Annotated in this window: 97 protein-coding genes, 1 other RNA gene and 4 pseudogenes (1 of these 102 running past the window's edge); 61 read left to right on the top strand and 41 right to left on the bottom strand. The window is 62.1% G+C overall.

What is annotated here, in order from left to right:
- Positions 1 to 384, top strand: the 3' end of a protein-coding gene (locus LE197_RS18950; RefSeq protein ID WP_034030833.1) for an SDR family NAD(P)-dependent oxidoreductase. 417 nt of this gene lie to the left of the window's left edge; only the last 384 of its 801 coding nucleotides appear in the window; the start codon falls outside the window, past its left edge; the stop codon is at positions 382 to 384.
- An 81-nt stretch (positions 385 to 465) separates the two neighbouring features.
- On the opposite strand, the gene LE197_RS18945 is transcribed toward LE197_RS18950, so the two are convergent.
- A complete protein-coding gene (locus tag LE197_RS18945; protein ID WP_034030834.1) occupies positions 466 to 2,097 on the bottom strand; it encodes an ATP-dependent acyl-CoA ligase in 1,632 nt (543 codons plus the stop codon).
- Positions 2,098 to 2,361: 264 nt separating this feature from the next.
- Here LE197_RS18945 and LE197_RS18940 point away from each other — a divergent pair, with 264 nt between their 5' ends.
- On the top strand, positions 2,362 to 3,012 hold the full coding sequence (locus LE197_RS18940; protein ID WP_105446909.1) for a TetR/AcrR family transcriptional regulator: 651 nt from the start codon (positions 2,362 to 2,364) through the stop codon (positions 3,010 to 3,012).
- A 112-nt stretch (positions 3,013 to 3,124) separates the two neighbouring features.
- Here the strand turns inward: LE197_RS18940 and tnpC (LE197_RS18935) are convergent, their stop codons facing one another.
- From tnpC (LE197_RS18935) to tnpA (LE197_RS18925), 3 genes are all read right to left on the bottom strand, one after another.
- Positions 3,125 to 4,636, bottom strand: coding sequence for an IS66 family transposase (gene tnpC / locus LE197_RS18935; protein WP_023105887.1), 1,512 nt, complete (start codon positions 4,634 to 4,636; stop codon positions 3,125 to 3,127).
- A 63-nt stretch (positions 4,637 to 4,699) separates the two neighbouring features.
- Positions 4,700 to 5,035, bottom strand: coding sequence for an IS66 family insertion sequence element accessory protein TnpB (gene tnpB, locus LE197_RS18930; RefSeq protein WP_023105888.1), 336 nt, complete (start codon positions 5,033 to 5,035; stop codon positions 4,700 to 4,702).
- Positions 5,032 to 5,364 (bottom strand): IS66-like element accessory protein TnpA, encoded by a 333-nt coding sequence (gene tnpA, locus LE197_RS18925; protein WP_226033691.1) that lies wholly within the window; start codon positions 5,362 to 5,364, stop codon positions 5,032 to 5,034. The genes tnpB (LE197_RS18930) and tnpA (LE197_RS18925) overlap by 4 nt, the downstream gene beginning before the upstream one ends.
- A gap of 338 nt (positions 5,365 to 5,702) precedes the next feature.
- Between tnpA (LE197_RS18925) and LE197_RS18920 the strand changes: the two genes are divergently transcribed.
- The 13 genes from LE197_RS18920 to LE197_RS18860 all read left to right on the top strand — a co-directional run bounded on the left by LE197_RS18920 (position 5,703) and on the right by LE197_RS18860 (position 19,273).
- Positions 5,703 to 6,779, top strand: coding sequence for an amidohydrolase family protein (locus tag LE197_RS18920; protein WP_003244792.1), 1,077 nt, complete (start codon positions 5,703 to 5,705; stop codon positions 6,777 to 6,779).
- The gene (locus LE197_RS18915) at positions 6,779 to 7,633 is read left to right on the top strand and encodes a fumarylacetoacetate hydrolase family protein (protein WP_034030965.1); all 855 of its coding nucleotides are present in this window, start codon (positions 6,779 to 6,781) and stop codon (positions 7,631 to 7,633) included. The genes LE197_RS18920 and LE197_RS18915 overlap by 1 nt, the downstream gene beginning before the upstream one ends.
- Before the next feature lie 14 nt (positions 7,634 to 7,647).
- A complete protein-coding gene (locus tag LE197_RS18910) occupies positions 7,648 to 8,553 on the top strand; it encodes a 3-hydroxyacyl-CoA dehydrogenase (protein ID WP_034030963.1) in 906 nt (301 codons plus the stop codon).
- Positions 8,550 to 9,725 (top strand): thiolase family protein, encoded by a 1,176-nt coding sequence (locus LE197_RS18905; RefSeq protein ID WP_034030962.1) that lies wholly within the window; start codon positions 8,550 to 8,552, stop codon positions 9,723 to 9,725. The genes LE197_RS18910 and LE197_RS18905 overlap by 4 nt, the downstream gene beginning before the upstream one ends.
- A 2-nt stretch (positions 9,726 to 9,727) precedes the next feature.
- On the top strand, positions 9,728 to 10,231 hold the full coding sequence (locus LE197_RS18900; RefSeq protein WP_174217340.1) for a carboxymuconolactone decarboxylase family protein: 504 nt from the start codon (positions 9,728 to 9,730) through the stop codon (positions 10,229 to 10,231).
- Positions 10,232 to 10,392: 161 nt separating this feature from the next.
- Positions 10,393 to 11,667 carry a cytochrome P450 gene (locus LE197_RS18895; protein ID WP_034030960.1) on the top strand — a complete coding sequence of 425 codons (1,275 nt, stop codon included), beginning with the start codon at positions 10,393 to 10,395 and terminating at the stop codon, positions 11,665 to 11,667.
- 198 nt (positions 11,668 to 11,865) lie between these two features.
- Positions 11,866 to 13,173 (top strand): amidohydrolase family protein, encoded by a 1,308-nt coding sequence (locus LE197_RS18890; RefSeq protein WP_034030958.1) that lies wholly within the window; start codon positions 11,866 to 11,868, stop codon positions 13,171 to 13,173.
- 81 nt (positions 13,174 to 13,254) lie between these two features.
- Positions 13,255 to 14,403 carry an acyl-CoA dehydrogenase family protein gene (locus tag LE197_RS18885; RefSeq protein ID WP_034030957.1) on the top strand — a complete coding sequence of 383 codons (1,149 nt, stop codon included), beginning with the start codon at positions 13,255 to 13,257 and terminating at the stop codon, positions 14,401 to 14,403.
- Between the two features lie 2 nt (positions 14,404 to 14,405).
- The gene (locus tag LE197_RS18880; protein ID WP_043102776.1) at positions 14,406 to 15,476 is read left to right on the top strand and encodes an acyl-CoA dehydrogenase family protein; all 1,071 of its coding nucleotides are present in this window, start codon (positions 14,406 to 14,408) and stop codon (positions 15,474 to 15,476) included.
- On the top strand, positions 15,473 to 16,273 hold the full coding sequence (locus tag LE197_RS18875; protein WP_027897586.1) for a crotonase/enoyl-CoA hydratase family protein: 801 nt from the start codon (positions 15,473 to 15,475) through the stop codon (positions 16,271 to 16,273). Before LE197_RS18880 ends, LE197_RS18875 begins: the two co-directional genes overlap by 4 nt.
- Before the next feature lie 28 nt (positions 16,274 to 16,301).
- A complete protein-coding gene (locus tag LE197_RS18870; RefSeq protein WP_034030953.1) occupies positions 16,302 to 17,426 on the top strand; it encodes an acyl-CoA dehydrogenase family protein in 1,125 nt (374 codons plus the stop codon).
- A gap of 40 nt (positions 17,427 to 17,466) precedes the next feature.
- Positions 17,467 to 18,324: a cache domain-containing protein gene (locus tag LE197_RS18865; protein ID WP_051414769.1), complete on the top strand. Its 858-nt coding sequence runs from the start codon at positions 17,467 to 17,469 to the stop codon at positions 18,322 to 18,324.
- Positions 18,325 to 18,361: 37 nt separating this feature from the next.
- Positions 18,362 to 19,273 carry a DMT family transporter gene (locus LE197_RS18860; protein ID WP_027897589.1) on the top strand — a complete coding sequence of 304 codons (912 nt, stop codon included), beginning with the start codon at positions 18,362 to 18,364 and terminating at the stop codon, positions 19,271 to 19,273.
- 16 nt (positions 19,274 to 19,289) lie between these two features.
- Here the strand turns inward: LE197_RS18860 and LE197_RS18855 are convergent, their stop codons facing one another.
- Positions 19,290 to 20,309, bottom strand: a complete 1,020-nt coding sequence (locus tag LE197_RS18855) for an amidohydrolase family protein (protein ID WP_034030951.1) — start codon at positions 20,307 to 20,309, stop codon at positions 19,290 to 19,292.
- Here LE197_RS18855 and LE197_RS18850 point away from each other — a divergent pair.
- The 4 genes from LE197_RS18850 (at position 20,292) to LE197_RS18835 (ending at position 22,677) form a co-directional block, all read left to right on the top strand.
- Entirely contained in the window at positions 20,292 to 20,480 is a 189-nt protein-coding gene (locus LE197_RS18850; protein WP_155952283.1) for a hypothetical protein, read from the top strand. The genes LE197_RS18855 and LE197_RS18850 overlap by 18 nt on opposite strands.
- Positions 20,477 to 21,316, top strand: coding sequence for an oxidoreductase (locus LE197_RS18845; RefSeq protein ID WP_034030949.1), 840 nt, complete (start codon positions 20,477 to 20,479; stop codon positions 21,314 to 21,316). The genes LE197_RS18850 and LE197_RS18845 overlap by 4 nt, the downstream gene beginning before the upstream one ends.
- Positions 21,317 to 21,415: 99 nt before the next feature.
- A complete protein-coding gene (locus LE197_RS18840; RefSeq protein WP_034030947.1) occupies positions 21,416 to 22,204 on the top strand; it encodes a hypothetical protein in 789 nt (262 codons plus the stop codon).
- Between the two features lie 92 nt (positions 22,205 to 22,296).
- Entirely contained in the window at positions 22,297 to 22,677 is a 381-nt protein-coding gene (locus LE197_RS18835; protein WP_034030945.1) for a VOC family protein, read from the top strand.
- Positions 22,678 to 22,739: 62 nt separating this feature from the next.
- On the opposite strand, the pseudogene LE197_RS18830 reads toward LE197_RS18835, so the two are convergent.
- A pseudogene (locus tag LE197_RS18830) lies at positions 22,740 to 23,078 on the bottom strand (toprim domain-containing protein); the annotation flags it as partial.
- Positions 23,079 to 23,383: 305 nt separating this feature from the next.
- Between LE197_RS18830 and LE197_RS18825 the strand changes: the two are divergent.
- From LE197_RS18825 to tnpC (LE197_RS18805), 5 genes and pseudogenes are all read left to right on the top strand, one after another.
- Positions 23,384 to 23,971 (top strand): hypothetical protein, encoded by a 588-nt coding sequence (locus LE197_RS18825; protein ID WP_226033690.1) that lies wholly within the window; start codon positions 23,384 to 23,386, stop codon positions 23,969 to 23,971.
- A gap of 84 nt (positions 23,972 to 24,055) precedes the next feature.
- Entirely contained in the window at positions 24,056 to 24,817 is a 762-nt protein-coding gene (locus LE197_RS18820) for a Shedu immune nuclease family protein (protein ID WP_226033689.1), read from the top strand.
- 673 nt (positions 24,818 to 25,490) lie between these two features.
- Entirely contained in the window at positions 25,491 to 25,826 is a 336-nt protein-coding gene (gene tnpA / locus LE197_RS18815) for an IS66-like element accessory protein TnpA (protein ID WP_023105889.1), read from the top strand.
- Positions 25,823 to 26,158, top strand: coding sequence for an IS66 family insertion sequence element accessory protein TnpB (tnpB, locus tag LE197_RS18810; RefSeq protein ID WP_023105888.1), 336 nt, complete (start codon positions 25,823 to 25,825; stop codon positions 26,156 to 26,158). The genes tnpA (LE197_RS18815) and tnpB (LE197_RS18810) overlap by 4 nt, the downstream gene beginning before the upstream one ends.
- Positions 26,159 to 26,221: 63 nt before the next feature.
- Positions 26,222 to 27,731, top strand: a pseudogene (tnpC, locus tag LE197_RS18805) (IS66 family transposase).
- Here the strand turns inward: tnpC (LE197_RS18805) and LE197_RS18800 are convergent.
- A complete protein-coding gene (locus tag LE197_RS18800; protein WP_226033688.1) occupies positions 27,652 to 28,134 on the bottom strand; it encodes a hypothetical protein in 483 nt (160 codons plus the stop codon). The pseudogene tnpC (LE197_RS18805) and the gene LE197_RS18800 sit on opposite strands and share 80 nt — an antisense overlap.
- Positions 28,135 to 28,168: 34 nt before the next feature.
- Positions 28,169 to 28,369 (bottom strand): hypothetical protein, encoded by a 201-nt coding sequence (locus LE197_RS18795; RefSeq protein ID WP_071537055.1) that lies wholly within the window; start codon positions 28,367 to 28,369, stop codon positions 28,169 to 28,171.
- Between the two features lie 118 nt (positions 28,370 to 28,487).
- Here LE197_RS18795 and LE197_RS18790 point away from each other — a divergent pair, with 118 nt between their 5' ends.
- Complete coding sequence (locus LE197_RS18790) at positions 28,488 to 29,135, top strand: HEPN domain-containing protein (RefSeq protein ID WP_034030843.1); 648 nt, start codon at positions 28,488 to 28,490, stop codon at positions 29,133 to 29,135.
- A gap of 29 nt (positions 29,136 to 29,164) precedes the next feature.
- Here the strand turns inward: LE197_RS18790 and LE197_RS18785 are convergent, their stop codons facing one another.
- Genes LE197_RS18785 through LE197_RS18770 form a run of 4 tightly spaced genes read right to left on the bottom strand, consistent with a single transcriptional unit; the run spans position 29,165 to position 36,086 of the window.
- The gene (locus LE197_RS18785) at positions 29,165 to 31,048 is read right to left on the bottom strand and encodes a dynamin family protein (RefSeq protein WP_052168379.1); all 1,884 of its coding nucleotides are present in this window, start codon (positions 31,046 to 31,048) and stop codon (positions 29,165 to 29,167) included.
- Positions 31,045 to 33,282 carry a dynamin family protein gene (locus LE197_RS18780; RefSeq protein ID WP_034030844.1) on the bottom strand — a complete coding sequence of 746 codons (2,238 nt, stop codon included), beginning with the start codon at positions 33,280 to 33,282 and terminating at the stop codon, positions 31,045 to 31,047. The genes LE197_RS18785 and LE197_RS18780 overlap by 4 nt, the downstream gene beginning before the upstream one ends.
- Positions 33,279 to 35,036, bottom strand: coding sequence for a dynamin family protein (locus tag LE197_RS18775; protein WP_034030845.1), 1,758 nt, complete (start codon positions 35,034 to 35,036; stop codon positions 33,279 to 33,281). The genes LE197_RS18780 and LE197_RS18775 overlap by 4 nt, the downstream gene beginning before the upstream one ends.
- A 12-nt stretch (positions 35,037 to 35,048) precedes the next feature.
- A complete protein-coding gene (locus LE197_RS18770) occupies positions 35,049 to 36,086 on the bottom strand; it encodes a helix-turn-helix transcriptional regulator (RefSeq protein WP_034030846.1) in 1,038 nt (345 codons plus the stop codon).
- A 628-nt stretch (positions 36,087 to 36,714) separates the two neighbouring features.
- On the opposite strand from LE197_RS18770, the gene LE197_RS18765 reads away from it, so the two are divergent.
- On the top strand, positions 36,715 to 37,140 hold the full coding sequence (locus tag LE197_RS18765) for a hypothetical protein (protein WP_226033687.1): 426 nt from the start codon (positions 36,715 to 36,717) through the stop codon (positions 37,138 to 37,140).
- 458 nt (positions 37,141 to 37,598) lie between these two features.
- Here LE197_RS18765 and umuC read toward each other — a convergent pair whose 3' ends face one another.
- The 3 genes from umuC to LE197_RS18750 all read right to left on the bottom strand — a co-directional run bounded on the left by umuC (position 37,599) and on the right by LE197_RS18750 (position 40,510).
- Complete coding sequence (gene umuC / locus LE197_RS18760; protein WP_226033686.1) at positions 37,599 to 38,873, bottom strand: translesion error-prone DNA polymerase V subunit UmuC; 1,275 nt, start codon at positions 38,871 to 38,873, stop codon at positions 37,599 to 37,601.
- On the bottom strand, positions 38,866 to 39,303 hold the full coding sequence (locus tag LE197_RS18755; protein WP_033987504.1) for a LexA family protein: 438 nt from the start codon (positions 39,301 to 39,303) through the stop codon (positions 38,866 to 38,868). Before LE197_RS18755 ends, umuC begins: the two co-directional genes overlap by 8 nt.
- A 331-nt stretch (positions 39,304 to 39,634) precedes the next feature.
- A complete protein-coding gene (locus LE197_RS18750) occupies positions 39,635 to 40,510 on the bottom strand; it encodes a WYL domain-containing protein (RefSeq protein ID WP_033987503.1) in 876 nt (291 codons plus the stop codon).
- 73 nt (positions 40,511 to 40,583) lie between these two features.
- Between LE197_RS18750 and LE197_RS18745 the strand changes: the two genes are divergently transcribed.
- The 11 genes from LE197_RS18745 (at position 40,584) to LE197_RS18695 (ending at position 59,081) form a co-directional block, all read left to right on the top strand.
- Positions 40,584 to 40,928 (top strand): hypothetical protein, encoded by a 345-nt coding sequence (locus LE197_RS18745; RefSeq protein ID WP_226033685.1) that lies wholly within the window; start codon positions 40,584 to 40,586, stop codon positions 40,926 to 40,928.
- 65 nt (positions 40,929 to 40,993) lie between these two features.
- Entirely contained in the window at positions 40,994 to 41,641 is a 648-nt protein-coding gene (locus LE197_RS18740; protein WP_012077900.1) for a hypothetical protein, read from the top strand.
- A gap of 392 nt (positions 41,642 to 42,033) precedes the next feature.
- The gene (gene hsdR / locus LE197_RS18735; RefSeq protein ID WP_216891512.1) at positions 42,034 to 44,400 is read left to right on the top strand and encodes an EcoAI/FtnUII family type I restriction enzme subunit R; all 2,367 of its coding nucleotides are present in this window, start codon (positions 42,034 to 42,036) and stop codon (positions 44,398 to 44,400) included.
- 38 nt (positions 44,401 to 44,438) lie between these two features.
- A complete protein-coding gene (locus tag LE197_RS18730) occupies positions 44,439 to 45,758 on the top strand; it encodes an HNH endonuclease (RefSeq protein ID WP_226033684.1) in 1,320 nt (439 codons plus the stop codon).
- A gap of 2 nt (positions 45,759 to 45,760) precedes the next feature.
- Positions 45,761 to 47,230 carry a type I restriction-modification system subunit M gene (locus tag LE197_RS18725; protein ID WP_226033683.1) on the top strand — a complete coding sequence of 490 codons (1,470 nt, stop codon included), beginning with the start codon at positions 45,761 to 45,763 and terminating at the stop codon, positions 47,228 to 47,230.
- The gene (locus tag LE197_RS18720) at positions 47,227 to 48,939 is read left to right on the top strand and encodes a restriction endonuclease subunit S (RefSeq protein WP_226033682.1); all 1,713 of its coding nucleotides are present in this window, start codon (positions 47,227 to 47,229) and stop codon (positions 48,937 to 48,939) included. The genes LE197_RS18725 and LE197_RS18720 overlap by 4 nt, the downstream gene beginning before the upstream one ends.
- Before the next feature lie 30 nt (positions 48,940 to 48,969).
- The gene (locus LE197_RS18715) at positions 48,970 to 50,949 is read left to right on the top strand and encodes a DUF262 domain-containing protein (protein WP_226033681.1); all 1,980 of its coding nucleotides are present in this window, start codon (positions 48,970 to 48,972) and stop codon (positions 50,947 to 50,949) included.
- 38 nt (positions 50,950 to 50,987) lie between these two features.
- Positions 50,988 to 53,114, top strand: coding sequence for an anti-phage ZorAB system protein ZorA (zorA, locus tag LE197_RS18710; protein WP_033987909.1), 2,127 nt, complete (start codon positions 50,988 to 50,990; stop codon positions 53,112 to 53,114).
- On the top strand, positions 53,114 to 53,878 hold the full coding sequence (locus LE197_RS18705) for a flagellar motor protein MotB (protein ID WP_033987912.1): 765 nt from the start codon (positions 53,114 to 53,116) through the stop codon (positions 53,876 to 53,878). The genes zorA and LE197_RS18705 overlap by 1 nt, the downstream gene beginning before the upstream one ends.
- Complete coding sequence (locus tag LE197_RS18700) at positions 53,875 to 56,040, top strand: EH signature domain-containing protein (RefSeq protein ID WP_033987914.1); 2,166 nt, start codon at positions 53,875 to 53,877, stop codon at positions 56,038 to 56,040. The genes LE197_RS18705 and LE197_RS18700 overlap by 4 nt, the downstream gene beginning before the upstream one ends.
- The gene (locus LE197_RS18695; RefSeq protein ID WP_033987916.1) at positions 56,040 to 59,081 is read left to right on the top strand and encodes a DEAD/DEAH box helicase; all 3,042 of its coding nucleotides are present in this window, start codon (positions 56,040 to 56,042) and stop codon (positions 59,079 to 59,081) included. The genes LE197_RS18700 and LE197_RS18695 overlap by 1 nt, the downstream gene beginning before the upstream one ends.
- A gap of 249 nt (positions 59,082 to 59,330) precedes the next feature.
- Here LE197_RS18695 and LE197_RS18690 read toward each other — a convergent pair whose 3' ends face one another.
- From LE197_RS18690 to LE197_RS18660, 7 genes and pseudogenes are all read right to left on the bottom strand, one after another.
- A complete protein-coding gene (locus LE197_RS18690; protein ID WP_003458515.1) occupies positions 59,331 to 59,600 on the bottom strand; it encodes a hypothetical protein in 270 nt (89 codons plus the stop codon).
- A complete protein-coding gene (tnpC, locus tag LE197_RS18685) occupies positions 59,590 to 61,221 on the bottom strand; it encodes an IS66 family transposase (protein WP_413247425.1) in 1,632 nt (543 codons plus the stop codon). Before tnpC (LE197_RS18685) ends, LE197_RS18690 begins: the two co-directional genes overlap by 11 nt.
- Before the next feature lie 108 nt (positions 61,222 to 61,329).
- The gene (gene tnpB / locus LE197_RS37330) at positions 61,330 to 61,509 is read right to left on the bottom strand and encodes an IS66 family insertion sequence element accessory protein TnpB (protein ID WP_226034107.1); all 180 of its coding nucleotides are present in this window, start codon (positions 61,507 to 61,509) and stop codon (positions 61,330 to 61,332) included.
- A gap of 79 nt (positions 61,510 to 61,588) precedes the next feature.
- Positions 61,589 to 61,879: an IS66 family insertion sequence element accessory protein TnpA gene (gene tnpA, locus LE197_RS18675; RefSeq protein ID WP_004423344.1), complete on the bottom strand. Its 291-nt coding sequence runs from the start codon at positions 61,877 to 61,879 to the stop codon at positions 61,589 to 61,591.
- Positions 61,880 to 61,965: 86 nt separating this feature from the next.
- Positions 61,966 to 62,292, bottom strand: a pseudogene (locus tag LE197_RS18670) (IS66 family transposase); the annotation flags it as partial.
- Positions 62,219 to 63,151, bottom strand: coding sequence for a site-specific integrase (locus LE197_RS18665; protein WP_071537056.1), 933 nt, complete (start codon positions 63,149 to 63,151; stop codon positions 62,219 to 62,221). The gene LE197_RS18665 and the pseudogene LE197_RS18670, both read right to left, overlap by 74 nt.
- A gap of 825 nt (positions 63,152 to 63,976) precedes the next feature.
- The gene (locus LE197_RS18660; protein WP_226034096.1) at positions 63,977 to 65,245 is read right to left on the bottom strand and encodes a site-specific integrase; all 1,269 of its coding nucleotides are present in this window, start codon (positions 65,243 to 65,245) and stop codon (positions 63,977 to 63,979) included.
- 236 nt (positions 65,246 to 65,481) lie between these two features.
- Here LE197_RS18660 and istA point away from each other — a divergent pair.
- The 5 genes and pseudogenes from istA to tnpC (LE197_RS18635) all read left to right on the top strand — a co-directional run.
- Positions 65,482 to 67,030, top strand: a pseudogene (istA, locus tag LE197_RS18655) (IS21 family transposase); the annotation flags it as partial.
- Between the two features lie 21 nt (positions 67,031 to 67,051).
- Positions 67,052 to 67,801, top strand: coding sequence for an IS21-like element IS1474 family helper ATPase IstB (gene istB / locus LE197_RS18650; protein WP_126621874.1), 750 nt, complete (start codon positions 67,052 to 67,054; stop codon positions 67,799 to 67,801).
- A 454-nt stretch (positions 67,802 to 68,255) separates the two neighbouring features.
- Entirely contained in the window at positions 68,256 to 68,546 is a 291-nt protein-coding gene (tnpA, locus tag LE197_RS18645) for an IS66 family insertion sequence element accessory protein TnpA (RefSeq protein WP_004423344.1), read from the top strand.
- A complete protein-coding gene (gene tnpB / locus LE197_RS18640) occupies positions 68,543 to 68,887 on the top strand; it encodes an IS66 family insertion sequence element accessory protein TnpB (RefSeq protein ID WP_004423345.1) in 345 nt (114 codons plus the stop codon). The genes tnpA (LE197_RS18645) and tnpB (LE197_RS18640) overlap by 4 nt, the downstream gene beginning before the upstream one ends.
- A 28-nt stretch (positions 68,888 to 68,915) precedes the next feature.
- Positions 68,916 to 70,547, top strand: a complete 1,632-nt coding sequence (gene tnpC / locus LE197_RS18635) for an IS66 family transposase (protein ID WP_004423346.1) — start codon at positions 68,916 to 68,918, stop codon at positions 70,545 to 70,547.
- A gap of 69 nt (positions 70,548 to 70,616) precedes the next feature.
- Here the strand turns inward: tnpC (LE197_RS18635) and LE197_RS18630 are convergent, their stop codons facing one another.
- From LE197_RS18630 to LE197_RS18620, 3 genes are all read right to left on the bottom strand, one after another.
- Positions 70,617 to 73,184, bottom strand: a complete 2,568-nt coding sequence (locus LE197_RS18630; RefSeq protein WP_226034095.1) for a site-specific integrase — start codon at positions 73,182 to 73,184, stop codon at positions 70,617 to 70,619.
- A gap of 99 nt (positions 73,185 to 73,283) precedes the next feature.
- Positions 73,284 to 73,636, bottom strand: a transfer-messenger RNA (tmRNA) gene (gene ssrA, locus LE197_RS18625).
- A gap of 61 nt (positions 73,637 to 73,697) precedes the next feature.
- Positions 73,698 to 74,576, bottom strand: a complete 879-nt coding sequence (locus tag LE197_RS18620) for a hypothetical protein (protein ID WP_010793874.1) — start codon at positions 74,574 to 74,576, stop codon at positions 73,698 to 73,700.
- Between the two features lie 87 nt (positions 74,577 to 74,663).
- Here LE197_RS18620 and LE197_RS18615 point away from each other — a divergent pair, with 87 nt between their 5' ends.
- Positions 74,664 to 75,347 (top strand): TetR/AcrR family transcriptional regulator, encoded by a 684-nt coding sequence (locus LE197_RS18615; protein WP_003085795.1) that lies wholly within the window; start codon positions 74,664 to 74,666, stop codon positions 75,345 to 75,347.
- Between the two features lie 108 nt (positions 75,348 to 75,455).
- A complete protein-coding gene (locus LE197_RS18610; protein ID WP_003085798.1) occupies positions 75,456 to 76,397 on the top strand; it encodes an alpha/beta fold hydrolase in 942 nt (313 codons plus the stop codon).
- A gap of 134 nt (positions 76,398 to 76,531) precedes the next feature.
- Here LE197_RS18610 and LE197_RS18605 read toward each other — a convergent pair whose 3' ends face one another.
- On the bottom strand, positions 76,532 to 77,365 hold the full coding sequence (locus tag LE197_RS18605; RefSeq protein ID WP_003109433.1) for a metal-dependent hydrolase: 834 nt from the start codon (positions 77,363 to 77,365) through the stop codon (positions 76,532 to 76,534).
- A 124-nt stretch (positions 77,366 to 77,489) separates the two neighbouring features.
- Between LE197_RS18605 and oruR the strand changes: the two genes are divergently transcribed.
- From oruR to LE197_RS18590, 3 genes are all read left to right on the top strand, one after another.
- Positions 77,490 to 78,509, top strand: coding sequence for an ornithine utilization transcriptional regulator OruR (oruR, locus tag LE197_RS18600; protein WP_003114220.1), 1,020 nt, complete (start codon positions 77,490 to 77,492; stop codon positions 78,507 to 78,509).
- A gap of 101 nt (positions 78,510 to 78,610) precedes the next feature.
- A complete protein-coding gene (locus LE197_RS18595) occupies positions 78,611 to 79,252 on the top strand; it encodes an MBL fold metallo-hydrolase (protein ID WP_003085806.1) in 642 nt (213 codons plus the stop codon).
- Between the two features lie 105 nt (positions 79,253 to 79,357).
- Entirely contained in the window at positions 79,358 to 80,071 is a 714-nt protein-coding gene (locus LE197_RS18590; protein ID WP_003085808.1) for an OmpA family protein, read from the top strand.
- Between the two features lie 69 nt (positions 80,072 to 80,140).
- Here LE197_RS18590 and LE197_RS18585 read toward each other — a convergent pair whose 3' ends face one another.
- The 4 genes from LE197_RS18585 to LE197_RS18570 all read right to left on the bottom strand — a co-directional run bounded on the left by LE197_RS18585 (position 80,141) and on the right by LE197_RS18570 (position 84,881).
- On the bottom strand, positions 80,141 to 81,055 hold the full coding sequence (locus tag LE197_RS18585) for an acyltransferase (RefSeq protein ID WP_003085811.1): 915 nt from the start codon (positions 81,053 to 81,055) through the stop codon (positions 80,141 to 80,143).
- Between the two features lie 126 nt (positions 81,056 to 81,181).
- Positions 81,182 to 83,296 carry a phosphate acetyltransferase gene (pta, locus tag LE197_RS18580; protein WP_003114221.1) on the bottom strand — a complete coding sequence of 705 codons (2,115 nt, stop codon included), beginning with the start codon at positions 83,294 to 83,296 and terminating at the stop codon, positions 81,182 to 81,184.
- A gap of 62 nt (positions 83,297 to 83,358) precedes the next feature.
- Entirely contained in the window at positions 83,359 to 84,543 is a 1,185-nt protein-coding gene (locus tag LE197_RS18575) for an acetate kinase (protein ID WP_003085814.1), read from the bottom strand.
- On the bottom strand, positions 84,543 to 84,881 hold the full coding sequence (locus tag LE197_RS18570) for a DUF3565 domain-containing protein (RefSeq protein WP_003109430.1): 339 nt from the start codon (positions 84,879 to 84,881) through the stop codon (positions 84,543 to 84,545). Before LE197_RS18570 ends, LE197_RS18575 begins: the two co-directional genes overlap by 1 nt.
- Between LE197_RS18570 and LE197_RS18565 the strand changes: the two genes are divergently transcribed.
- The 5 genes from LE197_RS18565 to LE197_RS18545 all read left to right on the top strand — a co-directional run bounded on the left by LE197_RS18565 (position 84,850) and on the right by LE197_RS18545 (position 89,067).
- A complete protein-coding gene (locus LE197_RS18565; protein WP_003085816.1) occupies positions 84,850 to 85,335 on the top strand; it encodes an FKBP-type peptidyl-prolyl cis-trans isomerase in 486 nt (161 codons plus the stop codon). The genes LE197_RS18570 and LE197_RS18565 overlap by 32 nt on opposite strands.
- Positions 85,336 to 85,540: 205 nt before the next feature.
- Positions 85,541 to 86,023 carry a glutathione peroxidase gene (locus tag LE197_RS18560; RefSeq protein ID WP_003109429.1) on the top strand — a complete coding sequence of 161 codons (483 nt, stop codon included), beginning with the start codon at positions 85,541 to 85,543 and terminating at the stop codon, positions 86,021 to 86,023.
- Between the two features lie 150 nt (positions 86,024 to 86,173).
- Entirely contained in the window at positions 86,174 to 86,764 is a 591-nt protein-coding gene (locus LE197_RS18555; protein ID WP_016263829.1) for a TetR/AcrR family transcriptional regulator, read from the top strand.
- 40 nt (positions 86,765 to 86,804) lie between these two features.
- Positions 86,805 to 87,917, top strand: coding sequence for an NADH:flavin oxidoreductase (locus LE197_RS18550; RefSeq protein WP_003120762.1), 1,113 nt, complete (start codon positions 86,805 to 86,807; stop codon positions 87,915 to 87,917).
- A gap of 190 nt (positions 87,918 to 88,107) precedes the next feature.
- Positions 88,108 to 89,067: a DegV family protein gene (locus LE197_RS18545; protein ID WP_003114223.1), complete on the top strand. Its 960-nt coding sequence runs from the start codon at positions 88,108 to 88,110 to the stop codon at positions 89,065 to 89,067.
- 3 nt (positions 89,068 to 89,070) lie between these two features.
- Here LE197_RS18545 and LE197_RS18540 read toward each other — a convergent pair whose 3' ends face one another.
- From LE197_RS18540 to LE197_RS18515, 6 genes are all read right to left on the bottom strand, one after another.
- On the bottom strand, positions 89,071 to 90,291 hold the full coding sequence (locus tag LE197_RS18540; protein ID WP_003116486.1) for a glycosyltransferase family 4 protein: 1,221 nt from the start codon (positions 90,289 to 90,291) through the stop codon (positions 89,071 to 89,073).
- A gap of 87 nt (positions 90,292 to 90,378) precedes the next feature.
- Positions 90,379 to 91,002: a phospholipase C accessory protein PlcR gene (gene plcR, locus LE197_RS18535; protein ID WP_003122996.1), complete on the bottom strand. Its 624-nt coding sequence runs from the start codon at positions 91,000 to 91,002 to the stop codon at positions 90,379 to 90,381.
- 17 nt (positions 91,003 to 91,019) lie between these two features.
- Complete coding sequence (locus LE197_RS18530; protein ID WP_023109104.1) at positions 91,020 to 93,212, bottom strand: phosphocholine-specific phospholipase C; 2,193 nt, start codon at positions 93,210 to 93,212, stop codon at positions 91,020 to 91,022.
- A 341-nt stretch (positions 93,213 to 93,553) separates the two neighbouring features.
- Positions 93,554 to 95,566 (bottom strand): ceramidase CerN, encoded by a 2,013-nt coding sequence (cerN, locus tag LE197_RS18525; RefSeq protein ID WP_003163184.1) that lies wholly within the window; start codon positions 95,564 to 95,566, stop codon positions 93,554 to 93,556.
- Positions 95,567 to 95,943: 377 nt separating this feature from the next.
- Positions 95,944 to 96,684, bottom strand: coding sequence for a sulfate transporter CysZ (cysZ, locus tag LE197_RS18520; protein ID WP_003116482.1), 741 nt, complete (start codon positions 96,682 to 96,684; stop codon positions 95,944 to 95,946).
- An 84-nt stretch (positions 96,685 to 96,768) separates the two neighbouring features.
- A complete protein-coding gene (locus LE197_RS18515) occupies positions 96,769 to 98,724 on the bottom strand; it encodes a diguanylate cyclase domain-containing protein (RefSeq protein WP_031638075.1) in 1,956 nt (651 codons plus the stop codon).
- Positions 98,725 to 98,908: 184 nt separating this feature from the next.
- On the opposite strand from LE197_RS18515, the gene LE197_RS18510 reads away from it, so the two are divergent.
- The 3 genes from LE197_RS18510 (at position 98,909) to LE197_RS18500 (ending at position 101,265) form a co-directional block, all read left to right on the top strand.
- Positions 98,909 to 99,508, top strand: coding sequence for a peroxiredoxin (locus LE197_RS18510; protein WP_003085842.1), 600 nt, complete (start codon positions 98,909 to 98,911; stop codon positions 99,506 to 99,508).
- Between the two features lie 133 nt (positions 99,509 to 99,641).
- Positions 99,642 to 100,592, top strand: coding sequence for a thioredoxin-disulfide reductase (gene trxB, locus LE197_RS18505; protein ID WP_003134313.1), 951 nt, complete (start codon positions 99,642 to 99,644; stop codon positions 100,590 to 100,592).
- A gap of 253 nt (positions 100,593 to 100,845) precedes the next feature.
- The gene (locus LE197_RS18500) at positions 100,846 to 101,265 is read left to right on the top strand and encodes an MAPEG family protein (protein ID WP_003085846.1); all 420 of its coding nucleotides are present in this window, start codon (positions 100,846 to 100,848) and stop codon (positions 101,263 to 101,265) included.
- A gap of 10 nt (positions 101,266 to 101,275) precedes the next feature.
- On the opposite strand, the gene LE197_RS18495 is transcribed toward LE197_RS18500, so the two are convergent.
- From LE197_RS18495 to LE197_RS18475, 5 genes are all read right to left on the bottom strand, one after another.
- Positions 101,276 to 102,238, bottom strand: a complete 963-nt coding sequence (locus LE197_RS18495) for a threonine dehydratase (RefSeq protein WP_003114230.1) — start codon at positions 102,236 to 102,238, stop codon at positions 101,276 to 101,278.
- A 176-nt stretch (positions 102,239 to 102,414) separates the two neighbouring features.
- A complete protein-coding gene (cbpD, locus tag LE197_RS18490; protein WP_003114231.1) occupies positions 102,415 to 103,584 on the bottom strand; it encodes a chitin-binding protein CbpD in 1,170 nt (389 codons plus the stop codon).
- A gap of 279 nt (positions 103,585 to 103,863) precedes the next feature.
- Positions 103,864 to 104,487 carry an NAD(P)H-dependent oxidoreductase gene (locus tag LE197_RS18485; protein ID WP_003114232.1) on the bottom strand — a complete coding sequence of 208 codons (624 nt, stop codon included), beginning with the start codon at positions 104,485 to 104,487 and terminating at the stop codon, positions 103,864 to 103,866.
- A complete protein-coding gene (locus tag LE197_RS18480) occupies positions 104,480 to 105,874 on the bottom strand; it encodes a class II fumarate hydratase (RefSeq protein WP_003085854.1) in 1,395 nt (464 codons plus the stop codon). The genes LE197_RS18485 and LE197_RS18480 overlap by 8 nt, the downstream gene beginning before the upstream one ends.
- Before the next feature lie 128 nt (positions 105,875 to 106,002).
- Positions 106,003 to 107,022, bottom strand: coding sequence for a DUF2804 domain-containing protein (locus tag LE197_RS18475; protein ID WP_003114233.1), 1,020 nt, complete (start codon positions 107,020 to 107,022; stop codon positions 106,003 to 106,005).
- A 167-nt stretch (positions 107,023 to 107,189) separates the two neighbouring features.
- On the opposite strand from LE197_RS18475, the gene LE197_RS18470 reads away from it, so the two are divergent.
- The 6 genes from LE197_RS18470 to LE197_RS18445 all read left to right on the top strand — a co-directional run bounded on the left by LE197_RS18470 (position 107,190) and on the right by LE197_RS18445 (position 114,336).
- Complete coding sequence (locus LE197_RS18470) at positions 107,190 to 107,738, top strand: DUF2059 domain-containing protein (protein WP_003120754.1); 549 nt, start codon at positions 107,190 to 107,192, stop codon at positions 107,736 to 107,738.
- Positions 107,739 to 107,751: 13 nt separating this feature from the next.
- Entirely contained in the window at positions 107,752 to 108,057 is a 306-nt protein-coding gene (locus LE197_RS18465) for a BolA family protein (protein WP_003114234.1), read from the top strand.
- A gap of 164 nt (positions 108,058 to 108,221) precedes the next feature.
- Entirely contained in the window at positions 108,222 to 109,160 is a 939-nt protein-coding gene (locus LE197_RS18460) for a rhodanese-related sulfurtransferase (protein ID WP_003085861.1), read from the top strand.
- A gap of 39 nt (positions 109,161 to 109,199) precedes the next feature.
- Positions 109,200 to 109,802, top strand: coding sequence for a DsbA family protein (locus LE197_RS18455; RefSeq protein WP_003145641.1), 603 nt, complete (start codon positions 109,200 to 109,202; stop codon positions 109,800 to 109,802).
- Positions 109,795 to 111,585 carry an ABC transporter ATP-binding protein gene (locus tag LE197_RS18450; protein WP_058135057.1) on the top strand — a complete coding sequence of 597 codons (1,791 nt, stop codon included), beginning with the start codon at positions 109,795 to 109,797 and terminating at the stop codon, positions 111,583 to 111,585. The genes LE197_RS18455 and LE197_RS18450 overlap by 8 nt, the downstream gene beginning before the upstream one ends.
- A 294-nt stretch (positions 111,586 to 111,879) precedes the next feature.
- On the top strand, positions 111,880 to 114,336 hold the full coding sequence (locus LE197_RS18445; RefSeq protein ID WP_003106578.1) for an EAL domain-containing protein: 2,457 nt from the start codon (positions 111,880 to 111,882) through the stop codon (positions 114,334 to 114,336).
- Positions 114,337 to 114,381 lie beyond the last annotated feature (45 nt).

Genomic DNA, 114,381 nt, shown 5'->3' with positions numbered 1-114,381 from the left:
AACTTCTACTCGATCGATACCGAGGTCGGCGCCTGGCTGCACGGTGATTACAACGCGGCCAAGTCGGGGGTCGTCGGCCTGACCCGCAGCGCCGCATCGGAATGGGGGCGTTTCAATATCCGCGTGAACGCCATCGCGCCGACTGCCATGGGGGCGACTTTCCATAAGCTGGCTGCGGAGAATCCGGGGTTCGCCGAGCGCTCCGCGGCCATGCGTCCGTTGGGGCGCTGTGGCGAGCCGGAGGATGACATCGGGCCGGTGGTGGTATTCCTGGCCTCGGAAATGTCGCGCTTCGTCACCGGTGAGACCATCCACGTCGATGGCGGGCTGCACTTGCCTGGCTACAACTCCCGCCCGGCGGACGTTCCGGTTCGCGAATACTGACAGGGCGACCGGCGCGGCTGGCGCCGCGCCTTAGCTCCGTGGGTGGCCTGCCAGGCTGGGGATGCTAGCCTGGCCTGCGGGTCATTTCTTCGCGACTTTGATGTCGGTGTCTTCCAGGTCCCAGGTGTCGGCCGTCTTGCCCTCGTCGCGCAACTGATATTTCAGCACGCGTCCCTGCGGGTTCTTCGGCAGGCTGTCGCGGAACTCGATGTAGCGCGGCAGGGCGTAGTAGGGCACCGAGTCGGTCGCCCAGTGGAACAGCTCCTCCGGCGTCAGTCGGGCCCCCTGGTGCAGCACGGCGGTCACTTTGACGTCATCCTCGCCCTTGTCGGAGGGCACGGCATGCACCGCAACCTCGGCGAGGTCCGGATGGACGGCGAAGGCCGCTTCCATCTCGAAGCTGGAGATGTTCTCGCCACGCCGGCGCAGGTAGTCCTTCTTGCGGTCGACGAAATAGAAGAAGCCGTCATCATCGAACTTGCCGATGTCGCCAGTGTGGAACCACATGTTGCGCATCAGCTTGAGGGTATCCGCGGGACGATTCCAGTAGCCCTGGAACATGATGTCCGGTCGCAGTGGACGCAGCACGATTTCACCGGGGGTATTGGCTGGCAGTTCCTGGTCGTTGTCGTCGACGATGCGCACGTCGAAATCCGGGATGCGCTTGCCGGAAGAACCGGGAGCCGCATACTCGCCCGCCGCCAGGGAGGTGATTACACAGGCTTCGGTCAGGCCGTAGCCGTTGCCACCGACCAGTTTGGTGCCGAAGCGCTCGCGCCAGATCTTCTTGGTTTCCTCTGTGTAGGGGTTGCCGCGCGCAGTGTGGATCTGGCCGTAACAGCGCCGCATCGCATCGTTGTCCGGCGCCTGGGCGAGCAGACCGCCCATACCCCCCAGGATCGAGGCGATGGTCGCTCCGGAACGCTCGACTTCCTGCCAGAAGTTGGAGACCGAGAAGCGTGGCAGGATGGCGGCCCGAGCACCGACCAGGATGCTGGCGATGATGCTGACGCACAGGGCGTTCATGTGGAACAGCGGCAGTGGCGTGATGGTTACGTCGTTTTCGTTGGCCGGGCCTGCGCGCAGTTGTAGGCGTGCCAGGTTGCACATGAAGTTGTAGCTGATCATGCAGCCTTTCGATGGGCCGGTGGTGCCGGAGGTGTAGATCAGGCAGGCAAGGTCGGAGGGTTGTGGTTTGCTGGTGAAAGGCGTGTCGTCCTCGCCGCGGAAGTCATCCAGAGCGGCAACTGGAATCCTGCAACTGGCCGGCTCTGTTCGTTCACCACGGTAGAGGATTTGGCTGACCTCGCTGAGCTGGTCGGCCAGGGGGAGGATGCGTGGTAGGTAGTCGGCCTCGCAGATGACCAGGTGGGTTCCCGTGTCAGCGATCTGGTGGCGCAGGAATTCGCCTTTGAGTGCGGTGTTGATCGGCACGCTGACCGCGCGGAGCTTGTTGATGGCCAGCCAGCAGACGACCGCGTCGATGTTGTTGTCCAGCATGGTCAGCACGGTCTCGCCCGGCTTCACGCCCAAGGTGGCTAGGGCATGGGCCATGCGGGTGGATAGCGAGTCAACTTCCGCATATGTGTATAGATTTCCGCTGAAATCCAACAGGATCTTGTCTGGATGCCTTGCAACCGCTCGGTCGAGTGCTGCGATGACGGTGTCTCTCTCGCCTACGGACCAGGTATCCGGATGACCGATGCCACTCATAGCTCATCTCCTTTGGAGGCCTTCCCCGCTGTGGGATGGCAAATTTTATTTTGGTGGGAGAATGCCATTCTAAATTCAAATTAGCCGCTTGTCTCCAGCTAAGATTTGAACAAATCCATGTGGTACTGCCTATATCCTGTGCTAATGTGACGAAAATTTACCAACTGAGAATCCCTATCAATGTCAAGGAATGCTGCTAAGCCCAGTAAAACAGCGCCTGTCGCTCCGGTCAGGAGAAAAAATGCCTCTCTAGAGAAGCCCTCCGTGGCGGTTGCGCAGACTGTTCAGAAAAATGGCCGCGCGTCATCGGTGGCTGGAGTCAAGGTAAAGCCCAATCGGCGCTCCGAGGAAACCATTGGCAGTATCCTCGCGGCTACCGAGGAGGTGGTGCTGCGCTCGGGGGCGGATAGGATCTCGATTCTGGATGTTTGCCAAGTGGCGGGGGTGTCACGGGGCACCTTCTATCGCTACTTCTCATCCCAGGAAGACCTTCTGGACACCTTCTCCCGACACAAGCGGGACAGCTTCCATAGCTCCCTGTCCCAGGCCCTGGAGGATATAGGCGATCCTGACGCACGCCTGAATGCGCTGATCGCCTACCTCGACAACTATCTCGAGCAGAGTCGCGCACGTCGTCTGCTGGTAGTGGCGCCTGAGTATGCGCTGAGCTTCTTTCGGCGTATATTCCATGACTCCATCGTGCGCTTTCAGGATCTGCTGGGTATTGTCTTCGACGAGTGGGACGCTCGGCTCGGGGTTAAGCTCGATCGTGAACTGATTTGCGAAATGGTCATTCGCTATGTACTGAGCGAGATCCTTGTGCCGGAGGGTAGCGGTCGCCGACTTCTCCCTGTTCGCGTTAGAAAGCTCGTTGCCGCTCTGACCATAGGTTCCACCTCCCGCTCTCGTCGTTGATCCGCCTGCGCTCCCGGCTGCCCTCCGAGTGAGGGTGGCCGCTCCTCCTTTCTACTCCGCGTCACGCCCCTTCCTCTTTCTTCGTCCTCGGCTGGCTGTAAGCGAACGGGCATCACACCTTGCCGGCGGATACCCAGTTGTGCGGCAGCAGCTCGGCCAGGGCGCTGGCCTTCTGCGTCGGCAGGCGCGTGAGCACGTCCTTCAGGTAGGCGTACGGATCGTGCCCGTTCAGGCGGGCTGACTGGATCAGCGTCATCAAGGCTGCGCCACGCTGGCCACTGCGCAGAGAGCCGGCAAACAGCCAGTTGGCACGCCCCAGGGCCCAGGGGCGGATCTGGTTCTCGATCCAGTTGTTGTCGATGGGCAGGTTGCCGTCATTCAGGTAGCGCACCAACGCTGCCCAGCGCTTGAGGCTGTAGTCGAGTGCCTTGGCGATCGCGCTGCCTTCCGGCACCTTCTGCCGCTGCCCAAGCATCCAGCTATGCAGGCCATCGATGATCGGCCTGGCTTTGTCCTGGCGCAGTTGCCGTCGCTGTGCGGCGAGCAACTCTCGCCCTTCGCGCTCCACCTCGTACAGCTGACCGATGTACTGGAGGGCCTGCTCGGCCAGTTGGCTCTGGTTGGCGGCATGCAGGTCGAAGAACTTGCGCCGTGCATGGGCCATGCAGCCGATCTCGGTCACGCCTTGCTCGAAGCTGGCCTTGTAGCCGACGAAGTCGTCGCAGACCAGTTTGCCCTGCCAGTCGCCCAGGAAGCTGCGCGCGTGCTCGCCAGCCCGGCTCGGCCTGAAGTCGTAGACCACGGCCTTGAGGTCGGCGAAGGGGCTGGGTGCATAGGCCCAGACGTAAGCCCGCTGGGTCTTCTTCGTGCCCGGGGCGAGCATCTGCACCGGGGTTTCGTCGGCGAGGATGACGTCCTGCTGGAGCAGGCAGTCGCGCAGGGCATCGACCAGGGGTTGCAGCTGGACACCGCAAGCGCCGACCCATTGCGCCAGCGTGGAACGCGCGATAGCCAGCCCGGCGCGGGCGAAGATCTTTTCCTGGCGGTATAGCGGCAAGTGATCGGCGAACTTGGCCACCATGACCTGAGCCAGTAGCCCGGCAGTCGGGATGCCCTTGTCGATCACCTGCGCAGGCACTGGGGCCTGGATCAGCGTTTCACACTGGGCGCAGACCCACTTGCCACGGATATGCCGCTCGACGGTGAAGGTGCCCGGGGTGTAGTCGAGCTTCTCGCTGACGTCTTCACCGATGCGCTTGAGCTGGCAGCCGCAGGCACACTGGGTGCTGTCCGGCTCGTGAAGTATCAGCGTGCGCGGCAGTTCGGCCGGCAGCGGCGCTCGCTTGGGCTGCTGCCGTGGCTCGCGCTTGGCGGGCTCTGGTCGGGCCGTTTCAAGCTCTGCCTCGATGGCGGCGATGTCGGCCTCGATCATCTCGTCCAGCAGATTGAGCTGGTCGGCATTGAGCTGCTCGCTGCGGCGGGCGAAGCGGTGGCGCCGCAGCACGGCGAGTTCGTGGTTCAACCGCTGGTTGAGCGTTTCCAGGTGATCGACGCGCTGACTCAACTGCGCGGCCAGTTGGCGCAGTTGCTCGGGTGTCAGGTGATCGAAAGCGGCAGGACTCATGGCGCCGAGTGTGCGGATTGTCGGCCCCCTCGGCGATAGGCCATTGGCCTAATTGCGCCCCGGCTACAGGAGTCTGATCTCGGCATTGGGCCCAAGACGCTGCCAAGGTAGGCCGACCACCAGGGCCTGCAACTGCTCGGGACTGAGTTCCAACTGCTGTCCCTGCCAATTGCCCGACCAGGCGAAGCGCCCTCGATTGAGCCTGCGAGCAGCCAGCCAGATGCCGAAGCCATCGTGCACCAGCACCTTCATCCGATTGGCGCGCTTGTTGGTGAACAGGTAGGCGCAGTGCGGCTGCGCCGCACCGAAAACTTGAACCACCCGGGCCAACGCGGTTTCGGTGCCGGCGCGCATGTCCAGCGGCTCGGTGGCGAGCCAGATGCGCTCGATGCGGATCACTTCAGTAGCTCGCGCAGAAAGCGGGCGCAGCCTTCAGGGTCCTTGCCCGGCCACTGCACCGACAGTTTGCCGGCCCGATGGGGAATTGCGATCTGGATGGCCCTGTCGGCCGCACTCGGGGTAGCCGGCACGCTCGGGACGAGAATTGGAATAAAACCTGAGGGTACCGCGGGCAGCTGTGCCTGCTGGCGGCGAATCCACTTGTGCACGAGATTGGCGTTGAGGCCGTGGCTCAAGGCCACGCCGGCAACCGAGGCGCCGGGCTGGGTGCACTCATCGACGACCTGGGCCTTGAAAGATTTGGGATAGGAGCGGCGTTGGCCTGGCACGGGAGATCCTCCACAAGGGGCTTGAAATGGTGTCCACCAAAAACAGGTGGACACCATGCCGCTAGCTGGAAGAACCGGGGAGGTGTGTTGGCCAGACGCTTACGGCTGGCTTCCCTGTCGAGGGTTTGCGTACGCCTGCTGCAGGGCTCTGGCATGGGCTTTTTCATCTGTCTCAAAAAATAAATTGAACAGATTTTTGATTTATGATCATTTTAAACTTATTCTCTGCCTTGAATCAGGCCGATACGCATCTGTATGTGTGCATGTACGGCTGGAAAGGCGCGCTGCGAGCGCGGATTACACAACCACAAAAAATGTCATCTCAGAGGTACCGCACCATGCTCATCGACCTTCATGCTCATGCGCCTCATCCCGACTACTACAACCAGCATCCCTATTGGGGGCCTGCTTTCGAGTCCCAGCCCGATGGTGATATCAAGCTGCGTGTAGGCGATTGGATCCTGACCCTGGGGGCGCCGGAGCGTAAGAAGGCGCTGCGCGAGGCGCATGCCCGGGGCGAGACGCTGAATGTCGCCGAGTACATGGCTAAGTGGCGCGACCCGAACCACCGCCTCGCGGCAATGGATGCTGCTGGCCAGAGTGCTCAGGTGCTGTCGGTGCCGAGCCATTGCTACATGTACTGGGCCGAGGCCGAGTTCGCTGTGCCCTTCGCCCGCAAGGTCAACGACGTGCTGGCTGGATACTGCTCGGCTGCGCCCAATCGCCTGATGTTCTGGGCTCATGCGCCGTTGAACGTGCCGCATGAGGCGGCCAAGGAAATCCGCCGTGCCTGTACCGAGCTGGGGGCCAAGGGGCTGGTGGCTGGCGGTTCCAACTTCGGTGGAATGGAGTTCGATTCCCCTGAGCTGTATCCGGTCTGGGAGGCGCTGTGCGATCTTGACCTGCCGATCTTCGTGCATGGCTACAACCAGTCCGTGACCTGGGGCAAGCAAGCCAATACCGACCGCTTCGAAACCACCGCCATCGTCGGCATGAACTACGATGAAACCAAGTGCCTCTGGTACCTGATCAATGGCGGCGTGCTGGATCGCTTCCCGAACCTGAAGGTTTACATCACCCACGGCGGCGGCTTCGCTCCCTACCAGTTGGGACGCTTGGCGCAGACCAACCCGAACCTCGACGTCTATCACAACAAGAAGCCTTTCCTGGACTATCTGTCCAACTTCTACTTCGACGTGGAATTGCATGAGCTGCCGATGCGCCAGGCTCTGGTCGACATCATCGGTGCGGATCGGATTCTTTACGGTTCCAATTTTGGTGGCAGCGATGCCGTGCGCCATGACCTGACTGAAGGGCTGCGCCTGTCGGACGAAGATCTGCAGAAGATCCGCTGGAAGAATGCTTGCGAGCTGCTGCACATCGACCCGGCGAAATTGGGCAAGGTAGGTGCCTGATGAAGCTGGCACGCTGCTCTTACTTCGAGACTGGCTCGTTCTGGGCGGTGGTCGATCCTGAGCGGGGCGAGGTGCACACTATCGCCGGCGAGTTTTCCTCTTGGGCTCCTGCCGTGGCTCGTGGGGCTGGAATCAGCGCGCTACGGCTTTCCGGTTCGACACTGCCGTTGTCCAAGGTGCGCTTGCTTCCACCGATCGATCCGGTGAACCGGGTAGTGGTGGCTGGGGCCAACTACGCCAAGCATCTGGCCGAGGACTTCGGTCTTGCCAGCCCGCCACAGCCAGTAGCCTTCCTGAAAGCTTACGGCGCTCTGATCGGCGCCCATGACCCGATCCGCTATCCGCCCTTGACCGAGGAACTCGACCATGAGGTCGAGTTGGTGGCGGTAATCGGCAGTGCCGAGATCGATCTGGAAGACCCGCTGGCCTGCGTGCTGGGCTACACGGTCGGCAACGACGTCAGTGCGCGCGATCTGCAGCGTAGCGGCCCGGCCGGTATCGGCATGGACCTGTTCGCGGCCAAGAGTCAGGACCGCACTACTGGCCTGGGGCCCTGGATCGTCACCAAGGACGAGTTCCCCGCCGGTTCGCCCAAACTGCGTCTGACCCTCAAGGTAAATGGCGAGACCCGTCAGGACGGCTCGACCGCCGAAATGACCTGGGATGTCGGCCAACTGATCCGCTTCGTCCAGCAACGTTCCAGTTTCGCCTGTGGCGACGTGCTGTTCACCGGCTCGCCGGCTGGCGTCGGCATGGGGACGGGACTGTTCCTCAATCCGGGGGATGTGGTCGAGGCGACCATTGAAGGCATAGGCACGTTGCGCAACGTGGTGAGCGAGAAATCCCGCGTCTAAATCGAGAGCGAAACATGAGCATTGATAAAGAAGAAAAAATCGTAGTGGTAGGTGCTGGCCTGATGGGGACCGGCATTGCGCATGGATTCGCCAGTTCCGGCTATCCCACCGTACTGGTGGACACCAATGCAGAGTCGCTGGCCCGTGCCAGGGACAATATCGGCAAGATTCTCAGCGACGGCGTAGCGCTCGGTAAGGTTTCCGCCGAGTCGGCAGAGGTGTCCCTGGCGCGCTTGGCCATCAGTGGTGACCTGAGCGAGGCTGCGCGAGGCGCCGACTGGTTGGTGGAAACGGTCTCCGAGAGGCTGGAGGTGAAGAAGGCGGTGGTCGCCCAAGCCGAGCCCCTGCTGGCGCCCGACGCGATCATCGCCACCAACACCTCGGCGCTCAGCGTGACTGAGATCGCTGCGTCGCTGGCCGCTCCCGAGCGAGTCATCGGCATGCACTTCTTCAACCCGGTGCACAAGATGAAGCTGGTGGAGCTGGTGCGTGGCCTGGCGACCAGCGACGAAGTGCTGGTGCGAACGCGGGCGCTGTGCGACGCCATGGGCAAGACCTCGATCGTGGTCAACGAGTCCCCCGGGTTGACCACCAGCCGCATGTCCGCGCTGCTTGGCAACGAGGCCATGTACATGCTGCAAGAGGGTACGGCCAGCGCCGAGGACATCGATACCGCCCTGCGTCTGGGTTTCAACCATCCCATGGGGCCCCTGGAGCTGGGTGACCTCACCGGCTGGGATACCCGCTTGTCGGTGCTGCGCTACCTGCATCAGACCCTGGGCGAGAAATTCCGTCCCTGCCCGCTGATCATCAAGATGGTTGCCGCTGGCCGCCTGGGACGCAAGACCGGACATGGCGTCTATCGCTACGAAGACGGCAAGCGGGTACCGGGTTCCGGGCTCAAGGCGAGTGCGCTATGAAAGACATCGTGATCGTCGATGCGCTGCGTACGCCGATCGGCCGGTTCCGTGGCAGCCTGGCCGGTGTGCGTGCCGACCACCTGGGCGCGCTGGTGATCGGCAAGCTGCTGGAGCGCGTTGATCTGTCGCCCGCGCAGGTCGATGACGTGATCTTCGGCTGCGTCACCCAGATCGGCGAGCAGTCGGCCAATATCGCGCGCACCGCACTGCTTGGCGCTGGCTGGCCGGTAACCATTCCCGGCCTGACCATCGACCGCAAATGCGGCTCTGGCGAGGTGGCGGTGCATCTCGCCGCCGGCGCTATCGCGGCCGGCTCCGCCGACATCGTGGTCGCCGGTGGGGCGGAGAACATGAGCAGGGTGCCCATGGGCAGCAACCGCGAGATCCATGGCGAAGCCTTCGGCTGGATGGCGGCCGAGCGCTACGAGCTGACCAGCCAGGGCGAGGCCGCCGAGCGTATGGCTGACAAGTGGTCGCTCAGCCGTGACGAGCTGGACGACTATGCCTTCGCCAGCCATAGCCGCGCGGCGGCTGCGGCGGATGCCGGGCACTTCGCCAGCGAAATCGTCGAGGTACCGGTCGAAACCCTGCGTGAGCACGGCCTGAGCGAACCTGTGGCGCCACTGCGGGGCGACGAGACCATTCGCCGTGACACGTCGCGGGAAAAGCTGTCGACTCTGAAGACCAGCTTTCGCCCGGAAACCGGGCGCATCACCGCCGGTAACTCCTCACAGATTTCCGACGGCGCGGCGGCGTTGCTGCTGATGTCGGCGGAAACGGCGGGGCGCCTGGGGCTCAAGGCGCGGGCGCGGATCCGTGCCTTCACCACCGTAGGCTCCGATCCGACGCTGATGCTCACCGGGCCGATCGCCGCTACCTACAAGGTGCTGGAGAAGGCCGGCCTGGGCATCGACGACATTGACCTGTTCGAGGTCAACGAGGCCTTTGCGTCGGTACCGCTGGCCTGGATGTGCGAAACCGGCGTGTCGCACGAGCGGCTCAACGTCAATGGCGGAGCCATCGCCCTGGGCCATCCGCTCGGTGCCAGCGGCGCGCGGTTGATGACCACGCTGCTCAACGAGCTGGAGCGGCGTGGCGCCCGCTATGGACTGCAGGCGATCTGCTGTGCCGGCGGTATGGGTACGGCGACCGTTATCGAGCGCCTCGGTTGAGCATGTCGCGGATTCCCATGGTGCCGCTGGAGGAAATGCCGGCCGGACTGCGCGATGCCATTGCCCGGGGGCGGGCAAGCGGCATGCTCAGCTCCAGCAGGCCGGTCCAGGTCTGGGCGCACCGCCCGGCCCTGGCGCAGGCCTGGCTGGAGCTGATGAGTGGTTTCTATCGGGATAGCCTGCTTGATGAGCGGCTACGCGAGCTGGTGCGCCTGAAGATTGCCAGCATCACCACCTGTCAGGCCTGCCAACTGGCGCGCAAGTCCGACACGGTCAGCGAAGAGGATATCGCCTGCCTGGCGACGGACAGCGATCGTTTCACGCCGGCCGAGCAGGCGGCCCTGCGTTTCGCGGAACTGTTCGCCGCTGACTACATGGCCATCGATGACGAGCACTATGCCCGCCTGTCGGAGTTCTTCACCTGCGCGCAGGTGGTCGAACTCAATATGTACTGCGCCCTGATGCTGGCCGGCGGCCGCATGACTTATGTCCAGCAGGCCTATTGACCTTGTTGCTTGTAGCCACTCGATCTCGCGGGGTGTCTTGAGTAGTTAGTCAAAATGTAAAAAACGTCCAATAGTTATCGATGGATGCCTAAGATGGCCGGTAAGACGCGGCCATTCCAGGCCACGTATTCCAACAATGCACAATAAGAAAGGAGACGCCTATGTCCGGCCCAGCCCAAAGCAATCTGGAGCAGGTCTTCGCCAATGTCGCGAGCAATTACCGTGGTGCCGACATCGATCTGCACGCGGTGTATCGCGAGATGCGTGAAAAATCCCCCGTCCTCCCGGAGAACTTCATGGCACGTCTGGGCGTGCCATCGATTGCCGGGCTTGATCCGAACCGACCTACTTTCACGCTGTTCAAGTACGACGACGTCCTGGCGGTGATGCGCGATGCGACCAACTTCACCAGTGGTTTCATCGCCGAGGGGCTGGGTTCGTTCTTCGATGGCCTGATCCTTACCGCGATGGACGGCGAGGCGCACAAGAACATCCGCAGCCTGCTGCAGCCGGTGTTCATGCCCGAGACGGTCAACCGCTGGAAGGAAACCAAGATCGATCGGGTCATTCGCGAGGAATACCTGCGGCCCATGGTGGCCAGCAAGGGGGCGGATATCATGGAGTTCGCCCTGTACTTCCCTATCCGTGTGATCTACTCGCTGATCGGCTTCCCCGAGGACCGCCCCGAGGAAATCGAGCAGTACGCCGCCTGGGCGCTGGCCATCCTGGCTGGACCTCAGGTCGACCCCGAAAAGGCCGCGGCCGCGCGCGGTGCGGCGATGGAGGCCGCGCAGGCGCTCTACGACGTAGTCAAGGTGGTGGTGGCGCAGCGCCGCGCCGAGGGCGCCACAGGCGATGACTTGATTAGCCGGCTGATCCGCGCCGAGTACGAAGGCCGTTCGCTGGATGATCACGAGATCACCACCTTCGTCCGCTCGCTGCTGCCGGCGGCCAGCGAAACGACCACGCGTACCTTCGGCACGCTGATGACATTGTTGCTGGAGAGGCCGGAGCTGCTGGCGCGCATCCGCGAGGACCGTAGCCTGGTAGGCAAGGCCATCGACGAAGCGGTGCGCTACGAGCCGGTGGCCACCTTCAAGGTGCGCCAGGCGGCCAAGGACGTGGAGATCCGCGGCGTGGCTATTCCCAAGGGGGCCATGGTCTCGTGCATCGTCACCTCGGCCAACCGCGACGAGGACGCCTTCGAGAATGCCGACACTTTCGACATCGACCGCCGCGCCAAACCGTCGTTCGGCTTCGGTTTCGGTCCGCACATGTGCATCGGCCAGTTCGTCGCCAAGACGGAAATCAACTGCGCGCTCAACGCCATCCTCGACCTGATGCCGAACATCCGCCTTGACCCCGACAAGCCGGCCCCGGAGATCATCGGCGCGCAGCTACGCGGTCCTCATCACGTCCATGTGCTCTGGGACTGAGTGGCATTGCTGGGTGGGACGGGGTGGCATACCCGTCCCGTTCGTGCGGTGCCTGCTGCGGGGCGCCTGGCGGCGCAGGGGCGGGTTGCGGGAATATCGATTAATTGAACATATTTAAAAAAAGTGTTTAGTTTTTCTCTGGCGTGTTCTATGATCGAAAGCACTTCAAGAACCCACTAAGCGAAGGGGAAAACAACAATGAAGGTTGAAGATCTGATTCTCGTCAGCGTCGATGATCACGCAATCGAGCCGCCAAATGCCTTTGCTCGCCACATGCCTGCCCGCTTCAAGGGCCGCGAGCCCCACGTCGTCAAGCGCGGCGAGCGTGATGTGTGGGTGTTCGAGGAACAGGCCACCGGCTACATGGGCCTCAACTCGGTGGTCGGCCGGCCCAAGGAGGAATACGGCATGGAGCCGCTGGGCTACGAGCAGATGCGCCGTGGCACCTGGAACATCAGCGACCGTGTCGACGACATGAACGCCAACGGCGTGCTTGGCTCGCTGTGCTTTCCGACTTTCCCCGGCTTCGCCGGCCAGCGCTTCCAGAACCATTCGGACCGCGCCGTGTCCCTGGCGGCGATCCAGGCCTACAACGACTGGCACCTGCACGACTGGTGCAATGCCGCACCGGGGCGTTTCATCCCGCTGATGCTGGTGCCCTGGTGGGACATGCAGGCCGCCGCCGCCGAGGTCGAGCGCCTGGCCAAGCAGGGCGTGCACGCCCTGTCGCTGTCCGACAACCCGGCGATCCACGGCTTCCCTTCGATCCACAGCGACTACTGGGATCCGCTGTGGAAAGCCTGCTCCGACAACAACGTGGTGATCTGCTGCCATATCGGTACCGGGGTGAAGGCCGAGCACGCCTCCGACCTGTCGCCGATCGACGCCTGGATCACCTCCATGCCGATCTCCATCGCCAACTCGGCGGCCGACTGGATCTGGGCGCCGATGTGGAAGAAGTTCCCCAACCTGCGCATGGCCCTGTCCGAGGGCAGCATCGGCTGGATCCCCTACCTGCTGGAGCGTGCCGACTTCACCCATCGCCACCACAACGCCTGGACCAACTCGAACTTCGGCGGGAAGATGCCCAGCGACATCTTCCGCAAGCACTTCATCACCTGCTTTATCGAAGACAACTTCGGCCTGCAGAACCTGAAGTTCATGAATGAAGACATGGTCACCTGGGAAAGCGACTACCCGCACTCCGACTGCACCTGGCCGCACTCGCCGGAAAGCGCCTGGGTCGGTCTGCAGCACTTGCCCAAGGAAACCATCGACAAGGTCACCCACCTCAACGCCATGCGCGAGTTCTCCTACGATCCGTTCGCCATCCTTGGTCGGGAGAACTGCACGGTCGGCGCCCTGCGTGCCCAGGCCACCCACGTGAAGACCGAACCGGCTCTCGGCCTCGGTGGCGCCGACCATGGGCGTGACGACGGCAAGCCGGTGACCTCCGGCGACATCAATGCGATGTTCGCCAAGGCGGATGCCAGCACCGCTCTCTGAGGAGTTCCTGAGGTGCCCTTTCCCGCCATGGCGGGGGAGGGCGTACAGGTTCGGATCGCCTGCCAGTTTTCGAGAGTACGCATGTCTATTGCTCAATTTACCTACAGCAGGATTCCTCCCGAGGCGGAGTCGCTTCGCCACCAGGTGCGGGAATTCCTCAAGGACAACCTCGCCGAGTACCCGGCAACCTCCAGGGCGCAGTCCTGGATGGGCTTCGACGCGGATTTCAGCCGCAAGCTAGGTAGTCGGGGCTGGGTCGGCATGGCATTGCCGAAGCAGTATGGCGGTAGCGAGGCGGGGCCCTTCTCGCGCTACGTGGTGATCGAGGAGCTGCTGGCCGCGGGCGCGCCGGTGTCGGCGCACTGGATCGCCGATCGGCAGAGCGGGCCGCTGATCAACCGTTTCGGCAGTGACGCGCAGAAAGACCGCTATCTACCACCGATCTGCCGTGGCGAAAGCTACTTCTGCATCGGCATGAGCGAGCCGAACTCCGGTTCCGACCTGGCCTCGATCAAGACCTCGGCCCGGCGCAACGAGTCCGGCTGGCTGCTCAACGGGCAGAAGGTGTGGACCACCAATGCCCAGCACTCGCATTTCATGATCGCCCTGGTGCGTACCGGCGAGAAGCAGGCGGCACGCCATGAGGGCATGTCGCAGTTCATCGTCGATCTCAGCCTGCCGGGGATCAGCATCCGGCCGATCCGCGACCTGGCCGGTGGCGAGCATTTCAACGAGGTGTTCTTCGACAACGTCCAGCTCTCCGCCGATGCGTTGATCGGTGCCGAGGGCAAGGGTTGGGAGCAGGTGACCGCCGAGCTGGCCTTCGAGCGTAGCGGCCCGGAACGTTTCCTGAGCAGCATGGCGCTGCTGAAGACGCTGATCGACGCCCTGGGTCGTACGCCGGACGCCCTGCAGCGTCGCGAAATTGGCCGCCTCACGGCGAAGCTGCTGACCCTGCGCAACATGTCGCTGGCGGTCACCGCGCAGCTGGCCGCCGGGGAGCACCCGACCTGGGCCGCTTCCTGCGTCAAGGACCTGGGCAACCTGTTCGAGCAGGAGATTCCCGAGGTTGCCCAGTTGCTGGTGGAGACCGAGCCGCGCCTGATCGGTGGCAGCGAGCATGCCCGGGTCCTGGCCTATCTGATGCAGATGGCGCCGTCCTTCTCACTGCGCGGAGGCACCCGCGAAATCCTGCGTGGCATCATCGCGCGCGGTCTGGGGTTGCGATAATCATGCGAGAACTATTCGAATCGACCATAGAGCGCCTACTCGGCGACCTGGCCACGCCGGAATACGTACTTGGCTGCGAAGGAGGCGTGTGGCCAGCCGAGCTCTGGACCGCCGTGGAGGAGTCAGGGTTTACCCTGGCCGGTGTGCCGGAGCGCCTGGGAGGCGCAGAGGCTGGTTGGGCCGACCTCCATGTGCTGGTCCGCGCCGCCGGGCGTTTTGCCGCACCAATCCCCTTGGGCGAAGCGCTGCTGGCCAACTGGCTGCTCGGTCAGGCCGGGCTTGAAGGGCAGGGCGGCGTCCTCAGCTTTGCCGCCGATGCCCGGCTTGTTTTGCGCGATGGCAAGGTGGACGGCACCGTCCATGACGTGCCCTGGGGCCGGCATGCCGAGGCCATGGTGGCCATCGCCGACGACGCCGGCACGCCCAGCGTGGTACTACTTGCTCGTGCCGAGGCGGCCGAACAGAGCCACGGGCTGAACGTGGCCGGCGAGCCGCGCGACGGCCTGCGCTTCAGCGCGGCTCCGGTGATCGCTAGCGCACCCTTGCCGGCGGGAGTCCCGGCCGAGGTGCTGTTGCTGGGAGGGGCGTTGCTGCGCTCCGCGCAGATCGCCGGCGCCTCGCGGGCATTGCAGGAGATGACCTCCACATACGCCAGCGAGCGCTCCCAGTTCGGGCGCCCGATCGGCGCCTTCCAGGCCATCCAGCAGCAGCTCGCGGTGTTCGCCGAGCAGACGGCCGCCGCTGGCATCGCCGCGGAGGCGGCTTTTGTCGAGTCGGACACGGCCCTGGCCGCCCTCACCATCGCCGCCGCCAAGGTCAGCACCGCTGAGGCGGCCAGCAGCGCTGCCGGCATTGCCCATTCGGTACACGGCGCCATCGGTTTCACCCAGGAATATTCGCTGCACCTGCTGTCGCGGCGCCTGTGGGCCTGGCGCAGCGAGTTCGGCTCGGCCAGCCTCTGGAGCCAGCGCATCGGCCAGCTGGTCTGCGCCCGTGGTGGCGAAGGCTATTGGCCGTTGCTCACCGAACATGCGAGACAACCTCTACCCGGACTCGAGGGGCATACGCCATGAATTCCTTTCTGCAGATCGAGCGGGACGGCGCCATCGTCACCGTGCGCATGAACCATCCGGAAACCCGTAACGCGCTGACTTCGCCGGAGCAGATCCAGGAGTTCGTCGACCTTTGCGCCGAACTGCGCAGGGATCGCTCGGCTCGGGTCATGGTGCTGACCGGTAACGGCAGCGCCTTCTGCGCCGGTGGAAACGTCAAGGACATGCGTAGCCGCGAGGGCATCTTCGCCGGCTCGCCCTTTGAACTGCGCAATACCTACCGCGATGGCATCCAGCGTATCCCGCTGGCGCTGTACGAGCTGGACATCCCGGTGATCGCCGCGGTCAACGGGCCGGCGATCGGCGCTGGACTGGACCTGGCCTGTATGTGCGACATCCGCCTGGCTTCCAGCTCGGCGCTGTTCGCCGAGAGCTTCGTGCGCCTGGGCATCGTTCCCGGCGATGGCGGGGCCTGGCTACTGCCGCGCATCATCGGCATCCCCAAGGCCAGCCTGATGGCTTTCACCGGTGACACCATCAACGCGGCCAAGGCGCTGGAGTGGGGACTGGTGGAGCAGGTTTGCACCCATGAAACCCTGCAGGCCGAAGCACACTCCCTGGCGCAGCGTATCGCCAGTAATCCGGGCCATGCCCTGCGCCTGTGCAAACGCCTGCTGCGTGAAGGTCAGCACATGCGCCTCGATTCGCTGCTGGAGCTGTCCGCAGCCTACCAATCCCTGGCCCATCACACGGAAGATCACCAGGAGGCGGTCGCCGCCTTCCTGGACAAGCGCAAGCCGGATTATCTGGATCGTTGAGAAAACCGACTGAATTGGAGTGAGTGCAATGCGTGGCGTTTTCCGTGAAGACCACAATATGTTCCGCGAGCTGGCGCGACGTTTCGTCGACCGCGAGATCGTGCCCTACCTGCATGAATGGGAAAAGAACGGCATCGTGCCCAAGGAGGTCTGGCTGAAGGCCGGTGAGCTGGGCCTGCTGTGCTCCACCGTGCCGGAGGAATACGGCGGCTCAGGCGGCGATTTCGGCCACTCCGCGGTGATGATCGAAGAATTGGCGCGGGCCAATGCCACCGCCGTGGGTTTCACCACTCACTCGGAGATCGTGGCGCCCTACATAGTCGCCTATGGCTCCGAGGAGCAGAAGCAGAAGTGGTTGCCGCGCATGGTCAGCGGCGAGCTGATCGGTGTGATCGCCATGAGCGAGCCGGGCATCGGCAGTGACCTGCGTTCGATGCGCACCCTGGCGCGGCGCGATGGCGACGACTACATCGTTTCCGGGCAGAAGACCTTCATCACCAATGGCGGCAACGCCGGGCTGATGGTCACCGCCACCAAGCTCGATCCGGCGGCCAAGGAGCTGACGCTGATCTGTATCGAAGAGGAGCGCAAGGGGTTCTCCAAGGGGCGTCTGCTGGAGAAGATTGGCCTCAAGGGGCAGGACACTGCCGAGCTGTTCTTCGACGAGGTGCGGGTACCGGCCAGCAACCGTCTGGGCGAGGAGGGGCAGGGCTTCAAGTACCTTACCCACCAACTGGCCTGGGAGCGCCTGATCATCGCCATTCGCGCGGCGCAGTCGATCCATACCCTGCTGGAGGAAACCATCGAATACACCCGTGAGCGCAAGGTGTTCGGCAAACCGGTGCTGGATTTCCAGAACACCCGCTTCAAGCTGGCCGAGGCCAAGGCGCAGGCGACCATGCTGCGAGTGTTCGTCGACGATTGCCTGGCCAAGGTGATCCGCGGCGAGCTGCCGGCGGATGTTGCTGCCATGGCCAAGCTGCTCGGCTCGGAGATGCAGGGCAAGCTGCTCGACGAGTTCCTCCAGTTGCATGGTGGCTACGGTTTCATGAGCGAGTACAAGATCAGCCGTGCCTGGGTGGACGCACGGGTTGCCCGCATCTATGGCGGGACCTCGGAAATCATGAAGGAAATCATCAGCCGCAATCTGTGAGCGTGGTCGGCGGTGAGTCACGGATATCGGGAGGCAGGGTATGTCCAATCTTAGAAGGCTTTTGCTGGTGCTATGTACTCTGTTGTCCCTGGGTGTCTTCGCCCAGACAGGAGAGGAGTACGCGCAGGAAGCCGAGCGTGCCACCCGGCTGCTGGACAAGGCCGTGGCTCACTACAAGGCGAACGGTGAAAGCGCGTTTGCCGCCTTCAGCCGGCAGGGGGTATTCGTCGATGGCGAACTCTACGTCTATGTGGTGGATACCAGCGGCGTGATGCTGGCCAGCGGCGGCCCTTCGGCCAATCTGGTTGGGCGTGATATCAGCAGCGTTCTTGGCGACGAGCTGAACAAAACCTTCAAGGAAGCCCTATCGTTGCCGGAAACGGGTGAAACCCATAGCGCCGAATATCGCTGGATGAACTGGGCCGATGGCAAGACACAGCGTAAACGGGTGTTCTTCCAACGTGTCGGTGAGCGGATCTTCGCAGTCGGCTACTACATGCCGCGTTCGAGCCAGACCGAAGCGCTGGCCCTGCTGGAACGCGCCACTGCTGCCGTCGCCGCTGCTCCTGTCGAGGCTATCGGGCGTATCAATGGTCTGAGTCCCGAGTTCGTCCAGGACGACCTGTATGTCTTCGTCGTTGACCTGGGTAGCGAGAAGTTCGTCGCCCATGGCTACAACCTGCGCCTGGTGGGCACTGACTTCCGTTCACTGCTTGCGGCAGACAGGCAGCCGATCGGCAGACAGATGCTGGATATATTGAAGAGCGGGGGCGAAGGAGAGGTCCACTATCAGTGGCGCAATCCGGCCAACAACCGGGTCGAGCAAAAAAGTACGCTGATCCGTAAGGTCGGCGGCTATGCGGTGGCGGTCGGTCACTACCAGCGTCCTGGGTCCTGAACATCGCTACAGGGCCTTTCCATGCGGCGGTGACCCCTTGATCTATCTACTCCCCATGCTGGCCGCGTTGATCTGGGCGGGTAGCACTGTGGTCAATCGTCTGGCCGTTGGTGCCATCGAGCCCGCTGCCATTTCTTTCTACCGCTGGCTGCTGGCCTTGCTCGTGCTCAGCCCCTGGTTGCTGCCCAAGGTCTGGAAGCAGAGGTGTCTGATCCGTCGGCATTTCTGGCAGCTGTGTGTCCTTGGTGTACTGGGCATGGCGCTGTACCAGTCGCTGGCGTATTTTGCCGCGCATACGGTCTCCGCCACGTCGATGGGGTTGATCCTTGGCACCATGCCGTTGCTGACCACCCTGCTGGCGTTACCGTTGATGGGTGTACGGCCGAGCCGCTCCGCCTGGTTGGGCTGCCTGCTCTCGTTCTTCGGCCTGGCCCTGCTGATCAGCGCCGGGCAGCTGAGCCGATTGTGGCTGGAAGGGATGGGCCTGGGCGAGTTCCTCATGCTCATGGCGTCGTTGTCCTACGCGGTCTACTGCCTGCTGCTCAAGCGCTGGCAACTGCCGATAGCGACCTGGGAGTCGCTCTACGTGCAGGTGTTCTGCGGGCTGGCGGTGCTGCTGCCGGCGTTCCTGTTGAGCCCTTCGGTGCAACTGACGGCGCAGAGCCTGCCGCTGGTGGTCTATGCTGGCCTGTTTGCCTCGGCGCTGGCACCTGGGCTCTGGAACCATGCGCTGGGGGTGGTTGGGGCCGAGAGGATCGCCGTATTCATGAATCTCACGCCGTTGTTCACTGGTTTGCTGGCGGTGCTGCTGCTGGGCGAGGAACTGCACAGCTATCATGCCATGGGTGGTGGCCTGATCCTGTTCGGCATCGCCGTGGTACAGGGCCTGGTGCCGATGCCGCGCAGGGGCGCCAGGGCTACCGATGGGCTCAGGCGCTCCGATACCTGAGCCCATACCCTGCTGATCAGAGAGCGGCGGGGGCATCCAGCTTGAGCAGGCGGATCGCGTTGCCACTGCGGATCTTCTCCCGGTCGTCATCGCTCAGGCCCAGGTTCTCGGTGAGGTCGCCATGGGCATAGGCACCGCCGAAATTGGTGCCGTAGACCAGCCGATCCACTCCGACCACTTCCACCACGCCACGGCGCAGGCCGGGCGCGTGCACGTCCAGGTCGAAGTAGAAGTTGTCCAGGTAGTCCATCAGCGGTTTGCGGTTGCGCGCATCCGGCGCCATGGCCTGGTTCAGTTCACTCAGGCGGCCGAGCTGGAATACCGCCATACCGCCGGCATGGGTGATGTACGCCTTGAGCCTGGGGAACGTGTCCAGTGCGCCACCGCAGATCAGGTACCAGAAGAACAGCGTCTCATCGACGCAGTCGCCGATGATCGAGGTGGTTTCGAACTTGTCGTCGGTGTGTTTCTCGCCCCAGTAAATGGACTGGTTGAAGCCGTGTACCATGATTGGCACGTCCAACTGCTCGATTTTCTCCCAGACTGGGAACAGGCGTTCGTCGTGTGTCTCGATGCCATTGAAATTGGTGCCGCCGACGCAGACGCCCTTGGCGCCCAAGTGCTTGACTGCGCGTTCGATTTCCCTCGCCGCCGCTTCCGGCTCAGCCAGATTGGCATGGCACCAGAAGTCGAAGTGCTGTGGGTCCTGGCGGCAATAGGCGGACATCTCATCGTTGCAGATGCGCGCGTACTCGGTTCCGAACTCCCCCGCCCAGTACATGAACGCGTGCGAGGGCGCGGAAACGACCAGCTTGTCCACGCCACGCTCGGCCATCAGCCGGCGACGGCTTTCGTGGGTCATGCGGGCCAGCAGGTTGGCCTCGGCCTCCACGTCGTTCTGCGCCTTGGACGGCTGCTTGGTGCCCAGGGAGAAGTGGCCGACGGTGAAACCGCTGGTCTTCATGAACGGGCCCCAGAACTCATGGCGGCTTAGCATTCCCTTCGTTACGAGATGGGCATGGATATCGATCAGCACGGCGTACTCCTCGGGTGGCTTGCAGGACGCTGGCATCGATTTCTGTGCCAGGGCTTCGAATATTATTTGAACATAAACAAAAAATTTGTTCATATGATTTGTGCGCATCCACCAGCCTCGGAGTGGTTGGCGCATATTTCGCGATCCATCGAACCCGGAGAACAACAATGAGCAAGACATGGTTCGTTACGGGGGCTTCCCGTGGCATCGGTGCGGAAATCGTCAAAGCGGCGTTGGCTGCCGGCGACAGGGTGGTCGCGACAGGACGTGACCTGGCCCGCCTCGAGCGGTTGTTCGCGCCGTATGGCGATCGCGTGCTGTCGCTGCAACTGGACGTCGCCAAGGAAAACCAGGCATTCGCAGCGGTCGAGGCTGCGGTGCAGCGTTTCGGGCGCATCGACGTTGCCGTGAACAACGCGGGCTATGGCCAGTTGGGCCCCTTCGAGGAGAACGACGCCGAGGCGGCCGAGAGGCAGTTCGCAACCAACGTATTCGGTGTATTCCACGTGTGCCGCGCGGTGCTGCCGGTGATGCGCCGGCAGCGGGCCGGGCACATCTTCAATGTCTCGTCGATCGCCGGTGTGGCTGGTATGGGCGGCGCCGCGTTGTACTGCTCGGCGAAGTTCGCCGTGGAAGGTTTCTCGGAATCGCTCGCGCAGGAGGTGGCGCAGTTCGGCATCCACGTTACCATCGTCGAGCCGGGGGCGTTCCGCACCGATTTCCTCGACGGCAGCTCGGCCGCCCTGGGCGGCAGGGGCCTGGAGGATTACGCGGAGTTCAGCAAGAAGATCAAGGCTTCCTCGGCAGCCAACAACCACAAGCAGCTCGGCGATCCCGCCAGGCTGGGTGCGATGCTGGTGCGTTTGGCCGCCGAAGAAAAGCCTCCGCTGCGCTATCTGGCTGGCTCCGACGCCCTGCAGGTGGTGAACGGCAAGCTGGCGGTCATGAGCCGGGAGATCGAGCAGTGGCGCGATCGATCGGTAATGACCGATGGGGATTTCAGTTGACGTCCAGGACCGTTGGCTGCCTTGCCTTCATGCCCGTGTGAGGGCTTGAGTCGTCGCTCGTGGGACGGGTACCGACAGAGCCTATAGGAGGAGAGTGTTTTGGCACACGACAACAATAAGAAAAGCCGCTTGCTGGGCTACCTGTTGATCCTGACGCTACTGGCCTGCGCCAGGGGAGAAGCATTGGCTGCGCTGAGCCGTCAGGAGCTCCAGGAAACGCGGACTCTGGCGACAATGACGACGGTCAGTGCGCTGCTCTACTACAACCTCAACGGCATCCCCTATGAAGCCGAGAATCTAGAAGCCTTTACCTACAACCTGAACCGGCTGCACGAGCTGTCCGCACGAGCTGGTGATACCGTGCTCGCCGAACAGGTCCGACTGCTCGGCGACGCGGTTGCCCAGCTCGAGCAACTGCCGCAGAGCACCGCCGATGCGCGCTCGGTGTGGCCTGCCTACACACGCTGGTTGCCGGGTGTCATTGAAGCGCATTTCCGCCTGGAGAAATCGCTGAGCGACCGCTATGACGCGGCACCCGAGATAGCGCACAGACAGAGCGGGCTGCATGGGCTCAGCCACGATATCGGGCGGATGCTGCTGTCCTATCAGATGGCGTCCTTCCCGAATTTCGGCGGTGATATCTGGATTCTCGACGAGCGGGCGCTCATCGCACTGGATGCCGAGATAGAGCGGCGCTTTGCCGAGTTGGCCGAGCGGAATGGCACCGAGACGCTGAAAGCCCCCCTCAGAAACTATCGCTTCGTGCGCCAGCACCTGCTCGATCCTGCCGGTAATTGGGCTCCGAATGCGGTAGCGCTCTATCTAGCAAGAGCCATGCGCACCCTGGATAGCGAAGCGCACGCCATGGGCGACAGTGCGCAGGGATAAGGCGTGTCATGGAGACGCCAATTGCTGTCCCGGTGGTCCATCGGCGTCGGCAGCCGGAAACTGTATTGCAACACCACCATTAGGAGAATCGAATAGCCATGTTCACCCATGTCACGCTGGGCACCAATGACCTGGAAAAAGCCCGTGCTTTCTACAATGCAGTATTGCCCGCGCTGGGGTACGGCAATGTAGCCAATAAGGACAATGCCTCGGTCTGGAGTGGCGCGGGGCCTCGTTTCGTCGTGCTGACGCCTGCCGATGGCAATGCCGCCACTGTCGGTAATGGCGTGACTATAGGCTTTGTGGCGCCGAGCCGTGCCGCGGTGAATGAGTTTCACAGGCTGGCCCTGCTGGCCGGGGGAACCGATGCCGGCGCCCCTGGGCTCCGTGATTATGGGCCCAATGTCTATGCGGCGTATGTACGCGATCTCGAAGGGCACAAGATCGTCGCCAGTTGCATGAGTGTCGAGTGAGGCTTGTAAATCTGCATGGGGCGGGTGGGGCGGAGTAGTAGAGGGGCGGGGTCTCCGCCCCGAATTTTGTGGGTGGTCATCTCGCCTTCGTAGCCCGCGTCGGTGGCGATCACCATGCTATCCGCTTCATCTAGCAGGCGCTGAATCACACGGAGCTGTTTCGCAGCTTTCGGCTTGACCTCCAGCTTCCACTGAGACGGAATGATTGGCAACTGCTCCAGCAACCATTGCTTGTACTGCTCGCCGTAAGCCTCGGGAAGGGCGGCTTCCAGCAGGTGGCCGATGCACCAGGTGACAGTTCTCTCCGGGACGTTCAGGTAGCCTTTGCCTCGCCGTGTGGTACCGAGCACCTTTGCAATATCCTTGTCCTGGGACGGCTTTTCGCATAGGTAAAGACGCATGAATCTGCTCCGGATGAGATTTCCGGGCAGGGGCGGTGGACGGCCTGCTGGGCAACTACAGAAAGGCTAAAGTGACGGTCATCGAGTTGAGGTGTTTGTTAGCTTTTGATAGGCAGAAGGCGACCCGAAGCGGTCTGTGCTAACCGGCAGATACCGGCCAAAAGCGGTCATAGGGGGGTCTAGAAAAGCCGGAGCCATTCGGTACACAAAAGACCTGAGCAAAAATAAAAAGTAAGATCACTTCGCGCTAGACCCAGATGTTGCCAGTTTGTTTTTAGCCAACCATCCAACAAGGGAACCGCCACATGGCTAAAGGTTCAGGTAAGGCTGCGGCACCATTACAGACTTACAGCGATGAGGACGTGATGAAGGCGAGCTTTCGCCTGGAAATCGTTAATGAGCCGGGCGCGCCTTCACACAATCTCTATCTGCGTACCTATATTCTTGAGGATGCAGAGAAAAGGGTTTGGCATTCAACACCTGAAAGCGAATGGCCATTACTGGCGTCCATAACGCCAAACCAGATCATCATGCGGCCGATCCATGTGAACCCGCATGCACAGCGCTATCTGTCACCCAAGAATGGCCGTTTCACTACGGTCATCTATGCGGGTGAAATCGGCGACAAATTGCCCGCTGACGCTTCCGCCGCGGAGACTTTTATTGGCATGCATTTACCTTGGAAACTCTTTGATTCTCCAGGGTATGGGCTCGGTTTACACAAGGATATTGACCCCGTGTGGCAAGGCCTCTCACGGGTCCCAAACGCAACAGTCCTAGTGATTAGCGATCGGCCGGACCAATACGCACGCGATGGAGTGGTTTCCATTAGTGTTGACGAGCTCGACAAGCTCCGCCGTGACTTCAATAGAATTACGATTCGAGGCCGCTAGCTAGTCCGGCAAACCAAACAGGGCCTTGTACACGACGATGTGCTCAACCGGATCGACCCTGATCGGTTCCAACGAACAGCACGAGTGGCTCCGCCCTTGGTTGAAGTACGACGTGAAGGATCAAGGCAAACTGTTACCCGCGAGCGAACCGAGCGTAGAGCCAATGTGCGAGCTGTACGCAAGCAACTCGATGAGTTAGCGACTGAGGCGCCACAAGAGCTGATGATGCTGCATGCGGAGATCGAGCGGGTGACCCTCGCCAAGATGATCGAAGCATTCAGAATGAAACTCGCCGGCAGTTCCAACGAATCTGCTTGGCAGAAATTCTTCGAGGTGAACAAGTTCGTCCTGAGCCTGGCGTTTGCTCGGCCCGTGGAGCTAGCGCATACGCAATTCCATGCAAAAGGATCCACCTTGCCCGGATCGGGCGCTCAGATCGGTGATTTCCTGTTCAAGGAACATGGTCAAGCGCTAGCTATCGTCGAAATCAAGACTCCAAAGACGATTTTGCTGCGGGCCAAAGCCTACAGAGGAAAGGAGGTATTTGGACCAAATTCGGAGCTATCTGGTGCGGTGCCCCAAGTTCTGTTCCAGCAAAACGAACTCAAGCAGCGTTGGGTACACCATCGGCATGACACACCAGGAATGCATCTGTCAGGCGCCGACGCCATCAAGTGCGTGGTTGTGGCAGGAACCTTACCCACCGATCCGATTCAGCTCCGAAGCTTCGAGGTGTTCCGAAACGCCTGTAAGGACGTTGATATCGTCACTTTCGACGAACTGCTGGCGAAGCTAGAATTTCTGAAGACACATTTGACCCCAGAGCCTGAGGAAGACTTATTTTGATCGCATAGCTCAGCCATCTCAGGGAAGCGCTTCTTCCACTTGAATCGCAGCGCTTAGCTGAGCGCCTTTCAGGCACCCTTGCTGTGATCGCGCCGTGCCTTGCAATGACTACGCCTGCGTCCGCATTGCGAGTGGCCATTAGCGGTCATTGGTCATCTACAATATCAGGGCCTGCTCAGGGTACGGCTCAACCGGTAGGAGGCATTATGGAGACAGAATATGAGCAGCTCGTTCGTGCGAAACGTGAGCGTCAAGAGGCGCGTTCAAACTATAGCGCTTCACTAACTGACGCGGAGCGCGAAGAGGATGGGCGGCGGATTCTTGAGGCCTGGAAGAAACTGCCATTAAAGATGAAAAGCCGCCGTCCCTATGAGGGCTCTTTTTAAGAGCAGCAAACGAATAGTCCTGATGTTTTGGGGCTAAGTGATAGCCTCAGCCCAATCAGTTTCTTGACCTACCAGGAAGCTAGGGATGGTCTGAAAAAGACTTCCCGAATCTGGTGAAATACGCTGATCCCGTTGCCCGAGTTTCCCGATGAAGCAAATGACCTTCGCCGACGCCGAGTACGCCGTAAGCGTCTGGCCAACACACCTCCCCGGTTCTTCCAGCTAGCGGCATGGTGTCCACCTGTTTTTGGTGGACACCATTTCAAGCCCCTTGCGGAGGATCTCCCGTGCCAGGCCAACGCCGCTCCTATCCCAAATCTTTCAAGGCCCAGGTCGTCGAGGAGTGTACCCAGCCCGGCGCCTCGGTTGCCGGCGTGGCCTTGAGCCACGGCCTCAACGCCAATCTCGTGCACAAGTGGATTCGCCGCCAGCAGGCACAGCTGCCCGCGGTACCCTCAGGTTTTATTCCAATTCCTCTCGTCCCGAGCGTGCCGGCTACCCCGAGTGCGGCCGACAGGGCCATCCAGATCGCAATTCCCCATCGGGCCGGCAAACTGTCGGTGCAGTGGCCGGGCAAGGACCCTGAAGGCTGCGCCCGCTTTCTGCGCGAGCTACTGAAGTGATCCGCATCGAGCGCATCTGGCTCGCCACCGAGCCGCTGGACATGCGCGCCGGCACCGAAACCGCGTTGGCCCGGGTGGTTCAAGTTTTCGGTGCGGCGCAGCCGCACTGCGCCTACCTGTTCACCAACAAGCGCGCCAATCGGATGAAGGTGCTGGTGCACGATGGCTTCGGCATCTGGCTGGCTGCTCGCAGGCTCAATCGAGGGCGCTTCGCCTGGTCGGGCAATTGGCAGGGACAGCAGTTGGAACTCAGTCCCGAGCAGTTGCAGGCCCTGGTGGTCGGCCTACCTTGGCAGCGTCTTGGGCCCAATGCCGAGATCAGACTCCTGTAGCCGGGGCGCAATTAGGCCAATGGCCTATCGCCGAGGGGGCCGACAATCCGCACACTCGGCGCCATGAGTCCTGCCGCTTTCGATCACCTGACACCCGAGCAACTGCGCCAACTGGCCGCGCAGTTGAGTCAGCGCGTCGATCACCTGGAAACGCTCAACCAGCGGTTGAACCACGAACTCGCCGTGCTGCGGCGCCACCGCTTCGCCCGCCGCAGCGAGCAGCTCAATGCCGACCAGCTCAATCTGCTGGACGAGATGATCGAGGCCGACATCGCCGCCATCGAGGCAGAGCTTGAAACGGCCCGACCAGAGCCCGCCAAGCGCGAGCCACGGCAGCAGCCCAAGCGAGCGCCGCTGCCGGCCGAACTGCCGCGCACGCTGATACTTCACGAGCCGGACAGCACCCAGTGTGCCTGCGGCTGCCAGCTCAAGCGCATCGGTGAAGACGTCAGCGAGAAGCTCGACTACACCCCGGCACCTTCACCGTCGAGCGGCATATCCGTGGCAAGTGGGTCTGCGCCCAGTGTGAAACGCTGATCCAGGCCCCAGTGCCTGCGCAGGTGATCGACAAGGGCATCCCGACTGCCGGGCTACTGGCTCAGGTCATGGTGGCCAAGTTCGCCGATCACTTGCCGCTATACCGCCAGGAAAGATCTTCGCCCGCGCCGGGCTGGCTATCGCGCGTTCCACGCTGGCGCAATGGGTCGGCGCTTGCGGTGTCCAGCTGCAACCCCTGGTCGATGCCCTGCGCGACTGCCTGCTCCAGCAGGACGTCATCCTCGCCGACGAAACCCCGGTGCAGATGCTCGCCCCGGGCACGAAGAAGACCCAGCGGGCTTACGTCTGGGCCTATGCACCCAGCCCCTTCGCCGACCTCAAGGCCGTGGTCTACGACTTCAGGCCGAGCCGGGCTGGCGAGCACGCGCGCAGCTTCCTGGGCGACTGGCAGGGCAAACTGGTCTGCGACGACTTCGTCGGCTACAAGGCCAGCTTCGAGCAAGGCGTGACCGAGATCGGCTGCATGGCCCATGCACGGCGCAAGTTCTTCGACCTGCATGCCGCCAACCAGAGCCAACTGGCCGAGCAGGCCCTCCAGTACATCGGTCAGCTGTACGAGGTGGAGCGCGAAGGGCGAGAGTTGCTCGCCGCACAGCGACGGCAACTGCGCCAGGACAAAGCCAGGCCGATCATCGATGGCCTGCATAGCTGGATGCTTGGGCAGCGGCAGAAGGTGCCGGAAGGCAGCGCGATCGCCAAGGCACTCGACTACAGCCTCAAGCGCTGGGCAGCGTTGGTGCGCTACCTGAATGACGGCAACCTGCCCATCGACAACAACTGGATCGAGAACCAGATCCGCCCCTGGGCCCTGGGGCGTGCCAACTGGCTGTTTGCCGGCTCTCTGCGCAGTGGCCAGCGTGGCGCAGCCTTGATGACGCTGATCCAGTCAGCCCGCCTGAACGGGCACGATCCGTACGCCTACCTGAAGGACGTGCTCACGCGCCTGCCGACGCAGAAGGCCAGCGCCCTGGCCGAGCTGCTGCCGCACAACTGGGTATCCGCCGGCAAGGTGTGATGCCCGTTCGCTTACTTTTGGTCGGCAGATTGACTGTCTGCCCACCAGCCGCAAGCTTCAGGTTGTTGGCCTTACGCAGGGCCTCCCAGAAACCGGGGAAGTTGGCCCCGCAAGCTCGGCAGTCGGTGAAGAAGGGGTTGCTATAAGTCTCGCCGTCGACGATCACATCGAAGCCGTTGCCCTCAGTGGAGCTGTATTGCTGGCCGCCGATGCTGGCGTAGGCGCGGACGTAGCCATCCTCTTCATAGTTCGGGCAGGAGATGTTCAGCTCGTTACCATTGCCGTCGTCCACCAGGTGCTCGCTGATACCCATACCCCAGCCGGACGTCCATTCGTAGGTGCCGGCATGGGCGCTGGCGCAGGTAAGCAGGCTGCAGAGCAGCAGTATCTTGGCTTTGTGCATGATGATTTTCCTGTCATGTAGTGCAGGTTCGTGGCTAGCGAAAGAACTGGGCCAGCCGCTCCCGCATGATTTCCGCGCGGCTGGCCGGGCGGGTTTCCAACTCGGTGTGCTTGCAGTTGGGGCAGCGGCAGAACCAGTCGACATTCAGGCGAAGGGCGTCGCTGGCTGGAATGCTGGTGCGCTGCCAGCCACAGCTTGGGCATATGGAGGTATGCGGTTGGGGTGGTATTGGCATGTATGGTCTCTCCGTTGTGCGTGAAGAGACTGTGCCGGACTGGCGCGACAGATGGTGTCGCGGTATTGCGGCGCGGTGTTGCTCTGTTAGGGTACGGAGCTCATTCAAGGAGAGAGCCATGCAGTTCCAGTCGCTGAAGCAACGTCATCGCCAGGAGCGTGATGCCCAACACCCCAATCTGCGTCTGCGTGTCCATCGCGCACTGAGTTGGCTTGACCGCGCGGAGCAGGCTGACGACCTCGACGGTCGTTTCATCTTCCTGTGGGTAGCCTTCAACGCTGCCTATGCCACTGAGATCGACGAACGCCTGCGCCTCTCGGAGCAAGAGACCTTCAAAGCCTTTCTGGAAAAGCTCTGCTCAATGGATAAGAGCAAACGCATCGATACACTTGTCTGGCAGGAGTTTTCCGGCAGCATCCGTGTACTGTTAGATAACCAGTACGTGTTCCAGAGCTTCTGGGATCACCAGAGCGGCAAGATAGATGAGAGCACCTGGAAAAACCGCTTCGCCAGTGGCAAGAAGTCGGCCCAGCTGGCCCTGGCCAGCGGCAACACACCAGCGCTGCTCGGCGTGTTATTCAACCGCCTGTACACCCTGCGTAACCAGCTCATCCACGGCGGCGCCACCTGGAACGGCTCGGTCAATCGTGAGCAGATGCGTGACTGTACGAGCTTGCTGGGCAAGCTGGTGCCGTTGATCATCGAGTTGATGATGGATAGTGCGGATACCTTGTGGGGGGATGCCTGTTATCCGGTGGTGGAGTAGTTCTGTCGATGGTGGTGGAGACGGAGATCTTAGGTCTCAACGGCTGCGGCGGTTTGCTGGATCGCCTCGCTGAAAGCCTCATGCAGCCTTCGAGACTCTTTTAGCCAGGCTTCAGGCTGTGATGTGTCTACATCGATAAGGGTCTCTTTCGCGTCCGCCCCCCACGTGGCAGAACTGCGAAAGAATGTGGCCAAAAGCTTGGAGAGCCCGCCCGTGATGCTGTCGCGCGCAACTTCTTCTTTAACCGGTGACCTGTTTATGCTGTGTGTGAGCTTATCGATAGAGTCACGCATTCGTTCGTAGACCTCTTGGCCGCCGAATTCCAAGCAGTCCAGGCGGAGTCTGTTGATCGCAACCTTTTGCGCGTGTAGAGCGGCAATATCCGCTTGGATAGCTTCGTCATACATGGCAAACACTTCGCTAAGACGTCTTTCAAGGCTTTTCCGGGCATTCCCTGGGCGGTTGATGCGAGCAAAATGCTCTAGCAGTGGTTCGTTACGGTAGGCGACCTCTTCGCGCAGGGTAGAGCTATAGGCGCTGATACCGTCAATCTGTATGCCCTCATCGTCAAGGCGGTTCTGCACCTCTTCTAGGATGTCGTCGATGTCCTCTTCGGCCTTGAGGTCCGCCTTGGTAAGTACGACATACATCGAACGCCCTTCCACACCGATCTGTTGGATGAACTCCAGATCTGAGTCCGGCACGGTGCCATTAGAATCCAGCCCGATGAGCCAGATGATCGAGTCAGCTTGCTGGGAAAATTGTACGGCGGTGCGTCTATCTCCATGGCTGTGCTCGGCTGCTGTTGACGGCGGGTTGTAGCCAGGGGTGTCGATAAAGCAGATATTGCTAAAGGATTCAGGCCTCATCTGCACGCCAACACACATGAAAGGCATCAAACTCTTGAGGTCGAAGCTGAACGAGCTGATGAAGGCATGGGACACATTTTTGTAGAAGTCGACGTCAAGATCGATATGCCCTCCGCTAGCTGAGTAACCGCGAATCATGCGCTCATCGGCAGCCAGTACGTAGCTTGGAATGGCTGTAACAGGCTTCAGTCCGACGGCCAGACGTACCTGTGGGTCATCGATAAAACTGTTGATGAACTCTGACTTACCGCTGCTGAACCCACCGACGATGCCGACGATGGTTCGCTCGCGTATGTCAGGAAAGCTCACCAGCAACGCTAGCTCCTGTTCAATCGACTGCAGCAGGGTCAGGGCTTTGGCTTCGGCGGCCAGTGATGACTCCTTTTCCGCAAAAGCCATGTAGTCGGTGGCCAGCAGTTCTCGGAAGCGGGTGAGGCCAGCACTTTCCTGTGGGCGTGCAGCCAGTAACCGGGAGATAAGCTGGAAGCGGGTCCAGGTATCGCCATGGCGTTCCTGTAGTTCCTGGAAGGCATCCGCTAGCTCAGCATGAGTTTGCTGGTGCTGCGTAAAACGCTGTTGCAGCAATTCCAATGCCTGAGTGCGCTCGTGCAGCTCCTGACGAGTCTGCTCCAGTTGTTGCTCGAGAGCCAGGCGGGCCGCCTCAACGTTTCTGCACTCCTGAATCAGTTGTTCGTGGCGAGTCGACAAGGCATCGAAGCTGAGTTTGGCTTGCTCTTGGTCATGCCGCTGCTTGACCTGAGACTGCTCAAACGAGTGTTGTGCAGCGAGCAGGGACTGTCTCGTACTTTCAAGTTCGGAGTTGGTGCAGGTTTGCTGTTCGGTCAGTTGAGCATGGGTCTGGATTAGTGCCTCCAGACGCGCGAGGGTGTTTTGGTACGCCTGGGTCATCGCGTCGTGACGAGCATCCGCTGATTGCAGCGCTTCGGCGATACTGTCGTGCAACGATTTGCGGCGCCACACGAAAAAACGGCTGAGCTTTTCCAGTTGCGTGAGCAGCGTTGCAGGAAATAGATCGGTGATCATAGGGCGTCCAGCGCCTTAGCCATGCGTTGCAGGCGGTCAAGGGTGAGGAGGGTGTTCTCGACTTGTTCCTCCAACTGGGTGATACGCTCCTGCATACTCTGGAAGAAGGCATTGCCATAGGAGGAAGGCAGCGCATGTTTGACTTCGCCGATCAATTGACGAATCTGCTGGCTGGCCTCTCCTTTGAACTCATCCAGGCGGTGCTGGGCTTCGTCGAGGTACTCGCGGGCTTCTGAACCGCTCAGGTGAGTGCCAGTACGTTTGAGCTTACGCAACTCACGGGTGTCCAGCTCGAATGCCGGAAGTTTGAAGTTGGAAACCAGGCCCTGATTGGTACGTATGATCAGGGCGACATCTAGGTCGTCGCCCAGGTGGCGCCTCGCAACGCCTGTCGACTCCTGGACCAGTTGCTCGCGAAACTGATTGGTGAGAGCCTCGCTCGTGCTCTTGAGGTTTTGCGCTACATCCTCTGCGAATTGCTCCAACTCGTTGTACGCCTTGCGCCAGTACAACTTGAACTCGGTATAGGTTCGGGTTTCTTTACCTCCTCCCCACGCCCAGTTGGCGAACTTGGCAGCCAAGCTGTCGCGCACCACTTCCTCCTCCCTGTGGGTTTCAGTGGCAGCGGAGTCAACGGCCGAGCCGGTGCTGCCATAAGCAGAGTCCAGCTTCTTGGAGAGCTCTTTCTTCAGTTTGCCCTGGAACTCGGCGATGCACTTGGCGAGCATGCTATCCAGTTCGTAGGTGGCCACCGTCATCAGGCTATCCAGCTTGCGCCGCTGAGCCTTCAGATCGTCAATATCAGCGTTGCGAACTTCGTGGTACTTGGCCTGTGTGAAGGCCAGCAGGTCAGCACGAAATGCTTCAAGTGCCGCCGATTTGGCGCGAATCAGCTCTTCCCGGCGTTGCTCAATGATACGGTCTTTCTGAGCGCGAACGTTTTCCAGCACGTCCCGTAGGGTGGCGGTGTTCGCCAGTAGGTCGAGGTTGGCGCGGCAGCGTTCGATGTGGTCGGGCGTGAAGAAGTCCGGGTAGTTGGACTGCAGGTTGTCCCAGGCCTTGCGCTCGCTACTATCCCAGCCCTGCTGTTGGTCGAAGCGGACTGATAGGCTGTGGCACATGCCCGAGGTGTGCAGCACCTTGCCGGCACCATTCTGGATAAGGCCATCGAAGGTTCCGCCGATTTCTGGGTGCTGAATCTTCAAGCGCTGCAGGGTGTCGATCATGTGGGCGCTGAGGGTTTCAGTGATTTTGTCCAGCGCGCCATTCAGGGTGGGTTGACGGATGTCGCTACCATACAGCTGGTTGTCGACCTGGCTGGCGATCAGCACCAGCTCCTGCACCCCCTCTTTCTGGGTAATGCGGCTCATCATCTCGATGTCCTGCTCGCTTAGGAACTGGCCGGCAGGGCTAACGATGAACACCACATCGCAATCCTTGAGCAGCACGGTGGTGCGCTCCTCGCGGGACTGTACCGGATCGTTCAGACCCGGCGTGTCGATGATCCTGATGTTGCGCAGCGAGGGCAGGGGCAGAAAGATGTCGACGCTCTTGGTCAGTGGCATGTAGGCGCCCCCCGTTGCGACGTATTCATCCAGCTGCCTGGCCAGTGAAGTCGCGTCCGCTGCTTCTAGCTGCCCTAAGCTGTCGAGGGTGTTGAGGTCAAGGTTGCACTCACAGATGCTCTGCCATTGGTCGTGGGCGGCCACCAGCGTGTGCTCACCCTGCAAGGCACGACGGGCAGCCTTGTGCACGTCGGCCCGGAACTGTTCATCTTCGACGTGTTGCCCGTTGCGCTGGCGACGTTGGCGCAAGGTGTCGGCGGCCCGGGCTTCCTCTTCCTTGAAGCGTTGCCGATAGCGTGCGGCGTTCTGTTCGATATTGGCCCGGTCGGCGGCATCGTAGAACTGCACATGGGCGGAAAAGGTCTCGCCATAGGTCAAGGTGGTCAGGGCCGCGGTCATCGGCGTGGCGGCCCGTGGCAGAATCGCGTGGCCGTCGAACACTAGGGCATTTAGCAGCGACGACTTGCCGGCCTTGACCCGCCCCACCACACCTATCTGCAGTAAACGGTGCTCTTCGTCCAGCAGGCTGAACGAGCGGGCAAGGTCGTCGGTTGGGCCGATCGCATGTTTGCGCAGCCACTGGGCGATATCTTTTTCCAGCTCTGGGCTGTATTGCTCCATCCATTGATGGAGGCGCTGGTTCAGTTGGATTACGCCCTGTGCATTCATGCTTGCAACTCGTAAAGGGTATCGGAGGCCAGTTTCTGTAGCGCTTCCCTGACCCGGGTCAGGTGCTCGACCTGTTGTTCGGCGGCCTGGGCGTTCTGCTGGCGATTGCTCGCCAGCTCATCAATCAGACTCTGCTTCTCGCTGATCTCTCGTTCGAATTCGCTGCTCACCTGGGTCACCAGAGCGTCTATCTGTTCATTTAGCAAGGCGGGCAGGCGATCCCGAAGTTCACGTTTCACCGAGGGAATGACTTCGGTGATTACTTTCTGGCGCAGTTGCTCGCGCTGGCGACCTTCGTTGATGAACGCCAGGATGCTCGGCAGAAAGATGATTGCCAACTCGATTAGCGGGTTAACCACCGACGTGGTAACTGCCAACACAGTGGCGAGACCCTGATAGGTCACCCGTGGCAAGGGCTGACCCTCTTCCCACTTGCTTTCCTTTTTCAGGCGTTCCAGTTCCAGAGCATTACGCTCGGCCAGCGAGCCGCTCCAGTGGCCCAGGGTTTCACCGGTTTTCTGCAGGCTGCGGTTGATTCGGTCGGTGAGTTGACCGAGCCAATTCTGTTCGTTGTTGAATTGGCCCATGCTCTTGCCTAGATCGCCCACGGCTTGGGCAAAATCAGCCACCACCGACCGGCTGAGGGTGTCCATCTGATCCTTGATGGAACGGGTCATCGAGCTGCGTACCACCTCGGAAATGATGCGTGAGAAAGCTTCCTGATTGCCGGCTAGGCCCGCACTCACCAGTTCCGACTCAACATTGTCCAACTCGCGCCCCACCGTTTTCAAACAGCGATCCACGGTACGGTCCAGTTGCTGGTCGCGTAGATCTTCCAGCATATCGTCGCGCTTGCGTTCGATTTGACGAATACCTTTGGCCAGTTCGCTCAAGGCATGCTGGTTTTCAGTCTGATCTTTCTTCAACGAGGTCAGGGCGAGGTTGATCTGGCTCAGTAGTGAGTGTGTCAGGTCTTTGAGCCTGTCCTCGAATACCTGGCGCAGGATCTGCTCGGGCTGGAGGTGGGTCAGCACTTCCTTCAGGCGCAGGTCGCCGTCGAGACCAACCCTAATCACGGAGCGTGAAGCGACGAAGTTGCTGCGGATCTGGTCATCGACCAGTTCAGCCACGGCTTGCACCTGTTCATCCGAACGCAGGTTGACCTTGTTCAGCAGGAAGGTGAAGTCACGGCCGTAGGTCTGCAGGTCATCCAATTGGCGGAGCATCGACTGGGTAATGTTGCCGTCCTCGACGCTAGTTACGACGATGAAATGCACGCCACGTGGTAGGTAATAGGCGATGGCTTTGTTGTGGTTGGCCAGCGAAGAGCCGAAGCCTGGCATGTCCACCAGTACCAGAGAAGGAAGTGCTTTGAGTTGTGGGTTGTCCAGGTACAGCTGCACATGAGTGAACTCATCGGCGCGGCTCTTCAAGGTACTCAGGGCGCTGACGCTAAGGCGCTCGCTGCTGCCGTCCGGGCGTAGGGCCAACAAGTGCGGGTCGCTGCTGTAACGAAGTTCGGTGGCCAGCTCTGTTTCAGGAGTGAGACCAACGCCAAGAACGTCTTCGCCAATAAACGCGTTAATCAAACTGCTCTTGCCGGCGCTGAAAGCACCTATTACCGGAATCAGCAGCTCGGTGTGGCGCACGTCCTCCTTTAACTGCCCTAGCTCGTCGACTGACAGAGGGGTCTCAACGATCAGCCGTTCCACCGCATCTAGATAGTTCAGATAGATGTTTTGAGTTTTCAGCATACGAAACGCTCCTTACACATTCGAGGCTAGCACTTGAGAGGGTATTCCTTGCTCGTAGAGTGCCCTGAGGCGGGAGGCTCTCTCCCGGATTGCAGTGGCCCAGTGCTTTGGCTCACTCACCCGCACGTTCTCCCCCAAGCTAAACACCCACCACATAGTTTCCTGGTCATTCGGCACCTTGGCCCTTAGGTGGTGCCAGTCGCTGCCGTCCAGTGGCTCCAGGCTTTGTTCGGTGCTCAGTGGAGTTTCGCCGAGCAGCCAGGCGATCTGCGGGGAAATGTAGGCGACCAGCTCCACCTGCTCAATGGTTGTGGCGGTGTTGAGATCCTGGCGGATGTAGTGGTCGATCTCGAAGTCGTCACGGACGCGAGCCGGGGCGTCCAGGCACTCGGCCTGCTGAATGCGGTGCAGGGCGAATTGGCGCAGGTCGTCGTAGCCATCGACGCTGCCAATCAGGTAACTGATGGCGTGGCGGGAAACTAAGCCGGCGGGGTGAATCAGCAGTTGCTTCAGCTCGGTTTTGCTTCGACTTAGGTAGCTGATCTGCAGCTGTTTACGTTCCAGTAGGGCTGTAGAAGTTTTATCCCAGACGTATGGGGCAATCTGTGCGGTCTGCAGGGACTTGCCGTTGGGAATCGCTCGAACCTTACGCGCCCAGTGCGCCAGGCCGTTATTTTCCAGATTGTCGAGGTAGTTGCGGGCCATGCGGAATTGGGGGCCGAGTTGATCCAGCACACTCTGCGGGAGCAGTGTCTGCAGGTGACTTTCCGCGAGGTATAGCGCCAGTGCCGTGGGAGTATCCATGGCCGACAAATCGATAGGCGCATTCTCCGACAGGCTCCAGCGAAATGACGGGGAGCTCTCGTCACGCTGTAGGGCAAACGGGATAGAGAGTCGGTCAAGGTCGCGCTGGACTGTGCGCAGGCTTACCGAGAAGCCATCATCCTTGAGCTTCTCCAGCAGGGTTGTGGTCGCAATGCTGCCTGGTTCTCGCGGGATCAGGCGCAGCAGAGCGATGAGCCTCAGGAGAGTGTCCTTTGCTTCGGACATAGTTACTTCCCTGTCGTATTGAAATGGAATGGATTTTGTTGGCGCCACTTATCTGGCGAATCTACCCCTTTCAATGGCAATTTGCCATGCTTGCGGTAGGCAACGGTTGTGCCCGAGTGAGCGGCACTGGCTGCTAGGGTCTCTAGGCGGGTTGCCCGACGTACAAGAAGGCCAGGCGAGCGGCATCGAGGGCAGTGATCGAAGCACTCTCGCATGCCCTCACCGTCGAGCAACAACGTCTGCTGCCAGTCACAGTGGTGGCAGCAATGGGTCAGGCCCTTTCTCATTCGCCGAGTATCCTTTTATCAGGCGGATGTAGAAGACAATACCCAGTCATAGCGTCAAATCCTGTCGCGGGTATCTAGCCGATATTCGGCTGTCCGCCTCGGTTCATGCACGCGTCGCCTTTGTTGAATCCACAGGCGATAGCAGCCGTTGTCTCAACTGCGCGATGGGTTTCGTCTTCAATCAACGAACCTATGTCCGCTCAGGACAAGGCTGTCTGCCTTGACGTTCATCCGATCTTCGTTATGCAAAAATAATTGATTCGTCTATTGCGATAGCTTTTTCTCATTAGGCATGCTGGTTATGTGCGAGATCGTTCGTACACATAAAAAGAAAAATCAGCATGAACACCGATACTCAGACCGCTTACCGCTCACTGGCTACCCACTTCTATACGACACGCTTTCCAGAAATCCCTGTCTCGGCGCTGGATGAGTTGGATGAGTTCCGCATCATCGGCGCGCTGCTGCGTGCTGCCCCCGAGTACCGGCCGGACTACTTCAGGCGGTTGCGTAATGCATTGGTCCTGGACCAGAAGCTCAGGGGGCATTTTTGGATTGCGCAGGAGGTCAATCGGACGCGCAACCCGGTTACCGTTCTGGGCTTGCCTCGCAAGCGCAAGCAGGCGCGCAGGCAGAGAATTTCAGATGACGATTTCGCTAGCTGGGTGAGGGCGCTTTTAGCCAAGGGGCTGGGGGTTGAGGCTGGCGCACTAATGTTGATCAGTATGACTGGGGCGCGTCCATGCGAGCTGAGTTTTAAGTATTGAGGGCACGAGTATTAGCATTCTCGGCGCCAAACATAGCCACGGTGGACTGCGTGGCGCTGATCGCGTGCTTGAGGCTGACAAAGATTTCTGCCAGCTCGCCTGTAACGCACTGGAGGCCTTTCGTTCTGATGCCAGGAGTCTGGACTCAATCCGTATGGCGATCCATGAGGCCGCAAAAGAGGTTTTCTCGCGGGGTAAGCCCCCCAGCATGTACACGCTTCGCCACCAGTTTGGTGCGAATCTGAAGGCCTCAGGTATGTCTAGAGTCGAGATGGCATATGTGATGGGGCACCAGGCGACGGACTCTATTGGGCGCTACGGTGACAAGCGTTACGGGCGGGCCGAGGCTTTGAAGGTCAGGCCGGCAAAGGGCGCGGATCTATCGAAGGTTCGAGCAACACATGCTGGTTATGCGAAACCCGCTCTAAGGCTCTGCAGGCGGCCTGCTGAGAGAGAGTTTATCGGGCGCTAACCCTCAGCAGCTCTGCCCAGCGCGTGGTGTAGGCGGGTGACAGAAACTCTCTGCGCATTGACCACTCCGCAGGCTTGGCCGTTCTTCCTGGCTGCAATGTGCCCCGCCCCCAGCGGCTGTTGATCGCATCCAGGGTGTTCATCAGTCGCTCGGTTCTGATGGGCTGCTCTGGGGCGAACAGATCCGGTGTGTACTCGTTCTTGTGACAGAGATCCAATAGCAGCACCTGCGCCTTGGCGTAGCTGAAACCCTCGCGGTACAGCTGCTTCAGCCCAGTCTGAACAGCCTGGATAATCAGCCGGCTGTCATCGGTTGGGTAGGGCAATTGGCAGAGGATGCCGTTGGCATATTTGACCTCAGCGGGGTTGAACATCCCCGTGCGCAGGCTGACGCGCACTTGTCGGCAAAGTGATTGTTGCTTGCGAAGTTTTTCGGCGGCGCGCATGGCATAGGCGGCGACGGCCTCCTGGATAGGGGCTAATTCGCGCAGTCGTTTACCGAAGGAGCGACTGGAGCAGATCTCCTGCTTGGGTTCGATCTCGCTCTCAATTTCTAGGCAGGCCAATCCGCGCAGTTCTCGCACGGTCTTCTCCACCACCACGTTGAACCGCTTGCGCAGCGTCCAGGCGTCCATCTGGGCCAGTTCCCAGGCCGTTCTGACCTGCATGCCTTCTAGGTGCGCGCGCAACCGCGGGCCTACACCCCAGACCTCTTCAACCGGCATAGCCTTGAGCAGCTTGTCACGCCGAACGGAGTCGCGAATATCTACGACGCCCCCTGTCTGTTTTTGCCAGCGCTTGGCGGCTGCATTGGCCAGCTTGGCCAGCGTCTTGGTAGTGGCGATGCCAATGCCTACGGGAATACCGGTTTTCTGTTTCACCTCCGCTTGTACCTGACGGCCTATCGACTCCAGAGGTTCGGGAAGGCCGGTCATATTGGCGAAGGCTTCATCGATGCTGTAGATCTCGACGCTCGGGAAGCGGGCCTCTAGGAGGGTCATCACCCGTTCGCTCATGTCGCCATAAAGTGCGTAGTTGCTGCTGAAGGCCACGATGCCGTGGCGCTTGAGGTCGCCACGAATCTCGTGAAAGAGCGCGCCCATCTTCACGAAAGGTTTGGCATCGGCAGACCTGGCAATGACGCAGCCGTCGTTATTGCTGAGTACCACGATGGGCGTGCGCTGCAGATCGGGGCGAAAGACGCGCTCGCAGCTGGCATAGAAGCTGTTGCAATCAATCAGTGCGTAGACCGGCTCAGCCATGGTTCAGGTGGTTGCGCAGGCTATGGGTGACGACGCCCCAGATCATCAGCTCATCCTGCTCCAGGATGTAGCGTGGAGAGTAATTCGGGTTCTCCGACTGCAGAATGTACTGGCCCTGTTTCTGTGCCAGGCGCTTTACCAGGACATCGCCGTTTAAGCAGGCAACGACCACATGGCCCGGTTTTGCTGGGATGGCGCGGCTGACGATCAGATAATCGCCGTCGAAGATGCCAGCCCCGCTCATGCTGTCACCGCTCACGGCAACCACATAGGTGTGCGGTGCTTGCAGATCCATCAGAGCATCAAGCGACAGCTTATGTTCCATGTGATCCAGTGCTGGGCTGGGAAAGCCGGCCGGAACACGTGCATCAAAGAGGGGAAGGACTGCCCTGCTGCGCTGCAGCGGGCCGAGGATAAGTGCGGTGCTCATAACGGGCTGCTCGATTACTGTATTTATATACAGTAATCAGCGCTCCGCCATACAGGCAAGGTGCGTTCGTCGCCGGTGTCTGGGGTATGCGCGGATTGTTTACAGGCGAAAAGTAGACAGATCGCGCTGTAGGGTCGATTTAGCTAGGTTGGTGAAAACCGACCAGGAGGATCTCTTATGAGCTTGCTGCCAACCCTTAACGATCTTTTGCCACTGGCGCTGTTGCTGCCTGCACTGCTCGTGCTGGCCAAGCTGGCCTACGGTGGTACGACGGTCTAAGAGATAGCCTTACCTGGCAGCATCGACTCAAAGCCGATGCGCTTGTTCCTTGTCAGTGATACAGCCAGGGCTGCAGTTCATCCAGGTTGGTTACGACGATCTGCTGAGCCGTTGCCTTGGCATGCACCTTGGTTGGGTCGATCTGATAGCGCTGCAACACGTACTGCACCAACGCGCCTCGGGTCTCGATCACCAGTTGTCCATCACGCATACCGTAGTCTGCTTCGATAATCGTTCGCTGCTCGGGTTTCAGGCGTGAGTCCGGCTCGATGATGACTTGCGCCCGCGTGCTCCACCCCGGATCTTGTTCGCGAGTATTTTCGGTCTTGTCGTCCATCAACTCCGGCACACCGCGAAAGCGGCTGAGCACGAAGTCGCGATAATCCCTGTTCTTCTCGCAATACGCCCGCACATGCCAGCGCATACCTGTGTAGATCAGTGTGTGTGGTGCAATCAGGCGCGTTTCGCCGTCCGGAGTGGTGAAAGACACGTACTCACATTCCAGCCGCAGCCCTTCGCGGCAGGCGCGCAGAAGCGGGCGCAGCAGCTCCGGACGTACCGTGCGATCCGGCACCAGCAGCACCTCGGTGTGCGCATAGGCCAATGCCAGGCCCTCGATGTGTGGTGCACGGTCATGGTTCTGGTTGAGCAGGTGCAAATAGGCGCTGGCACTGTCATCTATAAACAGCGGTCTGAAGTGGCTGCTCGGCACATACCCCTTCAGATGCTTGTCGTATTCCAGGTTCTTCGGCGCGTAGTCGGTGATGTAGGAATTGATGTCCTTCGACGCTTGCTGCCGGCTGATACCGAAGCTCTGCATCAGGTGCCCGGTGGTTAAACGTCCTTCCCACCACACCACCGTCTCGATCAGGCGATAGCGCAGCGCCAGATCCCAGCGTACGGACTCGATTTCCTGTTTGCGTTTCATTGTCTCTCCATCTGCGCGAAAACTTTACCTGTACGGGCAAACACTCTAGATACGTCGTTTAAAGCTACATATCTTGGCGCTGTCATTCAAGCTCGCCGTAACATGGCGGGCCAGCAAGGGAGAGCGAAGCGTGTTTGGACTTGGGGTGTCGTGGCTCGTCGTAGGTGTTTGCTTAGTAATTGTCCAAGGTGCCGGAGCTGCGCTGTACTGGCAGATTCTTAAGCAGCGCGAAGCACGTGCCAACTTGCATGCCTCACAGACCAAGCTGGAGTACCTTCAGATGCGGGTGCATCAGCAAGAGGACGAAATACGTGAGCTGACGGCCGGCCTGCGAGCCGAAAGGGCGCATGTCGAGCAGTTGAAGCGTCAGCTTGAGTTTGCTCAGGGGCAAGCTATGCAGATGCGGCACGACAGCTGATGATCTACAGGTAGCGTTGATTTACCGGAAGCAATGGATATTGAGTCGCAGCGGAGCACATTAGGATGAATAAGCCATCATCGGTACAGGCCCTAGAAGAGCTGGGGCGCGTCCGGCTATCCAAGCACTTTTTCATGCGCGATTTCCTCTACTCGGAAATCAGCCAGATCGAGGGCATCCCCAATATTCCGGATTATCCGGATCGCGCCATTGAAGCCGGGCGAGGGCTTTGCGAACAGCTGTTGGAGCCACTTCAGGAGCGCTTTGGGCGGATCGTCATTCGCTCGGCTTACAGGGCTCCGGCAGTCAACGCTAAAGGGGCCGAGAACAACAACCAGTACAGCTGTGCCGCCAACGAAAAAAACTACGCGGAGCACATATGGGATTATCCGGACCCTGAAGGGCATCTGGGCGCGACTGCCTGCATCGTGGTGCCGGCATTGCTGCCCTGGTATGAGGAGCGCAAGGACTGGACGCCGCTGGCCTGGTGGATTCACGACAACCTGCCATACGCCAGTCAGTTCTGGTTTCCCAGGCTGGCGGCATTCAACCTGCGTTGGAGTGCAAACCCGAATACGCTACCGAGCATCGGCACTTACGTTACCAACCCACATACGGGGGACAGGAAGGCATTGGTAAAAGACGGGGTGGCCACACTCAGTCTGGATGAGCGCAAGGTGATCGTTCGCCCATGGCTAGAGAGCCTGGCATGAGCCGTGATTCCAGTAAGTTGAAACATGGCGGATGCGGTATGCCATCTTGCCGAAACTGAACCTCGCGTGAAGGAACAGCCTGCAGATGTGATCTACAGGAGCATTTCCCGTAAGGGTGCCAGCGTGACAGATTGCATTAGGGGAACTGAGCATTTCAGCTGCTGATGTGAGTCAGCTCGGTGGTTGGCATATTGCTTTTAATCTTTACCCGGTAGTGGCAGATGGATATTGTGACGGGCATCGCACCAGGGCAGGCCGAAGTACCTCAGGGAAGGCCATTTATAGCGTTCACATACGTTTTGAAGTCCTCCGACGCCTATCACTGCCATCTGGTTCGATCTCCTGATGCTCATGATTTGAGCATGCGCATGGGTTTCGTTTAAGGCCGGAGCATGGACAAGAAATCGCTTTCCGAGCGTGATATCTGCAGCAAATTCATTTCCCCTGCCATTGGTAACGCTGGCTGGGATTTGCATAAGCAGGTACGTGAGGAAGTCAGCTTCACCAAGGGACGCATTATCGTGCGCGGCAAAATGCACAGCCGTGGCGAGTCGCGTCGAGCTGACTACATCCTCTATCACCAGCAGAACCTGCCCATTGCCGTGATCGAGGCGAAGGATAACAAGCACTCGCTCGGCTCCGGCATGCAACAGGCCCTCGGCTATGCCGAGGCGCTCGACGTGCCGTTCGTGTTTTCCAGCAATGGCGATGGCTTTCTGTTCCATGATCGCAGCGGCACCGGCGCGCAGGTTGAAACCGAGCTAGGGCTCGACCAGTTTCCCAGCCCGGACGAGCTATGGCAGCGGTATTGCCAATGGAAAGGCCTGGATGGCGCCGCTCGGCAAAAGATCGAGGCGCCCTACTACGACGACGGCTCCGGGCGCATGCCGCGCTACTACCAGATGAATGCCATCAACCGCACGGTTGAGGCCGTAGCGCGTGGTCAGGATCGCGTTCTGCTGGTGATGGCCACCGGTACCGGCAAGACTTACACCGCGTTTCAGATCATCTGGCGGTTGTGGAAGTCGAAGCAGAAGAAACGCATCCTCTTCCTCGCTGACCGCAATATTCTGGTCGACCAGACCAAGAACAACGACTTCAAGCCCTTCGGCCAGGCGATGACCAAGATCGCCAAGCGCCAGATCGAGAAGTCTTACGAGATCTACCTGTCGCTGTACCAGGCAGTAACTGGCTCCGAGGAAGAAAAGAACGTCTACAAGCAGTTCTCCCCGGACTTCTTCGACCTGGTTGTGATCGACGAATGCCACCGTGGCAGCGCCGCGGAAGATTCCGCTTGGCGCGAGATCCTCGAGTACTTCTCCAGCGCCACTCACGTCGGCCTGACCGCCACGCCCAAGGAAACCAAAGACGTTTCCAGCATCACCTATTTCGGTGAGCCGGTGTACAGCTATACCTTGAAGCAAGGCATCGAGGACGGCTTCCTCGCCCCCTATAAAGTTGTGCGTATCGACTTCGACAAGGACCTGCAAGGCTGGCGCCCGCCCAAGGGCATGCTCGACAAGAACGGCGAGCTGATCGAAGACCGCATCTACGACCTCAAGGATATGGATCGCCATTTGGTCATCGAAGCGCGTACCCAGATGGTGGCGCAGAAGGTCACCGAGTTCCTCAAGGCCACCGACCCGTTCCAGAAGACCATCATCTTCTGCGATGACATCAACCACGCCGAGCGCATGCGCCAGGCCCTGGTCAACCTCAATCCTGAGCGTATTGCCGAGAATCGCAAGTACGTCATGCGCATCACCGGCGATGACCAGGAAGGCAAGGCCGAGCTGGACAACTTCATCAACCCGGAGGCGCGCTATCCGGTCATCGCCACAACCAGCAAGCTGATGACCACCGGCGTCGATGCCCAGACCTGCAAGCTCGTGGTGCTCGACCAGCACATCAAGTCGATGACCGAATTCAAGCAGATCATCGGGCGCGGCACGCGCATCAACGAGGACTACGGCAAGTTCTGGTTCACCATCATGGACTTCAAAAAAGCCACCGAGCTGTTCGCCGATCCTGCATTCGATGGCGAACCCGTGGTGATCTACAGCCCCGAAGGCGATGACTCGCCCGTGCCGCCAGATAGTCCTCTGGCGGATGAGGAAGGCATCGTTGACGGTGGCGATTGGCTGCCCGAGGGCGACGAAACAGATGGCGGCGAAGAGGGCAAAAAGCGCATCAAGTACGTGATCGACAACGTGCCGATCCACGTTATTGCAGAGCGCGTGCAGTACTACGGACCGGACGGCAAGCTGATCACCGAATCGCTGCGCGACTACACCCGCAGCTGCGTGAAAAAGCAGTTTGCCTCGCTGGATGACTTCCTGCGCCGCTGGACGGATGCCGAGCAGAAGAAGGCCATCATCGACGAACTCGCCGCTCAAGGTGTGATGTGGGAAGCCCTGGACGAGGAAGTGCAGGCCAAGCGCGGCCAGCCGCTCGACCCCTTCGACCTGATCTGCCATATCGCCTTCGACCAGCCGCCGCTGACTCGCAGGGAGCGCGCCGAGCAGGTGAAAAAACGCAATTACTTCGCCAAATACTCCGGTGCCGCCCGCCAGGTGCTGGAGGCCTTGTTAGATAAGTACGCCGACACCGGCATCGAGCACATCGAAGACATCAAGATTCTCCAGCTCGATCCTTTCAGCCAGATCGGTGCGCCGGTTGAGTTGGTCAGGGCGTTTGGCGGTAAGCCTGGTTATCAGCAGGCGATTCAGGAGTTGGAGAGTGAGCTCTATGCATCCTGATAGGCGGCCGGCTTATCCGCGTGTTTTAAGGACCGAGTATGGAGCTTAAGGACAAGGGGCAGTGGCGCACTTTCTTGGCCTCTGCCATGGACAGCCCACCGACGGTTACGCCTGCCCGAGCTATCAGGCCGGTAAGCACTGACGAATACCGGCAGGCATTGCAGAGCTTGGCGCCCGCAATCACTGAGAAGCAGCGGCGCATGCTCATCGGGCATGCCCAGGCTCCAGGCCACGCAATCACCATGTCCGAACTCGCTGCTCTGGTGGGGTTCCCGGGTTACAGCGCTGCAAATTTGCAGTACGGCCTTTTGGCCGGAAAGTTGGCTGATGCCCTGGGCGTCCCGCGTCCGAGCTTTCTGGTGTACGTCCTTGCCAGTTTTGATGACGATCCAGGTACGTCTCACAGCCGAGCTCATATGTACCCCGAGCTCGTCGAGGCGCTGCAGCAACTGGGTTGGGCTGAGAGCGAGCCTATGAATTGGGACGAGGGTTCGACCACAGATGTGGGCGGTGACGCGCTGACAATTCAGCAACTGATGATGACGCTAGAGCGCCATGGGTTCACTCGACCTGTGCAATCAGGCCTGAAAGTGCTGCGTATGGAACATCCGTTGCTGCCTCAGCCGTTATTCATCAAACAAAGCACCAGCGCTCAAGCTCGGCCAAAGACACCGTTGGTGTTGCATCCGGATTACGAAAGCCAGCTACCTGAGCTGCTAGCCATCAGCGGTGTTGAACGCAGCGATGGGCGTTACTACCACAACAGCAACCTGCGGGGCTTTCCCAAGCGCCGTAACGGTGGGGCTACTGATATCGCCTACGGCTTGGATCTTGGCTTTCGGCACGTCGCCGCCCTGGAGCGGTTGTTGGTGCATCTTCTGGGTAAGGCGTCAGATACTGCGACTCAGGAGCCCAGCCATACCAACGTGCTCTTGCCGAATGACTGTGGCTTGCAAGACCAGGCAGTAACCGACACCGAGCGTGACGCCCTGATCAAGGTCCGCGTCGGTCAGAGTGGTTATCGCGATGATCTGTTGGCCTACTGGGGTGGCTGTGCGGTGACCGATTGCAGCGTACCGGAGCTGCTGCGCGCCTCGCATATCAAACCCTGGCGCGCTGCCAGCCCGGCCGAGCGGCTCGATCCATTCAATGGCCTGCTGCTCACACCCAACCTCGATCTTGCCTTCGACCAGGGTCTGATCAGTTTCGACGACCAGGGGCAGATTCTGATAGGTGAGGATCTCGACCCCGACAGCGCCCGTGCGCTCAACATCACCCCCGAACTTCGGCTGCGCCAGATTGAGCCGCGTCATCGCGCTTATCTGGCTTGGCACCGTGAACACCTGTTTAGGAAGTAAGCATGTCCATCAGCAGCACCATCAAATCCATCCAGGACATCATGCGCAAGGACGTCGGCGTCGACGGCGACGCTCAGCGCATTGGCCAGCTCGTGTGGATGCTGTTCCTCAAGATCTTCGATGACCGCGAGCAGGAGTGGGAACTGCTGGATGACGCCTATCGCTCGCCGATTCCAGAAAGCTGCCGCTGGCGCACCTGGGCTGCCGACCCGGAAGGCATTACTGGTGACGAGCTGAAGAACTTCATCGACAACAACCTGTTCCCGCAGCTGCAGAACCTCCACGAATACAGCACCACTCCAGCCGCCTACGTGGTGCGTGGCGTATTCGAGGATGCCTACAACTACATGAAGTCCGGCCAGCTTATCCGCCAGGTGATCAACAAGATCCAGGAGGGTGTGGACTTCAACAAGGCGCAAGAGCGTCATGCCTTCGGCGACATGTACGAGCAGTTGCTGCGCGACCTGCAGAATGCCGGCAACGCTGGTGAGTTCTACACGCCGCGCCCGGTCACCGAGTTTATGGTGCGCATGGTCGATCCCAAGCTGGACGAGAAGGTCATGGACCCGGCCTGCGGCACTGGCGGCTTCCTTACCTGCACCATCGAGCACAAGCGCAAGCGCTACGTGAATACCGCCGAGGACGAGCGCGTGCTGCAAGCCAGCATCTTCGGCGTGGAGAAAAAGCCGCTGCCGCACCTGCTGGCCACCACCAATATGATCCTGCACGGCATCGAGGTGCCCAGCCAGATCAAGCACGACAATACCCTGAGCCGCCCGCTGATCAGCTGGGGGCCGGGCGAGCGAGTCGACTGCATCGTCGCCAACCCGCCGTTCGGTGGGATGGAAGAAGATGGCATCGAAACCAACTTCCCCGCCGCCTTCCGCACCCGCGAGACTGCCGACCTGTTCCTAGTGCTGATCATGCACCTGCTCAAAGACGGTGGCCGCGCCGCCGTGGTGTTGCCGGACGGCTTCCTGTTCGGCGAAGGCATCAAGAGCCGCATCAAGGAAAAGCTGCTCACCGAGTGCAACCTGCACACCATCGTTCGCCTGCCCAACGGCGTGTTCAACCCCTACACCGGCATCAAGACCAACCTGCTGTTCTTCACCAAGGGCACGCCGACCAAAGAGGTGTGGTTCTACGAGCACCAGTACCCGGCCGGCTACAAGAGCTACTCCAAGACAAAGCCCATGCGCATTGAGGAGTTCGCGGTGGAGGAGGCCTGGTGGGGCAGCGAGGCCGATGGCTTTGCCGCGCGGGTGGAAAACGAGTTTGCCTGGAAGGTCAGCTTCGACTATCTGCAAGGCCGCAACTGGAACCTGGACTGCAAGAACCCCCATGTGGGCGAGCAGGTCAGCCACGATCCGGAAGAGCTGCTGCGCAACTACGCGGCCCTGCAAGGCGAGATCGGCGAGCTGCGCGACCAGCTCAAGGCCGTGCTGGCTGAAGCCCTGGAGCGCCAGGTATGACCGCGTTGCTCACCGACAACCTGCCGCTGCTGGCGGGTGCACCGAATGGCATCAAGAAGCTGCGCGAGCTGATTCTGGAGCTGGCGGTGCGCGGCAAGTTGGTGCCGCAAGATCCGAATGATGAGCCGGCTAGTGGGTTGCTTAAGCGGATTGCTGAGGAAAAGGCGCGGTTGGTGGCTGAGGGAAAGATCAAGAAAACGAAGGCACTGCCAGAAGTATCTGAAGAAGAGCAGTTTTTTGAGCTGCCGATTGGGTGGACGTGGTGTCGCCTGCAAGATGCATTCGATGTAAGAGATGGAACACATGACACACCTAAGTATCAGCCGTCTGGATACCCGCTGGTAACCAGCAAAAATCTCTCCACAGGAAAGCTTGACCTTAATGATGTCAAATTCATATCTGAAGAGGATCATCTGAAAATTTCCGCACGTTCAAAGGTTGATCGCGGAGATATCTTGTTTGCAATGATTGGCAGCATTGGGAATCCGGTCGTTGTGGATACGGATATTCCCTTCAGCATCAAAAATGTTGCCCTCCTAAAGCGGTATGCACCAGGGCAAATCAGCACAGATTTTTTGCTGCTCTATCTATTGGTGGCCGCCGCTGATATGCGAGAAAAATCTGCTGGCGGAGTACAGTCATTTGTCTCTCTAGGTTCGATTCGCTTGTACCCATTTGCTTTTCCCGCCTTGAGCGAACAACACCGCATCGTCGCCAAAGTCGATGAGCTGATGGCCCTATGCGACCGATTGGAAGCCCGGCAGGCCGATGCCGAAAGCGCTCACGCCCAACTGGTGCAGGCGCTGCTGGATAGCCTGACCCAGGCCCGCGATGCCGAGGACTTTGCGCAAAGCTGGCAGCGCCTGGCCGAACACTTTCACACCCTGTTCACCACCGAATCCAGCATCGACGCCCTCAAGCAAACCCTGCTGCAACTGGCGGTGATGGGCAAACTGGTGCCACAAGATCCGAGCGATGAGCCGGCCAGTGAGCTGCTGAAGCGGATTGCCGAGGAAAAGGCGACTTTGATTGCAGAAGGCAAAATCAGAAAGCAGAAGCAGCTTGCAGAGATCACTGAGGAAGAGAAGCTGTTTGAGCTAGCAACGGGGTGGGAGTGGAGCCGCTTGGGTGAGCAGGTGATTGAAAGTGGTGCTGGTTGGAGTCCTAGTTGCGAACCGAGGCCAAGGGAAGGAAACGACTGGGGGGTTCTGAAAGTCAGTGCCGTTTCATGGGGTGTTTACCGCCCCGAGGAAAACAAGGCGCTTCCAGTGAGCTTGGAAGCCCGACCCGAGCATGAGGTTGCAGAAGGCGATTTCCTAGTTTCCCGTGCCAACACTGCGGAGCTCGTAGCACGTAGTGTCGTGGTGGATTCGACACCGAGCCGTTTGATGCTAAGTGACAAGATCGTACGGCTGCGGCTGACAAAACTTTGTGATGCCCATTATTTAAACTTAGTAAACAGTGCCACACATGCTCGCCAGTACTATGCCCGGGTAGCAGGAGGCACTAGCAGCTCCATGAAGAACGTTTCGCGCGAGCAGATCCTTAGCTTGCCAATTGCTGTACCTCCGCTCCCGGAACAACATCGCATCGTCGCCAAAGTCGATCAGCTGATGGCGTTCTGCGACCAACTTAAAGCCCGTCTTCATCAGGCCCGCCAGGTGCATGAGCAACTGGCCAATGCCCTGGTCGAGCAGGCCGTGGCCTGACAAGCACAAGAATATTGATAAGGACGTCCCATGCGCCCCGACAAGAAAACCGTCACTGAACTGTTTAATGACCGGCAGCAGTATCTGATCCCCCTCTTTCAGCGGGGTTATGTGTGGTCGCTGAACGAGCAGGTGCAGCCGCTGTGGGAGGACCTGATCGACCGCCTGGAGGCCATCGTCCAGCATCGGGCCGATGCTCAAGCGGTGGGGGCGGGTAAGCTCAGGCCGCTGCGCCGGCACTTTCTCGGTACCGTGGTGATTGGCAGCCTCAAGGGCGGCAGCAGTGATGCGGTGGGCAACCGCGATGTGATCGACGGTCAGCAGCGCATCACCACCCTGCAGATTCTGTTGTTGGCGTTTCGCGACCTGGTGGCACCGCTGGGTGACGATGCGCTGAGCTATGACCTCAAGCCGCTGACACAGAATATCGGCAAGTACCGTCAGGCCAGCGACACGCTCAAGGTGCTGCCGACCAATGTCGGCCGCGATGTGATGCAGGCCCTGGCCGAGCTGGGTAGCGTCGAGAAGATCTGCGAGCGCTTCCCGGCCAAGGTCGGCCGGCAGCATCAGGAGCGCCCGGCGATGGTGCGTGCCTACCTGTTCTTCCATGCCATGGTGGCCTGCCACCTGCGCGGCTTGCGCTACGACGACCCGCTGCCGGGGGCCGCGGCTGACGATGACACCCGAGTGGTGGATGTGGTGATGAACTCCATCGATTCGGACAACCAGCTAAAACTGCCTGGCGCCGAGTTGCCGCTCGACGCCGAGCGTGGGCACACGCTCCTTGCCGCCCTGCGCGAGGGCTTCCAGATCATGTCGCTGGAGCTGGAGGACGAGGACGATCCGCAGATCATCTTCGAAACCCTCAATGCCCGTGGTGCGCCGCTGCTGCCGAGCGACCTGATTCGTAACTTCATCTTCCTCCACGCCACCCGTAACGGCGAGGACGTGGATGAGCTATACCGCGAGGGCTGGCAGCACTTCGACGAGACGGTGGACACCAGCACCGGCAAGGGCGCCAAGTTCTGGAAGCAGCAGGAACGCCAGGGCCGCCTGAAGAACTCGCGCCTGGATCTGTTGCTGTATCACTACGTGGGCATGCGCAAATGCGAGGACCTGAAGGTTGCCCACGTGTTCAACGAGTTCAAAGACTGGTGGCAGGACGAGCCGCGCGAAACCCAGCGCGAGCTGGCGCGCATCACGCACCTGGCGGGGTATTTCCAGACCTTTATGGTGCCGGGGCAGGCGAGCCGCTTCGATCTGTTCTGCCGGCGCCTGAAGCTGCTGGATGTGTCCACGGTGACACCGCTGGTGCTGTACCTGCTGGAGCACCATAAGCCGGATTCCGCCGAGCTCCTGCAGGCCATCGGTGACCTGGAGTCTTACCTGGTGCGCCGCTTTATCTGTGGCTACACCACCAAGAGCTACAACCGCACCTTCCTCAACCGCCTGCTGGCGGAGATGGTGCGCGAGCAGAAGACCGATGCCGCGACCCTGCGCAGCAAGCTGCTGTCCCTTCAGGGCGAAAGCCAGTGCTGGCCGGATGACGAGACCTTCGCCCGCGACTGGTGCCACCGCCGTCTCTATCAGGGGCGCAATACCGGCAAGGTGCGCGCGGTTCTCGAAGCGCTGGAGCTGACCATGCGCGGCAGCAAGCAGGAGAGTCTGGTGCTGCCCGATGGCCTGACCGTGGAGCATGTGTTGCCGCAGAAGTGGCAGACGAACTGGCCGCTAGCGGACGACACACCGGAGAACCAGGAAAAGCGCAACCGCCTGCTGCACAGTATTGGCAACCTCACGCTGGTGACCCAGGCCTTCAACTCCGCCCTGAGCAACGAACCCTTCGCCGTGAAGCGTCAGGAGATCGTCACCACCAGCCTGCTGATGCTCAACACCCACTTCCAGCGCTATGACGACAACGATGCCTGGGATGAGGACGAGATCGTGTCGCGGGCGGACAGCCTGTTTGCCTATGCGCTGAAGATTTGGCCACTGCCGAAGACACACTGAACCACTGGCTATTCGCATTTCGATTTTGGTGACCTGAGATGATGGACCTGCTGCAACACTTGATCCCTGATTTCGCCCATATGTTCAGTGCCAATCCCAATGGCATCAGTGCCTGGTTTTGGTCTGCGACGGCAGTAATTTTCGTCTTGTCGCTTTACTTCCTGTTTGTGCACTTCCGCCGTTTTCGTACCCGGCTGCGTGCCCTGCGTTCTTTGCTTGAAGGGCAAAGCAAGGAAACCCTGGCGCTTAGCCGACGTGAAACCATGCAAAAGGCGCAGGGCTTGGACGCGCCCAATGTCGGCATGCTGTGGCGTGAGTTCGACGAAAGCCTGGTGCTGTCGTCCGATCAGAAGCATCTGTTCAATACGCTGGATGCCGAGCATTTCTTCAATGCCCGAACCTTGGCTCCCGGCCTGACAGCCAGCCGCTTGCTGGCTGCTGCACCGAGCTTCCTGGTGGCCATCGGTGTGCTCGGCACATTCGTGGGCCTGACGGTGGGCCTGGAAGGATTGGTCGGCACCTCGGATGAGATCGAGGCACTCAAGGGCGGCATCAACAAGCTGATTTCCGGTGCTGCCGTAGCTTTCATGACGTCGGTATGGGGGGTGTTCTTCAGCCTGTTGCTGAACTTTGTCGAAAAGATGTTCGAGCGTTCAGCGCTGGGCCAGATCCAGCAGCTGCAGCACGATATCGATTTCCTCTATCCGCGTATTCCCGCCGAGCAGTCGCTGGTGCATATCGCCGAGTACGGCAAGGAGAGCAAGGAAGCGCTACAGGAGCTGCACGAGCGAATTGGCGATCGTCTACAGGAAACGCTCAATGGCATGAGCGAAGCGATGCAGACGGCGCTGACCGATGCCCTGAACAACATCATGGCGCCAGCCATCCAGACTCTGGTCAGCACCACCAGCCAGCAGTCCACGCAGGTGCTGGAAAAGCTGGTAGGTAATTTCATGGACGGCATGACCTCTGTGGGCCGTGAGCAGGGCTTGCAGATGCAGCAGGCGGCGGCTGACGTGAACGCTGCAGTGAGTGGCATGAGTGAGCGCCTGAACCAATTGTTCAGCAGCCTGAATGAACAGCAGGGTCGACAGATGGAAGTGGCTCAGCAACAGAGTGCGGCCTTCGAGACGCAGTTGCAGCGCATCAGTGGTTCTGCCGAAGAGCGCCAGGCACAGATGGAGCAACGCTTTGCCGAGTTGATGTCAGGGCTGACGAACCAGTTGCAGACCCAGCTGGGTACTGCCCAGCAGCGCGACGAGGAGCGCCAGGTGCTGTTCGAGCGCCTGCTTGGCCAGGCTAGCAGCAGCCAGACGGCGATGTTGGAGCAATTTTCCAGCTCAACCCGCGAGCAGATGCAAGCGATGGCTGAGGCGGGCAACGAGCGCCACAGCAATCTGGAGAAGGTGTTCTCTCGTTTGATGATGAACCTCAACACCCAGCTCGATTCGCAAATGGGCGCGGCAGAGCAGCGTGAGCAGGCACGCCAACAGCGCTTCCAGGAGCAGCTCGACCAGGTGTCGACGCACCAGCAGGAATTGCTCACCAGTCTGGCCACTGCTGTGCAGGCGACCCAGCAGCAAAGCCGCTTGATGGCGGATCAGCATCAGCAGTTGCTGGGCCAGCTCAAGCAGGTGTCGGAAGCGACTGCACAAAGCAGCAAGCATCTGGACAGCAGTGCGAATCAGCTTGGGCTTCTATCCGCGAATCTGCGCCAGGCTGCCGATACCTTGGGCCAGCGACTGGAAGCCGTCACTCATGGTGTCGAGAAAGCTGGCCAGCAGAACGCCGAGCTCGCGGCGCAGTTGCAAGGCCAGGCCGCTACCCTGGCGCAGCTGCAGGCCACGTTGCTGGAGGGTGCGCAGCGCTTCGAGCAAGCAGCCAGTGAGGCGCGTAACGGCTTTGGCGAGATGAAATCCGCTCAGCAGGAGTTTCTCTCTGGCGTACGCCACGAATTCACCGCGTTGGGAGAAAAGTTGCGTGAGCAGGTCGAGGCGGTAGAGAAGCAAGCCGAGGAATGGCTGCGCAGTTATGCCGGCGAGGTGCGTGTGCAGACTGATGAGCGAATGAACCAGTGGAATGAGGTATCGCTGAAGTATGCCGATCAGATGCACCGCGTCGTGCAGAACATGAGCAGTATTCTGGATGAACTGGAGGCACGCTGATGCGCCTGGGTAAATCCAAGGAAGTGAGCGTCGACGAAGAGAACCCTTACTGGATGTCATTCTCAGACATCATGTCGGCGCTATTGGTGATCTTCATCCTGGCTTCGGTGATTCTGATCCTGCAGTTGATGGAAATTCAGAAGAAGTTGAAAGAGCGCGAGGTGCAGTTTGAGCAAGAGCTGGTCGAGCTGAAGAAAGCAGAGCAGGTGCGCCGCACCATTCTTGATGAGGCCGTGGAGGCCCTGCGCAAACGCGGCATCAAGGTCGAGGTGAGCGAGAACCATACGGTCCTGAGTATTCCCAACGATCTGCTGGGTTTCGACACAGGTGCCTATGACATTCATGCCGCCTATCAGGCGCGTGCTCTGGAGATTGGCAAGGTCATCAATGAGGTGATCTCGCGAGAGGATCGAGTCGAGTTCCTCGATACGATCTTCATCGAGGGGCATACGGACAATCGTCCGCTCCAGGGCTTTATGGGCAAAGGCAACTGGGGGCTCTCAACCTTCCGTGCCATTTCTCTCTGGCAGTTCTGGGGCAGCGCGCTGTCCGCCGATGAGCAACTGGCAAGGCTGAAGAATAAGGATGGCAAGCCACTGTTCTCGGTTAGCGGTTACGGCGAAACCCGCCCCGTTTTGGTCGACCAGCAGACTGAGGATGACTTCAAGCGCAACCGACGCATCGATATCCGCTTCACCATTCGTCGTCCCGACAGCGCTCAGTACGAGCAGGTGCGTGAGCGTCTGGAGGAGGTCAAGCCGTGAAGTTGCCTCCTGTTCACATGCCGGTCGCTGAATGGGCGCCCGTGGTGCGGGAGCGATGGACGGTGCTGGTCGAAAAGGTCGCTCGAATGAAGGCCGCAAGTGGCAAGAGCGATGCCTTTGACGCCATGTTGGCACGATTGCGCGACATGGCGAGTACGGGGCGTTTCGACGGCCTGCCTGAGCTGCTAAAACGTCGTCTCACTGCGCGTGCGTTGACCTGGTTGTGGCTCAACGACGAGGCCATGGGTAGGCGTTTGCTTAGTTCGCGTCTGCTTTCGGTGCTGGTCGATGCTCAGCAGCCGAGGCTGACACGTATCACCTTGCAGCAGTTGGCTCAGTTTTACTTTCGTCGCTTCGACAAGCTGGATGAGCACGATGGGCTGCGTGAGCAGCTTGAGCAGATTTTGCTCCAGCAACTGCATTTAATGCCCGAGCCCAAAGTAAGTGGCCCCCAGACTGATCCGCTGGTAACCCTCAAGCGTGATGGTCATTGGTTGTTGCCGCCTGACGGGCCAGTCCAACTGGTTGAGCGGGTACGCGACAGCGGCCATGAGCTGGGCCAGACCTTTGAGGTCATGGGATTGCAGGGCTTTGATGACGGGCGTTATGGCGATATCTGCCGGGCCCACTTCTACCTGGAAACCCTACGAGGGCTTGCGCCCGGTGAATACGACCCCGTGCTGGATGAGCTGCAGAAGCCCGCTGTGTCCAAGGCTCCGTACGAGGGCGAGCGTCGTATCGGCCATGTTGCGCTGGAGATTCTGATCGATCGTGCCGGACAGGAGCCGGGTGAGGTCTGGCAGAACTTTATTCTCAATCTGGCGGGGGATCCGCGGATCGCAAGTACCGCAGCCAACTACCGTGAGTGGTGGCAACCACTTGGTGAGGCGCGTATCCAGAAGGTGCGTGGTTGGTTGTCTAAGGAAGACCTTCGGTTGTTCCTGCAGGCGGTTGAGCAATATGGCTTGGAGTCGGGAAAGGAAGATCTCAAGCGTATGTTCCCGGCGCGCAAACTGTTCTTGGAGGGATTGTTTGCGCTCGGCTTGATCCGACATACGAGGTTGATGCTTGGCCGCAATGCCAAGCTGTCGGTGAAGCGTATTCTCGGAAGTGAGGTAAAAACCAGCTTCGCGGGCATGGATTCAGCCATGAGCGACAAGGCGGTGATCTATCTCGATTGTGGCGACTTCCATCTGGTCGAGGGCTCCCATAGTTTCAAAATTTGGGTTTACCTCGGCCAGCCAGGGCATTGGGTCAAGTCGTATGAGCGAAATCAGTTCTCGCACTTCGATCTGACAACGTCGTTGCCTAATCAATACAAGGCAGCCTACCCAAGCCTTCCCTACGAGGCAGTGACCCATAACGGTTCCTGGCAGCGTAAGGTGTTCGATTTCCTGGCGGATAACGGTATTGCGCTGGATATCGAAAAATTGCTTAGCCGGTCGGAGTACAAGGCATATTTGAGCAAATACGGCCTACCCGTCGTGAGGGGCAAGAAAGCGCGCGTTGAGCCACTGGTTCAGCAAAGCGCGAAGTCTGATTCGGCCCCAGTTTCTCAGGGTGGAGCAACCGGCTCTGTGTCCGCGCATCGTATGGCTGAACCGCGTCCTCCTGCTGTGGATGCTTTTGCCTCAGAAGCTCCAAGAGCCTCCGGCACCGAACTGACCGACACGCAATTATCGATTTTGGCCTACCTGTCCAAGCACCCGGAAAGCTTGATGGGTGATATTCGTCAAGCCCTAGAAGGCGATGAAGCACTCTTTTACGAGATCCAGGACGCTCTTCGAGGCAGTATTTCAAGCTACGTCCAACAGAACGAAGTCTTCCAATGGTCCTTATCCAGCAAGGGAGAGGCATTGTTGCGTAAAGCGGATTTAGATCCTGCACCCAACACCTCTGATGCAGACCAGCAACCTTTAAAGGCTACTTTGCAGCATTTGGGGACGTTTGACTTGCAGGTGCTGTGGTACTTCAAAAATAACCCAGGCGACAAGGTGCGCCACGCAGCGAACGTTTTCGGCGTCGAGGCGCGGGTGATTAATCAGGTGCTTTACGGTTCGTTGAAGGGCATGTGTGTGCAGGACAAGCAGTTCGGCTGGTCCGTTAATGAAACGACTCGCCTCTCACTTGAAGCGTTGGATAAACAGGACAGGGCTGAATAATGGGATTGATGGATATTTTCCGCTCGCTGATTGGTGAGCGGGACGGAGCGCTCAGTACCCAGCAAGGCTTTCAGTCTCAGCCTGATTCCAATGGCTTGAATTTCTATCTGCCCTTGCCGGCCTTCAAGGCACTGCAAGCCGGGCAGGGCAGTGCTTTAGAAAAAATTCAGCTGATAGTGCTCAACATGCTGGTTGAGCAAGGGATTGCCGAAAACACGGCCAACGGTTTTCACATCGGTGCCGAAGATATTGCGGGGATGGATCTTGAGCAGGCGGAAATCTTGCGTTTGCCGAGACGCTTGCCAGGGCACTTTCTAACCTCAATCAGTGGGCGCACGGGCAACAGTGGTTTTCGTGTGGCGATCACGCTGGAAATGCCGGACGGCCCTGCCAGCTTCAGTCGCAAAGGCCCCTATCTGTACCTGACCAGCAGTGAGTGCTATTGGCTGACGCCGGCTGAAATTATGGGGTTGCAGGCTTGGGAACTGCATGAGTCGTTAGGCCCAGAACAGCGAGGAGAGGCGGCTAATCTGCGCCTGATGGCCGAGCTGCAGACCGCTGCGCGCAGCGGGATGCGTATTGATCTTAGCCACTTTGAGCGGCTGGATGTGGTGGTGCCTCAGAACATCGGAGTTATCGCTACGCGTTTACCAGATGGCAGCCTCCAACTCTGCCCGAGCCTTGGGGATGGCTCCAGTGCTGACCAGCTGGAAAAACGCTGGTCGCAGTTGGATATGACCGCCGATGGTGGTGTGCTGCGCATCGACAATCGTGTGTTGCTGCTGGATCAGGCGCGGATGGATGGCATCCGTAATGTGCTGGCCAACAAACGTATCCCGGCTGATCAGGTCAACGAGTTTATTGCCACGCCAACGGCGTTTCTCGATGCTGCGCTGGTCAATCTTGAGGTGGGCTTTTCTGCCCGGGTTGCGGGTATTGGCAAGCTTCAGCACATGGATTTCGGTGTCCTGGATGCAACCAAGAATGACTGGTTTGCGCTTGATAAGCGCCCGGCACCTGCAGCGATCCTGAGCAAGCTGATTCAGTCTCCTGAGGATTTGCAGCGCTTCGAGGAGGTACTGCAGGCGGCTAATGAACAGGGTGCGACGAGTTTGTCGTTCGCGGGTGAGGTAATCGACATCTCTGACGCGCCGGCTGTTCAGCAAGAGCTGGCCAGGGCTCGCCAGAACATGACTGATGTGAGCGATAGCGAGCCGCACAGCGAGGAGGGTGTTCTCCCGGGGGAGGACAAGGAGAAAGTCGGGGTCATTCTCAAGGATGCCGACGAGATCAATTCTGCGCTGTTGCGTAAGGCTGCTGCTGCGACGCCGCTGGTGGTGCCAGATTGGTCGGCCTATGCCCGGGAGCCGTTCCCTCATCAGCGTGAGGGGATCGAGTGGATGCTGAAGCTGATGGGCGCAGCGTTGCAGGATGAAACTGATGATCTCTATCGCCTGCAGGGTGGTCTGCTTGCAGATGACATGGGCCTCGGCAAGACATACATGTCGCTGGTCGCAGTCGGGGAGTATCTGGCCAGCCAGCGCGCGGCTGGCAAGCCGCAGAAGCCGGTTCTGGTGGTGGCGCCACTGAGTCTGCTGGAAAACTGGGAGGATGAAGTCGGTAAGACCTTCGCCAGCATTCCGTTCCGCGATGTGGTGGTGCTGCAGTCGGGGCGGAGTCTGCGTGACTATCGCGTCAAAGGTGCTGAGCGTGAGTCGGTGCAGTTGGCGTCGATGATTGATGACAGTAGCGGCATGATGGATGAGCAGAGCATTCGCTATGCACTGCATGTGGGGCCTGAAGCAGGCGTGCATCGTCTGGATATGGACCGTCGCTTAGTGCTCACGACCTATCAGACCCTGCGTGATTATCAGTTCTCCCTGTGCCGAATCGACTGGGGCATGGTCATCTTCGACGAGGCGCAGAACATCAAGAACCCCAATGCGCTGCAGACTATTGCCGCTAAAGGGCTCAAGGCGGATTTCAAACTGTTGGCGACTGGCACGCCGGTGGAAAATAGCCTGGGCGATTTCTGGTGCCTGATGCATACGGTGCAGCCTGGCTTACTTGGTGGCTGGGAAAGCTTCCGCGATACCTGGATCAAGCCAATTCTGGCTGCAAGCGATGAAGAGCGTGATGAGGTACGGGCGCGTTTGGGCGAGCAGCTGCGGCGTGCTGTAGGCATATTCATGTTGCGGCGGGTTAAAGAAGATCAGCTCAAAGGTCTACCAGCCAAGACTATTCTCAGTGGTGTCGAGCAAGCCGATCATGGCCTGCAACGGTATGCGGCGCAGTTGGGTGTGGTGATGAAAGGCATCCAGTTGCAGGCCTACGACGAAGTCCTCGACAGCTATCGGGCTCGTCGTGCAAGCGCTGAGGATATGCGTGGTACCGCACTGGCGGCTTTGACTCAGCTTCGCTCCATTTCCCTGCACCCACGGCTGGAGAATGAGTCGGCGCTGTACAGCGAGGATGGCAAGCAGGCGCGACAACTGATGATGGAGTCCGGCAAGCTGGCGGTGCTGCTGCAGTTACTCGATGAGATCCGTAGCAAGGGTGAAAAGGTCATCCTGTTCATGATGACCAAGCGCCTGCAACGAGTCCTCAAGCTCTGGCTGGATCAGATCTATGACCTGAATGTAGCGGTGATCAATGGTGACACCCAGGCTGTGGCGACTCGCGCCGAGGATATGACGCGCAAGAAGCTAATTGCCGAGTTTGAAGCGAAAAGTGGCTTCAACATCCTGATCATGTCGCCAGTAGCCGCTGGTGTCGGTTTGACGGTGATTGGGGCCAACCATGTGGTGCATTTAGAGCGTCATTGGAACCCGGCTAAAGAAGCGCAAGCGTCCGATCGGGTTTACCGGATCGGCCAAACCAAGCCTGTGTTCATCCATCTGCCTGCCGTCACTCACCCCCAGTTTGATTCATTCGATGTGCACCTTGACCGCTTATTGCGCGGAAAGCTGATGCTTAAAGACGCGGTAGTGACACCAGAGGCGGTTAGTGAAAGTGAGATGATGCAATCGATGGGGCTTTGATTGGGACACAGGCGCTGTTTTGCAATCGAACTGCGGATTCCACGGATCTGGCCACCCATTCCACGCGCATCCGGCCACTGATTCCACGGCCATCCGGCCACCCAACCGGGTAGGCAGCTACGCAGGATTTCTTCACTACCATCGACCTCTTTTTCGAAGCAGAGAGGTCGTCGTGGAGCGTTTATCCATGCGTAAGATTCGCGAAGTACTACGTCTCAAGGTAAGCGTTCATTCCACGACGTACTGGACTTACTTTACGTCCCGAAGGGGCCTTAGCAATTCCGGTGAGACCTTGTACTGTTTCGTGCCGTTCTCGGCCAGGACGATCACGCTCTTGCGGTTGATCTTGGTGACGATCCCCATAGTCAAGCCAGTTCGGCTTTCGAAGGTCACCTTCAGCCCCACGTGCAGCCGACTCAGCGCCTGCAGGTTTTCTTGATCTTGCAGTTCATCAATGCGCCGGCAGATCATTCGGTTCAGCTCCAATAGCTGATCGATGCTCATGTCTTCAATGCGCATGGAGGGTGCCCTTTGGCTGTGCGGTCTGTCGATCAGAATGGCGCGGATCGATCAGCGAGCGTAACGGATTATCGGCGAACCGGGTCTTCCAGAGCCGAGGCGTCAGGTCAGCGACCTTGCTGGCCGGGTGCTGACTGATGCGCTGCAGCACGTCCACCAGATAGGTGTGTACGTTGATGTCGTGCAGTTTGCACGTAGTGATCAGGCTCTGGATGATGCCCACGTGTTCCGCGCCGAGTTCAGTCCAGCAGAACAGCCAGTTCTTGCGTCCCATGGGAATGGGGCGCAGGGCCCGTTCCAGGTGGTTGGTGTCTGGCTGGACGTCTGGGTCTTCCAGGAAGACGGTCAGGCTGGCTTCACGGCTGAGCACGTAGTTCAGTGCTTTGGTCAATAAATCACTGGGCAGCAGACCGCCCTGTGCCAGTTGATCCCGGCACCATTGGAAGAAGTCGCTGACCACCGGCTTTGAGTGGAGCAGCCGGTACTGGCGTTTCTTTTCGCCGGTCAGTTGCTGGACGCGGATCTCTTCTTCGTTGGTGTATAGCTTGGCAATCTGCTGAAGGGCTTCGGTGGCAGTTATCGGGTGGTCCTTCTGCGCCTCAATGAAGTAACGACGACTGTGCACCCAGCACTGCGCGTGGATGATGTTCTGCTGTGCGGCGGCATAGCGGGCATAAGCAGCATAGCCGTCACTGATCAGAGTTCCGCTGAACTGTTCGTTCAGTACCTGCTCGATATGGGCTCGGCCTCGACTGTTCGAGTAAGTGAACACCACTTCATCGGCATCGCCGTATAACGGCCAGAACCAGCCGGATTTCATCTTGCCTTTTTGTGGGCCTGCCCGACCCTGGTGGCCAGCTTTAATCGGCGTCTCATCCATCGCCAACACCCGGCTGCGCAGAACATTGTCGGTCTGGGCATCCACGATCGGCCGCAGCAGATCAATAGATCGCTTGATCAGATTGGTGAGGGTGCTGCGGCTGAGGGTAATACCCGCTTGCTGGATGCGTTGGTGTTGGCGATACAGCGGTAGGTGAAACTGGAACTTGTCGACCATCAGACCCGCCAACAAGCTGACGTCGGCCAGGCTGTTGTCCAGTACGTTGGACGGGGCCGGCGTGGTCACGGGCTTGTCGCTGCCCTTGCGCCGAAATACGGGGCGTTCCACTTGCAACACCACGTAACTGGACGTCCGCTGGGCCAGCCGATAGGTCGTTTTGGTGCCAAGGATGTCGTACTGGTCGGCGTCGGGGCCGCTTAGCTCCGGCGGCAGGTGTTCAACAACTTCCACTGGCACGTCCGCTGTAAAACGCAGACCCGTATCGTTCAGGCAGTCGTCGTCCCGCTGTTTCTTTCCGGTGCCTCGCTGATAAGCCCGAACCGGGCGTTTCTCCGCATCGAGAGGCTTCTCCGGGCTAGCCGCATCATTCGATTGGAACAGGCCGCCCTGCTCCGGGAGGTCATACACCTGCTTCTCGGACTTGGGGCCGAACAGCTGCTTCTTGAACCAGTCCAACTGCCGCTGCATGACCTGTAGCTGCTCACGCAACAGGGCATTCTCCTCGGCCAGTACCGAGTAGGAAGGGGCGTTGGAATAGGACGCGGAAGCCATTGAATTCATGGCCGATATTATACCGGAACACAACCCGCTACGTGCCCCGAAAACGCTTGAACTGACGGTACTTTTGCACCTCGATACCGTCAATCAGCAACTGGAGATCAGTCAGGTTTAAGGGCGCTGTCCCGAAGAAGACGGCCGTACCCGGAACTGCCCCTGCTCCAGTCGCTTGGCCCACAGGCAGTAGCCCGTGGGCGTGAAATACAACATCTTCATTTGGGTCTTGCGACGGTTAACGAAGACAAAATACTGCCCGCTGAGCGGATCTTGCTTGAGTTGATTGCGGACCAGAGCGCTCAGCCCCGGAAGGATTTACGCATATCCGTGGGCTCGGTGCACAGCCAGATCCGGGCCTGGCTATCCAGACCGATCATCTGATCTGGCTCAGCCTTAGCTCAACACCATTACCCAGGCTCAGCACGATATTCCAGCCGCTTCCGGGAGAGGCCGAGTCATCCATCAGCGATGACAGATCCAGGAAGCTGGCATAACCAGAATCCGCAGCCTCACCGACCGGCTGACTCAACAGGCGCTTGCGCCAACTACAGAAGCTGGCATAACCGAGTTTGTGCTCCTTGCAGAACTGCGTGGCCGACAGGCCGCTGTCACGCTGCTGACCGATTAGGACTTGCCACTGTTCTGCGGTGCGGTGTTTTCTCATGGAAATAACCTCGCGTTGTTGAATGCGAGGTCACTCTAGGGCGGAAGTCAGCGGGATGGCAGGATGTCTTGGAATGAACGCTTACACTAAACCAGTCGCCACCTATGCGGCAGCAGCTCCGTAATCTCACTTGCCCGCTGCGTCGGCAGGCGCGTGAGGACGTCCTTCAAATAGGCGTACGGGTCATGCCCGTTGAGTCGAGCTGACTGGATCAAACTCATGATCGCCGCTGCCCGTTTACCGCTGCGCAGTGAACCTGCAAAGAGCCAGTTCTTGCGCCCCAACGCCCATGGCCGGATCTGGTTCTCTGCCCAATTATTGTCAATGGGTACGGCGCCGTCATCGAGATAGCGCGACAGCGCCGTCCAGCGTTTGAGGCTGTAATCCAATGCTTTGCTGATGGCCGATCCGTCCAATCACCTGGCCCTTACCAAATCGTGCTGGTTTTTTCGGCTTGCGCACCTTAGTCAGATCCGCTCCAGCAACAACCCTCACGAAAATCATTAGCCCATCTCCGCAGCGCCTGTCACCGTATACACCAACCGACTCGGTCGACTGGTGCCCCATGATGTATGCCACGGCCTCATCACTCTCTCCCGATGCCTTCAGGTTTGAGCCCATTTGATGCCTGAAGCTTTTCAGTGTTGGATGCCGTTTGCGACGAGGCCATAGGGCTCGGCATTCTTTGCGCAAACGGTCTCGGATGGCGGTGTCTGTCCTGCAGCATTTGCTCATCCATTCTGCAGCCTCTGCGACGGCTTTGAGGACGGCAGGCCGATCAATAATCAGTGTCCTGTCCGCACCTCGATGCAAGGGCGCGCTTTTTTTGCCCCCAACGATGTGTACCTGGTTGCCAATTACTTTGATCGTGCGCATCTCGCAGGGACGGACACCCAAGTAGTAAGCCAGCACTGCACAGACGGCCTCATCATGAAAGTCACGTGAGCGCAGGTGCAGAATGAGCTCCCAGAAATCATCATCGGAAACGGTGCGGACTTTCTTGGGCTTCGGCTTTCTCGGTAGTGTCGAGCCAAGCGCTGTCACCGGGTTGACCAGATGTCGGATCGCTTTCGCCACGTCTGGGTTGCCGCGAGCTACCTGGTCGTGTGCTAACGCGCTCTTAAGCGTGCTGAAGCTGTTCGGACGATACGCTTGAGCTTGAGCGAGCAAAGCCGCGCAAATTTGCGCAGAATTGGGGGTGTCCGTGCCACAGTGTGCGCGGTAAAAATTTGTCGCCCGGGTCTGGTATTTTTTCAAGGTACTCTGGTGCATGGCAGTCATCTCTTCTTGTTGTTTTTGATGACAAAGCTAAGCCGCTCCGCGAACGGCGTTGGAGCAGTCCAGACTCCTCTGAAACCCCTCCGCCTGCGCTACGTGTTTTCTCGTTCCGTCTGAACTGCCCCAACGCCCCCTTACTCGCGCCGCGAGTAAGGGGCGCGGGCTCTCACTCACGCGACACGCTTCATCTTCATTCAGCGTGCGCATGGAGCAAGAGCCCGCGCAAGTGTTTGTCATCAAAAGAAAAAGCAGCCGCGGCAGGCCGCAAAAAAAGCGACCAAGGCAGTTGGGTGAGCTAGGGTCGAAGAATGAGTGGCACGCAAAAAGGCTTGGCAAAAAGGACGTCTTTGGTTATACGGATCTATGATAACGCTTTGATTTATAATGGATTTCTCTGAAATATAACCAAGAAAAACAGTGCCGGTACGGGCATTCCCTGCGCCTAAACTGGCAACGTGGGTGCCCATAGTGACTGTTTTGGGTGCCCGAACAGGCATCGCAGGTGCCGCTTGTGGCAGAGTAAGTGTGTTGCACCTCCGCTTTGCGACACCTCGGGTATCACAACTGGTTGTGCGGCATGGTGGGGGTATCGCATTTCCCTGTTGCGACACGCATGTCGTGTCGCAAAGCTGGCTGCTATTGCAGTCTCCGTCGCAGGGGGAATCTGGTGCTGCTTCCATGGATCTGGTGGGGGCATTGGGTCGTCTCCTGCGCTTGAGGGCAGGCTTCTAAAATGCAAAAGGCCGCCTTGATGGCGACCCTTCCCAGCCCTTCATCGCATCATATCCAGTTGACAATGTTGCTCTGTGTTATGAGGGGCTAGTGCAGCGTCTTCTTGGCTTTCCGGCCTCGCTTACTGCGTCCTGCCTGGCTGCCCATCAAATGTTTGAAGTGCTGCCAGTTGATGGTTGCCAAGGGCAGGTTGTAGCTCAGGTTGCGCTCCAGAATATCCCGCAAAATCAGGGACTCCGGCTTTTCCAAGTAGTGTTCGGTAGTGACCTCTAGCTTGCCCTCGGTGTGCCCCAGCAGATGTGCGATGGTGGTTTCGGGTACACCCGACTTCTGAAGCCGTGTCGCGAAAGTGCGACGGAAGCTTTTAAAGTTGAAGCCACCGTTGAGGGCTACAGGGCAATGCTGTCCGATGAAGCCCGCTCCTGTCACAGGCCCGCAGAAGAAACGGCTCGCGGCACGTGAGTACAGATGCTTTTCGTCAAAGCGCAGTTCTGAAAAAAGCAGGGCATTCGGGCCTTCTGCCTGGCGCCGCTCCATCACGAAATCTAGGAAACCCATTTCGATCAGCTTCGAGCAGACAGGAATCTCGCGCCTCGATGACGAATTTTTCAGAGACTTGTTGAAGCCGTTGTCGTTAATGCTAATCAGCGGCACGCCGTGAACATCGTGGAACACGTCGTGAACACGTAGCTGGCAAAGCTCGTTGAGCCTGGCTCCCGTGAAGATACCGAGTGGCATCAACCAGAAACAATAGCTCTGGGCATCGTGGCGTACATGGGCTATCGGTGTCCCAGGATCGTATGCCTGATAAGGCCAGCTATCGAAGAGACCAACGAGGTTGGAGTCCAGAAGCGCTTTCGTCTCTACCTGAGATTTAGTCTGGCAGCCATGTACTTTCACAGGCTCAGCAAGCAACTGATCGTTGACAGCTTCGTTGATCATTCTGTTGAAGAGCTGGAAATAGCCTTGCAGGTTGCCCCCTTGGCTCTGCGATGTGCTGTTCTGCTTCAGGAGAGCAGGAAGCTGGTCCTTAAGAGTCTGAATATCCGCACTGCTGAGTTCACAAACTCGCCGCTCTGGATTTTCTGCAGTGAGAACGCGTTTGATCTTCTCCATGCGTGCTCGGAGCATGTACTCGTTCTTGGCGCTGTAGTCGTTCGAGCGCAAAAAGCGAGAGAGCACGGTATCTAGGTATTCACTCAAAAGGGGAGAGTAGTGATAACGGTTGAGCGCATTCACGACCAGTGACAAGTGCGGAATGGCTAGCTCAAGAGACTTTTCATGGCCAGGAGCGGCACTTATGAAAAGGCCATTGAAGAAAGGGATGGATAGATTGGGGGTACGATTTACATTCATGTTAGCCTCACTGCGGATTTCGGAGCATCGTGACCGGCCGTTTCGGTAGATCGTGACCGGTCATTTCGCTAACGCGTGACCGCTCATTTCGGTAGCAACGTGACCGATTTTCCGCCCGTTCCGAAACCGGCGGTCACGGCTTACCGAAATCGCCGGTCACGGCTTAGCGAAAGCCTTCCCTCTCGTTGCGCATGACCTGATGCGCCGTCACCCTCGCCCGATTTCGGGAGGGGAAGATGGCGGCGCCGCGAGTAGCCATGCGAAACATCAAAGAATGTCTGCGCCTCAAGTTCGAGGCCGGTTTGTCCCACGAGAAGATCGCCCGCGCCTTGCAGTTGTCCAAAGGCGTGGTCAGCAAATACGTCACGGCGGCGCGCGTGGCCGGACTGGACTGGCCGGCGCTGGCGGCCATGGACGAGGCCGCACTGGCGGCCGCCTTGTTTGCGTCGGCGCCGACAAACAAGCCGCGCGGTGAGCGGGTGCCACCCGACGTGCTGAGCATCCACCGCGAGCTGCGGCGCAAGGGCGTGACCTTGCCTGCTGTGGGAGGAATATCTCGCCGCGCATGCGGGCCAGCCGACCTACCGCTACACCCAGTTCGTCGAGCACTACCGGCGCTACGCCCAGACGCTCAAACGTTCGATGCGCCAGGTGCACCGCGCGGGCGAGAAGCTGTTCATCGACTATGCAGGGCCGACGCTGCCGGTGGTCGACCCGGCCACCGGCGAAGTCCGCCGGGCGCATATCTTCGTCGCCGCCCTGGGCGCCTCGAATTACACCTATGCCTGCGCGACGCCGGGCGAAACCCAGGTGGACTGGCTGACTTCGCTGGGCCAGGCACTGACCTACTTTGGCGGTGTGCCGGAGATGGTTGTGCCGGACAATCCGCGCGCCCTGGTCGCCCAGCCAGATCGCTACGAGCCGGGTCTGAACCGGGCAACGCTGGAGTGTGCGCGGCATTACCAGACGGTGATCCTGCCGGCCCGGCCACGCAAACCCCAGGACAAGGCCAAGGCCGAGGTGGCGGTGCAGGTGGTCGAGCGCTGGATCATGGCGCGACTGCGCCACCGGCAGTTCTTCAGCCTGCATGCGCTTAACCAGGCCATCGCCGAGCTGCTGGAGGAGCTGAATCGACGCCCGTTCAAGCGCCTCGATGGCTGCCGGCGCGACTGGTTCGAGCGCCTGGATCGCCCGGCCTTGCGAGCGCTGCCGGTACATCCCTACGAGGTCGCCAGCTTCAAGCGCTGCAAGGTCAACATCGACTACCACATCGAGGTCAATGGCAGCTTCTACAGCGTGCCCTCCGCCCTGGCCCGGCAGAGCGTCGAGGTGCGGCTGACAGCGCACACCCTGGAAGTGCTGCATGGCAACCGGCGCGTGGCCAGCCATGTGCTGCTGGGCCGTCGCGGCGCCTACAGCACCCAGCGCGAACACATGCCCGCCGCACACCAGGCCCATCGCGAATGGACGCCGCAACGCCTGCTCGACTGGGGCGCGCGGATCGGCCCCTACACGCGCCAACTGATCGATCACCAGCTGACCCACAAGCCGCATCCGGAGATGGGCTACCGCGCCTGTCTCGGCCTGCTCTCGCTGGCTCGTCGCTACGGCAATGCACGCTTGGAAGCCGCCGCCGAACGGGCCGTCCAGCTGCGCGCCTTCACCGGGCGCAGCGTGCGCAACCTGCTCCAGCAAGGCCTGGATCAGCAGCCGCTGCCCACGCGCACCGCCGAAACGAGCTTACCCAGCGACCACGAGAACGTCCGTGGCGCCGACTACTACCACCCCCGCAACAGGAGCTGTTCGATGATGCTGCAACACACCCTGAATCAACTGCACCAGCTACGCCTGGACGGCATGGCCCGCGCCCTGGAAGAGCAATGGACGCTGCCGGCCAGCCACAGCCTGAGCTTCGATGAGCGCCTCGGCCTGCTGCTCGACCGCGAACTGGCCTGGCGTGACAACCAGCGCCTGGTACGGCTGCGCAAGAAGGCCAAGCTCAAATATGCCAACGCCTGCCTGGAAGACCTCGACCGCCGCCCTGGCCGCGGCCTGGATGAGCGCCTGATCGCCAGCCTGGCAGGCGGCGACTGGATCCGCCAGCAGCACAACCTGCTGCTGACCGGCGCGACCGGCGCCGGCAAGACCTGGCTGGCCTGCGCCCTGGGCAACCAGGCCTGCCGCCAGGGCTACAGCACTCTGTACCTGCGCACCCCGCGCCTGTTGGAGCAACTGCGCATCGCTCATGGCGACGGCAGCTTCGGCCGTACCCTGCAACAGCTGGCCAAGGTCGATGTCTTGGTGCTGGACGATTGGGCGCTGGCCCCGCTGGAAGAAGGTGCCCGGCACGACCTGCTGGAAGTGATCGACGACCGTGCCGGCAACCGCTCCACCATCCTGGCCAGCCAGTTACCAATCGAACACTGGCATGGCTGGATCAACGACCCGACCCTGGCCGACGCCATCCTTGACCGCCTGGTGCACAGCGCTTACCGACTGACGTTGAAGGGCGAGTCACTGCGCCGGAAAAAAGCTGAGGAGCAAACCGCATCGTGACCGATGCGATTACAATCCACAACCCGCGCAACCGGGGCGGAAGCACCGGTCACGTATTAGCGAAACGCTCGGTCACGTTCACCGAAATCCGCACCTCACTATGGGTGAGGTCTAAACATAATGCTGGTTATATATACAGTCAATACTCTCTATCGAATTTTCCATCTTGATAGATTTTATTGACAATTTGTCAATATCGAAAAGCCTTGCTAGCAAAGGGGAAATGTCAGATTTCCCCTTTCTCCGGTCTCAGAAATTATTTTTGGATAAATGACTTCCAATGCCGCTTTTCGGACCAACTTGAGCTCTTGAGGGAGGCTTTTCCTCTAGGCCGTCCTACCTTGAAGGAGCCTTGACGGTCTTTCAGAAGTAAGCGTTCATTCCAAGACATCCTGCCATCCCGCTGACTTCCGCCCTAGAGTGACCTCGCATTCAACAACGCGAGGTTATTTCCATGAGAAAACACCGCACCGCAGAACAGTGGCAAGTCCTAATCGGTCAGCAGCGTGACAGCGGCCTGTCGGCCACGCAGTTCTGCAAGGAGCACAAACTCGGTTATGCCAGCTTCTGTAGTTGGCGCAAGCGCCTGTTGAGTCAGCCGGTCGGTGAGGCTGCGGATTCTGGTTATGCCAGCTTCCTGGATCTGTCATCGCTGATGGATGACTCGGCCTCTCCCGGAAGCGGCTGGAATATCGTGCTGAGCCTGGGTAATGGTGTTGAGCTAAGGCTGAGCCAGATCAGATGATCGGTCTGGATAGCCAGGCCCGGATCTGGCTGTGCACCGAGCCCACGGATATGCGTAAATCCTTCCGGGGGCTGAGCGCTCTGGTCCGCAATCAACTCAAGCAAGATCCGCTCAGCGGGCAGTATTTTGTCTTCGTTAACCGTCGCAAGACCCAAATGAAGATGTTGTATTTCACGCCCACGGGCTACTGCCTGTGGGCCAAGCGACTGGAGCAGGGGCAGTTCCGGGTACGGCCGTCTTCTTCGGGACAGCGCCCCTTAAACCTGACTGATCTCCAGTTGCTGATTGACGGTATCGAGGTGCAAAAGTACCGTCAGTTCAAGCGTTTTCGGGGCACGTAGCGGGTTGTGTTCCGGTATAATATCGGCCATGAATTCAATGGCTTCCGCGTCCTATTCCAACGCCCCTTCCTACTCGGTACTGGCCGAGGAGAATGCCCTGTTGCGTGAGCAGCTACAGGTCATGCAGCGGCAGTTGGACTGGTTCAAGAAGCAGCTGTTCGGCCCCAAGTCCGAGAAGCAGGTGTATGACCTCCCGGAGCAGGGCGGCCTGTTCCAATCGAATGATGCGGCTAGCCCGGAGAAGCCTCTCGATGCGGAGAAACGCCCGGTTCGGGCTTATCAGCGAGGCACCGGAAAGAAACAGCGGGACGACGACTGCCTGAACGATACGGGTCTGCGTTTTACAGCGGACGTGCCAGTGGAAGTTGTTGAACACCTGCCGCCGGAGCTAAGCGGCCCCGACGCCGACCAGTACGACATCCTTGGCACCAAAACGACCTATCGGCTGGCCCAGCGGACGTCCAGTTACGTGGTGTTGCAAGTGGAACGCCCCGTATTTCGGCGCAAGGGCAGCGACAAGCCCGTGACCACGCCGGCCCCGTCCAACGTACTGGACAACAGCCTGGCCGACGTCAGCTTGTTGGCGGGTCTGATGGTCGACAAGTTCCAGTTTCACCTACCGCTGTATCGCCAACACCAACGCATCCAGCAAGCGGGTATTACCCTCAGCCGCAGCACCCTCACCAATCTGATCAAGCGATCTATTGATCTGCTGCGGCCGATCGTGGATGCCCAGACCGACAATGTTCTGCGCAGCCGGGTGTTGGCGATGGATGAGACGCCGATTAAAGCTGGCCACCAGGGTCGGGCAGGCCCACAAAAAGGCAAGATGAAATCCGGCTGGTTCTGGCCGTTATACGGCGATGCCGATGAAGTGGTGTTCACTTACTCGAACAGTCGAGGCCGAGCCCATATCGAGCAGGTACTGAACGAACAGTTCAGCGGAACTCTGATCAGTGACGGCTATGCTGCTTATGCCCGCTATGCCGCCGCACAGCAGAACATCATCCACGCGCAGTGCTGGGTGCACAGTCGTCGTTACTTCATTGAGGCGCAGAAGGACCACCCGATAACTGCCACCGAAGCCCTTCAGCAGATTGCCAAGCTATACACCAACGAAGAAGAGATCCGCGTCCAGCAACTGACCGGCGAAAAGAAACGCCAGTACCGGCTGCTCCACTCAAAGCCGGTGGTCAGCGACTTCTTCCAATGGTGCCGGGATCAACTGGCACAGGGCGGTCTGCTGCCCAGTGATTTATTGACCAAAGCACTGAACTACGTGCTCAGCCGTGAAGCCAGCCTGACCGTCTTCCTGGAAGACCCAGACGTCCAGCCAGACACCAACCACCTGGAACGGGCCCTGCGCCCCATTCCCATGGGACGCAAGAACTGGCTGTTCTGCTGGACTGAACTCGGCGCGGAACACGTGGGCATCATCCAGAGCCTGATCACTACGTGCAAACTGCACGACATCAACCCGTACACCTATCTGGTGGACGTGCTGCAGCGCATCAGTCAGCACCCGGCCAGCAAGGTCGCTGACCTGACGCCTCGGCTCTGGAAGACCCGGTTCGCCGATAATCCGTTACGCTCGCTGATCGATCCGCGCCATTCTGATCGACAGACCGCACAGCCAAAGGGCACCCTCCATGCGCATTGAAGACATGAGCATCGATCAGCTATTGGAGCTGAACCGAATGATCTGCCGGCGCATTGATGAACTGCAAGATCAAGAAAACCTGCAGGCGCTGAGTCGGCTGCACGTGGGGCTGAAGGTGACCTTCGAAAGCCGAACTGGCTTGACTATGGGGATCGTCACCAAGATCAACCGCAAGAGCGTGATCGTCCTGGCCGAGAACGGCACGAAACAGTACAAGGTCTCACCGGAATTGCTAAGGCCCCTTCGGGACGTAAAGTAAGTCCAGTACGTCGTGGAATGAACGCTTACTTTCAGAAGCAGGTATTGGGAGTAATGAATATGCTCAACGGGGACCTCGAAGTCGATCTTGTCGAGCTCTTCCTTGAGAACATAGCTCGGATAGCAATCTCCATAGCCACCCGTGGTGCTGCGGTCCGCGTGCCCGACTAGGGCCTTGCCGATCAGCATGTCGAGCTTCTGCCGACGGAATTGGTTGATGAACGTATGCCGCAGGCCGTGGAAAGTCAGCTCGTCATCGCCCAGCCCGCATTGACCCAGGTAACCTTGGTCTTCCTTGCTGGAGCCGATAAACCAGCGGCTTGCCACATGCCCAGGCGACAGATCGCCATACACGCGGATGTTGTCGAAAAGCTGGGCCGACAGATCTCCGTCATTCGCATCCAGGCGTTGCTGATGAAACTCTAAAAACCCAGCTTCAAGAATGGCTTTATGCAGCGGCACGAGGCGCTCGGAGTCCGCCGTTTTTAGCTGACGTGCACCAGAACTGCTGATGCTGATCACCCAGACACCAAGCTCCTCGCGGATATCCCCGAGGCGAAGTTGGCAAAGCTCACTCAAGCGAGCACCGGTATAGAGGCCGAGCAGTGGCAGCCAGAAGCGATAGTCATCCAGTCGCCAGCGCGGAGGTTCTTTGAGGGTATACGCGGGGCCATTAAGCAGTTGCTCAATCTGCCGGTGAGTGTAGGTGCGCTTGCGTGGTGAGGGGGCGCCTTTCGTGCTGAACACCAGGCCAGCGGCAAGGTTCTCTTTCAGATAACCCTGGTCGTGCGCATAGCCGACGACCGCCCGCGCTAGCTCAAAAAACTTCTTAGCTGTGCGCGCATTGATGGGCTCGTACTTGCCACCCTGGATGATTTGGCTCAAGGGCTGATAGCGTGTGGCCCGCAGGCGGTGGCGGTTTTTCGGATAGCTACGGAGCTGATCGCGCAGTGCGTTGAAGTCTGAACGGCTCAAAGAGTCGAGTGTCCTGTGACCACCAATGAGCTCGGCAAGTCCTTCGAGACGTGCATGCATCGTGATGCGTGTGCGCGGATTGCTCCAAGCCCCTTCGCGGATTTGGCGCTCTTCGAACTCATTGACGAGTGCAGCAAAGTTGAGCTGCTCAGGATTGCTCAAGCCCGCTGGAATCAAACGGTCATTACTTGCCGGGGTGTCAAACAGCGTGGCCAGTTTCGTTTTTTGTGCCTCGGGCAGAACGCTGCTCAGCGCACTGAGCAGTGCCAGGGTGCCGGGATCCTGGGGGGCAGGAGGGGCGTCATTTGCAGCGACCAGCTCCGGAAGTGAAGTCATCGGTTCGGCTGGCGGGATTGGCCCTAGCGTCCGGCGAATCAGATCGCTGATTTCTTGCATTGCACGCTCATAAGCATCAGTCGAAGTGTGCTCCACAAAGCTCTGCAGCAAGATCTTATCGATCTGAATAAGCGTTGCTTGGATCATCAGCAACGCGACGATCGGCGAACTGGTCAGCAGTTCGACATTGATTTCAGACGGGCGCTGAGGGTTCGCTTTCAGGCGAGGGTGGCTGAGCGGAATACGCAGAGAATAAAGCCCGCTTTCTTCTTGCACGACTACGAAACGACTGCAGATTTCAAGCGAGTCGATGTCCACTTGCTGCTGATTCAGCCAGAAGCCGACGGCGTATGCAGATTGGGGCAGGCTCGGCGGAATGTGCAGCAGATTCCGGCCCTGGTCCGGGCGCGCGAAGCACAGATATTCATAGAACGACATCAGAGAGACGAGAGGATGCCCGGGGGCGTAACGGATACCTGTGAGCGGCAGCGTCTCTAGAGCTGTGATGGCGTTGTAGATGTAGATCGCTGCGCTGTTTGCCACTGCGGGGTCGCGAGTACCGAGAGGCCAGTCGAAGCGCGTGAAGCCGATATTGAGGACTTTCGTTAGCTTCTGACTAGGGAACAGCGCGAAGTGTATTTCTCCGCCTGGCTCTTCAGTAAAGAGAACCGGGTGCTCTTGGCATTCCCTCATCAAACGCTCATAGCCCGGCGTGGGGTCAATGGATGCGAGCTTGCTGGGAGAGGGGCGAATACGCCACACCATCCGCGTGCTCTCCAAATTTTGCTGCACGAGGTGGTGTAGTTCTTCGAGCTCGAAGAGAACGTTATGCGAGGAGAATCGAACACGGTCCTCATTGGTTTTTTGCAGGAATTGCTTGAACCGCAGGTTCAGATGCGCAGCCAGGTTGCGAGCAAGCGCTTCGTCATAACCCAGAGACCAGCGGATTTGCGCTGGTAGCTGTGGGTTGAGCGCGAAATGCTTGGGAAAGGTGAGGTAGTACTGAAAGCCGGTTTTGGCTTGATAGACCAGGTGCTGAACACCGGTTTTGCTTTGACGCTTGGACATGATGGCATACCTATTTGGATTCACAGTTGGACTGTGTGAAATCCATTGCCATCAAATCGTGTCTGAAACCCGCGGTTTAGACGGGTTTCAGACTGTATTTGGTGGAGCCGGGGGGATTTGAACCCCCGTCCGCCAGCTCTCCGCTATCGGTTCTACATGCTTAGCCAGCTCTACTGAGTTAACTCCGCGCCGCCCGAGTGGCAGGGTGCTTGGAGCGAGCTGTATGAGTTTTAGCCGTTACGTCTACAGCGAACTTGGCGGCGATCCTGTTCTATCTGACAGTCGTTTCGGGTTTACAGGCATCCCCTAGCGACTGCTAGCCGCATTAAGCAGCTAGAGCGTAGTTGTCGTCGTTGGCAACTATAAGTTTGCAGCAGCGAATTTACGAGTTCTGCTACCAGCTCGGCATGCCCCTCAAGTTTTGTTACCGGCGTCGAATCCTAATCGGCCCCAAAACCTTGACAGGTCGACGACCAGTCTACGGCAAAGGGCTGCGAGAGTCCAATCCGCCGCTCATAAACCTTTGACGCCGCTGGGTTTCCCCTCCGGAGGCGGGCTCAGGTCCAGGGCTTTGGCCGGTGCCTTGGCGTTCCGCCCGGGCGCCAGCTGTTTTTCCACGTCGGCCTGGATCGCCTGCAACACCGGTTGCAGGTCGCGCATGTTGTCGCGGACCTCGGGGTAAGGGTGGTCCTTGGCGAAACCGGCGATGCGTTCCAGCAACTGGGCGCGCACCGGGGAGGGCAGGTGGATGAACAGCTCGGGCATTTCCTTGGCCAGTTCGGCGGAGTAGAGCACCAGGTCCTGGCGCTCGAACTGGGCGGTGAGGCCGAGGTAGTCGAGAGCGCTGCCGGTGAGCATCGCCGCGGCCGCCTTGGTTTCCTGCATGCCCTGCAGGCGCGCGGGGTTGCGCTGCTCGGCCTGGGACAGGGTCATCCAGAATTCGACGGTGAGGGTGAACAGGATCGACTGCTCGCGCAGCGAGTAGCTCATCAGGCCCAGCGCCTCGGCGCCGTAGGGCTGCTTGGCGGCGCGGAAGTCGAAGTACAGGCGCATTAGCTCCTTGAGCTTGAACAGTACTTCGCGGGCCTCGTTCTGGCGGATCTCCAAGGGGCTGTAGATGTTCAGCTGCGGGCGGAAGTTTTCCTCGCTAACCATGCGCAGGTAGAGCGGCCCGGTGAATTCGCCGCTGCGTCGCGGCAGGGCGTTCTTCTGGGTTTCCTCGATCTTCTTCAGGGCGTCGATCAGCACCTGGTAGTCGTGGCTGTCCCAGGGCTTCTGGATGTCCGGGATGCGCTGGCCGAGGTAGTAGAGGTCGGCGGCCGCGAGCGGGCGGCCGAGAACCAGTAAAAGGATGGCCAGCGGCCAGAGCAGGCGGCGTGATAGGGTCGGCACGGACTTTCCTTGCGGGGCGCGTGGATCGGCCTAGGTTAGCGATGGCCGGGGCCGCCGTCACCCCGCGCTTCGATTGGGGCGGACGGGATGGCAACGGCGCAGTGGGACGGCTTGCAGGCGGTATTCGAGGATCTCGGCGGCTACGGCGCGCTGGCGCGCCAGGCGGCGCAGGGCGAGGGGCCGCTGGTGGGGCATCTGCAACGGACCAACATCCAGCTCGCGGCGATCCCGGTGTTCACCCGCAAGGGAGTCGCCGAGACCACGGTCAACGACCTGCTGGAGGCGGCGCGGGTCTCGCGGCGGACTTTCTACAAGTATTTCGCCGGCAAGCTGGAGGTGCTGGAAAGCATCTACCACAGCGCCGTGCAATTGCTGCTGGCGCGCTTCGGCGGGCTGCGCAGCGAGGCAGGCAGCGACGAGGACTGGCTGCGGGCGATGGTCTCGCTGTTCTTCGACTACCACCTGGCGGTCGGTCCGATCATCCGCATGATGCAGGAGGAGGCCCTGCATGCCGGCTCGCCGCTGGCGGCGCACCGGCAGCGCGCGCACCTGAAGATTATCGAGCTGTGGGCCGAGCGCCTGGGCGCCCAGGGCGCGGCCCACGATGCGCTGACCTACCGGGTGCTGATCTGGGCGATGGAGGCGGCTTCGCTGGAGCTGCTCAATGCCAGCGACCCGCTGGAGCTGCCGCGGGTCAAGCGGGTGCTCGGCGACCTGCTGGTGGGTACGCTCTGTCCCAGCACCCAGGCTCCGACGAGACTGCAAGGGTAACAGCCGGGCAATCGCCGCTCGCGCCTACAGAACCTAGGTTGGGCTCGCATCCCGCCGTGGCCATGCTCTGATGCCCTGTCATAACAACAAGACGGGAGACGTGCGTCCATGTCCGCGACACCCTATCTGCTGCAACCGCCGCTGGCGGTCGGATTCGCCCGCCTGGGCTTCGGCTCCCTCTCGCTGGAGTCGTTGCGCGAGCGCTACGCCGCACCGTCCAGCGGCTCGCGCTTCATCGAGCTGGACGGTTTCCCGCTGCACTACCGCGACGAAGGCAGCCGCGACAAGCCGGTACTGGTGATGATCCACGGCGTAGTGGCCTCGCTGCACACCTGGGACGACTGGGTGAAGGCGATGTCGCCGTACTTCCGCATCGTGCGCTTCGACGTACCGGGCTTCGGCCTGACCGGGCCGGGGCGTGACAGCCGTTACTCTGGCGAGCGCATGGTGGCGATCCTCGGCCAGTTGCTCGATTTCCTGAAGATCGACAAGGCCTCGATCGCCGGCAACTCCCTGGGCGGCTATATCGCCTGGAACTTCGCCCTGGCGCAGCCGCAGCGGGTGGAGCGGCTGGTGCTGATCGACCCGGCCGGTTACCAGATGCGCAAGGTGCCGTGGATGATCGCCTCGGCGGCGCTGCCCGGCTCGACCCTGGCGATGCCGCTGTGGATGCCGCGAGCGCTGATCGCCCAGGGCATCAAGGAAGTCTATGGCGAGCCGGGGCGGATCAAGCCGGGGGTGGTCGACCGCTACTACGATCTGAGCCGCCGCCCGGGCAACCGCAAGGGCATGATGGAGATCTTCCGCGTGTTGCTGAAGGTCAACCGCGAGGAACTCGGCACCTCCGGCGAACGCATCGCCCGGATCGTCGCGCCGACCCTGCTGATGTGGGGCGAACGCGACCGCTGGATCTCGCCGAAGCACGTACCGCTGTGGCAACGCGACCTGCCGGGGATCCAGGTGAAGACCTATCCGGGCGTCGGGCATATCCCCATGGAGGAGATTCCCGAGCAGACCGCGGCGGATGCACTGCGCTTCCTGATGGCCTGATCCCAGGCCTTCATGAAGAAGCCCGCGCTGGTCAGTCGCGGGCTTTTTAATGCGTGGACGAAAGGCCGAAATACCAGGCAGGGCAGGGAAGCGATGCATGCCCCTCTCGCGGCGCGGAGGGGCGGCGAGGAGGGTCAGGCGGCCTTCGGTTCCGGTTCGAATTGGTCGCGGTACTGCTCGATGAGGTGCAGGTTATTGTGCTGCCAGGGGTGGAAGTCCTTCTTGTAGAAGTCCAGGTACACGCCCACCAGCGAGCGGAACACGCCGTCCTTGCCCCACAGCCACTTGATGCCGTCGCGCCAGACCTTGAAGTTCCACAGCAGGCCGTCGCGCTTGAGCATGTGGACCAGGCCCTTGGTGGTGTCGAGGGCGAAGAAGAAGGTGCCCTGGACCATCGCCCGGCGGCGCAGCCTGGCCTTGCCGTTGACCAGCATGAACACGTCGTAGGCCACCGCCTTGTGCTCGGTTTCCTCCAGTGCGTGCCAGCGCCACAGGCGGGCCATGGTCGGGTCGGCGCCTTCCAGCCACCTGGGGTTGCTCAGCAGGCCGTCGGCCATGATCGCGGTGAGGTGCTCCAGGGCCGCGGTGGCCGCCAGTTGCCGCGACGGGTGCAGTTTCTGCTGGGCGAAGCGGATGCGCCGTTTGGCGCCGCCTTCCAGGCGGTCGATGTCGTAGCCGAGGGCGCGCAGGCGGTCGCTGTAGACCAGGTGCTCGCGGCTGTGGTGGCCTTCCTGGCCGATGAAGCCACGGATCTGTTGCTTCAGCGCCGGGTCCTCGACCCGTTCGCGGTAGTGGCGCACGGAGTCGATAAAGAAGCGCTCGCCATCGGGGAACAGCACCGACATGGCGTTGAACATGTGGGTCTTGAAAGCGTCGCCGCTGTGCCAATGGCGCGGCATCGGATCGGGCAGGTCGAAGTCCAGATGACGCGGGCGGATCTCCAGACCTTCGGGGGTGGTGCTGGCCATAGCGGCTCCCTGTGATGGTGAAGGACCATGGGATCGACTATCGCTTGCGGGGGATAGCCTCACAAGGTTATCTTCTGCCAACTTTCCGGTCATATCCGGCCAGCGGTCAGAACAATAAACAGCCATGAAACAACCGCTCAATTTCACCGCCGAACTGGTGCCGGTGGCCTATGCCGAGGCACTCCTCGATCTTGTCGCGGAGTACGGCGTATCCCGCCAGGCGCTGTTCGACGCTGCGCGGGTGCGTCCCGAGGTGCTGGACAGCCCGAACGGCCGCCTGTCCTTCCTCGACTTCAACCAGCTCACCTACAGCGCCCAGGCCCTGTGCGGCGAGCCGGCGCTGGGGCTGGTGCTCGGCCAGCGCCTGAACGTCTCCGCCCACGGCATCCTCGGCTACGCGGTGCTGTCCAGCGCCAACTTGGGCAAGGCCATCCAGTTCGCCCTCAAGTACTACCGGGTGCTCGGCCTGGCCTACGAACTGGAACTGGTGCTCGATGACGGCCGCGCCGAGTTGCGCGCGGTGGAGTCGATGCCGCTGGGCGCCGCTTCGGTGTTCGCCGCCGAGGGCCTGATGGCGACGCTGTATTCCATCGCCTGCTTCCTGGTCGGCGAGCCGTTGCAGGACGTGCGGGTCGGCTTCGCCTATCCGCCGCCGGCCCATGCCCGGCGCTACGCCGAGGTGTTCGGGGTGGCCGCGGAGTTCGAGCAGCCCTGGCACTGGCTGAGCATGCCCAGCGAGTACCTGGAACGACCGATGGCGCTGGCCAACCCGGCCACGGTGCAGATGTGCGAGCAGCAGTGCGAGGCGCTGCTGGCCACCCTGGACGTCCAGGAAGGCCTGCTGACCCGTGTGCGCCGCCTGCTGCTGGCGCGTCCCGGCGACTTCCCCGATCTCGAACAGGCCGCCCGCGAACTGCACACCAGCGGGCGCAGCCTGCGCCGGCACCTGTCGTCGTTGGGCACCACCTACCAGCAGGTCCTCGACGATGTGCGCAAGCGCCTGGCCCTGCAATACCTGACCACCACCCAGCTACCGCTGTACGAGATCGCCCTGCTGCTCGGCTTCAACGATTCGTCGAACTTCCGCCGGGCGTTTCGCAAGTGGACCGGCAAGCTGCCCAGCGACTACCGCGAAGCGCCCTGAGCCGACGCCGGCGATCCTCGGCAGCGGATGGATGTGCCATGCTTGGCGTTTCATAGAAATCCATGGCGCGCTTGCCGCGCCGACCGTGATCGGAGTCTTGCATGTCGACATCCCCCGCGCTGATCCGCGAAACCTTTCCCGTCGGGCCTTTGCAGTGCAACTGCACCATCATTGGCGATCCGCTGACCAGGAAGGCCATCGTCGTCGATCCGGGCGGCGACCACGAACTGATCCTGCAGCGCCTCGACCGCCTCGGCCTGCAGGTGGTCAGCATCATCCATACCCACGCGCACCTGGATCACTTCCTCGCCTCCGGCGAGATGAAGAAGCGCACCGGCGCCAGCCTGCACCTGCACAAGGACGACCAGTTCCTCTGGGACAACCTGGAGATGCAGTGCCAACTGTTCGGCGTGCCCTACACGCCGGTGCCGGCCCCGGACCGCTGGCTGGCCGACGACGAGGAACTGGCCTGCGGTTGCGGAGTGGCACTGCACACGCCGGGGCATACGCCGGGCTCGATGAGTTTCTGGTTCCCCCGGGCGAAGCTGCTGATCGCCGGCGACACCCTGTTCCGCCGTGGCATCGGCCGCACCGACCTGTGGGGCGGCGACTCGGCGGCGATCCAGCGTTCGATCAGGCAGCGTCTGTACAGCCTCGACGAGGACGCCACGGTGGTCGCCGGCCATGGCCCGGACACCACGCTGGGCGAAGAGATGCGCGAGAACCCCTTCGTCAGGGGCTGAAAAGGATTTTTCCGAGCATCGGGAATTTTGCCACTTGGCTATGCTCTAAGATATCGGCCGCCCCTCACGCAGGGGCGTTTCAGTACCTCGAGGAGTAGTTTTCCCATGTTCACCTCCCGTTGCCTGCCTCTGGCCGCAGCCGTCACCGCACTGGCGCTGCTCGCCGGTTGTGCCAACAACAACCCCTACGACACGCAAAGCCAAAGCCAGGGTGGCATGAGCAAGACGGCCAAGTACGGCGGACTGGGTGCGCTGGCCGGCGCCGTCGCCGGCGCTGCGATCGACCACAACAACCGTGGCAAGGGCGCGCTGATCGGCGCTGCCGTTGCCGGCGCGGCCGCCGCGGGTTATGGCTACTACGCCGACAAGCAGGAAGCCGAGCTGCGTCGGCAGATGGAAGGCACCGGCGTGGAAGTGCAGCGCCAAGGTGACGACATCAAGCTGATCATGCCGGGCAACATCACCTTCGCCACCGATTCGGCGAACATCGCCCCGAGCTTCTACGCGCCGCTGAACAACCTGGCGAACTCGTTCAAGCAGTACAACCAGAACACCATCGAGATTGTCGGTTACACCGACAGCACCGGCAGCCGCCAGCACAACATGGACCTGTCCCAGCGTCGTGCGCAGAGCGTGGCCGGCTACCTGACCGCCCAGGGCGTCGACGGCACCCGCCTGAGCACCCGCGGCATGGGCCCGGACCAGCCGATCGCGAGCAACTCCACTGCCGACGGTCGCGCGCAGAACCGGCGCGTCGAGGTCAACCTGCGACCGGTTCCGGGCGCCCAGGGCCCGGCGCAGACCCAGCCGCAGTACTGATCGCGGCCTGGACGAAAAAGCCCGCCATTCGGCGGGCTTTTTCATGGGCGCTGGTCGGCGCTCTTCGTCCTACGCCTTGGCGTTACCGGGAAACTCGCGGTGCAGGCTGTCGAGCAACTGGTCCTTGCGCTCCCACAGCTGGTTGACCCATTGCTGGAATTCCGCGCGGTAGCCGGCGTCCTGGTCGTAGCTCTTGCCGACGAACTGGCGCGGAATCTCCAGTTCCTCGAAGCGCACCACGACGTCCTTCAGGCGTCCGGAAAGCAGGCACCAGAAGGTCGGGCTGCCGTCCGGGTAGTGGATGGTCACGTTGACCAGGGTCTTCAATTGCTCGCCCATGGCGTCGAGGACGAAGGCGATACCGCCGGCCTTGGGCTTGAGCAGGTGGCGGAACGGCGACTGCTGCTCGTCGTGCTTGGCGCGGGTGAAACGGGTGCCTTCGAGGAAGTTGAACACCGCTACCGGGATGCGGCTGAACTTGGCGCAGGCCTTGCGCGTGGTCGCCAGGTCCTGGCCTTTCTTCTCCGGGTGCCTGGCCAGGTAGGCCTTGCTGTAGCGCTTCATGAAGGGGAAATCGAGGGCCCACCAGCACAGGCCGATGATCGGGACCCAGATCAGTTCCTGCTTGAGGAAGAAGCGCAGCAGCGGGATGCGTCGGTTCAACTGGTATTGCAGGACGAGGATGTCGACCCAGCTCTGGTGGTTGCTGGTGACCAGGTAGGAGTGTTGGTACTCCAGGCCCTCCAGGCCCTGGACGTTCCAGCGGGTGCGCTGGACCAGGTTCATCCAGCCCTTGTTGCAGGCGATCCAGCCTTCGGCGATCAGGCTCATGATCTTGCTGCACAGGCGCTGGGCGGCGGCGAACGGCAGGAGCAGCTTGACCAGGGTCATGCCGAACAGCAGGCAGGCCCAGCACAGGGTGCTGGACACCAGCAGCAGGCCGGCCAGGGAGCCGCGCAGGAAATGGGGGAGAAACGACAGCATCAAGGAGTCCTTGTACGTAGGCGCCCGGCCAGGGCCGGGCGCGTGGAGCGGGGCGTGGTCCCGCCGTTCACATGGCACATCCTCGTGCCTGGCCGAAGCCAGTGCCGCCCACTGGGCGGCGTTCCTTCAGGCCGGGGCCTGGGCGTCCGCCTGGATGGCGGTGAGGGCGATGGTGTAGACGATGTCTTCCACCAGCGCGCCGCGCGACAGGTCGTTCACCGGTTTGCGCAGGCCTTGCAGCATCGGCCCGACGCTGACGCAATCGGCGCTGCGCTGCACCGCCTTGTAGGTGGTGTTGCCGGTGTTCAGGTCGGGGAAGATGAACACCGTGGCCTGCCCGGCCACCGGGCTGTTCGGCGCCTTCTGGCGGCCGACGCTGGCGATGGCGGCGGCATCATACTGCAAGGGTCCGTCGATCAACAGGTCGGGGCGCTGCTCGCGCGCCAGGCGGGTGGCCTCGCGAACCTTGTCGACATCCACCCCGGAACCGGAGTCGCCGGTGGAGTAGCTGATCATCGCGACCCGTGCCGGGATGCCGAAAGCCTGCGCCGACGCGGCACTCTGCACGGCGATCTCGGCCAGGTCACTGGCCGAAGGATCGGGATTCACCGCGCAATCGCCGTAGACCAGCACCTGGTCCGGTAACAACATGAAAAACACTGACGACACCAGGTTGTAGCCGGGCGCGGTCTTGATCAGTTGCAGCGCCGGGCGGATGGTGCTGGCGGTGGTGTGGATGGCGCCGGAGACCAGGCCGTCGACCTCGTCCAGGGCAAGCATCATGGTCGCCAGGACCACGCTGTCCTCCAGTTGCTGCTCCGCCATCGGCGCGTTCAGCCCCTTGCCCTTGCGCAGCTCGACCATCGGTTCGACGTAGCGCTGCCGCACCAGGTCAGGGTCGATGATCTCCAGGCCTTCCGGTAGCACGATGCCCTGGGCCTGGGCCACTGCCTGGACCTCCTCCGGCTTGGCCAGCAGCACGCAGCGGGCGATGCCGCGCGCCTGGCAGATCGCCGCCGCCTGTACGGTGCGCGGCTCGCTGCCCTCGGGCAGGACGATGCGCTTGCCGGCCTTCTGCGCGCGTTGCACCACCTGGTAGCGGAACGCCGGCGGTGACAGGCGCAGCTCGCGCGGCGTGCCGCAGCGCTGCTTGAGCCATTCGAAATCGATGTGCCCGGCGACGAACTCGGTGACCCGCTCGGCGCGCTCGCGGTCGTCCACCGGGATTTCCTTGTTCATCCGGTTCAGGTTGGTCGCGGTGTCGTAGGAGCCGGTGGCCACCGACAGCACCGGCAGGCCGCCCTGCAGGGCGCCGCGGCAGAGTTCCATGATCCGCGGGTCGGGCGGGAAGTCGCTGCACAGCAGCAGGCCGGCCAAGGGTACGCCGTTCATCGCGGCCAGGCTGGCGGCGAGGATGATGTCGTCGCGGTCGCCGGGGGTCACCACCAGCACGCCGGGCTTGAGCAGTTGCACGGTGTTGGGCACGGCGCGGGCGCATAGCACGATCTTCTGCACCCGGCGCTGCTCATAGTCGCCGGCGTTGATCACCCGTGCGCTGAGCAGGTCGGCGATGTCGCGGGTGCGCGCGGCGTTGAGTTCGTCCTGCCAGGGAATGCAGCCGATCAGGCGGAAGTCGTCGCGCAGCAGCGGCGAGTGTTCGGTGAGGCGCCGGGCGAAGTCCGCCACGCCGTCCTCGGCGTTGGCCGCGTCGGCCTCGCCGCGGACCTTGTTGAGGATCACCCCGAGCACCTTCGGATCGCGCGGGCCGCCGAACAGCTGGGCCTGGATCTCGATACGGTCGGTCAGTTCGGTGAGCGTCTCGTTTTCCGGCGCGGAGACCAGGATCACCTCGGCGTCGAGACTCTTTGCCAGGTGGAAGTTGACCCGCGCGGCGTAGCTGGCGTGACGGGTCGGTACCATGCCTTCGACGATCACCACGTCCTTGTCGGCGGCGGCGCGCTGGTAGAGGCTGATGATCTCTTCGAGCAGTTCGTCCAGTTGGCCGTCGCCGAGCATCCGCTCGACCTGGGCCAGCGGCAGCGGCTTCGGCGTATCCAGGCCGTGGGTGCGCGCCACCAGTTCGCTGGAGCGCTCCGGGCCGAGGTCGCCGGGATGCAGCTGGGCGATGGGTTTGAAGAAGCCGACCTTCAGCCCGGCGCGTTCCAGGGCGCGAAGCAGGCCGAGGCTGATCGAGGTGAGGCCGACGCCGAAACCGGTCGGGGCGATGAAGAAGGTATGCATCTGGGCTCCTTAAGCCGTGCGTTTGGCCACGCCGCCTGGTTGGGCGGGGGCGTCGATCCAGTTCAGTCGAGCAGGGCCAGCGTGTCGAGGGCGATCTGCCGCTCTTCGTTGGTCGGGATCACCAGTACCCGCGGATGCCCCGCGGCCTGGATCGGCCCGGCGACGCCGCGCACGCAGCGGGCGTTGGCCTCCTGGTCGAGGCGCAGGTCGAACAGCCGCAGGTGGGCGGCGGTCTTGGCGCGCACCAGCGGCGAGTTCTCGCCGATGCCACCGGTGAAGATCACCCCGTCCAGTTGCGGCAGGGCGCAGCTCATCGCCGCCAGGGACTTGGCCAGGCGGTAGCAGAACACCTCGATCGCCAGGGCCGCGCCGGGGTGGCCCTGCTCGCGCTCCTGCTCCAGGGTGCGCATGTCGTTGGACAGGTCGGAGAGGCCGAGCAGGCCACTTTCGTTGTTCAGCATCGAGTCGATGCGCTCCAGGCTCCAGCCCAGGGTCCGCGCCAGGTGGCTGTGCAGGTTGGGGTCGACGTCGCCGCTGCGGGTGCCCATTACCAGGCCTTCCAGCGGGGTTAGGCCCATGCTGGTGTCGAGGCTCTGGCCGTTGACGATGGCGCAGGTCGAACTGCCGTTGCCGAGGTGGGCGCTGAGCCAACTGCTGTCGCCGACCGCCAACCCGGCCATTTCCGCGGCGCGGTGGCTGACGTAGCGGTGGCTGGTGCCGTGGAAGCCGTAGCGGCGTACGCCATGCTCGCGGTAGAGGGCTTCCGGCAGGGCGTAGCGGTAGGCGTGCTCCGGCAGGCTCTGGTGGAAGGCGGTGTCGAACACGGCGACGTGGGGCAGCTTGGGAAACAGCGTCATCGCTGCCTCGATGCCTTGCAGGTTGGCCGGGTTGTGCAGCGGCGCCAGCGGCGCGGTGGCCCGGATCGCCTCGACCACCCGGTCGTCGATGCGCGTGGCATGGGTGAACAGCTCGCCGCCATGCACCACCCGGTGGCCGATGCCGTGGAGCTTGCCGCCCGCGGCGTTCTGCACCATCGGCAGCAACTGGGCGAGGGCGGCGCGGTGGTCGGCGTTGGGAATCATCAGGCTGTCGCTGTCGCCGCCGCGCTTCCAGCGCAGCACCGCATCGCGGCTGCCCAGGCGCTCGGCGAGGCCGTGCAGGGGAAACAGGGAGTGGGCCTCGTTGACCAGGGCGAACTTGATCGACGAACTGCCGCAGTTGATCACCAGTATGTTGCGTGAGGGCATCACTGCTCCTTGGTCTGCTCTTCTTCTTCCCGGGCACACCAGCCGCAGCGAAATTCGCGGCCGAGCTGTCTGTGCCGCTCGTTTTCGTCAAGGACCCAGGCGCGCGATTGCCAGGGCGGTTGGTGGCGCAGGTGTTGAGTATGGCCACAGGACAAGACTGCCACCCAATGGCCTTCCTCGTCCTGATGAAAATCAATCACCCGCGACGGCGCTCGCGCGCCCCGTTCATCAGGGGCGCGGTCGCTTTCGGGGCTATTGATGCGTACACTTACGCATTCATCTTCTTTATCGAAAAGGTTTCGAACCATGCAGATCGCGGCCAACAAGGCGGTTTCCATCGACTATACCCTGACCAACGACGCCGGGGATGTCATCGACAGTTCCGCTGGTGGCGCGCCGCTGGTCTACCTGCACGGTGCCGGCAACATCATCGTCGGCCTGGAGAAGGCCCTGGAAGGCAAGAACGTCGGTGACGAACTGAGCGTCGCCATCGAGCCGGAAGACGCCTATGGCGAATACAGCGCCGAACTGGTCGCGACCCTGACCCGCGAGATGTTCGAAGGCGTCGACGAACTGGAAGTCGGCATGCAGTTCCACGCCTCGGCTCCGGACGGCGGCATGCAGATCGTCACCATCCGCGACATCGACGGCGACGACGTGACCGTCGACGGCAACCATCCGCTGGCCGGCCAGCGCCTGAACTTCAAGGTCAAGGTAGTCGACGTGCGCGAGGCCAACGCCGAGGAAATCGCCCACGGCCACATCCATGGCGAAGGCGGTCACCACCACTGATCGGCGTTCATTCGCCGATTGATGGCCTGGGCCGTCCGCCGGCGGAACTGCTAAGCTGGTATAGCGAAAGGCGCCTGTGGGCGCCTTTCGCGTCATGCGCCATGCCTGGGCTCTTTACCCCGTCCCTGGGGATGCGCCGCAGCCAGGGTTCTTGCCCGGTGCGGGGCTTGGCACGTTGTGTCGCTGAATGCGCAAGGAGTACGTCATGAGTGCCTTTCACGATCTCACCCTGCAGGGGTTGGATGGACAGGACCTGCCGCTTTCCCCGTTCAAGGGCAAGGTGCTGCTGGTGGTCAATGTCGCCTCCAAATGCGGCCTGACACCCCAGTACGCCGGCCTGGAGAATCTCTACCAGACCTACCGCGAGCGCGGTTTCGCGGTGCTCGGCGTGCCCTGCAACCAGTTCGCCGGGCAGGAGCCGGGCAGCGAGGCGGATATCCAGTCCTTCTGCAGCCTGAACTATGGCGTCAGCTTCCCGATGAGCGCCAAGGTCGAGGTCAACGGCAGCGCGCGGCATCCGCTCTATCGCCTACTGGCGGGCGAGGGCGCGGAGTTTCCCGGCGACATCACCTGGAACTTCGAGAAATTCCTGCTCGGTCCCGACGGTCGCGTGCTGGCGCGTTTCAGCCCGCGCACGGCGCCGGACGACCCGGCCCTGGTGCAAGCCATCGAGAAGGCCCTGGGTTGATCTCCCGCGGGACGCGTTCGCGTCCCGCCGCTTCCTTTCCTGTCTTGCGCCGCTTCATGACGCAACGCGATAAGCCCCTGCCTGTAACGCCTGATCACCGCCGTTGATAATGCTGGGCGGACGAGACGACCGGTCATATTCTCTCGTTCCATGACTAGCAACCGACTCGACAAGCGCGAACTGATCCTGGCCAAGGGCTCCGAGGTCATGACCCGACGTGGCTACCACGGCACCGGGGTGCTGGAGATCGTCCAGGCCGCGCGCATCCCCAAGGGCTCTTTCTATCACTACTTCGATAGCAAGGAAGCTTTCGCCCAGCAGGCCCTGGAGCACGTCTACGCGCCGCGCCTGGCGCGCTACGCCCAGGCCCTCGGCGATAGCCGCTTCAGCCCGTGCGAGCGGGTGCTGCGCTACTACGGCGAGCTGCTGGAGCACTTCGCCCGCCAGGAAAAGCCCGAATACCACTGCTTCATCGGCAGCCTGAGCTTCGAGATGGCCGAGCTGTCGCCGCCGATCGCGGCCAAGGTCGAGTCGATCCTGCAGGCTTCCGCGCGAATCCTCCAGGACTGTCTGGAGCAGGCGCGCGAGGCCGGCGAACTGGCCGCCGACGAGGACTGCGCGAGCCTGGCCGGCTTCATCGGCTTCGCCTGGCAGGGCGCCCTGGCGCGCTTCAAGGTCGGCGCCGGCCTCGCTCCGCTGAATGCTTTCATGTCGCGCCTGGAGCTGCTGCTCCGCGCCTGATACCTGCCCGAACCTCCCATTCCCCCTCAGGAGTCCGTCCATGAGTGCCCCCGTAGAAGCCCTGTTCCAACCGTTCCGCCTCGGCGCCCTGGAACTGCCCACCCGTGTGGTGATGGCACCGATGACCCGCAACTTTTCCCCCGGCGGCGTACCCAACGCCAAGGTCGTCGAGTACTACCGCCGGCGCGCCGCCGCCGGCGTCGGCCTGATCGTCAGCGAAGGCACCACGGTCGGCCACAAGGCCGCCAACGGCTATCCGAACGTGCCGCGCTTCTATGGCGAGGACGCCCTGGCCGGCTGGAAGCAGGTGGTCGACGCGGTGCATGCCGAGGGCGGGCGCATCGTTCCGCAGCTCTGGCACGTCGGCAGCGTTCGGCGCCTGGGCGTGGAGCCGGACGCCAGCGTGCCCGGCTACGGCCCGATGGAGAAGGCCAAGGACGGCAAGGTGCTGGTCCACGGCATGAGCAAGGCCGACATCCAGGACGTCATCGCCGCCTTCGCCCAGGCCGCCCGCGACGCCCAGGCGATCGGCATGGACGGGGTGGAGATCCACGGCGCCCACGGCTACCTGATCGACCAGTTCTTCTGGGAAGGCAGCAACCAGCGGGACGACGAGTACGGCGGCAGCCTGGCCAATCGCTCGCGCTTCGCCGTCGAGCTGGTGCGGGCGGTGCGCGCGGCGGTCGGCGCGGATTTCCCGATCATCTTCCGCTTCTCCCAATGGAAGCAGCAGGACTATTCCGCGCGCCTGGTGGAAACCCCGGAGGGCCTGCGCGAGTTCCTCGCGCCGCTGGTGGAGGCCGGCGTCGATATCTTCCACTGCTCGACCCGCCGCTTCTGGATTCCCGAGTTCGAAGGCTCGGAACTCAACCTGGCCGGCTGGACCCGCGAGCTGACCGGCAAGCCGACCATTACCGTGGGTAACGTCGGCCTGGACGGCAGCGAGTTCCTGCAATTCTTCGGCAAAACCGACGAGGTGGCGCAGCCGGCGAGCATCGACGGCCTGGTGGAGCGCCTGGACAAGGGCGAGTTCGACCTGGTCGCGGTGGGCCGCGCGCTGCTGGTGGATCCGGAGTGGGCGGTGAAGGTCCGCGAGGGGCGTATCGGCGACATCAAGCCGTTCAGCCGCGAGGCCCTGGCCAGCCTGGTCTGAAGGCGCGTCCGCGACGCACCGGCCCGGCGCCGCGCCGGCAAGCAGATCCCACCCCTCGGGGTGGGATTTTTCATGGCCGTGATTTTTTCCGAAAACCCGCCGTGCGGCCGGCTGACTTCAAAGTCCGAAACGGGCATTGTATGACCGCCAACACAACAATAGGCCGAGAAACGGCCAGAGGAGCGAATCCATGCGTATCGGCCTGGTGGTCGACGCGACCTGCGACCTGCCGCCCGAATTCCTCGCCGCCCACGGCATCCGCGTGATGCCGATCGGGATCCGCCTGGGCGAGCAGCGGCTCATCGATCGACGCGACCCCGACACCACCCTGAGCTTCTACCGCGACCACCTGCCCAAGGTCGGTAGCAAGGACGGCAGCCAGCCGCTCTCCGCCGCCGAGTTGCAACAATGGTTCCTCGACGAACTGGTGACCGACTTCGACTACGTGGTCTGCCTCACCGTCGACAGCCTGCGCAGTCCGATCTTCGAGCACGCCACCCAGGCTTCCTTCGGCCTGCTCCAGCACTACCACGAGCGCCGCCACGCGGCCGGCATCGCCGGTCCCTTCACCCTGCGCGTACTCGACAGCCACTCGGTGTTCGCCGGCATCGCCTGCCTGGCGGCCGAGGGCACGCGCCTGCTGGCGCAGGGCAGCCACCCCAACGCGCTGCGTACGCGCCTCGAACAGCTCAGCCAGCAGACCTGCACCTACCTGGTCGCCGATGACCTGGGCCACTTGCGCCGGCGCGGCTTCCAGAAGGGTGATCGCAGCGGTTTCGTCGACCGGGTCAAGGGCGCAGCGCTGGGGTTGGGCTCGCTGCTCGACGTCAAGCCGGTGTTCAGCCTGGCCGATGGCGAGGACAAACCGGTGGCGCTCTCGCCGAGCTTCGAGAAGTCGGCGGAGAAGCTGTTCGGCTATGCCCTGGCGCGGGTACAGGCGGGTGAGCTGCTGGCACCGCAACTGGGTCTCAGCTATGCCGGCGATCCGACCGCGCTGCGCGACCTGCCGGGCTTCGCCGCGTTGGAGAACGCCTGCCGCGAGCGCGACATCCACTTGCACCTGGGCATGCTCAGCCCTACCGGCGGCATCAATCTGGGCGCCGGGGCCATGAGCCTGGGCTTCATCGCCACGCCGAAAGCCTTTGCCTGAGAGCTACTCGCGGCTGCGTGGCAAGGCCCCGCCATCCTCTGCCGGCGGCCGCTCGGGCTTCGACCGAGCGGGCTGGACCAGCGGACTGGCGCAGGCGTCTTCCAGGTAGTTCTGGAAGTGCTCGACGATACTGTCCCAACCTTGCCGGCTGGCGTGTTGGCGGGCGTTGAGACGGACCCGGCGCAGGCGTTCCTGGTCGTCCAGCAGCCAACTGGCGACTTCGACGAAGCCGCTCTTGTCGCCCGGCGCGGCGAGCACGCCGTTGTGCCCATGGCGGATGTGCTGGCCGGCGGCGGCCTGGTCGAAGGCGACCACCGCGAGGCCGGCGGCCTGGGCTTCGAGGACCACGTTGCCGAAGGTCTCCGACAGGCTTGGGAAGAGGAACAGGTCGCCCGAGGCGTAGTGGGCGGCCAGGGTTTCGCCGCGCTGGACGCCGCAGAACAGCGCTTCGGGCAGGTCCCGTTCGAGGTGCCTGCGCTCCGGCCCGTCGCCCACCAGTACCAGGCGCAGCTTCAGCTGCGGATGGGCGGCGCAGAGCGCGCGGAAGGTGCCGCCGAGCAGGCCGAGGTTCTTCTCTGCCGCCAGCCGGCCGACGTGCAGCACGGCGATGTCCTGTTCGCCCAGGCCCCAGCGCCGGCGTAGTTCGGGATCGCGCCGGGAGGGATGGAAGAGTTGGCTGTCGACCCCGCGGGAGAGCAGGTTGAGACGTTCGAAACCGCGCCGCTGCAATTCCATGCGCTGGCTGCCGCTGGGCACCAGGGTCATCTGCGTGCGGTTGTGGAACCAGCGCAGGTAGCCGGTGACCAGCCGGGTCAGCGGACCGAAGCCGTAGTGCTCGCTGTACTGCTGGAAGTTTGTGTGGAAGCCGCTGACTGCCGGGATGCCCAGGCGCCGCGCGGCGCGCAGGGCAGAGAAGCCGAGCGGGCCTTCGGTGGCGATGTAGAGCACGTCCGGGCGCTGGCGCTTCCAGCAGCGCAGCAGCTTGTGCAGGCTCGACATGCCCCATTGCAGGCCGGGGTAGCCGGGCAACGGCCAGCCGCGGGTCAGCACCAGCTCGGCGTCGCTGCGCCGGCCGTCGTCGCCGGGCTGGCGCGGGCGCACCACCTGGACCCGATGGCCAAGCTGCTGGAGACCGGCATGCAGGCGCCCCAGGGTATTGGCGACGCCGTTGACTTCCGGTGGGTAGGTTTCGCTGATCAGGGCGATGCTTAGAGGTCTGCTCATGACGTCAGTGTCGACCGACGCCGTGTAGCGGATGTGAAGTTTTGGTGACGCTTGCGTGACGGCGCCCCGGTCGGGGCGCCGTGGATTTCAGCGTTGCAGCAGGCGTGGGTTCTCCTCGCCGAAGATCTGCTTGCGCAGGGCCTTGAGGCGTTCGTCGATGGCGGCGTGACGCTGCTCCTCGCCGTCGACGCTGGCGAGCACCTCGGCGATCACCTTGTCCGACTCTTGCGCGTATTCGCGCAGTTGCTCTTCCTCGCCAGGCGTCGGCGCTTGCTGCTGGACGGAGGCGTTGTCCTTGAGCGCCATCCAGATCTCGAAGTCGAGCGCCTCGCGGCGCCTGGCATCGGCTTCCACATAGGGCGTCAGACGCTGGATCTCCTCGAAGGTCTGGCGCGGATCGGCGCCGACCGCCACCTCGCGCTTGAGCTGTTCGATCAGGCCTTCGGCGGCCTGCTTGCGTTCGATCTCGGACATCTGCCCGGCGTTGCGGCCGAACTCGCCGAGTTGCTGTTCCAGGTTGTCGGGAGCGGTGGCTGTATTCATCTCGGGGGCTCGGGAAGGAATGGAAGGTTTTGCCGCCGGTGTGGCCTGCGGGGGAGACGCGAAGGGCGCGACGGGCGCCGGCTCCGATGGGTAAAACAACAGGACGGCGCCGATGGCCGTGCCGCAGAGCAGCAGGGCCAGCAAGGTCCAGGTCAGGGTAGGTCTCATGCGATGGACTCCTCGCTTCAGGTCGCTGCGATGTCGAGCAATGGATCGCTCCTGCTCGGCTTGCCGGTCTCGACGTGTCCGGCCAGGCGGTGGAGATAGTTGGCTTCCGTATTGCTGGCGGTCACGCTGAGGTCGTACCAGCCCTGGCTGCTGCGTAACAGCCACACTTCACTGATCGCCTGGTTCGGTTCGAGTTCATAGCGACGGCTGCCCTCCTGGGTATAGGCCGGGTTCGGCGTCACCGTCACGCTGCACGGCAGGCGGCCGAGATTGCGGATGTTCAACTGCAGGTTGCCGTTGCGTTGATAGGTGACCGATACCTCGGGCCGCGCCATCTGCGCGGCGAGATGCAGGTTGCCGTGGAACTCGCGGAAGAAGCCGTTGGGGCCGTGCACCTCGAAGGCGTAGCGGCCGTTGGCGTCGAGCAGGTCGTCGAGTTCGTCGTTGAGGGTCCGGCCCAGTTCCTCTCCGCTTTCCTGGACCACCGGATAGCTGGTCACGGTATAGAAGCGCGGATTGCCGACTTCCCGCGGCTGCACCTGGAATACCGCAGCGGAGTGTCCCTGCGGATTGCCCGGCAGGCTCATGCCGTCGTTGCCCAGGGTCAGGCGCAGCTTGCCGGCGGCGATGTCGAGGGCCAGCGTGGCGTGCAACTGGTAGGGCACCGCGAGGGTAGGGCGCTGGCCCTTTTCCTGGCCGGGCAGGCTCTTCGGCTCGTAGGACCAGTACTTGGGGCTGGGCCGGTAGAACTGCTGCCAGTAGGCGTCCTCCTTGCGCGCGTCGCTCTGCGGGACGTTGGTCAGGTCGGGGGCGACCTGGGTATCGCCTGCGCCCTGGAAGTCGAACAGCGAAGTCAGGTCGCCGCAGACGGCACGCCGCCAGGGCGAGATGTTTTCCTCGACGACGCCGAAGCGGCGTTCGAGGAAGCGCAGCACCGAGGTATGGTCGAACACTTCGGCGCTGACCTTGCCGCCCTTCGACCAGGGCGAGATGGCGATCAGCGGGACGCGGTGGCCGAGCCCGATGGGCAGCCCGCTGGATGCCTCGATCTCGCCGGCGGTGCTGACCGTGGAAAGGCCGACGCCATCCTTCCACGGCGGCACCGGGGCGCTGGCGTGGTCATAGAAGCCGTCGCCCTCGTCGTAGTTGAGGATGAACACGGTCCTGGCCCAGACCTCGGGGTTGCTGGTCAGCGCCTCGAGCACCCGGGTCACGTAGTACTCGCCGAACGAGGGGCCCCACCAGGGATGCTCGCAGTAGCAGTAGGGCGCGACGATCCACGACACCTGCGGCAGCGTGTTCTCCTGCACATCCTTGCGCAACTGGTCGACGCCGCGGGCGAGCATGGCGCGCTGCCAGAGGTCCGAATCGCGCGGAGCGTTCTTGAAGTTCCTGAACCAGGCGAGGGCGTTGCAGTCGTAGTTGTTCTGCTCCTGGAGCCGGTATTTCCAGTAGGCGTCGACGTACAGGTACCAGAGTGACGAGGAGCGGTAGCCGCCTTCCTGGTAGACCCGCCAGTCCACGCCAGCGGCGCTTAGCCGCTCGGGATAGGTGGTCCAGTCCACCGTGCCGCTGGCGCCGATGGTGCCGTCGCCCATGTCGTTGCCGATGTGTACGTCCTTGCCGTCGCCGCTGGGGGCGGCGCGTCCGCTCATGTGGTAGAGGCGGTTCGGATTGGTCGGGCCCATCATCGACTGGTGGTAGGCCTCGCACAGGGTGAAGGCGTCGGCCAGGGCGTAGTAGTAGGGAATGTCGCCGCGCTTGAAGTAGCCCATGGCTTCGGGGTACTGCACCGCCATCCACTTGTCGTTGCGGCCCTGGTTCCAGATCGCGTGGAAGGCCGACCATTCATGGTTCTGCGAACTCACCCACTGGGCGCTGGTGACCTTGGTATCCCAGTGATAGGGGGAGAACTCGTACTTGTAGTTCTGGTACCAGACCGGCTTGCCGTCCTGGCGCTTGAGCGCGCGAGGGTCGTTGAAGCCGCGGACGCCGTTGAGGTGGCCGAAGTAGTGATCGAAGCTGCGGTTCTCCTGCATCAGGATGACCACGTGCTGGACGTCCTGGATGGTTCCGGTGCGGATGTCCGGCTCGACGGCCAGGGCGCGCCGGAGCGTCTCCGGGAACAGCCCGGAAAGGCCGGCCAGGGTAGCGGCCTGGGCGCCGTGCTTGAGAAAGGTTCGACGGCGGAATTTCCAGTTTTCGGTCATCGTTTTATTTCCCGGGTGGTTTTTTGATTTCCATCAATCTGCGTACTTCTTGTTTCGAGATGATTAATCGTCTTCGCTGTTTTTCCGGCAGGGAATACAGCGAGCCGATGGTTTCATGGCGATAATTTATCGGTTGATCCCGAAAGCGACTTCGATATGACCTTGAGCGACAACTTGAGAAGTTTTTCGGGATAAAAACAAAGGGCACGGAAATAGAGTTCCATGCCCTTGTCGGCTGAATGAAAGGTCACTTGTTCATGTGTTTTAAATCACATTTTATTTGACGACTTTCATGCGTCATAAAGTTGGCTGGCGAATCTCGCAACCTTGGCTGGAGCCCGCTAGGGAGTGGTGCCGAGCACCTCGAAGGAGCGGGTCGAGCCGCCGATTTCGCTGATCTTCTGGGTCCAGAAGTTCTTCGCGTTGCCATAGTGCCTGATGTAGTAATGGCCGGGCTCGGTCCCTGGTGGAATGGACCAGCTGATAGTCGCTTTCGAGGCAGATATACCCACTCTCTCCCAGCGGTATTGGGTATCCCAGTCATTATCGGTGGCAACGGTCACGGGCGTCTGTTTGCCATCCTTGCCGATATTCACCACTTCCAGGAAAGTCTTCTCGGTGCGCAAGTCATTCTTCGGATGTCCGGTCACGAAAGCGACGGTCACCTTGTCGCCGATGCGATAACTTTCCCTGGGTTGTTGCAACACGTCGCCGAAGGACTTGCCGATATAGGGATCATCGGCCACTACTCCGGTCTGGAAGTTCATCTGGCAGCAGGACAGGTCCGGCGCTATCGCCGAGGTTTCCACCGGCAGGCGTTCGCGCAGCGCCACCGCCATGTCGACGAACAACTGCTGGTAGGCGGCCTGGGTCCAGGGGCCGTAGAGGGTCGAGCCGCCTTCGTATTCCTGGGCGGCGTATTCCTCGCGGGTGGTGACGTAGCTGGCATAGGCATTCGCGTAGCCATTGAAGATCACATGGCGGATACCGGCCGCTTCGCTGGCCGCCTGCACCGCGCGGCGGATCCGCACCCCGGCCATCACGGTGAACTCGGCGGGGGCGCCGAGCAGTTCCAACTGGCCGATGCGGAACATCTGGATCGGCAGCACCGTCGGCGTCCAGGGGTAGGGTTTCTTGTTGCCGGTGTCGGCGAGGATGGTCTTTTCCGCCTGGCATTGCACCAGTTCCTGCGGCGGCACGCCGGTGAGCAACCCGCCAAGGGCCGAGAGGAACGGATTGTTGCCTTCATCCAGCCCCAGCGGGCCTGGACCGTCTTCGGTGCTACCGGCGGCCAGACTGGTGCCGATGGCCGCGGTGCACAACTGGCGCGGCTGGCCGTCGGTGAACTCCGGGCGGATCGGCAGGCGGGTGAAGTCGACGAAACGGAAGCGCGAATCCAGTTCGCCGAGCACTTCCTCCTGGGCCTGGCCGGCGATCTCGTAGGCCTTGGCGAATTGGCGCAGACCGATCTCGCGGGTGTTGTCGAACTCGTTGTCGAAGGGACCGGAGCCGGGCTTCAGGTTCAGGTTGGGCGACAGGTTGCCGGCATTGGTCTGGGCGAAGGCGGCGACGAAACCGCTCTTGCGGCTGACGTCGTGCTCCCAGTGATAGGAGGCGTAGCCCTTGTTGTCCGGGGAGATCAGGTGATTGGCGTTGGTCATCGAGGTGCTGTGCACCGGGAACCAACTGATCGCGCCGGCCAGCTCGCCGTTGGCGTCGACGAAGCTGAGCACGCTCATCTGCGGGTCGATGCCATCCTCGTAGCCGGCGATGTCCGGGTTCTTCAGGTGCGACAGCAGCGAACGGTTGCGGCTGGCGTTGCGCAGCTCGCCGCTGCCGTAGAACAGGCGGCCGGGCTGCAACCTGGCCTGGGCCCGCTCGATGGAGCGGACGATGCCGTCGACGATGGCGTTGAAGGTCTTTTCCTGGAAGCCGAGCACCGACAGGTTGTACATCGCGTAGTGGGAGAAGCCGCCCGGACCGGAGTGGGTGTGGGTGGCGGCGAGCATCACGTTGTTCTCGTCGTAGACACCGGGGTACTTCGCCTTGAGCCGGGCCAGGACCTTCAGGTGCACGGCCTGGAAGATCATCCCCAGGTCGGTGTTGACGTAGACCAGGCGACGGCCGCTGGCCGCTTCCTCGATCACGAAGGCACGCGCCCACTGGCGCATGTGGATGCCGGCGGTCTTCTGTTCGAGGGAGGAGTAACCCATCATGCCGACTTCGGCGGCTTCGCCGGTGATGTCCGCCTTGCCCAGGCCGAAGCGGTAGGGCAGGTCGTCGGCCCTGGCAGGCATGGAGAGCGCCAGCAGGACGCAGGACAGCAAGAGCGCGGTGAATGCGGAACGTGACATGGCGACCCTCTTCTTGTTTTCCGCCGCTGGGCGGGCTGGGGACGGTGGTCATCGAAAGCGGGCCGGAGCCTGCCTCGCCTGGTTGCCACTGTAGTGCCAGGGTGGCGGCGTCGAGGGGGGCGTAGCGGACAGGAAGGGGGTGAGCGCCGGCCATCCTGCATGGACGGCAAGGCCGGCGGGTAAAAAAAGGCCGCCTGCGTGGGGAGGCACCGGCGGCCAGTCGGTTCGGCAGCGTCGAGCCGGTCTGCAAGGGCTGGCGCAGGTCTCGGCTGCGGCCTGCGCCGACGCTCCCGAGGGCATTCGTAGTGTGCCCGACGCCGGCTGTCAGGGCGCTGACGCCCGCCTGACAATGCCGACAGCGGACACCGGGCGCATGCTTATTTCACCAGCGCCTTCTCGCCTTCCTCGCGGACCCAGAACAGGGTGGCGCCGGCGACGGCGGCGGGCATCATGACCAGGTTGACCAGCGGGATCAGCAGCGCCAGGTAGGTCACCCCGCCGAAACCCATGCACGCCCAGCGCTTGCTGCGCAGCCAGGCGAGCATCTCGTTCCAGCCGAGCTTGTGGTTGTCCGCCGGATAGTCGATGTACTGCACCGCCATCATCCAGATGCCGAAGAGGATCCACAGCGGCGTGGCGATCAGGTTGACCCCGGGCACGAAGCTCAGCACCAGCAGCACCAGCGCGCGCGGCAGGAAGTAGGCGAGCTTGCGCATCTCGCGACCCATGGTGCGCGGGATCATCGCCAGCAGTTCGGCCCAGCTGAACGGCGGGAAGTCGTCGCGGCCGCGAACCACCACCTCGACCTTTTCCGAGAGGAAGCCGTTGAACGGCGCGGAGATGATGTTGGCGACCATGGTGAAGGTGAAGAACACGATCACCAGCACCAGCAGGACGAACAACGGCCAGACGATGTACTGCAGGAAGCTCAGCCAGTCGGGCAGGCTGGGCATCAGCAGGTCGACCCAGTGGCTGAACTGCTGCATCGCGAAGCCGATCAGCAGGGCGAACACCAGCAGGTTGAGGGTCAGGGGGATCAGCACGAACAGGCGCAGGCCGGGACGCATGATCAGCTTCAGGCCTTCGCCGAGGTATTGCGGGCCGCTCAGGGCTGGCATAGGGAATGGTTCTCCGATGGGATGCGGGCTGAAACCTTAGCAGACTGGCGAAAGCCCGCGACAGAGCCTGTTTGACCGCGCATTTCAGGCTGGCGCCTGGTACAGGCAATAGTGGTTGCGCTGGCGCTTGGCCTCGTACATGGCGCTGTCGGCGGCACGGACCAGTCCTTCGGCATCGCCGGCATGCCGCGGGTAGAGAGCGATGCCGATGCTCGGGGTGACGAAGTCGATGCGTTCGCCATTCAGCGCGATCGGTTGGACCAGCGCCGCCAGCAGGCGTTCTGCGAGGCGCTGCGGATTGTTTTCCTGGCTGTCCTCGAGGAGCACGGCGAATTCGTCGCCGCCCAGGCGGTAGGCCTTGTCCGGCTGCCGCAGGGTGCTGCGTACCCGTTCGGCGACGGTCCTGAGGAGGGCATCGCCGATGTCGTGGCCGAAGCGGTCGTTGACCTCCTTGAAGCGGTCCAGGTCCAGGTACAGCAGCGCCAGTTCGCTTCCGCCGGAGCCGGCGCGAAGCAACGCCTGGCCGAGCTGTTCGTCGAAGGCCTTGCGGTTGCCCAGGCCGGTCAGCGGGTCGCGGTAGGCCATTTCCAGCAATTGCTGCTGGTAGGCGATCTGGTCGCTGACGTCGCGGACGATGCCGCGGTAGCCCCGTAGTTCGCCCTGCAGGTCGTGGATCAGCGAAACCGTGGCCTCGAAGTAGCCGAGGCTGCCGTCGGCGCGCTGCAGGGGGATGGCGAAGGTCTTGCCTGCGCCGCTCTGCATGGCGCGCTGGAAGGGTTGGCGGGCACGCGCCAGGTCGTCTTCGCCGAGCAGTTCGTAGTAGGGATGGCCGATCAGCGTTTCGCGCGTCTGGCCGAGCAGTTGGTAGAGCGCGGGGTTGACGGTGAGGATCACGCCGTCGACGTCCATTTCGAAGTAGCCGTCGCGCATCGACTGGAGGATCGCCCGGTCGCGCGCCTCGCTGTGTTCCAGGCGCTCGAGCATCTGGTTCATCTCGCCCGCCAGTTGTCCCAGCTCGTCGTTGCCGAAGTCGCTCAGGCGTATCGAGTGGGCGTTGCGTCCGACTTCGGCGACCTCCCGGTTGAGCCGTTGGACCCGGCGCAGGACCCACAGCTCCAGGGCCAGGTAACCGACCAGGAAAGCGCCCAGCGCGACCAGCAGGGAGGCGCCGAGGAAGAAGTTGATGGCCTTCTCGCCCTGGATGTAGAGCAGGCGTTTCTTGGTGATGTCGAAGCGCAGCTGCGGCTCGCCGCTGGAACTCAGGTACTGCACCGAGACCTGCTGGACATGTTCGCCGATGAACCGCCGTGGGCTGAGCAGGGCCTGGTTGTGGGTACTGCCGCTGCGGCTGCGCAGCGGCTTCCAGGTGGAGTCGGTGGCGATGTTGGGCATCGGTTGCAGGTCGGCCTGCATCTGTTCGCGGAGGTTGGCCAGGCGTTCCCGGTCGAGGAAGTAGCCGGCGAGGATCGCGCCCTTCGCCGGCGCGCTACCCTGGTTGTTGCTGATAGGCACGCTGACCAGCAGGGTCGGCAGGTTGTCGACCAGCAGCAGCTCGCTCAGGCTGTGGTCGGTGCGTCCGCGAAAGTCCAGCGCGCCGAGGCGGATGGCGCGTTGCTGCAGTGCCTCGAGCAGGGCCTGGTCGCTCGCCGAGGGGGCGCCGAAGAGCACGCGCTGGTCGGGCGCGGGCGGGGACCACTGCTTCAGTTGCAGGTGACCCTGGTCGTCGAGGAACAGGACGAAGTCGAATCCCAGGTCGTCGAGCATCTCGTGGTCGAGGTTTTCCTGTTCGAAGGTCTCGTTGGGGCGCTGGATGAAGTCGTAGCTGGCATCCCACCAGGCGTAGGTGCGAACGATGTCTAGGTGGCGCTTCAACTCGAAGTCCAGCCGGTTGTGCAGGACGGTGGCGCCCTCTTGCAGGCGTTGCTGGTCCTCTCGGTCGAAACGGCTCAGCAGGATGCTTTCCGACAAGAGCCAGATACCGCCGAGACTGGCGGCCAGCAACGGCAGGAATAGCCAGAGCAGGCGTGTGCGTAGGGGCATGCGGTGAGGACGGGTAATGGGCGACAGCATGAGTCTAGCCGCAGGTTGAGAGCATAGGCTGACTCTATCGTGCGAATTGAAATTCGACATTTCAATGCATCGTCGTGGCTGGGTAACCTGCGCTGCATATTCTTCCGGGAGCCTGGCGTCGCCGGGCGGAACCCAACCTTCTAGGAGCCTCGCGATGAGCGTACTGGTCAACAAGCAAGCCCCCGATTTCACTGCCGCCGCGGTCCTCGGCGACGGTTCCATCGTCGATGCCTTCCAGCTTTCCAGCCTGCGCGGCAAGTACGTCGTACTGTTCTTCTGGCCGCTCGACTTCACTTTCGTCTGCCCCTCGGAAATCATCGCCCACAACAACCGCATGGATAAGTTCCGCGAGCTGGGCGTCGAGGTGGTCGGTGTCTCCATCGACTCGCAGTTCACCCATCACGCCTGGCGCAGCACGCCGGTGGAGAAGGGCGGCATCGGTGCGGTCGAGTTCACCATGGTCGCCGACGTCAAGCACGAGATCACCCGCGCCTACGGCATCGAGCACGAGGACGGCGTGGCCTTGCGTGCTTCGTTCCTGATCGACCGCGCCGGGGTGGTCCAGCACCAAGTGGTGAACAACCTGCCGCTGGGGCGTGAGGTGGACGAGATGGTGCGCCTGGTCGAGGCCCTGCAGTTCACCGAGGAACACGGCGAGGTCTGCCCGGCCGGCTGGCGCAAGGGCCAGAAAGGCATGAAGGCGAGCGCCGAGGGCGTGGCCTCGTACCTGGCCGAGAACGCCGAGGCACTGTGATCCCGCTGCCGGGCGCGAAGTGTGCCCGGCCGACCTTTTCCCGGGGCGACCGCTCCTTCCAAGCCTTCCCCATGTGCTTTGGTGGCCCCGTTTTTATTCGCGCCGACGCTGATGTCGGCAGGAGTCCGACGAGATGCCCGATACCCTCCGCCACGCCCGAGTGATCATCCTCGGTTCCGGTCCCGCCGGTTACAGCGCGGCTGTCTACGCCGCGCGCGCCAACCTCAAGCCGCTGCTGATCACCGGCATGCAGGCCGGCGGCCAGTTGACCACCACCACCGAGGTCGACAACTGGCCGGGCGATCCCCACGGCCTGACCGGCCCGGCACTGATGCAGCGGATGCAGGAGCACGCCGAGCGCTTCGAGACCGAGATTGTCTTCGACCACATCCATGCCGTGGACCTGGCCGGCAAGCCGTTCACCCTGCGCGGCGACAATGGCACCTACACCTGCGACGCACTGATCGTCGCCACCGGTGCCAGCGCGCGCTACCTGGGGTTGCCGTCGGAGCAGGCGTTCATGGGCAAGGGCGTGTCGGCCTGCGCCACCTGCGACGGTTTCTTCTACCGCAACCGCGAAGTGGCGGTGATCGGCGGCGGCAATACCGCTGTCGAAGAGGCCCTGTACCTGGCCAACATCGCCAGCCGGGTGACCCTGGTGCATCGTCGCGAGACCTTCCGCGCCGAGAAGATCCTCCAGGACAAGCTGCAGGCGCGGGTCGCCGAAGGCAAGATAGTGCTCAAGCTCAACGCCGAGGTCGATGAGGTGCTTGGCGACACGATGGGCGTCACCGGCGTGCGCCTGAAGAACCGCGATGGTGGCAGCGAGGAGATCGCCGTGGATGGCATGTTCGTCGCCATCGGCCATACTCCCAATACCTCGCTGTTCGAAGGGCAACTGGCCCTGAAGGACGGCTACCTGGTGGTCAACGGCGGGCGCGAAGGCAACGCCACCGCGACCAACGTACCGGGTGTGTTCGCCGCCGGCGACGTGGCCGACCACGTCTACCGCCAGGCGATCACCTCGGCCGGCGCCGGCTGCATGGCCGCGCTGGATGTGGAGCGCTATCTCGATTCGCTCTGATGAGAAGACAGCCCTGAGTGCTGCGTGCAAGGAAGGCCCCGCTTCGGCGGGGCTTTTCTTTGTCCGTTCGGAAAGCCGCGGGCAGTGGGTCGTCCGGTTACGCATCCGCCGACGGCGGACATCGGGGCCGAGCGGCGTACCGGCAGAACACGACTTAAGGACGGCGGACTGCGAATAGAGCAATTGCTCTAGCCGGCCTAGAATCCAGACGCTTCATCCTTCCCACGACAAGACAATAGAAGGAGCGTCATCCATGTTTCTCAGCCCTAGCGCGATCTGCCTGCTCGGCCTGATCGCCTGGACCCTGTTGCTGGTCTTCCTGCTGGTCAGCCAGCGCGGCCTGCTGGTACTCGGCGGGCGGATGGCGGTGAACGCCTTCGCCGCCGATGGCAGCAACACGCCTGGCGGTTTCGGCCAGCGGCTGGTGCGAGTCCATGCCAACTGCGTGGAGAACCTGCCGCTGCTGGCCGGCGCGCTGCTCTACGCGATCGCCAGCGGGCAGAGCAGCCTGACCGACCCGTTGGCGCCACTGGTGCTCGGCGCCCGGCTGTTCCAGTCGCTGATGCACCTGGTCAGCACCTCCGCGCTGTTCGTCTGGCTGCGTTTCGCCGGCTTCTTCGTGCAGTTGCTGGTGCTCGCCTGGTGGCTGCTGCTCCTCGCGGGGCTGGCCTAGCGGCGCCGGCTCAGTCGCCGGCGGCCAGTTGCTCGGCGAATACCTCGCGGTCGACGTTCGCTCCGCTGAGGATCAGGCCTACCTTCAGCCCCTTCAGGCGCTCGCGCTCCTGCCAGGCGGCGGCCAGCGCCGCCACCCCGGCGCCCTCGGCGACGTTGTGGGTGCTGGTGAAGCACAGGCGCATGGCCGCGCCGATCTCCCTGTCGCTGACCCGCACCAGACGATCGGCGCCGGCCAGGATCATTTCCAGCGCGCTCGGGTCCGGCGTACTGCACGCCATGCCGTCGGCCAGGCGGGTGTCGACCGGGTGGCTGATCGCCGTGCCGGCCTCGAACGACAGGGCGTAGGCCGGCGCATGGGCGGACACCACGCCGACGATGCGGGTCTTCAGGCCCAGCGCGTCGCGCGCGGCGATCAGGCCGCAGATGCCCGAACCCATACCGATCGGCACGTAGACTTCGTCAAGGTCGGCCAGCGCGGCGAACAACTCCAGGCTGTAGCTGGCGACCCCGGCCACCAGCCAGGGATGGAACGCCGGAATCAGGTGCAGGCCTTCGCGCCGGGCGCGCTCGGCGGCGTATTCGCGGGAGGCCTGGAAGTCCTCGCCGTGCTCGATCAGCTCCGCGCCAAGGCTGCGCATCGCCGCGTTCTTCTCGCGGCTGTTGCCGTGCGGCACGACGATGATCGGCTGGATGCCGTAGCGGCTCGCCGAGAAGGCCACCGACTGGCCGTGGTTGCCGCGGGTCGCGCTGATCACGGCGGCCGGCCGCTCGCCCTGGTGCGCCAGGTGGTGGAAATACACCAGGCCGCCGCGCAGTTTGAAGGCCCCCACCGGCAGGTGGTTCTCGTGCTTCATCCACACTTCGCAACCCAGTGCCTCGCATAGCAGCGGCCAGCGTATCTGCGGCGTCGGCGGCAGGCTCTGGTGGACGATGGCGGCGGCCTGTTGGAGGGCGGCGAGAGAAAAAGGCATGCGTGGTTTCCCCGTGCTGGTGGTCGGACCAGCCTAGGGAGCGCACGGCAGATTGAACAGGCACACGTAGCCAGGGTTTCGCCGGGGGACTGTACCGTTGCGCGGATTCGCCGTCTCGCGGCGGGTGCCTGGCGGCGAAAACGACTGCCGCCCGGAGCGGGCGGCAGTCGAGGGCGTTACAGCAGGGTCCAGGCGTCCTGCCAGGCCATGCCCTTGCCCGGGGCGTAGTAGAGGTCCCAGCCCTTGCACCAGCCGGAGTTCGGGTAGGGCTTGCACTGGTAGCGCTTGCCATCGGCACCGCGCACTACGGTCCCGGCGTCGTATTGCTGCAGGCCTTGCGGATAGTCGAAGTCGACCTTGCCGTCGCCGCCCGGTTGCTCGCCGCCGCCCTCGACCGGCAGTTCGATGTCGACCTGGAAGCGGTAGCCGGCCTGGCGCACGTAGACCTGGTTGTCCTGCGAGCTGGCCACCGGGCTGACCGCCCCGTAGGCATCCAGCACGCCGATGTTGACCAGGGTGGAGTCCTGGTTGACCTTCTGCGCCAGCGCCAGCGGCCATTGCTTGGCACCGTTGGCGCCCTGGGCCAGGGTCAGGCTGTGACGCTGGGCGTCGCGGCCCTGGGCATCGAACAGACGCAGGGTGACGGTAGCACCGGCTGGCAGGTCCTGCTGCGCGCGCAGGTTGCCCAGCGCTTGCCAGGGGTTGGCGACGGCGCCGCTGAAGCTCACGTCGATGCAGGCGTAGAAGGCTTCCGGGCTGTCCGAGCGCTGCCAGACGTTATAGATCACATGCTTGCCGGTCTTGCCCTGGGGCAGCGGGCAGTTCATCCGGTAGGTGCCGTTCTCCAGCTTGACGCTGGTGATCGAGCAGAACGGCGCGGGTTCCAGGTCGCTCCAGGCCAGCGGCTTCTCGGGGTTGTAGCCGTCCTTGGTGATGTAGAAGTCGAAGTAGCGGGTCGCGTGCGGCGCGCTGGCCTTGTAGACGAACTGGAAGTTGCCGCTGGCGTCCGGCGCGATGGCAGTGCTGGGCCAGTCGCTGCGAGCCAGGTTCAGGCCCTTGAACAGTGCCTTGCCGGCGCCGCAGAGCTGGCCGTCGGGGACCACCGCCTGGTGGTTGCCGTTGGCGTTGCCCTGGTTGACGCCATTCCAGTCGTACAGCGCCTGGGTGCCGCCGGCGGCGACGGCGGCCTTGCAGGCGGCCGACTTGGGATTCTCCGGACCTTCGAGGAAGCAGCCGTAGACCCGACTGGGCGGCGTTTCCATCGAGCCGTGGGCATGGGCTGCCTGGGGCAGGAACAGGGCGAGGGTGAGTGGCAGGAGTGCCAGGGTGGCTGAGTAGTGTTTCATGACAAGTCCTTTTTTCCAGAACCGGATTCATTTCGAAGCGGGCTGATCCTAGCCCTCGGTGCCGGTTTGAGGTCCCTACCAAATGTGACGGGCCGGTCAGATTCGCTACCCATTCCTGATGGATGTCGCGGAATGCAAAGCGGTCGGCATCCGCACTGTGAGCCGGTAGAGGCAGGCAAAGGGCCGCCATGGGGGCGGGGAAGGGAAGCCGGCGGGAAGGGGGCGGACCTGTCAGAACGATCAGTGTCCGCGCCCGGCCGCAGCCGGGCGGGAAGGGAACTAGACCTGGCTGCCGAGCTGTTCGGCGCGACGCAGCCAGCCCTGGCGCTGTTCCTCGCTGGAACTGCGCATCGGCGCGAACTCTTCCAGGCGGCGGGTGGCGATGCCACAGGCGCCGAGCACGCTGCGCACCATCTGCCGGTGCGCCGGCGGGCCCTTGAGGAAGCGCAGCCGCGACAGCGGCTGGTCGTGGCAGACCAGCAGGTCGGCGCTGCGCCCGCCCAGCAGTTGCTCCCAGTCCTTGTCCTGGGTGCCGCGGTAGCGGAAGGCGAAGCCCGGCTGCAGGACGCGGTCGAAGAAGCCCTGCAGCAACGCCGGCAGGCCGCCCCACCAGACCGGGTAGACGAACACCAGGTGCTCGGCCCAGTGGATCTGCCGCTGCGCTTCCAGCAGGTCGGGTTCGAGCACCTGGCTCTGTTCGTAGCCTTCGTGGAGGATCGGGTCGAAGGCCAGCTCGCCCAGCTTCAGTTCGCGCACCACGTGATCCTTGCTGCGCGCGCCCTGGGCGTAGCATTCGGCGAGCAGGTGGCAGAAGCTCTTGCGCTTGGGCGAGCCGACGATCAGCAGGATGCGCTTGCCGTCGCCTTCCAGCGGGGTGGCGCCGGTCTTGGCGGTTTCAACCATGGTGGCCGGCCTCCAGCATCTGCTCCGGCCGTACCCATTCGTCGAACTGCGCTTCGTCCAGGTAGCCCAGCTGCAGCGCCGCGGCGCGCAGGGTGGTGCCTTCGGCGTAGGCCTTCTTGGCGATTTCGGCGGCCTTGTCGTAGCCGATGTGCGGGTTCAGCGCGGTGACCAGCATCAGGCCGCGCTCCAGCAGGTCGGCCATGCGCTGGGCGTCCGGCTCCAGGCCAGCGACGCAATGCTTGTTGAAGTTGCGGCAGCCGTCGGCGAGCAGGCGGATGGACTCCAGCAGGTTGTAGACGATCACCGGCTTGAACACGTTGAGTTGCAGATGGCCCTGGCTGGCGGCGAAGGAAATCGTGCTGTCGTTGCCCATGACCTGGCAGGCCAGCATCGACAGCGCCTCGCACTGGGTCGGGTTGACCTTGCCGGGCATGATCGAGCTGCCCGGCTCGTTGGCCGGCAGCTTCACCTCGGCGAAGCCGGCGCGTGGGCCGGAACCGAGCAGGCGCAGGTCGTTGGCGATCTTCATCAGGGCCACCGCCAGGCTCTTCAGGGCGCCGGAGAGGATGACCAGCGGCTCGTGGCCGGCCAGGGCGGCGAACTTGTTCGGCGCGGCGACGAAGGGCAGGCCCGATTCGGCGGCGATTTCCGCGGCGATGGCGTCGGCGAAGCCCTTCGGCGCGTTGAGCCCGGTGCCCACCGCGGTGCCGCCCTGGGCCAACTGGTAGACCGCCGGCAGCGCCGCGCGGATGGCGCGCTCGGCGTAGTCGAGCTGGGCGACGAAGGCCGAGAGTTCCTGGCCGAAGGTGATCGGCGTGGCGTCCATCAGGTGGGTGCGCCCGGTCTTGACCAGGCTGGCGTGCCGCGCCGACTGTTCGGCGAGACCGCCGGAAAGCTCGGCGATGGCCGGCAGCAATTGTTCGTGCACGGCCTTGGCGGCGGCGATGTGCATGGCGGTGGGGAAGCTGTCGTTGGAACTCTGCGCGCGGTTGACGTGGTCGTTGGGATGCACCGGCGACTTGCCGCCACGCGGATTGCCGGCCAGTTCGTTGGCGCGGCCAGCGATCACCTCGTTGACGTTCATGTTGGTCTGGGTGCCGCTGCCGGTCTGCCAGACCACCAGCGGGAAGTGTTCGTCGTGGCGGCCTGCGAGGACCTCGTCGGCGGCCTGTTCGATCAGCCGGGCGACTTCCGGCGGCAGTTCGCCGAGGTGGTCGTTGACCCGCGCGGCGGCTTTCTTGATCAGCGCCAGGGCGTGGATCACGGCGAGCGGCATGCGCTGGCCGCCGATGGCGAAGTTCTCCAGCGAACGCTGGGTCTGGGCGCCCCAGTAGGCGTCGTCGGGCACCTCGATGGTGCCCAGGCTATCGGTTTCGGTCCGGCTCATGAGTGTTCTCCAGGGTGCGTATCCGGCAGTTTAGGCCTTCGCTCCCGCCTTGGGTTCCGCTGCCGTCGCTTCCTCGTGGGCATTTTTCGCCGCGCTGCGGGTCGGAAATAGATTGCCCGCCGCCGGCCTCACCAGCGCGCGCGGGTCGAACCGATCCAGCCGAGGGCGCCGTCCACCGGCACGCAGTCGCCGTCGTCGTGGCGCAGGGTGCCGTTGAAACGGCCGAACCACTGGCGGGTATTGGCATAGAACAGGCCGACGCTGGGCCGCGCCTGGTGCAGCTGTTCGGGACGGAAGAGCAGCTCGACGCGACCGCAGGCGCTGTCCAGGCGCCATTCGGCCAGCGGGTCGCGAGGCTCGCGGATGTGCACGTCGTCGAGCACGCGGCTGAGCTTGCCGCCGAACCACAGGGCGTTCTCGCGCAGGTCGCTGGCTTCGGTCCAGCCGGTGCCGAAGTTGCCGGCGATGCCGCCGGGGGCGGCGAAGGCGGCGCGGGTCCAGTAGGTATGCAGCGGCCAGACGCCGCGGCCGAAGTCCAGCGCGGCGAAGCTCTGGCCCGCCTGGCAGTCGTAGCGTCGGCGGCCGAGCTGCAGGCAGCCGCTGATCGGCAGGCCGAGCTGGCGGCTGCAGGCATGGAAGGTGTGTTCGCCCATCGGCACCACCAGGTTCACCGACTCCAGGTGCGACGGTCGTCGCACTTCCAGCGCCAGCTCCAGCGGCAGGCCACCGAGGTCCGGGGCCTGGCCGGTGACGCGCAGGCGCCCGGGCTGTTCGTCGAAGCGCAATTGCAGGCGGGGATGCTCGAAGGCATGGCTGGCCTGCGGCTCGTCGGGCAACTGGCAGCCGAGGCCGAAGAAGCGGATCTGCGTGTGCGCTACCGCCTGGCCGCTGTCCAGGTCGAGGAAATAGGCGGCGCCGTAGGTCAGGTAGTCGAGGTCGGCGATGGTCAGCGAGAGCATCCAGCCGGGGCTGACGATGCACCAGTGGTTCCAGCGCTTGCGCCGGCCGAAGTGGCCGGGGATGTGGCAGAGCACCCGCGGCCGGGCGGACCAGCCGACCGCCCGGGGATCGAGCCGGCCGTGGCCGTCGCAGAGGTTGCGCAGGGGCGGGGGCGATACGGCGAGGGTATCGGCGGCGGTTCCGTTCATCTAACACATCCATGTGACAGGCTGACGCAAGCATGCCGGCTGCGGAAGGAAGGCGGCAAGTACCCACTACAGAACTGATAGTAGACGGCATGGAGCGGGCGGGCGCCGGATAGGATTCTCCCGATATTCGGCGCCGCGCTTGAGCGGATTTCGAACTTAGGCGCAGAATGTCGGGTCCCACGGACACATCTACCCAACCTCAAGGATTTTCCATGACCCGTCTTCGCCTCATCGGCAGCGCCGTGCTGCTCAGCCTCAGCTCCATGGCCATGGCCGATTCCGCCAGCCAGGCCGAGCAATTCCTCAAGCTGGTCCATGCCGACAAGCTGACGGTCCCGGTCTATGCCCAGGTGCAGCAGATGCTGGCCCAGCGCTTCGCCCAGGCCAAGGCGCCGGAGAGCAAGAAGGCGGTTCTCGAGCGTTACCAGGCCAAGGCCAATGCCGAGCTGGACCGCGCCATCGGCTGGGACAAGATCAAGCCCGAGCTGATCAAGCTTTACACCACCAACTTCACCGAGTCCGAGCTGAAGGACCTGAATGCCTTCTACCAGTCGCCGCTGGGCAAGAAGGTGCTGGAGAAGATGCCGCGCCTGACCGCCGAATCCGCCCAACTGACCCAGGCCAAGCTGCAAGGCGCCGTCGAGCCGGTGAACAAGCTGATGGCCGACATGGACAAGGAACTCGGCGTCGCCGCGCCGGCCCAGAAGAAAAAGTGAGTCGTGATTCGCGATGAGCATGCGTGACCGTATCCAGACCGCCCTGCAGCCCCTCGATCCGCAACACGTCGAGGTGCTCGACGAGAGCCACATGCACAGCCGCGGGCTGGAGACCCACTTCAAGGTGGTGCTGGTCAGCCCGCAGTTCGCCGGATTGAACGCGGTGAAGCGGCACCAGAAGGTATATGCCACCCTCGGTGGGTTGATGGGCGAGTTCCACGCCCTGGCGCTGCATACCTTCACCCCTGAGGAGTGGAGCCAGGCTGCGGTGCCGGCCTCGCCGACCTGCCGCGGCGGGAGCAAGCACGACATACCCTGAGACGGCGTCCGTCGCGGCGGGGTGCAGAGCCTGCCCCTGCTGCGCTAGACTACGCACCCAGCGCCGGCCTTCCGCCGGCGTTGTCGTTTCCATGGCGCCAGCGGCTGGCGCTTTTCGTTCCGGTCCGCCCTTTACGCGGGCGACCACCTGGAGGCTATATCCCCATGACATCCATCGTCGTGGCGGCGCTGTACAAGTTCGTGACTCTCGACGATTACGTGGCGCTGCGTGAACCCCTGCTGCAAACCCTGCTCGACAACGGTGTGAAAGGCACCTTGCTGCTGGCCGAGGAAGGCATCAACGGCACCGTCTCCGGTAGCCGCGAAGGCATCGATGCGCTGTTCGCCTGGCTGCGCAGCGATCCCCGGCTGGCCGATATCGAGCACAAGGAATCCTACTGCGACGAACAGCCGTTCTACCGCACCAAGGTCAAGCTGAAGAAGGAAATCGTCACCCTCGGCGTGCCTGGCGTCGATCCGAACAAGCAGGTCGGCCAGTATGTCGAGGCGAAGGACTGGAATGCCCTGATCAGCGATCCGGAAGTCCTGCTGATCGATACCCGCAACGACTACGAGGTGGCGATCGGCACCTTCGAGGGCGCGGTCGATCCGAAGACCAGGTCGTTCCGCGAGTTCCCCGAGTACATCAAGGCCCACTACGACCCGGCGCGGCACAAGAAGGTGGCGATGTTCTGCACCGGCGGCATCCGCTGCGAGAAGGCTTCCAGCTACATGCTCGGCGCCGGTTTCGAGGAGGTCTTCCACCTCAAGGGCGGCATCCTCAAGTACCTCGAAGAGGTGCCGCAGGAACAGAGCCTGTGGCGCGGCGACTGCTTCGTATTCGACAACCGCGTGACCGTGCGCCACGATCTTAGCGAGGGCGAGTACGATCAGTGCCACGCCTGCCGCAACCCGGTTTCGCTGGAGGACCGCCAGTCCGAGCACTACGTGCCCGGCATCAGCTGTCCGCACTGCTGGGACTCGCTGAGCGAGAAGACCCGCGCCGGCGCCCGCGAGCGGCAGAAACAGATCGAACTGGCGCGGCAGCGCAACCAGCCGCACCCGCTCGGTCGCGATCCGCGCCAGTCCACGCTGGAGAACTGAACCTTGGCCAAGGCCCGCCTGCTGTACGTGATGGACCCCATGTGCTCCTGGTGCTGGGGCTTCGCCCCGGTCGCCGAGGCGCTGTCCCGGCAGGCGGCCGCCGACGGCGTCGCTTTCCACCTGGTAGCCGGTGGCCTGCGCGCCGGCCACGGCGCGGCGCTCGACCCGAATACCCGCGGCTACATCCTCGGCCACTGGCAGACCGTGCAGCAGACCACCGGCCAGCCGTTCCGCTTCGACGACGCGTTGCCCGAAGGCTTCGTCTATGACACCGAGCCGGCCTGCCGGGCCCTGGTGGCGGCGCGCAGCCTCGACGAGGAAAGCGCCTGGCCGCTGGTAAGGGCGATCCAGCGGGCGTTCTACGCCGAGGGTCGCGATGTCACCCAGGCGGCGGTGCTCGCCGGCCTGGCGGAAGCGGTGGGGCTTCCGCGCATCGAGTTCGCCGCGGCCTTCGACAGCGGCGAGGCGCGTGACGCCACCGCCGCCGATTTCGCCTGGGTCCAGGACCTCGGCATCGCCGGGTTCCCGACCCTGCTGGCCGAACGCAACGGCCAACTGGCGTTGCTCACCAACGGCTACCAGCCGCTTGCCGAACTTTCACCTTTGCTCGGCCGCTGGCTGGAACGGGGCCGGCATGAGTGAGCGCGGAGACCGCCTGAGCTGGGCGGAGATTCGTCGACTCGCACTGCGCCACAAGAAAGCCCTGTTGTTCGCCAACCTGGTGGCGGTGCTGGCCACCCTCTGCACCGTGCCGATTCCCTTGCTGCTGCCGCTGCTGGTGGACGAAGTGCTGCTCGGCAAGGGTGACGGCGCGCTGCGTTTCATGGACCGCCTGTTGCCCGCCGACTGGCAGGTGGCGTTCGGCTACATCGGCCTGATGCTGGCGGCGACCCTTCTGTTGCGGGGGGCGGCGCTGGTGTTCAACGTGCTCCAGGCGAAGCTGTTCGCGCGGCTGTCCAAGGACATCGTCTACCGCATCCGCCTGCGTCTGATCGAGCGCCTCCGGCATATCGCCCTGGGCGAATACGAAACCCTCGGCGGCGGGTCGATCAGCGCCCACCTGGTCACCGACCTGGATACCCTGGACAAGTTCGTCGGGGAAACCCTCAGCCGCTTCCTGGTCGCCTTGCTGACGCTGCTCGGCACCGCCGCGATCCTGGTCTGGATGCACTGGCAGCTGGCCTTGCTGATCCTGCTGTTCAACCCGCTGGTGATCTGGTCCACGGTGCAGCTGGGCAAGCGCGTCAAACATCTCAAGAAGCTCGAGAACGACAGCACCGCGCGCTTCACCCAGGCGCTCACCGAGACCCTCGAGGCGATCCAGGAAGTCCGCGCCGGCAATCGCCAGGGCTATTTCCTCGGCCGCCTCGGCCACCGCGCCCAGGAGGTCCGCGACTACGCCGTGGCCTCGCAATGGAAGAGCGACGCCGCCGGGCGCGCCAGCGGCCTGCTGTTCCAGTTCGGCATCGACGTGTTCCGCGCCGCGGCGATGCTCACCGTGCTGCTCTCGGACCTGTCGATCGGCCAGATGCTCGCGGTGTTCAGCTACCTCTGGTTCATGATCGGTCCGGTCGAACAGCTGCTCGGCCTGCAATACGCCTACTACGCCGCTGGCGGCGCGTTGCAGCGGATCAACGAGTTGCTGGCGCGGGCCGACGAGCCGCGCTACCCGCCGCTGCGCGATCCGTTCGCCGGCCGCACGACCGTTGGCATCGAGGTGCGCGGGCTGGATTTCGCCTACGGCGAGGACAAGGTCCTGGAGCAGTTGGACCTGAACATCGGCGCCGGCGAGAAGGTTGCCCTGGTCGGCGCCAGCGGCGGCGGCAAGAGCACGCTGGTGCAACTGCTACTCGGCCTCTACAGTGCGCAGCGCGGCAGCATCCGCTACGGCGGGGTGCCCCTGGAGGAAATCGGCCTGGACTGCGTGCGCGAACATGACGCGGTGGTCCTCCAGCATCCGGCGCTGTTCAACGACAGCGTGCGGGCCAACCTGACCATGGGCCGCGAACGCAGTGACCAGGCCTGCTGGCGGGCTTTGGAGATCGCCCAGTTGGCCGACGGCGTGCGGCGCCTGCCGCAGGGGCTGGACACCGTGGTCGGGCGTTCCGGGGTGCGCCTGTCGGGCGGTCAGCGGCAGCGCCTGGCGATCGCCCGGATGATCCTCGCCGAGCCCAAGGTGGTGATCCTCGACGAGGCCACCTCGGCCCTCGACGCCGCTACCGAGTACGCCCTGCACCAGGCGCTCGGGGACTTCCTCGAAGGCCGCACCACATTGATCGTGGCCCATCGGCTGTCGGCGGTGAAGCAGGCCGACCGGGTCCTGGTCTTCGATGGCGGGCATATCGCCGAAGACGGCGATCACCAGCAACTGATCGCCGAAGGCGGCCTCTACGCCCGGCTCTACGGACATCTGCAACAGATGTGAGGCGCCAGGCTGTCGCCTGGCGGTTTTTCTCGTATATTCCATATAAGACATCCGGTTTTTATTGGCTGCGGCAATAAAAAACGCTGTCTGTTCCGCCAGGTGCAGGGCAGGTTCGGCAAACAGCCACTAGACTCCTACTGTTTGCCAGGTGTCCGCCTCCTCCAGCGTCGTGGCTGCCGGCAGGCAAGGCCTCGGGAGTTCTGCGACGGGATCTTGAGCGGCCGACAGGTGATGCAGTCAGGGGCGACGGAGACGGCGCCCGATCGCTTAGCGCCAGTTTGAATGGTAGATGGAATGAGGCAGAACCGGACTCTCGACAAGCCCCGCCTGCTCGGCCTGGTATGGCCCTTCATCGTCGTGGTGCTGCTGCAGGCCATGCTGGCGGGCGGCAGTCTCTACGTCCTCTCCGCGGTGCGCAGCTATGTCGGCGGCGAAAGCCTCTGGTCGAAGGGCCAGAAGGATGCCATCTACTACCTCACCCTCTATGCCGACTCACGCGCCGACGAAGACTTCCGCCGCTACGAGGAGGCCATCGCGATCCCCCTCGGCGACCGCGAGATGCGCCTTGCCCTGGACCAGCCCGACCCGGACATCGAGGCGGCCCGCCAGGGCATCCTCAAGGGCGGCAACCATGCCGACGACGTTACCGCGATCATCTGGCTGTACCGCAACTTCCACGACTTCAGTTACTTCGAGCGCGCCATCGAGCTGTGGCTGGTGGGCGACAAGTACGTCATGGAACTGATCGATGTCGCCGGCAAGATGCGCGCGGGCATCGGCGCCGGGCAGGCCAGCGCCGAGCAGGTGCAACAGTGGAAGACCGAGATCCACGCGATCAACGAGAAGGTCACGCCGGCGGCCAAGGCCTTCAGCGACGCCCTCGGCGAGGGCTCGCGGGCCTTGCTCAGGCTGCTGCTGGTGGCCAACCTGACCACCGCCAGCGTGCTCATCCTCCTGGCGTTCCTGCGGACCCGGCAGCAACTGATGCAGCGCCAGGAAGTGGAGAACGCCCTCGATGCCGAGCGCGAACGGGCCCAGATCACCCTGGCCTCGATCGGCGACGGAGTGATCACCGCCGACACCCAGGGGGGCATTTCCTACCTCAACCCGGCCGCCGAGCAGATGACCAACTGGACGCTGGACAAGGCCCGCGGCCTGCCCCTGGCGTCGCTGTTCCGGATCGTCGACGAAAGCTCGCGGGAGGAGGGCATGCTGCTGATCGAGCAGATCCTCAGCGGCGAGATCGACGGCGGTCGCGAGCATTCCAAGCTGGTTCTGCGTCACGACGGCAGCAGCGTGCCGGTGACCCTGGTGGGCGCGCCGATCCACCGTGGCGGCGAGATCACCGGGGTGGTCCTGGTGCTTCACGACATGACCCGCGAGCGCCAGTACATGGCGCGCCTGTCCTGGCAGGCGACCCACGATGCGTTGACCGGGCTGACCAACCGCCGCGAGTTCGAGTATCGCCTGCAGATAGCGCTGGAACGCCTGGAGCGCAACAGCGGGCGGCACGCCCTGATGTTCCTCGACCTGGACCAGTTCAAGCTGGTCAACGACACCTGCGGCCACGCCGCCGGCGACGAACTGCTGCGCCAGGTCTGTACCCTGCTGCAACAAGGCTTGCGCGAGGGCGACACGCTGGCGCGGCTGGGCGGCGACGAGTTCGGCATCCTGCTGGAGAACTGTCCGGCGGAAAAAGCCGTGGAGATCGCCGACCATCTGCGCAAGACCATCCAGGACCTGCACTTCACCTGGAGCGGGCAGCCGTTCAACTGCACCGTCAGCGTTGGCCTGGTGCACCTGCTGCCGGGTATCTCGACCCTCGAGGAGGCGCTGCGCTCCGCCGATATGGCCTGCTACATGGCCAAGGAAAAGGGCCGCAACCGGGTCCAGGTGTTCCATCAGGACGACGTCGAACTATCGATGCGCTTCGGCGAGATGACCTGGGTCCAGCGCATCCACCTGGCGCTGGAGGAAGACCGCTTCAGTCTCTATGCCCAGCCCATCGTGCCGCTGGGCGAAGGTGCGGAGGAGGGCTTGCACGTCGAACTGCTGCTGCGCCTGCGCGACGAGGGCGGGCGCCTGGTGCCGCCGCTGAGCTTCATACCCGCCGCCGAGCGCTACGGCCTGATGACGCTGATCGATCGCTGGGTGGTGGAGAATGCCTTCCGCACCCTTGTCGAGCGCGCCCAGGACCCTCGCGCCGAGCCGATCGGCACCTGCGCCATCAATCTCTCCGGCGCGACCATCGGCGACGAGTCGTTCCTGCAGTTCCTCACCGAGCTGTTCGCCCGTTACCGCATTCCGCCGCAGACGATCTGCTTCGAGGTCACCGAAACCGTGGCGGTTGCCAACCTGGCCAGCGCCATCCGCTTCATCAACGAGCTCAAGGACACCGGTTGTCGTTTCTCCCTGGACGATTTCTGCGCCGGCATGTCGTCCTTCATCTACCTCAAGCACCTGCCGGTGGATTACCTGAAGATCGATGGCAGCTTCGTCAAGGACATGCTCGAGGATCCCATCGATCGCGCCATGGTCCAGGTGATCAACCATATCGGCCACGTGATGGGCAAACGTACCATCGCGGAGTTCGTCGAGACCGTCGAAGTCATGGAAGCGCTGCGCGAGATCGGCATCGACTATGCCCAGGGCCTGGCCATCGGCGCGCCCCTGCCGTTCAGTCGCCAGCCTCCGGGGGCTGGAGTGGATGCCCAGGGCCTGTGGCCGAGCCTGGGACAGAACCTCCGGTAGGTGACCGCGGGGCGAAGAAAGAGTAGTTTCGCTGCTATGAGGCCG

The organism is Pseudomonas sp. PS1(2021) (assembly GCF_020405165.1).
In the GTDB taxonomy this organism is placed as follows: Bacteria; Pseudomonadota; Gammaproteobacteria; order Pseudomonadales; family Pseudomonadaceae; genus Pseudomonas; species Pseudomonas aeruginosa.
The sequence above is the reverse complement of the archived record's forward strand: the minus strand, read 5'-3'. Positions and strand labels throughout refer to the sequence as shown.

What these genes read in the sequence shown, in the direction of transcription:
- LE197_RS18945 (WP_034030834.1), bottom strand. Translation starts at nt 2,097, where the DNA reads ATGAGTGGCATCGGTCATCCGGATACCTGGTCCGTAGGCGAGAGAGAC.
- tnpC (WP_023105887.1), bottom strand. Translation starts at nt 4,636, where the DNA reads ATGAGTCCTGCCGCTTTCGATCACCTGACACCCGAGCAACTGCGCCAA.
- LE197_RS18920 (WP_003244792.1), top strand. Translation starts at nt 5,703, where the DNA reads ATGCTCATCGACCTTCATGCTCATGCGCCTCATCCCGACTACTACAAC.
- LE197_RS18915 (WP_034030965.1), top strand. Translation starts at nt 6,779, where the DNA reads ATGAAGCTGGCACGCTGCTCTTACTTCGAGACTGGCTCGTTCTGGGCG.
- LE197_RS18910 (WP_034030963.1), top strand. Translation starts at nt 7,648, where the DNA reads ATGAGCATTGATAAAGAAGAAAAAATCGTAGTGGTAGGTGCTGGCCTG.
- LE197_RS18905 (WP_034030962.1), top strand. Translation starts at nt 8,550, where the DNA reads ATGAAAGACATCGTGATCGTCGATGCGCTGCGTACGCCGATCGGCCGG.
- LE197_RS18900 (WP_174217340.1), top strand. Translation starts at nt 9,728, where the DNA reads ATGTCGCGGATTCCCATGGTGCCGCTGGAGGAAATGCCGGCCGGACTG.
- LE197_RS18895 (WP_034030960.1), top strand. Translation starts at nt 10,393, where the DNA reads ATGTCCGGCCCAGCCCAAAGCAATCTGGAGCAGGTCTTCGCCAATGTC.
- LE197_RS18890 (WP_034030958.1), top strand. Translation starts at nt 11,866, where the DNA reads ATGAAGGTTGAAGATCTGATTCTCGTCAGCGTCGATGATCACGCAATC.
- LE197_RS18885 (WP_034030957.1), top strand. Translation starts at nt 13,255, where the DNA reads ATGTCTATTGCTCAATTTACCTACAGCAGGATTCCTCCCGAGGCGGAG.
- LE197_RS18880 (WP_043102776.1), top strand. Translation starts at nt 14,406, where the DNA reads ATGCGAGAACTATTCGAATCGACCATAGAGCGCCTACTCGGCGACCTG.
- LE197_RS18875 (WP_027897586.1), top strand. Translation starts at nt 15,473, where the DNA reads ATGAATTCCTTTCTGCAGATCGAGCGGGACGGCGCCATCGTCACCGTG.
- LE197_RS18870 (WP_034030953.1), top strand. Translation starts at nt 16,302, where the DNA reads ATGCGTGGCGTTTTCCGTGAAGACCACAATATGTTCCGCGAGCTGGCG.
- LE197_RS18865 (WP_051414769.1), top strand. Translation starts at nt 17,467, where the DNA reads ATGTCCAATCTTAGAAGGCTTTTGCTGGTGCTATGTACTCTGTTGTCC.
- LE197_RS18850 (WP_155952283.1), top strand. Translation starts at nt 20,292, where the DNA reads ATGGATATCGATCAGCACGGCGTACTCCTCGGGTGGCTTGCAGGACGC.
- LE197_RS18845 (WP_034030949.1), top strand. Translation starts at nt 20,477, where the DNA reads ATGAGCAAGACATGGTTCGTTACGGGGGCTTCCCGTGGCATCGGTGCG.
- LE197_RS18825 (WP_226033690.1), top strand. Translation starts at nt 23,384, where the DNA reads ATGGCTAAAGGTTCAGGTAAGGCTGCGGCACCATTACAGACTTACAGC.
- LE197_RS18800 (WP_226033688.1), bottom strand. Translation starts at nt 28,134, where the DNA reads ATGCACAAAGCCAAGATACTGCTGCTCTGCAGCCTGCTTACCTGCGCC.
- LE197_RS18795 (WP_071537055.1), bottom strand. Translation starts at nt 28,369, where the DNA reads ATGCCAATACCACCCCAACCGCATACCTCCATATGCCCAAGCTGTGGC.
- LE197_RS18790 (WP_034030843.1), top strand. Translation starts at nt 28,488, where the DNA reads ATGCAGTTCCAGTCGCTGAAGCAACGTCATCGCCAGGAGCGTGATGCC.
- LE197_RS18785 (WP_052168379.1), bottom strand. Translation starts at nt 31,048, where the DNA reads ATGATCACCGATCTATTTCCTGCAACGCTGCTCACGCAACTGGAAAAG.
- LE197_RS18780 (WP_034030844.1), bottom strand. Translation starts at nt 33,282, where the DNA reads ATGAATGCACAGGGCGTAATCCAACTGAACCAGCGCCTCCATCAATGG.
- LE197_RS18775 (WP_034030845.1), bottom strand. Translation starts at nt 35,036, where the DNA reads ATGCTGAAAACTCAAAACATCTATCTGAACTATCTAGATGCGGTGGAA.
- LE197_RS18770 (WP_034030846.1), bottom strand. Translation starts at nt 36,086, where the DNA reads ATGTCCGAAGCAAAGGACACTCTCCTGAGGCTCATCGCTCTGCTGCGC.
- LE197_RS18765 (WP_226033687.1), top strand. Translation starts at nt 36,715, where the DNA reads ATGAACACCGATACTCAGACCGCTTACCGCTCACTGGCTACCCACTTC.
- umuC (WP_226033686.1), bottom strand. Translation starts at nt 38,873, where the DNA reads ATGGCTGAGCCGGTCTACGCACTGATTGATTGCAACAGCTTCTATGCC.
- LE197_RS18755 (WP_033987504.1), bottom strand. Translation starts at nt 39,303, where the DNA reads ATGAGCACCGCACTTATCCTCGGCCCGCTGCAGCGCAGCAGGGCAGTC.
- LE197_RS18750 (WP_033987503.1), bottom strand. Translation starts at nt 40,510, where the DNA reads ATGAAACGCAAACAGGAAATCGAGTCCGTACGCTGGGATCTGGCGCTG.
- LE197_RS18740 (WP_012077900.1), top strand. Translation starts at nt 40,994, where the DNA reads ATGAATAAGCCATCATCGGTACAGGCCCTAGAAGAGCTGGGGCGCGTC.
- hsdR (WP_216891512.1), top strand. Translation starts at nt 42,034, where the DNA reads ATGGACAAGAAATCGCTTTCCGAGCGTGATATCTGCAGCAAATTCATT.
- LE197_RS18730 (WP_226033684.1), top strand. Translation starts at nt 44,439, where the DNA reads ATGGAGCTTAAGGACAAGGGGCAGTGGCGCACTTTCTTGGCCTCTGCC.
- LE197_RS18725 (WP_226033683.1), top strand. Translation starts at nt 45,761, where the DNA reads ATGTCCATCAGCAGCACCATCAAATCCATCCAGGACATCATGCGCAAG.
- LE197_RS18720 (WP_226033682.1), top strand. Translation starts at nt 47,227, where the DNA reads ATGACCGCGTTGCTCACCGACAACCTGCCGCTGCTGGCGGGTGCACCG.
- LE197_RS18715 (WP_226033681.1), top strand. Translation starts at nt 48,970, where the DNA reads ATGCGCCCCGACAAGAAAACCGTCACTGAACTGTTTAATGACCGGCAG.
- zorA (WP_033987909.1), top strand. Translation starts at nt 50,988, where the DNA reads ATGATGGACCTGCTGCAACACTTGATCCCTGATTTCGCCCATATGTTC.
- LE197_RS18705 (WP_033987912.1), top strand. Translation starts at nt 53,114, where the DNA reads ATGCGCCTGGGTAAATCCAAGGAAGTGAGCGTCGACGAAGAGAACCCT.
- LE197_RS18695 (WP_033987916.1), top strand. Translation starts at nt 56,040, where the DNA reads ATGGGATTGATGGATATTTTCCGCTCGCTGATTGGTGAGCGGGACGGA.
- LE197_RS18690 (WP_003458515.1), bottom strand. Translation starts at nt 59,600, where the DNA reads ATGCGCATTGAAGACATGAGCATCGATCAGCTATTGGAGCTGAACCGA.
- tnpC (WP_413247425.1), bottom strand. Translation starts at nt 61,221, where the DNA reads ATGAATTCAATGGCTTCCGCGTCCTATTCCAACGCCCCTTCCTACTCG.
- tnpA (WP_004423344.1), bottom strand. Translation starts at nt 61,879, where the DNA reads ATGAGAAAACACCGCACCGCAGAACAGTGGCAAGTCCTAATCGGTCAG.
- LE197_RS18665 (WP_071537056.1), bottom strand. Translation starts at nt 63,151, where the DNA reads ATGCACCAGAGTACCTTGAAAAAATACCAGACCCGGGCGACAAATTTT.
- LE197_RS18660 (WP_226034096.1), bottom strand. Translation starts at nt 65,245, where the DNA reads ATGAATGTAAATCGTACCCCCAATCTATCCATCCCTTTCTTCAATGGC.
- istB (WP_126621874.1), top strand. Translation starts at nt 67,052, where the DNA reads ATGATGCTGCAACACACCCTGAATCAACTGCACCAGCTACGCCTGGAC.
- tnpA (WP_004423344.1), top strand. Translation starts at nt 68,256, where the DNA reads ATGAGAAAACACCGCACCGCAGAACAGTGGCAAGTCCTAATCGGTCAG.
- tnpB (WP_004423345.1), top strand. Translation starts at nt 68,543, where the DNA reads ATGATCGGTCTGGATAGCCAGGCCCGGATCTGGCTGTGCACCGAGCCC.
- tnpC (WP_004423346.1), top strand. Translation starts at nt 68,916, where the DNA reads ATGAATTCAATGGCTTCCGCGTCCTATTCCAACGCCCCTTCCTACTCG.
- LE197_RS18630 (WP_226034095.1), bottom strand. Translation starts at nt 73,184, where the DNA reads ATGTCCAAGCGTCAAAGCAAAACCGGTGTTCAGCACCTGGTCTATCAA.
- LE197_RS18615 (WP_003085795.1), top strand. Translation starts at nt 74,664, where the DNA reads ATGGCAACGGCGCAGTGGGACGGCTTGCAGGCGGTATTCGAGGATCTC.
- LE197_RS18610 (WP_003085798.1), top strand. Translation starts at nt 75,456, where the DNA reads ATGTCCGCGACACCCTATCTGCTGCAACCGCCGCTGGCGGTCGGATTC.
- LE197_RS18605 (WP_003109433.1), bottom strand. Translation starts at nt 77,365, where the DNA reads ATGGCCAGCACCACCCCCGAAGGTCTGGAGATCCGCCCGCGTCATCTG.
- oruR (WP_003114220.1), top strand. Translation starts at nt 77,490, where the DNA reads ATGAAACAACCGCTCAATTTCACCGCCGAACTGGTGCCGGTGGCCTAT.
- LE197_RS18595 (WP_003085806.1), top strand. Translation starts at nt 78,611, where the DNA reads ATGTCGACATCCCCCGCGCTGATCCGCGAAACCTTTCCCGTCGGGCCT.
- LE197_RS18590 (WP_003085808.1), top strand. Translation starts at nt 79,358, where the DNA reads ATGTTCACCTCCCGTTGCCTGCCTCTGGCCGCAGCCGTCACCGCACTG.
- LE197_RS18585 (WP_003085811.1), bottom strand. Translation starts at nt 81,055, where the DNA reads ATGCTGTCGTTTCTCCCCCATTTCCTGCGCGGCTCCCTGGCCGGCCTG.
- pta (WP_003114221.1), bottom strand. Translation starts at nt 83,296, where the DNA reads ATGCATACCTTCTTCATCGCCCCGACCGGTTTCGGCGTCGGCCTCACC.
- LE197_RS18575 (WP_003085814.1), bottom strand. Translation starts at nt 84,543, where the DNA reads ATGCCCTCACGCAACATACTGGTGATCAACTGCGGCAGTTCGTCGATC.
- LE197_RS18565 (WP_003085816.1), top strand. Translation starts at nt 84,850, where the DNA reads ATGCAGATCGCGGCCAACAAGGCGGTTTCCATCGACTATACCCTGACC.
- LE197_RS18570 (WP_003109430.1), bottom strand. Translation starts at nt 84,881, where the DNA reads ATGGAAACCGCCTTGTTGGCCGCGATCTGCATGGTTCGAAACCTTTTC.
- LE197_RS18560 (WP_003109429.1), top strand. Translation starts at nt 85,541, where the DNA reads ATGAGTGCCTTTCACGATCTCACCCTGCAGGGGTTGGATGGACAGGAC.
- LE197_RS18555 (WP_016263829.1), top strand. Translation starts at nt 86,174, where the DNA reads ATGACTAGCAACCGACTCGACAAGCGCGAACTGATCCTGGCCAAGGGC.
- LE197_RS18550 (WP_003120762.1), top strand. Translation starts at nt 86,805, where the DNA reads ATGAGTGCCCCCGTAGAAGCCCTGTTCCAACCGTTCCGCCTCGGCGCC.
- LE197_RS18545 (WP_003114223.1), top strand. Translation starts at nt 88,108, where the DNA reads ATGCGTATCGGCCTGGTGGTCGACGCGACCTGCGACCTGCCGCCCGAA.
- LE197_RS18540 (WP_003116486.1), bottom strand. Translation starts at nt 90,291, where the DNA reads ATGAGCAGACCTCTAAGCATCGCCCTGATCAGCGAAACCTACCCACCG.
- plcR (WP_003122996.1), bottom strand. Translation starts at nt 91,002, where the DNA reads ATGAGACCTACCCTGACCTGGACCTTGCTGGCCCTGCTGCTCTGCGGC.
- LE197_RS18530 (WP_023109104.1), bottom strand. Translation starts at nt 93,212, where the DNA reads ATGACCGAAAACTGGAAATTCCGCCGTCGAACCTTTCTCAAGCACGGC.
- cerN (WP_003163184.1), bottom strand. Translation starts at nt 95,566, where the DNA reads ATGTCACGTTCCGCATTCACCGCGCTCTTGCTGTCCTGCGTCCTGCTG.
- cysZ (WP_003116482.1), bottom strand. Translation starts at nt 96,684, where the DNA reads ATGCCAGCCCTGAGCGGCCCGCAATACCTCGGCGAAGGCCTGAAGCTG.
- LE197_RS18515 (WP_031638075.1), bottom strand. Translation starts at nt 98,724, where the DNA reads ATGCCCCTACGCACACGCCTGCTCTGGCTATTCCTGCCGTTGCTGGCC.
- LE197_RS18510 (WP_003085842.1), top strand. Translation starts at nt 98,909, where the DNA reads ATGAGCGTACTGGTCAACAAGCAAGCCCCCGATTTCACTGCCGCCGCG.
- trxB (WP_003134313.1), top strand. Translation starts at nt 99,642, where the DNA reads ATGCCCGATACCCTCCGCCACGCCCGAGTGATCATCCTCGGTTCCGGT.
- LE197_RS18500 (WP_003085846.1), top strand. Translation starts at nt 100,846, where the DNA reads ATGTTTCTCAGCCCTAGCGCGATCTGCCTGCTCGGCCTGATCGCCTGG.
- LE197_RS18495 (WP_003114230.1), bottom strand. Translation starts at nt 102,238, where the DNA reads ATGCCTTTTTCTCTCGCCGCCCTCCAACAGGCCGCCGCCATCGTCCAC.
- cbpD (WP_003114231.1), bottom strand. Translation starts at nt 103,584, where the DNA reads ATGAAACACTACTCAGCCACCCTGGCACTCCTGCCACTCACCCTCGCC.
- LE197_RS18485 (WP_003114232.1), bottom strand. Translation starts at nt 104,487, where the DNA reads ATGGTTGAAACCGCCAAGACCGGCGCCACCCCGCTGGAAGGCGACGGC.
- LE197_RS18480 (WP_003085854.1), bottom strand. Translation starts at nt 105,874, where the DNA reads ATGAGCCGGACCGAAACCGATAGCCTGGGCACCATCGAGGTGCCCGAC.
- LE197_RS18475 (WP_003114233.1), bottom strand. Translation starts at nt 107,022, where the DNA reads ATGAACGGAACCGCCGCCGATACCCTCGCCGTATCGCCCCCGCCCCTG.
- LE197_RS18470 (WP_003120754.1), top strand. Translation starts at nt 107,190, where the DNA reads ATGTCGGGTCCCACGGACACATCTACCCAACCTCAAGGATTTTCCATG.
- LE197_RS18465 (WP_003114234.1), top strand. Translation starts at nt 107,752, where the DNA reads ATGAGCATGCGTGACCGTATCCAGACCGCCCTGCAGCCCCTCGATCCG.
- LE197_RS18460 (WP_003085861.1), top strand. Translation starts at nt 108,222, where the DNA reads ATGACATCCATCGTCGTGGCGGCGCTGTACAAGTTCGTGACTCTCGAC.
- LE197_RS18455 (WP_003145641.1), top strand. Translation starts at nt 109,200, where the DNA reads ATGTGCTCCTGGTGCTGGGGCTTCGCCCCGGTCGCCGAGGCGCTGTCC.
- LE197_RS18450 (WP_058135057.1), top strand. Translation starts at nt 109,795, where the DNA reads ATGAGTGAGCGCGGAGACCGCCTGAGCTGGGCGGAGATTCGTCGACTC.
- LE197_RS18445 (WP_003106578.1), top strand. Translation starts at nt 111,880, where the DNA reads ATGAGGCAGAACCGGACTCTCGACAAGCCCCGCCTGCTCGGCCTGGTA.